Source organism: Haemophilus sp. HMSC61B11, from assembly GCF_001838615.1.
Classification (GTDB): domain Bacteria; phylum Pseudomonadota; class Gammaproteobacteria; order Enterobacterales; family Pasteurellaceae; genus Haemophilus_D; species Haemophilus_D parainfluenzae_AD.
Genome location: NZ_KV837971.1, coordinates 22,923 through 138,265 on the forward strand (window position 1 = coordinate 22,923; position 115,343 = coordinate 138,265).

The 115,343-nt window shown below is 39.1% G+C and carries 110 protein-coding genes, 2 tRNA genes and 2 pseudogenes (1 of these 114 only partly in view); 39 read left to right on the forward strand and 75 right to left on the reverse strand.

What is annotated here, in order from left to right; all coding sequences use genetic code 11:
• Positions 1 to 235: 235 nt before the first annotated feature.
• The 6 genes from grxB to HMPREF3263_RS04335 all read right to left on the reverse strand — a co-directional run bounded on the left by grxB (position 236) and on the right by HMPREF3263_RS04335 (position 9,272).
• Positions 236 to 883, reverse strand: a complete 648-nt coding sequence (gene grxB, locus HMPREF3263_RS04310; protein ID WP_005696068.1) for a glutaredoxin 2 — start codon at positions 881 to 883, stop codon at positions 236 to 238.
• Positions 884 to 886: 3 nt separating this feature from the next.
• Positions 887 to 2,821, reverse strand: coding sequence for an exodeoxyribonuclease V subunit alpha (recD, locus tag HMPREF3263_RS04315; RefSeq protein WP_005699063.1), 1,935 nt, complete (start codon positions 2,819 to 2,821; stop codon positions 887 to 889).
• A complete protein-coding gene (recB, locus tag HMPREF3263_RS04320) occupies positions 2,821 to 6,462 on the reverse strand; it encodes an exodeoxyribonuclease V subunit beta (protein ID WP_005699043.1) in 3,642 nt (1,213 codons plus the stop codon). The genes recD and recB overlap by 1 nt, the downstream gene beginning before the upstream one ends.
• A gap of 111 nt (positions 6,463 to 6,573) precedes the next feature.
• Positions 6,574 to 6,930 carry a DsrE/DsrF/TusD sulfur relay family protein gene (locus HMPREF3263_RS04325; RefSeq protein ID WP_005696059.1) on the reverse strand — a complete coding sequence of 119 codons (357 nt, stop codon included), beginning with the start codon at positions 6,928 to 6,930 and terminating at the stop codon, positions 6,574 to 6,576.
• A gap of 60 nt (positions 6,931 to 6,990) precedes the next feature.
• On the reverse strand, positions 6,991 to 8,298 hold the full coding sequence (locus tag HMPREF3263_RS04330) for an NCS2 family permease (protein ID WP_005698971.1): 1,308 nt from the start codon (positions 8,296 to 8,298) through the stop codon (positions 6,991 to 6,993).
• A 20-nt stretch (positions 8,299 to 8,318) separates the two neighbouring features.
• On the reverse strand, positions 8,319 to 9,272 hold the full coding sequence (locus tag HMPREF3263_RS04335; protein ID WP_005699012.1) for an oxidoreductase: 954 nt from the start codon (positions 9,270 to 9,272) through the stop codon (positions 8,319 to 8,321).
• Between the two features lie 76 nt (positions 9,273 to 9,348).
• Between HMPREF3263_RS04335 and ybaK the strand changes: the two genes are divergently transcribed.
• On the forward strand, positions 9,349 to 9,828 hold the full coding sequence (gene ybaK / locus HMPREF3263_RS04340; RefSeq protein WP_005698995.1) for a Cys-tRNA(Pro) deacylase: 480 nt from the start codon (positions 9,349 to 9,351) through the stop codon (positions 9,826 to 9,828).
• A gap of 59 nt (positions 9,829 to 9,887) precedes the next feature.
• Here ybaK and fabA read toward each other — a convergent pair whose 3' ends face one another.
• Complete coding sequence (gene fabA / locus HMPREF3263_RS04345) at positions 9,888 to 10,421, reverse strand: bifunctional 3-hydroxydecanoyl-ACP dehydratase/trans-2-decenoyl-ACP isomerase (RefSeq protein WP_005698958.1); 534 nt, start codon at positions 10,419 to 10,421, stop codon at positions 9,888 to 9,890.
• Positions 10,422 to 10,589: 168 nt separating this feature from the next.
• On the reverse strand, positions 10,590 to 12,392 hold the full coding sequence (locus HMPREF3263_RS04350) for an AAA family ATPase (RefSeq protein ID WP_005698950.1): 1,803 nt from the start codon (positions 12,390 to 12,392) through the stop codon (positions 10,590 to 10,592).
• Positions 12,393 to 12,494: 102 nt separating this feature from the next.
• On the opposite strand from HMPREF3263_RS04350, the gene matP reads away from it, so the two are divergent.
• Positions 12,495 to 12,944: a macrodomain Ter protein MatP gene (gene matP, locus HMPREF3263_RS04355; RefSeq protein ID WP_005699031.1), complete on the forward strand. Its 450-nt coding sequence runs from the start codon at positions 12,495 to 12,497 to the stop codon at positions 12,942 to 12,944.
• An 80-nt stretch (positions 12,945 to 13,024) separates the two neighbouring features.
• On the opposite strand, the gene cspD is transcribed toward matP, so the two are convergent.
• The 5 genes and pseudogenes from cspD to HMPREF3263_RS04375 all read right to left on the reverse strand — a co-directional run bounded on the left by cspD (position 13,025) and on the right by HMPREF3263_RS04375 (position 14,936).
• Positions 13,025 to 13,234: a cold shock domain-containing protein CspD gene (cspD, locus tag HMPREF3263_RS04360; RefSeq protein ID WP_005696050.1), complete on the reverse strand. Its 210-nt coding sequence runs from the start codon at positions 13,232 to 13,234 to the stop codon at positions 13,025 to 13,027.
• Positions 13,235 to 13,381: 147 nt separating this feature from the next.
• The gene (locus HMPREF3263_RS10850; protein WP_065243253.1) at positions 13,382 to 13,546 is read right to left on the reverse strand and encodes a YoaH family protein; all 165 of its coding nucleotides are present in this window, start codon (positions 13,544 to 13,546) and stop codon (positions 13,382 to 13,384) included.
• Between the two features lie 9 nt (positions 13,547 to 13,555).
• Positions 13,556 to 14,275: pseudogene (truC, locus tag HMPREF3263_RS10855) on the reverse strand (tRNA pseudouridine(65) synthase TruC); the annotation flags it as partial.
• Entirely contained in the window at positions 14,276 to 14,596 is a 321-nt protein-coding gene (locus tag HMPREF3263_RS10860; protein WP_005696046.1) for a YqcC family protein, read from the reverse strand.
• A 70-nt stretch (positions 14,597 to 14,666) separates the two neighbouring features.
• A complete protein-coding gene (locus HMPREF3263_RS04375) occupies positions 14,667 to 14,936 on the reverse strand; it encodes an acylphosphatase (protein WP_005698994.1) in 270 nt (89 codons plus the stop codon).
• Between the two features lie 120 nt (positions 14,937 to 15,056).
• Between HMPREF3263_RS04375 and HMPREF3263_RS04380 the strand changes: the two are divergent.
• From HMPREF3263_RS04380 to HMPREF3263_RS04425, 10 genes and pseudogenes are all read left to right on the forward strand, one after another.
• Positions 15,057 to 15,717 (forward strand): annotated as a pseudogene (locus tag HMPREF3263_RS04380) (DUF2057 domain-containing protein).
• 97 nt (positions 15,718 to 15,814) lie between these two features.
• On the forward strand, positions 15,815 to 17,968 hold the full coding sequence (yccS, locus tag HMPREF3263_RS04385; protein ID WP_005699018.1) for a YccS family putative transporter: 2,154 nt from the start codon (positions 15,815 to 15,817) through the stop codon (positions 17,966 to 17,968).
• 95 nt (positions 17,969 to 18,063) lie between these two features.
• Positions 18,064 to 18,642, forward strand: coding sequence for an electron transport complex subunit RsxA (rsxA, locus tag HMPREF3263_RS04390; protein ID WP_032804147.1), 579 nt, complete (start codon positions 18,064 to 18,066; stop codon positions 18,640 to 18,642).
• Positions 18,643 to 18,712: 70 nt separating this feature from the next.
• On the forward strand, positions 18,713 to 19,297 hold the full coding sequence (rsxB, locus tag HMPREF3263_RS04395; protein ID WP_049365523.1) for an electron transport complex subunit RsxB: 585 nt from the start codon (positions 18,713 to 18,715) through the stop codon (positions 19,295 to 19,297).
• A gap of 1 nt (position 19,298) precedes the next feature.
• Complete coding sequence (gene rsxC / locus HMPREF3263_RS04400; protein ID WP_070853015.1) at positions 19,299 to 21,494, forward strand: electron transport complex subunit RsxC; 2,196 nt, start codon at positions 19,299 to 19,301, stop codon at positions 21,492 to 21,494.
• 14 nt (positions 21,495 to 21,508) lie between these two features.
• Positions 21,509 to 22,591 (forward strand): electron transport complex subunit RsxD, encoded by a 1,083-nt coding sequence (rsxD, locus tag HMPREF3263_RS04405; protein WP_070853016.1) that lies wholly within the window; start codon positions 21,509 to 21,511, stop codon positions 22,589 to 22,591.
• Complete coding sequence (gene rsxG / locus HMPREF3263_RS04410) at positions 22,591 to 23,217, forward strand: electron transport complex subunit RsxG (protein WP_070853017.1); 627 nt, start codon at positions 22,591 to 22,593, stop codon at positions 23,215 to 23,217. Before rsxD ends, rsxG begins: the two co-directional genes overlap by 1 nt.
• 10 nt (positions 23,218 to 23,227) lie before the next feature.
• Complete coding sequence (locus tag HMPREF3263_RS04415; protein ID WP_070853018.1) at positions 23,228 to 23,938, forward strand: electron transport complex subunit E; 711 nt, start codon at positions 23,228 to 23,230, stop codon at positions 23,936 to 23,938.
• Positions 23,935 to 24,570: an endonuclease III gene (nth, locus tag HMPREF3263_RS04420; protein WP_070853019.1), complete on the forward strand. Its 636-nt coding sequence runs from the start codon at positions 23,935 to 23,937 to the stop codon at positions 24,568 to 24,570. The genes HMPREF3263_RS04415 and nth overlap by 4 nt, the downstream gene beginning before the upstream one ends.
• A gap of 26 nt (positions 24,571 to 24,596) precedes the next feature.
• Positions 24,597 to 25,967: a sodium-dependent transporter gene (locus HMPREF3263_RS04425; protein WP_070853020.1), complete on the forward strand. Its 1,371-nt coding sequence runs from the start codon at positions 24,597 to 24,599 to the stop codon at positions 25,965 to 25,967.
• 43 nt (positions 25,968 to 26,010) lie between these two features.
• On the opposite strand, the gene HMPREF3263_RS04430 is transcribed toward HMPREF3263_RS04425, so the two are convergent.
• From HMPREF3263_RS04430 to HMPREF3263_RS04445, 4 genes are read right to left on the reverse strand one after another with little or no spacing between them, the layout of a single operon-like run.
• A complete protein-coding gene (locus HMPREF3263_RS04430; protein WP_070853021.1) occupies positions 26,011 to 27,954 on the reverse strand; it encodes an ABC transporter ATP-binding protein in 1,944 nt (647 codons plus the stop codon).
• A gap of 45 nt (positions 27,955 to 27,999) precedes the next feature.
• Complete coding sequence (locus HMPREF3263_RS04435) at positions 28,000 to 29,352, reverse strand: anti-phage deoxyguanosine triphosphatase (RefSeq protein ID WP_070853022.1); 1,353 nt, start codon at positions 29,350 to 29,352, stop codon at positions 28,000 to 28,002.
• Complete coding sequence (locus tag HMPREF3263_RS04440) at positions 29,349 to 30,041, reverse strand: CidB/LrgB family autolysis modulator (RefSeq protein WP_070853023.1); 693 nt, start codon at positions 30,039 to 30,041, stop codon at positions 29,349 to 29,351. The genes HMPREF3263_RS04435 and HMPREF3263_RS04440 overlap by 4 nt, the downstream gene beginning before the upstream one ends.
• 9 nt (positions 30,042 to 30,050) lie before the next feature.
• The gene (locus tag HMPREF3263_RS04445; protein ID WP_065243244.1) at positions 30,051 to 30,467 is read right to left on the reverse strand and encodes a CidA/LrgA family protein; all 417 of its coding nucleotides are present in this window, start codon (positions 30,465 to 30,467) and stop codon (positions 30,051 to 30,053) included.
• 112 nt (positions 30,468 to 30,579) lie between these two features.
• Between HMPREF3263_RS04445 and HMPREF3263_RS04450 the strand changes: the two genes are divergently transcribed.
• The 5 genes from HMPREF3263_RS04450 to queF are packed head-to-tail and all read left to right on the forward strand — an operon-like array spanning position 30,580 to position 34,307.
• The gene (locus HMPREF3263_RS04450) at positions 30,580 to 31,095 is read left to right on the forward strand and encodes a thermonuclease family protein (RefSeq protein WP_005699019.1); all 516 of its coding nucleotides are present in this window, start codon (positions 30,580 to 30,582) and stop codon (positions 31,093 to 31,095) included.
• The gene (locus HMPREF3263_RS04455; RefSeq protein ID WP_070853024.1) at positions 31,085 to 32,287 is read left to right on the forward strand and encodes a cysteine desulfurase; all 1,203 of its coding nucleotides are present in this window, start codon (positions 31,085 to 31,087) and stop codon (positions 32,285 to 32,287) included. The genes HMPREF3263_RS04450 and HMPREF3263_RS04455 overlap by 11 nt, the downstream gene beginning before the upstream one ends.
• A complete protein-coding gene (locus tag HMPREF3263_RS04460; RefSeq protein ID WP_049375676.1) occupies positions 32,281 to 32,655 on the forward strand; it encodes a SufE family protein in 375 nt (124 codons plus the stop codon). The genes HMPREF3263_RS04455 and HMPREF3263_RS04460 overlap by 7 nt, the downstream gene beginning before the upstream one ends.
• 2 nt (positions 32,656 to 32,657) lie before the next feature.
• Positions 32,658 to 33,443, forward strand: coding sequence for a Zn-ribbon-containing protein (locus tag HMPREF3263_RS04465; RefSeq protein ID WP_049375675.1), 786 nt, complete (start codon positions 32,658 to 32,660; stop codon positions 33,441 to 33,443).
• Between the two features lie 24 nt (positions 33,444 to 33,467).
• Positions 33,468 to 34,307, forward strand: coding sequence for an NADPH-dependent 7-cyano-7-deazaguanine reductase QueF (queF, locus tag HMPREF3263_RS04470; RefSeq protein ID WP_005699002.1), 840 nt, complete (start codon positions 33,468 to 33,470; stop codon positions 34,305 to 34,307).
• Positions 34,308 to 34,350: 43 nt separating this feature from the next.
• Here the strand turns inward: queF and tyrA are convergent, their stop codons facing one another.
• From tyrA to HMPREF3263_RS04515, 9 genes are all read right to left on the reverse strand, one after another.
• A complete protein-coding gene (tyrA, locus tag HMPREF3263_RS04475) occupies positions 34,351 to 35,475 on the reverse strand; it encodes a bifunctional chorismate mutase/prephenate dehydrogenase (protein ID WP_005699053.1) in 1,125 nt (374 codons plus the stop codon).
• An 86-nt stretch (positions 35,476 to 35,561) separates the two neighbouring features.
• Positions 35,562 to 36,485, reverse strand: coding sequence for a tRNA pseudouridine(55) synthase TruB (gene truB, locus HMPREF3263_RS04480; protein WP_070853025.1), 924 nt, complete (start codon positions 36,483 to 36,485; stop codon positions 35,562 to 35,564).
• On the reverse strand, positions 36,485 to 36,871 hold the full coding sequence (rbfA, locus tag HMPREF3263_RS04485; RefSeq protein ID WP_005696020.1) for a 30S ribosome-binding factor RbfA: 387 nt from the start codon (positions 36,869 to 36,871) through the stop codon (positions 36,485 to 36,487). Before rbfA ends, truB begins: the two co-directional genes overlap by 1 nt.
• A 62-nt stretch (positions 36,872 to 36,933) precedes the next feature.
• The gene (infB, locus tag HMPREF3263_RS04490; protein ID WP_070853026.1) at positions 36,934 to 39,453 is read right to left on the reverse strand and encodes a translation initiation factor IF-2; all 2,520 of its coding nucleotides are present in this window, start codon (positions 39,451 to 39,453) and stop codon (positions 36,934 to 36,936) included.
• 11 nt (positions 39,454 to 39,464) lie between these two features.
• Positions 39,465 to 40,952 (reverse strand): transcription termination factor NusA, encoded by a 1,488-nt coding sequence (gene nusA, locus HMPREF3263_RS04495; RefSeq protein WP_049375303.1) that lies wholly within the window; start codon positions 40,950 to 40,952, stop codon positions 39,465 to 39,467.
• Between the two features lie 15 nt (positions 40,953 to 40,967).
• On the reverse strand, positions 40,968 to 41,423 hold the full coding sequence (gene rimP, locus HMPREF3263_RS10675; protein ID WP_005699059.1) for a ribosome maturation factor RimP: 456 nt from the start codon (positions 41,421 to 41,423) through the stop codon (positions 40,968 to 40,970).
• A 129-nt stretch (positions 41,424 to 41,552) separates the two neighbouring features.
• Positions 41,553 to 41,629, reverse strand: a tRNA-Met gene (locus tag HMPREF3263_RS04505).
• 114 nt (positions 41,630 to 41,743) lie between these two features.
• Positions 41,744 to 41,872, reverse strand: a complete 129-nt coding sequence (locus HMPREF3263_RS10865; protein WP_005696016.1) for a hypothetical protein — start codon at positions 41,870 to 41,872, stop codon at positions 41,744 to 41,746.
• Positions 41,869 to 42,591, reverse strand: a complete 723-nt coding sequence (locus HMPREF3263_RS04515; RefSeq protein ID WP_005699036.1) for a BUD32 family EKC/KEOPS complex subunit — start codon at positions 42,589 to 42,591, stop codon at positions 41,869 to 41,871. Before HMPREF3263_RS04515 ends, HMPREF3263_RS10865 begins: the two co-directional genes overlap by 4 nt.
• Before the next feature lie 88 nt (positions 42,592 to 42,679).
• On the opposite strand from HMPREF3263_RS04515, the gene HMPREF3263_RS04520 reads away from it, so the two are divergent.
• A complete protein-coding gene (locus HMPREF3263_RS04520; protein ID WP_005698953.1) occupies positions 42,680 to 43,240 on the forward strand; it encodes a YceB family lipoprotein in 561 nt (186 codons plus the stop codon).
• A 27-nt stretch (positions 43,241 to 43,267) separates the two neighbouring features.
• Here HMPREF3263_RS04520 and qseC read toward each other — a convergent pair whose 3' ends face one another.
• The 4 genes from qseC to HMPREF3263_RS04540 form a co-directional block, all read right to left on the reverse strand.
• Positions 43,268 to 44,623 (reverse strand): quorum sensing histidine kinase QseC, encoded by a 1,356-nt coding sequence (qseC, locus tag HMPREF3263_RS04525; RefSeq protein WP_005699039.1) that lies wholly within the window; start codon positions 44,621 to 44,623, stop codon positions 43,268 to 43,270.
• Positions 44,613 to 45,281, reverse strand: coding sequence for a response regulator (locus tag HMPREF3263_RS04530; protein ID WP_032804152.1), 669 nt, complete (start codon positions 45,279 to 45,281; stop codon positions 44,613 to 44,615). Before HMPREF3263_RS04530 ends, qseC begins: the two co-directional genes overlap by 11 nt.
• Positions 45,282 to 45,350: 69 nt before the next feature.
• Positions 45,351 to 45,719, reverse strand: a complete 369-nt coding sequence (locus tag HMPREF3263_RS04535; protein WP_032804149.1) for a YgiW/YdeI family stress tolerance OB fold protein — start codon at positions 45,717 to 45,719, stop codon at positions 45,351 to 45,353.
• Between the two features lie 146 nt (positions 45,720 to 45,865).
• Positions 45,866 to 46,552 carry a hypothetical protein gene (locus HMPREF3263_RS04540; RefSeq protein WP_005696010.1) on the reverse strand — a complete coding sequence of 229 codons (687 nt, stop codon included), beginning with the start codon at positions 46,550 to 46,552 and terminating at the stop codon, positions 45,866 to 45,868.
• Positions 46,553 to 46,658: 106 nt separating this feature from the next.
• Between HMPREF3263_RS04540 and yfaE the strand changes: the two genes are divergently transcribed.
• Positions 46,659 to 46,907, forward strand: coding sequence for a class I ribonucleotide reductase maintenance protein YfaE (gene yfaE / locus HMPREF3263_RS04545; RefSeq protein WP_070853027.1), 249 nt, complete (start codon positions 46,659 to 46,661; stop codon positions 46,905 to 46,907).
• A 345-nt stretch (positions 46,908 to 47,252) separates the two neighbouring features.
• Here yfaE and dapB read toward each other — a convergent pair whose 3' ends face one another.
• The 14 genes from dapB to glnS all read right to left on the reverse strand — a co-directional run bounded on the left by dapB (position 47,253) and on the right by glnS (position 63,617).
• Positions 47,253 to 48,065, reverse strand: coding sequence for a 4-hydroxy-tetrahydrodipicolinate reductase (dapB, locus tag HMPREF3263_RS04555; protein ID WP_005696006.1), 813 nt, complete (start codon positions 48,063 to 48,065; stop codon positions 47,253 to 47,255).
• A gap of 16 nt (positions 48,066 to 48,081) precedes the next feature.
• Positions 48,082 to 48,708, reverse strand: coding sequence for a LysE family transporter (locus HMPREF3263_RS04560; protein ID WP_070853028.1), 627 nt, complete (start codon positions 48,706 to 48,708; stop codon positions 48,082 to 48,084).
• Positions 48,702 to 49,196 carry a phosphatidylglycerophosphatase A family protein gene (locus HMPREF3263_RS04565; protein ID WP_070853029.1) on the reverse strand — a complete coding sequence of 165 codons (495 nt, stop codon included), beginning with the start codon at positions 49,194 to 49,196 and terminating at the stop codon, positions 48,702 to 48,704. The genes HMPREF3263_RS04560 and HMPREF3263_RS04565 overlap by 7 nt, the downstream gene beginning before the upstream one ends.
• Positions 49,196 to 50,176, reverse strand: a complete 981-nt coding sequence (thiL, locus tag HMPREF3263_RS04570; RefSeq protein ID WP_070853030.1) for a thiamine-phosphate kinase — start codon at positions 50,174 to 50,176, stop codon at positions 49,196 to 49,198. The genes HMPREF3263_RS04565 and thiL overlap by 1 nt, the downstream gene beginning before the upstream one ends.
• 57 nt (positions 50,177 to 50,233) lie before the next feature.
• Positions 50,234 to 50,671, reverse strand: coding sequence for a transcription antitermination factor NusB (gene nusB / locus HMPREF3263_RS04575; protein WP_005695998.1), 438 nt, complete (start codon positions 50,669 to 50,671; stop codon positions 50,234 to 50,236).
• Positions 50,672 to 50,676: 5 nt separating this feature from the next.
• Positions 50,677 to 51,150 carry a 6,7-dimethyl-8-ribityllumazine synthase gene (gene ribE, locus HMPREF3263_RS04580; RefSeq protein WP_005695997.1) on the reverse strand — a complete coding sequence of 158 codons (474 nt, stop codon included), beginning with the start codon at positions 51,148 to 51,150 and terminating at the stop codon, positions 50,677 to 50,679.
• Positions 51,151 to 51,255: 105 nt separating this feature from the next.
• The gene (locus tag HMPREF3263_RS04585; protein WP_070853031.1) at positions 51,256 to 53,721 is read right to left on the reverse strand and encodes a glycogen/starch/alpha-glucan phosphorylase; all 2,466 of its coding nucleotides are present in this window, start codon (positions 53,719 to 53,721) and stop codon (positions 51,256 to 51,258) included.
• A gap of 115 nt (positions 53,722 to 53,836) precedes the next feature.
• Positions 53,837 to 55,276 (reverse strand): glycogen synthase GlgA, encoded by a 1,440-nt coding sequence (gene glgA / locus HMPREF3263_RS04590; protein WP_070853032.1) that lies wholly within the window; start codon positions 55,274 to 55,276, stop codon positions 53,837 to 53,839.
• A gap of 90 nt (positions 55,277 to 55,366) precedes the next feature.
• Positions 55,367 to 56,665: a glucose-1-phosphate adenylyltransferase gene (gene glgC / locus HMPREF3263_RS04595; RefSeq protein ID WP_070853033.1), complete on the reverse strand. Its 1,299-nt coding sequence runs from the start codon at positions 56,663 to 56,665 to the stop codon at positions 55,367 to 55,369.
• Positions 56,655 to 58,673 (reverse strand): glycogen debranching protein GlgX, encoded by a 2,019-nt coding sequence (gene glgX / locus HMPREF3263_RS04600; RefSeq protein WP_005699027.1) that lies wholly within the window; start codon positions 58,671 to 58,673, stop codon positions 56,655 to 56,657. The genes glgC and glgX overlap by 11 nt, the downstream gene beginning before the upstream one ends.
• A gap of 17 nt (positions 58,674 to 58,690) precedes the next feature.
• Positions 58,691 to 60,880: a 1,4-alpha-glucan branching protein GlgB gene (gene glgB / locus HMPREF3263_RS04605; protein WP_005698976.1), complete on the reverse strand. Its 2,190-nt coding sequence runs from the start codon at positions 60,878 to 60,880 to the stop codon at positions 58,691 to 58,693.
• 34 nt (positions 60,881 to 60,914) lie between these two features.
• A complete protein-coding gene (locus tag HMPREF3263_RS04610) occupies positions 60,915 to 61,307 on the reverse strand; it encodes a hypothetical protein (RefSeq protein WP_005699026.1) in 393 nt (130 codons plus the stop codon).
• Positions 61,308 to 61,436: 129 nt separating this feature from the next.
• Entirely contained in the window at positions 61,437 to 61,877 is a 441-nt protein-coding gene (locus HMPREF3263_RS04615; protein ID WP_005699020.1) for a YcgN family cysteine cluster protein, read from the reverse strand.
• A gap of 66 nt (positions 61,878 to 61,943) precedes the next feature.
• Positions 61,944 to 63,617, reverse strand: coding sequence for a glutamine--tRNA ligase (gene glnS, locus HMPREF3263_RS04620; RefSeq protein WP_032827312.1), 1,674 nt, complete (start codon positions 63,615 to 63,617; stop codon positions 61,944 to 61,946).
• A 220-nt stretch (positions 63,618 to 63,837) separates the two neighbouring features.
• On the opposite strand from glnS, the gene HMPREF3263_RS04625 reads away from it, so the two are divergent.
• From HMPREF3263_RS04625 to HMPREF3263_RS04640, 4 genes are all read left to right on the forward strand, one after another.
• Positions 63,838 to 65,022, forward strand: a complete 1,185-nt coding sequence (locus HMPREF3263_RS04625; protein WP_005699006.1) for an efflux RND transporter periplasmic adaptor subunit — start codon at positions 63,838 to 63,840, stop codon at positions 65,020 to 65,022.
• A gap of 18 nt (positions 65,023 to 65,040) precedes the next feature.
• Positions 65,041 to 66,972 carry a MacB family efflux pump subunit gene (locus tag HMPREF3263_RS04630; protein WP_005698959.1) on the forward strand — a complete coding sequence of 644 codons (1,932 nt, stop codon included), beginning with the start codon at positions 65,041 to 65,043 and terminating at the stop codon, positions 66,970 to 66,972.
• An 84-nt stretch (positions 66,973 to 67,056) separates the two neighbouring features.
• Positions 67,057 to 68,424 (forward strand): toxin/drug exporter TdeA, encoded by a 1,368-nt coding sequence (locus HMPREF3263_RS04635; protein ID WP_005698967.1) that lies wholly within the window; start codon positions 67,057 to 67,059, stop codon positions 68,422 to 68,424.
• A gap of 53 nt (positions 68,425 to 68,477) precedes the next feature.
• Positions 68,478 to 69,107 carry a histidine phosphatase family protein gene (locus HMPREF3263_RS04640; RefSeq protein WP_005699004.1) on the forward strand — a complete coding sequence of 210 codons (630 nt, stop codon included), beginning with the start codon at positions 68,478 to 68,480 and terminating at the stop codon, positions 69,105 to 69,107.
• A gap of 73 nt (positions 69,108 to 69,180) precedes the next feature.
• On the opposite strand, the gene apbC is transcribed toward HMPREF3263_RS04640, so the two are convergent.
• Positions 69,181 to 70,293: an iron-sulfur cluster carrier protein ApbC gene (gene apbC / locus HMPREF3263_RS04645; protein WP_005698970.1), complete on the reverse strand. Its 1,113-nt coding sequence runs from the start codon at positions 70,291 to 70,293 to the stop codon at positions 69,181 to 69,183.
• Positions 70,294 to 70,454: 161 nt separating this feature from the next.
• Here apbC and metG point away from each other — a divergent pair, with 161 nt between their 5' ends.
• Both metG and tehB read left to right on the forward strand, forming a co-directional pair.
• A complete protein-coding gene (gene metG / locus HMPREF3263_RS04650) occupies positions 70,455 to 72,503 on the forward strand; it encodes a methionine--tRNA ligase (protein ID WP_005699028.1) in 2,049 nt (682 codons plus the stop codon).
• A 104-nt stretch (positions 72,504 to 72,607) separates the two neighbouring features.
• Positions 72,608 to 73,468 (forward strand): SAM-dependent methyltransferase TehB, encoded by an 861-nt coding sequence (gene tehB / locus HMPREF3263_RS04655; protein WP_005699069.1) that lies wholly within the window; start codon positions 72,608 to 72,610, stop codon positions 73,466 to 73,468.
• Positions 73,469 to 73,539: 71 nt separating this feature from the next.
• Here the strand turns inward: tehB and dapD are convergent, their stop codons facing one another.
• The 4 genes from dapD to HMPREF3263_RS04675 all read right to left on the reverse strand — a co-directional run bounded on the left by dapD (position 73,540) and on the right by HMPREF3263_RS04675 (position 75,875).
• On the reverse strand, positions 73,540 to 74,367 hold the full coding sequence (gene dapD / locus HMPREF3263_RS04660) for a 2,3,4,5-tetrahydropyridine-2,6-dicarboxylate N-succinyltransferase (protein WP_005695977.1): 828 nt from the start codon (positions 74,365 to 74,367) through the stop codon (positions 73,540 to 73,542).
• 146 nt (positions 74,368 to 74,513) lie between these two features.
• Positions 74,514 to 74,978 carry an outer membrane lipoprotein gene (locus tag HMPREF3263_RS04665; protein ID WP_005699022.1) on the reverse strand — a complete coding sequence of 155 codons (465 nt, stop codon included), beginning with the start codon at positions 74,976 to 74,978 and terminating at the stop codon, positions 74,514 to 74,516.
• Between the two features lie 23 nt (positions 74,979 to 75,001).
• On the reverse strand, positions 75,002 to 75,301 hold the full coding sequence (locus tag HMPREF3263_RS04670) for a hypothetical protein (RefSeq protein ID WP_005698964.1): 300 nt from the start codon (positions 75,299 to 75,301) through the stop codon (positions 75,002 to 75,004).
• A gap of 4 nt (positions 75,302 to 75,305) precedes the next feature.
• Positions 75,306 to 75,875 carry a VOC family protein gene (locus HMPREF3263_RS04675; protein ID WP_005698975.1) on the reverse strand — a complete coding sequence of 190 codons (570 nt, stop codon included), beginning with the start codon at positions 75,873 to 75,875 and terminating at the stop codon, positions 75,306 to 75,308.
• 88 nt (positions 75,876 to 75,963) lie between these two features.
• Here HMPREF3263_RS04675 and argS point away from each other — a divergent pair, with 88 nt between their 5' ends.
• Positions 75,964 to 77,697, forward strand: a complete 1,734-nt coding sequence (argS, locus tag HMPREF3263_RS04680; protein ID WP_005698989.1) for an arginine--tRNA ligase — start codon at positions 75,964 to 75,966, stop codon at positions 77,695 to 77,697.
• 34 nt (positions 77,698 to 77,731) lie between these two features.
• Here argS and smrB read toward each other — a convergent pair whose 3' ends face one another.
• Entirely contained in the window at positions 77,732 to 78,241 is a 510-nt protein-coding gene (gene smrB / locus HMPREF3263_RS04685) for an endonuclease SmrB (RefSeq protein ID WP_005698956.1), read from the reverse strand.
• A gap of 84 nt (positions 78,242 to 78,325) precedes the next feature.
• On the opposite strand from smrB, the gene prmB reads away from it, so the two are divergent.
• Both prmB and HMPREF3263_RS04695 read left to right on the forward strand, forming a co-directional pair.
• On the forward strand, positions 78,326 to 79,270 hold the full coding sequence (prmB, locus tag HMPREF3263_RS04690) for a 50S ribosomal protein L3 N(5)-glutamine methyltransferase (protein ID WP_005698952.1): 945 nt from the start codon (positions 78,326 to 78,328) through the stop codon (positions 79,268 to 79,270).
• Positions 79,271 to 79,366: 96 nt separating this feature from the next.
• Complete coding sequence (locus HMPREF3263_RS04695; protein ID WP_005699065.1) at positions 79,367 to 80,431, forward strand: MFS transporter; 1,065 nt, start codon at positions 79,367 to 79,369, stop codon at positions 80,429 to 80,431.
• 56 nt (positions 80,432 to 80,487) lie between these two features.
• Here the strand turns inward: HMPREF3263_RS04695 and cysB are convergent, their stop codons facing one another.
• From cysB to sucC, 5 genes are all read right to left on the reverse strand, one after another.
• Positions 80,488 to 81,459, reverse strand: coding sequence for an HTH-type transcriptional regulator CysB (gene cysB, locus HMPREF3263_RS04700; protein ID WP_005698972.1), 972 nt, complete (start codon positions 81,457 to 81,459; stop codon positions 80,488 to 80,490).
• Between the two features lie 12 nt (positions 81,460 to 81,471).
• Positions 81,472 to 82,482, reverse strand: coding sequence for a 23S rRNA pseudouridine(2605) synthase RluB (gene rluB, locus HMPREF3263_RS04705; RefSeq protein ID WP_081279070.1), 1,011 nt, complete (start codon positions 82,480 to 82,482; stop codon positions 81,472 to 81,474).
• A gap of 39 nt (positions 82,483 to 82,521) precedes the next feature.
• Positions 82,522 to 83,145, reverse strand: coding sequence for an L-threonylcarbamoyladenylate synthase (locus HMPREF3263_RS04710; protein ID WP_014065282.1), 624 nt, complete (start codon positions 83,143 to 83,145; stop codon positions 82,522 to 82,524).
• 122 nt (positions 83,146 to 83,267) lie between these two features.
• Complete coding sequence (sucD, locus tag HMPREF3263_RS04715) at positions 83,268 to 84,137, reverse strand: succinate--CoA ligase subunit alpha (protein WP_070853034.1); 870 nt, start codon at positions 84,135 to 84,137, stop codon at positions 83,268 to 83,270.
• A gap of 2 nt (positions 84,138 to 84,139) precedes the next feature.
• Positions 84,140 to 85,306 carry an ADP-forming succinate--CoA ligase subunit beta gene (gene sucC, locus HMPREF3263_RS04720; RefSeq protein ID WP_049371115.1) on the reverse strand — a complete coding sequence of 389 codons (1,167 nt, stop codon included), beginning with the start codon at positions 85,304 to 85,306 and terminating at the stop codon, positions 84,140 to 84,142.
• Between the two features lie 144 nt (positions 85,307 to 85,450).
• Here sucC and cytX point away from each other — a divergent pair, with 144 nt between their 5' ends.
• The gene (gene cytX, locus HMPREF3263_RS04725; protein WP_049371116.1) at positions 85,451 to 86,629 is read left to right on the forward strand and encodes a putative hydroxymethylpyrimidine transporter CytX; all 1,179 of its coding nucleotides are present in this window, start codon (positions 85,451 to 85,453) and stop codon (positions 86,627 to 86,629) included.
• Between the two features lie 101 nt (positions 86,630 to 86,730).
• Here cytX and odhB read toward each other — a convergent pair whose 3' ends face one another.
• The 4 genes from odhB to HMPREF3263_RS04745 all read right to left on the reverse strand — a co-directional run bounded on the left by odhB (position 86,731) and on the right by HMPREF3263_RS04745 (position 92,464).
• Complete coding sequence (odhB, locus tag HMPREF3263_RS04730) at positions 86,731 to 87,957, reverse strand: 2-oxoglutarate dehydrogenase complex dihydrolipoyllysine-residue succinyltransferase (RefSeq protein ID WP_070853035.1); 1,227 nt, start codon at positions 87,955 to 87,957, stop codon at positions 86,731 to 86,733.
• Positions 87,958 to 88,014: 57 nt separating this feature from the next.
• Entirely contained in the window at positions 88,015 to 90,822 is a 2,808-nt protein-coding gene (gene sucA / locus HMPREF3263_RS04735; RefSeq protein WP_070853036.1) for a 2-oxoglutarate dehydrogenase E1 component, read from the reverse strand.
• Between the two features lie 149 nt (positions 90,823 to 90,971).
• The gene (locus tag HMPREF3263_RS04740; protein WP_065243221.1) at positions 90,972 to 91,676 is read right to left on the reverse strand and encodes a ComEA family DNA-binding protein; all 705 of its coding nucleotides are present in this window, start codon (positions 91,674 to 91,676) and stop codon (positions 90,972 to 90,974) included.
• Positions 91,677 to 91,801: 125 nt separating this feature from the next.
• The gene (locus HMPREF3263_RS04745) at positions 91,802 to 92,464 is read right to left on the reverse strand and encodes a Bax inhibitor-1/YccA family protein (RefSeq protein ID WP_005699490.1); all 663 of its coding nucleotides are present in this window, start codon (positions 92,462 to 92,464) and stop codon (positions 91,802 to 91,804) included.
• A gap of 242 nt (positions 92,465 to 92,706) precedes the next feature.
• Between HMPREF3263_RS04745 and HMPREF3263_RS04750 the strand changes: the two genes are divergently transcribed.
• From HMPREF3263_RS04750 to HMPREF3263_RS04785, 8 genes are all read left to right on the forward strand, one after another.
• On the forward strand, positions 92,707 to 93,453 hold the full coding sequence (locus HMPREF3263_RS04750; RefSeq protein ID WP_049366926.1) for an SIMPL domain-containing protein: 747 nt from the start codon (positions 92,707 to 92,709) through the stop codon (positions 93,451 to 93,453).
• Between the two features lie 91 nt (positions 93,454 to 93,544).
• Positions 93,545 to 94,261 (forward strand): DNA/RNA nuclease SfsA, encoded by a 717-nt coding sequence (gene sfsA, locus HMPREF3263_RS04755; RefSeq protein WP_049371121.1) that lies wholly within the window; start codon positions 93,545 to 93,547, stop codon positions 94,259 to 94,261.
• Positions 94,262 to 94,469: 208 nt separating this feature from the next.
• Positions 94,470 to 95,657 (forward strand): tyrosine--tRNA ligase, encoded by a 1,188-nt coding sequence (gene tyrS / locus HMPREF3263_RS04760; protein ID WP_049366921.1) that lies wholly within the window; start codon positions 94,470 to 94,472, stop codon positions 95,655 to 95,657.
• Positions 95,658 to 95,732: 75 nt separating this feature from the next.
• Positions 95,733 to 96,659, forward strand: coding sequence for an aminoimidazole riboside kinase (locus tag HMPREF3263_RS04765; protein ID WP_065243218.1), 927 nt, complete (start codon positions 95,733 to 95,735; stop codon positions 96,657 to 96,659).
• 58 nt (positions 96,660 to 96,717) lie between these two features.
• Positions 96,718 to 97,329, forward strand: coding sequence for a glutathione S-transferase N-terminal domain-containing protein (locus HMPREF3263_RS04770; RefSeq protein ID WP_070853037.1), 612 nt, complete (start codon positions 96,718 to 96,720; stop codon positions 97,327 to 97,329).
• 9 nt (positions 97,330 to 97,338) lie between these two features.
• The gene (locus HMPREF3263_RS04775; RefSeq protein WP_070853038.1) at positions 97,339 to 98,793 is read left to right on the forward strand and encodes a glycoside hydrolase family 32 protein; all 1,455 of its coding nucleotides are present in this window, start codon (positions 97,339 to 97,341) and stop codon (positions 98,791 to 98,793) included.
• A 9-nt stretch (positions 98,794 to 98,802) separates the two neighbouring features.
• Entirely contained in the window at positions 98,803 to 99,420 is a 618-nt protein-coding gene (locus HMPREF3263_RS04780) for a dual specificity protein phosphatase family protein (RefSeq protein ID WP_065243215.1), read from the forward strand.
• A gap of 63 nt (positions 99,421 to 99,483) precedes the next feature.
• Positions 99,484 to 100,662 (forward strand): MFS transporter, encoded by a 1,179-nt coding sequence (locus HMPREF3263_RS04785; protein WP_365991697.1) that lies wholly within the window; start codon positions 99,484 to 99,486, stop codon positions 100,660 to 100,662.
• A gap of 48 nt (positions 100,663 to 100,710) precedes the next feature.
• On the opposite strand, the gene pgi is transcribed toward HMPREF3263_RS04785, so the two are convergent.
• From pgi to pyk, 4 genes are all read right to left on the reverse strand, one after another.
• Positions 100,711 to 102,360 carry a glucose-6-phosphate isomerase gene (pgi, locus tag HMPREF3263_RS04790; RefSeq protein WP_070853039.1) on the reverse strand — a complete coding sequence of 550 codons (1,650 nt, stop codon included), beginning with the start codon at positions 102,358 to 102,360 and terminating at the stop codon, positions 100,711 to 100,713.
• A 56-nt stretch (positions 102,361 to 102,416) separates the two neighbouring features.
• The gene (gene alr / locus HMPREF3263_RS04795) at positions 102,417 to 103,499 is read right to left on the reverse strand and encodes an alanine racemase (RefSeq protein ID WP_049376242.1); all 1,083 of its coding nucleotides are present in this window, start codon (positions 103,497 to 103,499) and stop codon (positions 102,417 to 102,419) included.
• Between the two features lie 23 nt (positions 103,500 to 103,522).
• On the reverse strand, positions 103,523 to 104,929 hold the full coding sequence (locus HMPREF3263_RS04800; RefSeq protein ID WP_005695940.1) for a replicative DNA helicase: 1,407 nt from the start codon (positions 104,927 to 104,929) through the stop codon (positions 103,523 to 103,525).
• Positions 104,930 to 105,078: 149 nt separating this feature from the next.
• Positions 105,079 to 106,515 carry a pyruvate kinase gene (pyk, locus tag HMPREF3263_RS04805; RefSeq protein WP_049376243.1) on the reverse strand — a complete coding sequence of 479 codons (1,437 nt, stop codon included), beginning with the start codon at positions 106,513 to 106,515 and terminating at the stop codon, positions 105,079 to 105,081.
• Between the two features lie 227 nt (positions 106,516 to 106,742).
• Here pyk and HMPREF3263_RS04810 point away from each other — a divergent pair.
• Together HMPREF3263_RS04810 and HMPREF3263_RS04815 are read left to right on the forward strand one after the other, a co-directional pair.
• Positions 106,743 to 106,819: transfer RNA gene (locus HMPREF3263_RS04810), tRNA-Val, on the forward strand.
• Between the two features lie 191 nt (positions 106,820 to 107,010).
• Complete coding sequence (locus HMPREF3263_RS04815; protein ID WP_065243209.1) at positions 107,011 to 108,228, forward strand: tyrosine-type recombinase/integrase; 1,218 nt, start codon at positions 107,011 to 107,013, stop codon at positions 108,226 to 108,228.
• Between the two features lie 171 nt (positions 108,229 to 108,399).
• On the opposite strand, the gene HMPREF3263_RS04820 is transcribed toward HMPREF3263_RS04815, so the two are convergent.
• From HMPREF3263_RS04820 to HMPREF3263_RS04875, 12 genes are all read right to left on the reverse strand, one after another.
• A complete protein-coding gene (locus HMPREF3263_RS04820) occupies positions 108,400 to 110,169 on the reverse strand; it encodes a DNA primase family protein (protein ID WP_065243208.1) in 1,770 nt (589 codons plus the stop codon).
• Positions 110,153 to 110,596 (reverse strand): hypothetical protein, encoded by a 444-nt coding sequence (locus tag HMPREF3263_RS04825; RefSeq protein ID WP_065243207.1) that lies wholly within the window; start codon positions 110,594 to 110,596, stop codon positions 110,153 to 110,155. The genes HMPREF3263_RS04820 and HMPREF3263_RS04825 overlap by 17 nt, the downstream gene beginning before the upstream one ends.
• 1 nt (position 110,597) lies before the next feature.
• Positions 110,598 to 111,101 (reverse strand): hypothetical protein, encoded by a 504-nt coding sequence (locus tag HMPREF3263_RS04830; RefSeq protein ID WP_065243206.1) that lies wholly within the window; start codon positions 111,099 to 111,101, stop codon positions 110,598 to 110,600.
• Positions 111,088 to 111,294: a hypothetical protein gene (locus tag HMPREF3263_RS04835; RefSeq protein WP_065243205.1), complete on the reverse strand. Its 207-nt coding sequence runs from the start codon at positions 111,292 to 111,294 to the stop codon at positions 111,088 to 111,090. Before HMPREF3263_RS04835 ends, HMPREF3263_RS04830 begins: the two co-directional genes overlap by 14 nt.
• Positions 111,284 to 111,538, reverse strand: a complete 255-nt coding sequence (locus HMPREF3263_RS04840; RefSeq protein WP_065243204.1) for a hypothetical protein — start codon at positions 111,536 to 111,538, stop codon at positions 111,284 to 111,286. The genes HMPREF3263_RS04835 and HMPREF3263_RS04840 overlap by 11 nt, the downstream gene beginning before the upstream one ends.
• Positions 111,531 to 112,277 (reverse strand): host cell division inhibitor Icd-like protein, encoded by a 747-nt coding sequence (locus HMPREF3263_RS04845; protein ID WP_255308516.1) that lies wholly within the window; start codon positions 112,275 to 112,277, stop codon positions 111,531 to 111,533. The genes HMPREF3263_RS04840 and HMPREF3263_RS04845 overlap by 8 nt, the downstream gene beginning before the upstream one ends.
• Entirely contained in the window at positions 112,243 to 112,554 is a 312-nt protein-coding gene (locus tag HMPREF3263_RS04850; protein ID WP_005633836.1) for a hypothetical protein, read from the reverse strand. The genes HMPREF3263_RS04845 and HMPREF3263_RS04850 overlap by 35 nt, the downstream gene beginning before the upstream one ends.
• Positions 112,555 to 112,565: 11 nt before the next feature.
• The gene (locus HMPREF3263_RS04855; protein WP_065243202.1) at positions 112,566 to 112,769 is read right to left on the reverse strand and encodes a helix-turn-helix transcriptional regulator; all 204 of its coding nucleotides are present in this window, start codon (positions 112,767 to 112,769) and stop codon (positions 112,566 to 112,568) included.
• A 187-nt stretch (positions 112,770 to 112,956) separates the two neighbouring features.
• Positions 112,957 to 113,919, reverse strand: coding sequence for a hypothetical protein (locus HMPREF3263_RS04860; protein WP_065243201.1), 963 nt, complete (start codon positions 113,917 to 113,919; stop codon positions 112,957 to 112,959).
• A 98-nt stretch (positions 113,920 to 114,017) separates the two neighbouring features.
• Positions 114,018 to 114,401 carry a hypothetical protein gene (locus tag HMPREF3263_RS04865; RefSeq protein ID WP_065243200.1) on the reverse strand — a complete coding sequence of 128 codons (384 nt, stop codon included), beginning with the start codon at positions 114,399 to 114,401 and terminating at the stop codon, positions 114,018 to 114,020.
• A 239-nt stretch (positions 114,402 to 114,640) separates the two neighbouring features.
• The gene (locus HMPREF3263_RS04870; RefSeq protein WP_081279069.1) at positions 114,641 to 114,928 is read right to left on the reverse strand and encodes a hypothetical protein; all 288 of its coding nucleotides are present in this window, start codon (positions 114,926 to 114,928) and stop codon (positions 114,641 to 114,643) included.
• Positions 114,925 to 115,343, reverse strand: partial view of a terminase large subunit gene (locus HMPREF3263_RS04875; protein WP_070853040.1) — the end only. It continues 1,249 nt past the right edge of the window; only the last 419 of its 1,668 coding nucleotides appear in the window; its start codon lies beyond the right edge, outside the window — the gene reads right to left on this strand; the stop codon is at positions 114,925 to 114,927. The genes HMPREF3263_RS04870 and HMPREF3263_RS04875 overlap by 4 nt, the downstream gene beginning before the upstream one ends.

Below are 115,343 nucleotides of genomic sequence, written 5' to 3' on the forward strand. Positions count from 1 at the left end.
TTTCTTCTGAGCAAAATAAGTTTGAAGTTGAGTTAAATAAACACGGTAATTTTCGACCGCACTTTTCACCACTTATCAAACAGATTCTTTAACATTTTGCTCTTCATCAAAATGATGGGAAATTAAAATGAACGTTAGAGGTTATAAACCGATAAATAAAAATACTGAAAAAATGACCACACCTATAAACCATAGTCAAAATTTCAGTATTTCCAAAGCTTATGTATCACCAAGATTAAACAGCTTTATCAAAATATAATGGCACATCACTTAATTTAGCCATATTCGTGATATAAGCTAAAACTGCTGGTGGGAATTCGATGTCTTTCACACAAGTCAGATTTCGTAATACAGGGAAAACGATAATATCTTCAAGAGAAAGTTGGCCGTTTAACGCATTTTCAGATTGAATCAATACGGTTAATTTCTCTAAATCTCCTTTTAAGCGAGCAAGATAGGTTTCGGTCTTCGCAATATTTTCTGCAAAATCACCAATAAATTCCGTTTTCTTTTTAGTGAAATAATCAACCGCACTTTGGGTTTCAAATTCTGCTAAACCGATTTGTGTAAAGCGTGCAGTCGTAAGATGACCATAATAACTGCCAACTTCTTTTAACCATGTTTCAATTTCAGGACGAACGTGTTCAGATAAAATTTTTTCACCAAAATATTCATCTACATAATGCACGATATCCAAACTTTCCGGCATCGCAGTTCCATCTTCTTTGACAAGAATCGGTACAACTTTTTTACCCACTAAACCAATCGGTGTTGCTTCATCATCATTTGCGAGCACCACAAGTTCTACCGGCAGATTTTTTAAACCGAAAATCATGCGGGCTCGCACACAAAACGGGCAATGATCATAAACATATAATTTCATTTTTTACTCCTCTTTTTCCTGTAATAACTTTCCTAATCCACTTTGTCTTTTTACCGTATTTCTGACCGCACTTTGCCAGATTTTTTGATTGGCAAATACGGAAAGTTGATTTTTCGCACGGGTAACACCGGTAAATACCAGCTCTCGTGAAAGCACTGGATTGGGTTCTGTTGGTAACACCATAACCGTATGATCAAATTCCGAACCTTGGGATTTATGAATCGTCATCATAAACGCAGGATCGTGAGCAGGAATACGACTGGTCGAAACTTCTCTATTGCCGAACCACACTTTGCCTTTAGCTAAACACAAGCCAATATCACCGTTATACAGTTTCACATTATGATCGTTTTCTGTAATCATAATTGGCTTACCGATATACCAATCACCTTCTTGGCGGAACCAAAGTAGTTTTTCTGCACGCAATGCCAAGGCAATTTCACGATTTAATTCTTCCACACCTAATGCTGAAGCGCGAAGTGCGGTCAAAAATCTCACCGAATTAAAACGGTCTAAAATCGCTTCTGCATAAGTTTTTTCATTACCCTTTTCATCTATAAATTTTGCATTGAGATCTTTCTTCTGAGCAAAATAAGTTTGAAGTTGCGTTAAATAAACACGGTAATTTTCAACCGCACTTTTCACCACTTGGCGAACAGATTCTTTAACATCTTGCTCTTCATCAAAATGGTGGAAATGCAACTCTTGTGGATATTCCGCAAAGGTTGCCACACTACCCTCACCTTTTCCTTGTTGAATTTGCGCTGCAAGTTGTTTAATGCCCGAATCATCTCGGAAACGACGACTAAAGGTTAAATGGCAAATGGTATCGCGCAACGGACTATGCTCCCCCCCAGTTGGAACAGTATAGCCTGTTGTTGCATAGATATAATCGGCTTGAGTAGGGCTATAATCTTGCGTTAAAAACTGTGCAATTTCACCTAATACTGCCCCCGCTTCAACAGAAGCCAATTGAGCTTGGTCACCCAATAAAATCAAACGCGTTTCGGGTTTCAACGCTTGCACAAGTTTCGCCATCATAGGCAAATCAATCATTGAGGTTTCATCCACTACTAGTACATCGATTTGCAGTGGATTATGTGCATGATATTTCACGCTATCGGTAAAAGGTCGAACGCCTAGTAAACGATGCAACGTTTCTGCTGTTTTAGGAATGGATGCGCGTAACTCATCTGAAATCGGCATTTGAGCCAAGGCGTTTTCGATGGATTCCGTTAAACGAGCCGTCGCTTTTCCCGTTGGCGCAACCAATTTAATATGAAGTTTGCCACCAAATAATTCCTGTAATACACATAACAAGCGAGTGACTGTCGTTGTTTTCCCTGTTCCAGGGCCACCTGTAATCACAGAAAATGGGCTTTTTACCGCCGTTGCGACTGCTACTTTTTGCCAATCAACTTGCGCTTGTTGTTGAGGAAAATAGCGATCTAATAATGCCCGAATTTGTTGCGGCTCTACCGATAAAGTGCGGTCATTTTTCAAGGCATTTTTAATATATTGCGCCACGCGGAATTCATCTTGCCAAGCTCGATAGAAATAAATCGCCCCAAATTGAAATGCGAGAGGGGCAACCTGATTTTCAGGATCTTGTGTAAAAGCGATATGCCCCGCTAAGGCTGATTGCCATTTTGATACAGGAAATGAACCAATCTTTTCATTGATAAGCGACAAAAAATCTGTTTCAGTATGACGATAAGCCAACCCGAATAAATTACGTTCTAAAAAGCGATCTAACACACAACAAGTATTGCCTTGCGTATAGCTCCAGTTGCAAAGTGCGGCTAATAAAATCGCTAAATTTTGGATGGGCTCGGCATAGCCTTTATCTTTTTGTTTATCCGCAATTAATTGAGCAAAATAATAATCGCCTTGAGTAATCACACCTTGTTCTTGCAATGATTTTAATAGGCTTAACATTAAAATAATTCCTCTAATTGTTGGATTAATTGCCAATCTGGTTTATCAAAAAAGATGCCCGATTGTGGCGAACCATTCATTCCTCGTAAAAATGCATAGACCACACCACCAAAATCTCGGTTGTAATCGTAGTGAGGCAAACGTGTTTTTAAATAACGGTGTAATGCCACCACATACAACAAATATTGCCAATCATAATGATGTTCTAATATGGCTTTTTTCAATGCAGCTTGATCGTAATCCTTTAATATTTCACCCAAGAAATTCGATTTGTAATCAAGCAAATAATATTTATCTTGATGACTAAAAACTAAGTCCATTGTACCTCGCACCATACCTTGAATATCATCAAACTGTAACGGTTCTGACGGCAAATGATGCCAAGTTGCTAACGCTCGATTAAAACCTACGACATCAAAATGGCTTGTGATATTGAGATAAAACGCCAACTCTTTTAAGCATTGTTTTTCGTTAATTTGTGCAAGGGTAAAATCATCGTTTGACAAAATTGGTGTACTGAGTATTTGTTCAAACCACTGTTGAACTGCTACAAACTGCTCTTCTACAAGATTCAAATCCTGACATAATTTTTCAATGTTTTCTTTCTCAGCCAGTTGAGCAAAAGGCACCTTTTCAAAATAACGATGTAACAACGTACCAATTTGTGTTCCCCGTGGGAAATCTAAAACCATTTCATCGTTATCATGCTCAAGTGCGGTCAGATTTTCAGTGATATTTTCTGTTGAAATAGATGCATCATAATCTTTCGCATCATCAAAAATGAGCGATTTTTTCACCGCACTTTCATTCAAATAAGCTTTGCGTTGATGTGTTTGTTCTATGCCACTAAAGCTCGTCACTCGCCAATCTTGTTCAATTTCACCTTGGAAAATTTCTGCACTTAAATTTTCTTGAGAAATATTTAAGGTAAGTGGTTCACTGGCTTGTAACACATCGGTTAATTCAATTGCTACATCATTTGGTAAAAGCTGCTTAAATTTTTCCAATAACGGTTGGGTATCCCAATTATTTGGCAAATCGAGTTTTCGACCAATTTCACCTTGTGTTAAAACATACAATAAAGCATTCCATTTTTTATCAAAGGCTTTCGGTAACACAAAGGCCATTTGATATTTTGCTCGGGTTAATGCCACATAAAGCAAGCGCAATTCTTCCGCAAAAACTTCTTGGGTTAGCTCATCCAAGTGTTGATCTTGCATATCCCACAAGGTTTTGTTTTGTTTCTTATCGTAATATAAATTAAATAGTTTCTTTTTAGTTGGGTCTTTTGCTGCATTTCCTAAAAATGGCAACCAAACTAAATCATATTCCAACCCTTTAGATTTATGGATAGTCACAATCTTCACTAATTGACGTTCGCTTTCTAAACGGATTTGTACTTCTTGACGACCATCATCTTGAATTTGCTTTTCAAACCAACGCAATAATGCCGCTTCACTTTCATTTAATGCCGCTGCTTGCTGTAAAATTTCGGCTAAGTGTAATAAATCTGTCAGTTTTCGTTCACCATCAGGCCGAGATAAGAGTTTTTCTGTGATATTTTCTGCTAAAAGTAAATGATGCAACATCGGCAATACGCCTTGGCGTTGCCAAATTTGTTGATACTCTGCAAATTTTTCAGCCCAACGTTGCCACTGAATTTCATCCTGGTGAATTTGGTGAATTTCAGCTGCATTTAAGCCGAAAAGTGCGGTCGCTATTGCATTCAAAATTGGGCGCTCAGTCACACTCAAACAGGCTTGCAAAATCAAGGCCAGTTCTTTTGCTGTGTTACTCTCAAAGACATTTCCTCTATCCGAAAGGTACACGGAAGCAATACCAAGCGCTTGCAATTCTTTTTTCACCAGCTCTGCTTCGATATAACCACGCACCAAAACAGCTATATTTTCTGCTCGCAATGTTTGATTTTCCGCTTTGCTTTCATTCGGAAAAACTACCGGGTTTTCTGCCGCACTTTTTAACCATTGCTGAATCGATGTCGCGCAAGCTTTCGCATAATCTTGCTGGGTGGATTTGTCTTTATCGTTAATGTAAAAACGAAAGGCTGGTTCAGGCTGATTATTTAACTGAAAAACAAGATTTTTCTTGGCTGCACCTACATTTAAAAATTCAATATTTTCATAAATAAAGGGATCATTTTTGAAATCAAATAATCGATTTACCCCTTCCACTAAAGGTTGAGAAGAACGATAGTTTGTGCCTAAGTTAAAACGTTCATTGGCTTCTTTTGCTGCTTTTAAATATGTAAAAATATCGGCGCCACGGAATCGATAAATCGCCTGTTTTGGGTCTCCGATCATCATAAAGCCAACATTACCAGACGCGGTTTCATTGTGATAAATTTTCGAGAAAATTTGATACTGTAACGCATCTGTATCTTGGAATTCGTCAATCATGGCAAAAGGATATTGAAAACGAATTAATTCCGCTAACTGTTCTCCGCCCTCACTATGTAATGCCTCTTTCAATAAGCGTAATAAATCATCAAAAGATTTTTCAGGATGATTCGCTTTGTATTCAAGAAGTTTCTTTTGAATACCTTGACGATAGTGGTAAAGAATGATTTTTTTAAATAAATTACTCGGTTGAAGTTGCTCAATTAAAGCTTCAATCTCTTCAAAAGTTGGATGTGTTATTCTCACACCTTTTTTCTTGAAAGGTGCGTTGACAGCGTTATCCAAAGCCGATTGTGTAAATTTTTTTACTAATGTTTCGTTTAAGGTGATATCTGCTCTATTTTTTGCCCATGAGGTGACTTCATCTACAAGTGATAAAATTGTTTTGCTTGAATGTGTTTTTCCATTTAAACAAGATTTCTCTTTTTTTACGACTTCTTCATCAAAAAGATCGCGAATTTCAACCGCACTTTCTAACCAAGCATCTTTAATCTTTTCAATAACTTCCGCATTTTCAGCGATATCTTTTTGCAAAAATTCTTTTAATGGCAGTTCTAACAGTTCTGGTTTATCAAGTTGCACAGAAAAATCATTTCCAATATTTGAGCCTAAATCATTCAATACATCTTCTGGCGACTTTAATTCTTTTGAGATAAATGCAGCCAAATGGAAAGGCAAATCATAAAAATGCTCTCGCCAAAATTCATTTGCAAATTGTTTGAGTAAATCAGACTGATCTTTGAGAAGTTTTAAATTGAAATGCACGCCTGAATTAAAAGCATGTTGCATCAGCATTCGGCGACAAAAACCGTGAATGGTATAAATGGAGGCTAAATCTAAATTTTGTTCGGCCAGCTTTAAGCGACGAAGTGCGGTCGGAATATCCTCTAAATAAGGCAACAATTCCGCTAAAAATTGATGTTCCCCAGTAAAAATCGCTTTATCTTGCTTTTCATAATATTCAGAAAAAATCGAAATTGCCGCCGTTAAACGTTCCCGAATTTTACGTTTTAAATCCTCCGTCGCCATTTCAGTAAAGGTTACCACCAAAATTTCGTCCACATTTAATGGACGAGAAAAACAATTTTCGCCTGCTTGTAAAAGTAAACGAAGATAGATAGAACCGATAGTATAGGTTTTCCCAGTACCTGCAGAGGCTTCAATTAAATTGACTTGATTTAAAGGTAACGAAATGGCATTAAGTGCGGTTGATTTTTGGCTCATTTTTTATTTTTCTGTAAACATTAGAGTGCCCCTATTTTAGGGATTTAACGGGGGGATTTCCATAAAAAATGCGGTGAAATTTCACCGCACTTTATTCTTTATCTTATTATTTTAGAACGTTAAAACTTTATCCGCCCATAATGTCCATTCAGAAACATCATCTAAAGTACCAAGGGTCACGCCGTCAATTAATTTAGCATCTAATAAACCACGTGCTTTTACACAGCTGGTACATAATTTAATTTCAGCACCTTGTGCCGCTAAAATATCGATAAGTTGTTGGATATTGAAACCTTCATTTGGGTTTTGCCCAGCAATACCGCATAAAATCGCATCAGAAAAGCAGAATAATTTAATATTTACATCCTTGCTGTGCTCTTCTTTCATATTGATGGCGAAACGAACAGCGTTGAAGGTTTTTTCTCCGCTATATGTGGAATCATTGACGATAAAAAGAATATTTTGCATGACGCACTCCTTGTTGCAATGCTATAAAACGAAGGCGTAATAAATTACGCCTTTATGAAATCAGCCAACCCAAACGAACTTGGCCACAAATAATAAAGACACCACCCACACAGGTGCATTTACTTCTTTAATTCTACCTGTAGAGGCCTTCATGACGCAATAGCTAATAAAACCAAATGCGATACCTTCAGTTATTGAATAGGTAAATGGCATCATGGCGGCGGTGATAAAAGCAGGCGTAGCTTCGGTTAAATCATCCCAGTGCACACGGATAAGACTGGATGCCATTAAAATCCCTACATAGACTAACGCCCCAGCTGTTGCATAAGCAGGCACCACACTCGCTAACGGTGAAAAGAAAATGGTAAGTAAGAATAAAATACCTACTGTCACTGCGGTTAAACCTGTTCTACCGCCGACTGAAACCCCTGCGCCACTTTCAATATAGGTACTGATAGCGGATGTTCCGATATAAGAACCTACTACAGCACTCACGCTGTCCACATAAAGAGCTTGTTTCATTTTCGGGAAACGACCTTTTTCATCGCTGAAACCTGCTTTATCGGTCACGCCTAATAAGGTGCCTGATGAGTCAAATAGGTTTACTAAAAGGAAAGAGAAAATAATGCCGAGCAATGCGGTATCTAAGGCTCGGACAATATCCACTTTACCCACAACTGAGCCTAAACTTGGTGGCATAGAAACAATACCATGGAAAGTGACTTGATCGTCAATTAATAAGGCTAAACCAGTCACTACCGCGATAGAAATTAATACACCTGAGAAAATATTACGTGCCGCTAGCACCACAATAATGAAAAAGCCTAACACACCAAGCAGAATTTTCGGATCATGTAAATTGCCTAATGCCACTAAGGTTGCAGGATTCGCTACAACCAATCCCATATTTTTAAAGCCAATTAACGCAATAAAAAAGCCGATACCTGCACCAATTCCCACTCGCAGTGAAAGCGGAATCGAAGCCATTAACCAATAACGGATTTGGAATAGGGTGAGAACAAATAAACCAATCGAGCCCCAGAAAATAGTGCCCATGCCCACTTCCCAAGAATAACCGAGCTTGCCAACGACTACATAAGCAAAGAATGCATTAAGTCCCATAGCAGGTGCAAGGGCGATAGGTAAATTACTGAATAATCCCATCGCAATGGTACCGAGCGCGGCAATTAAACAAGTAGTGACGAAAACAACTTGCTTATCCATTCCTGCATCACCTAATACGGATGGGTTCACAAACACGATATACACCATGGTAAAGAAGGTGGTGATACCAGCAATAATTTCGGTTTTAGTGGTACTGCCCTTTTCTTTAATCGAAAAAAGGCGTTCAAGTAAAGATTGTTGCATTGTCTTTCCCTTAACTTAAATTAATAACCTTGGTGATAAATCGACTCAAGTAATTTCACACCTAATAAGGCGATATTGAAACGTTGCTCATCGGCAACTGTCCAAAATTCAACGCCATTTTCAACCGCACTTTGTTGGCTGATATGCAATTTTACGCTTTCTTCACCGTTTTCGTTTTCACCATTAATTACTGGTGTAATCAGGCTATCGTGTAATTCAATCAACTCACTTTGTTGCGGTTGGAAATCAAATTCATAATCTGAAAGCGCGGTCACTTTTTGCGCCATTCCGTAGAAGACAGGCACTTGAATTTGATGGAAAATCACATTGTCTAACTGCGGGAAGATTTTTTGTAATTGCAGATTTAAATTAGCTGCTTGTTGTGGAAACACATCAAAGGCAAAACGGGTTTCGCCTTCTTCCAATGGCATAGCATTCAGTAAACGAGCGGTTTGACCCGCAAGTTTATTCACGGTTTCACCATCTGTATAAGAAGCGGGCAAAAGTGACGTTGCAAAAACTTGAGTTAAATTTGTTTGTTGAACGATTGGTAGTAAAGATAATGCTAATTGACTCACTTGCGGATCGGGTAAACTCACAATGTTACGTTGTCTTAATTCAGTCAGATTTTCTTCATTGATTGTAGGAACTACGACGGGTACATCAGACAATGCAGAGCAAATCCCTTTTAAATCAATCACCACACAGCCACTTTCTGCAGCCTGTGCTAATAAAGGCGCTTGGTCAATTTGGCCTGCGAAGAAAAGATAATTAACGCTATTCCACTCAATCTCATCAGTGGCTAATTGAGCAACGGCTTTATTGCGAAAACGCACCGATTGCTCTTCTTCAAAAGGATAAATTTCTACAATTGCAACCTTGCCTACACTTAGCTCACTTTGTTCAAGTGCTTCGGCAATTTTTTCACATAGATCAAATTCTGCTGCAATAGCAATATTTAGGCTTGCGTCCATTTTTCTCTCCGCTGTAAAATGTTCTGAACCGATTCATTCTACAGAAAAAAGACTCATAAATACATAAGGAAATCAGATGACACCAGCAATTGATTTACTAAAGAAAAATAAAATTCCTTTTACTCTCCATACTTACGATCATGACCCTAACAATACGCATTTTGGCGATGAAGCCGCTGAAAAACTTGGGCTTGATCCGCACCAATCCTTTAAAACACTTTTAGTCGCTGAAAATGGTGATCAGAAAAAATTAGCGTGTTTTGTGCTTTCCACGGCAAACATGTTAAGCTTGAAGAAAGCGGCAAAATCAATTGGTGTAAAAAAAGTTGAAATGGCCGATAAAGATGCAGCACAAAAAAGCACGGGATATTTAGTCGGTGGCATTAGTCCATTAGGTCAAAAGAAACATGTAAAAACAGTAATAAATTCGACCGCACTTCAGTTTGATACGATTTTTGTTTCTGGTGGAAAACGTGGATTAAGCGTCGAATTAGCCCCACAAGATTTGGCTAAATTACTGAATGCCGAATTTATCGATATCATTGACGAAGAATAGAAAAAAAAGCCCGAATGAATCGGGCTATTATTTTTATTATGATGTCGTGTTTATTTGAATTAGAAACTTGATGTATCTTGGAATAAGCCAACTTTTAAATCAGTTGCGGTGTAGATAACGCGACCATCGACTTCCACTTCACCATCAGCCATTCCCATCACTAATTTGCGATTAATCACACGTTTCATATTAATGCGATAAACCACTTTTTTCGCGGTTGGTAAGATTTGTCCAGTAAATTTCACTTCACCTACGCCTAATGCACGACCTTTACCTTTACCGCCAACCCAGCCAAGGAAGAAACCGACTAATTGCCACATCGCATCTAAGCCTAAGCAGCCTGGCATGACTGGGTCACCGATAAAGTGGCAACCGAAAAACGGTAAATCTGGATGAATATCTAATTCCGCTTCAATATACCCTTTACCAAATGCACCGCCGTCTTCGGTCATTTTTACAATGCGATCCATCATCAACATGGTTGGTGCTGGAAGTTGCGGGCCTTCTTTACCAAATAACTCACCACGACCAGAAGCTAATAAATCTTCATAGGTGTAGCTGCTTTTAATGTTTGGTGTACAGGTGTTTTCCATTTTTCATTTCCTTGTATATGTAGTTTTGCTTGGTTACAAACAATAGGTGCAGATTCTATGGGGATTTATAAGAAATGTAAACAGCGAACACTTGTTAGCTCAACTTGTCGGAGCAGTCAGTAAAATTAAGATAAAAGAAAAGCGAACTCAAGGTTCGCTTTAAAGAAATTAAGATTTAAAGAAATCTAACCAGTTTTTTTTCGGCGTTTCCGACCGGAAAGCAATTCGATTTTGAATTAAACGCGCAATAGGTTCTTTGCCCTTCGCATATTCTTCTTTCTCTTCCAATAAATCGCGGTCAAATAGAATTTTAGCTGTTTGATAAATATCTTCGACTTGATAGATAAAGAACTGCTCATTTTTCACCGCCTCAACCACTTCATCAGATAAACTTAATTGCTGAATAGTCGTCGCGGGAATAATCACCCCTTGTTTACCCGTTAAACCACGACGTTGGCAAATAGTGAAAAAGCCTTCAATTTTGTCATTCACTCCGCCTACTGCGTGCACCAAACCAAATTGGTCAATGGTACCCGTAATCGCAATATTTTGTGGCAATGGCAAATCAGATAACGCGCTGACTAATACGGAGAAAATAGCTAGAGACGCACTGTCACCATCAATTTCACCATAAGATTGTTCAAACACTAAGGAAGCAGAGAATGGTAACTGTGATGGCAACTCTAAGATACTGGCCAAGCACGCTTCTGAAATCATCATGCCTTTCCCGTGGAGGTTGCCGGCTAATTCGTTCTTACGCTCCACATCCACGACTTCACCATCACCAAACTGCACTAAGCAACTGATACGAGAAGGTTCACCGAAACAAACGGGGGTGCCTGGATATTCAATCACAGACAAGCCATTAATTTGCCCAACAATTTCACCGTTGGTTTCTACATAAATTTGTTCGTTGAGAATATCCGCATAAGTACGTTCACGTAAAAAACCGTGCTGTTCGTTCTTTTGTTTAAAAGCTTGCTCAAAATCAACCGCACTTAAGGTTTGTTTTTGTGACAACGTCGCGGCATTAAGCAACATTTCTGTTATTTTTAACGGTGAAATATTAATTAAAAAGCGATCTTCACTCTCACGCACCAATAACTGATAGAGTTTATTTAATGCGGTTAAATCTAAATCGAGCTCATATTTTGAGGCTAATGCTAACACATAATTGGCCCAATTTTCTTGTGCTTTAGGTTGCGAAACAGAATAATAGCTTTCAATTTCCGCGTAATCCGCCAAGCTGTAAAGATCTTCTTCTAACTCACCTAAGGTCGCAATTTCAGTGCGATTGCCTAAAATCACCACTTTTAAATTAAGTGGATAACTTGGAATATCACAAGGCAAGGTTTTAAATGGATGGGCTGAATACCAATTAAAAGTTTGCGTTTGCAAAATATGCTTTAAGCGTTGCCATAAATCAAACTGGCTTAGCATCGTTACTGCACTTAAAATCAAAACGCCCCCATTGGCTTGATGCACTAAGCCTGGTGTAAGCAAAATATCTTGCGAACTTGGATGAACACGTACACTACCAAAAAGGCTAAATTGATCGGCATGTAATGCCTTCAGCACATCACCTTGTGCGGCAAAATTATCAGATGGTGATCGAGCGGGCTCGGTATAAATACAAGGGAAAGAAAAAGAATCACCCTGCTCAACCACATAATTCACCCCAAAAACTGACCGCTCTTTTGGCTGTTCTTGGCGAATAAGTTCTGCTAATAAATCTGCATATTCTGCTTGATCATCGGCTTTTAAAACCAACAAAGAACGACGAGGTTGTTTTAAGAATAACGAAATCGCTTTTGTGGCATGCTTTTGTAATGACCAAAAATCAGCCTTTTCTGCTGAAAGTTCAGTAATCGATAATTCTGGTTGTAAGGCTTGCCAATTTAAGGCTTGTTCCGAAGATGTTGAAGTCACGGCATATCTCGCTTTAATTAAATTGGCGGTATTATCGCACACTTCACACTGAGTGAAAATCCGTTATAAAAATCTACTGGAAAAATTTATTTAAACAGCGTATATTTACGAGGTTACCACGTCACTAAAAAGTATAATAAAACGATGAAATACCAAAAATTAGAAAACCAAGAAGCAAACTGGAAATGGATTTATCTCATTCGCAAACATCGCGAAGGGGAAAAAATTACCCGTTATGAAGAAAAAAGCTTAGAAGAAAGCAAAGTTCAAGAATTAATAGAATGTCAGAATTATCCTGAAAAAATCGAGGTATGGATTAAAAATCACCTTTCTCTTGATTTACCTATTAAGCTTGATCAGGCTATTCGTGCAAGACGTAAACGCTTTTTTAATGCTGAAAAACAATCAACGAAGAAAAAATCTATTGATTTAGAATATGGTGTTTGGCTTCGTTTGTCTAAATATTCAAGAAAAATGAAAATGACACTTTCTGAAACCATCACTTATATGATTGATGAACGTGAAAGCAAAGCATTATATGAAAGCCAAATGACAGCAATGAAAGCTGGTTTGAAAAATTTGCTCAATAAATAAGATGAAAAAAAGCCAAGGCCGAAACCTTGGCTTTTGATTATGCTAAATAGAGAAGATTTTGAAACGTTTTAGCGTTTCGCCTATTCCGCAATCGGAATAATTTTTGTGGCGTGAGATCCTTTGTCGCCGTGAATCACTTCAAATTGTACACGTTGTCCTGCTTTCAATGAACGGTAACCATCCATTTCAATTGCTGAATAATGTGCAAAGATGTCTGTATCCACGCCTTCTGCAGAAATAAATCCAAATCCTTTTGCGTTATTAAACCACTTTACTACACCAATTTCCATAGTAGACCTCTATAGGCTTCGCCCTTAATACTTAAAAACAATAAGACTCATGCCTTATCACCTCAATTGGAAATATATTCAAACATTTTATTTTTTTATGCAACAAGGAAACTTTAAAAATGATACATTGATCACAAAAATTTTTATTTATTTACTGTCTGAAGCCTCTTTCTCACCTTTTTGATGAATTTCACGCAATGCTTTTGCCACAATTTGAATGGCTTCACCACTACTAATTCCTTGTGCCATTAATTCCTGAATTTGCTCTACTGCTTTTTGTTGCTGTTCGTGGGTTAAATTAATATCTAACATGATTTCTTCTCGTTCAATAGACCAATTAAATAATTCCATCACTTTCATCCATTGTTCATCTAAATTAGCTTTAATTTCTATTTTTTTTAAATCAACCGGATGCTCAAAAATAAGTATATCTGCGTGTAAAAATAAACGCTGACAGCCTGAATGTTCCGTCAATGCACGATTTTGATGTAAATCCCCATATTGTGTATCCCCTAAAATAGGATGAAAGATATGTTTCATGTGACGTCGTAACTGATGTTTTCTGCCTGTTTGGGGAATTAACTTAACTAAAGAGTATCTTGTTGTTTGATAACGTCCTACTGCATAAGGCATTTCCACAATGTTTAAGCCCTCATAATCCGTCACTGCCTCTTGAGGGGCTTTATCTTCCTGGGCAAACTTATCTGCAATCTTATCTAATTGGATTTTAAGAGGATAATCAATCTGCCCTTTTCCTTGCAAATACCCTCGCACAATCGCTAAATAAGATTTTTGCACCGTTTTCTGTTCAAATTGCTGACACATTAAATTCGCCATTTCACTATTTAAAGCAAACAGCAAAACACCTGATGTGGGGCGATCTAATCGATGAATCGGAAAAACATGTTGCCCGATTTGATCACGTAAGGTTTGCATCACAAACTGCGTTTCATGAGCATCTAGCCAACTACGATGTACCAACATACCCGCAGGTTTATTGACGGCGACAAGATATTCATCTTGATATAAAATTTCTAACATTTATTGATTTTGTAATAAGGCTTCTAATTCACGTAACGGTGTTAATAATTCAACTAAAAAATCTTCTTCTGCTTCTTTAAACGCTTCCTCTAAATAAGGAGACACCGCAATTTTTGAGGGTAACTCAGCGCCACTTTCAAGTAAGGCAAACATTCTTGGAATAAAAATCCATTGTAACCATTCTTCTGGTGACATGGTATCAATGGCAAAAGGCTCTTCACTTAAAAAAGCGTCTTGTGAGGGCGGAACCGCTTGCCATAAATCAAGTTTTTGCATGGCGAGTTGTAATTGTTGAAGATGAAGTTTTGTTTGATTACGCATAATTTTTCCTATTTATAAACAAGCGGCGTATTCTACGAGCATCAATTCACACTGTAAAGTGCGGTCAATTTTAGCGATGAATAATCGAAAAGTCAGAATAGCGTTTATCTTCAATATTATCGACTAAGACCTGTTCAACAGTTGCGGTTCTTGGCCCGACTTTTAACCAATCATAAAAGTATTGCAGTTGGTCATCGTTGCCTTCCGCAATGATTTCGACACTTCCGTCTGTACAATTTCTTACCGTGCCTTTAATACCAATTTTCTCTGCTTCTTTCCACGTAAAATAGCGAAACCCGACACCTTGAACTCGACCATATACGACAAATCGTTTTGCCATGATTTGCTCCTTTGTTACAAAAATTTTTTAAAAATTAACCGCACTTTCCTATTCCCATTTTTTTAAATTTAGCATAGCATTACAAGCATCTAATTTCATTCAAAAATAAAAGGAGTAATTATGAAATTATGTAAGTTTGCTTTAGGTGTTGTTGTCCTTGCAGTCAGTGCGAGTAGCTTAGCCGGCATGGTCACCACCTCATCAAACCTTGAGTTCCTTGCTATCAACGGCCAAAAAGCCAGCAAATCCCTTCTAAAAGAAAAAAAAATCATTCAATGCTGAAGCTGACCAAACACAACAGGTTGTGGTACGTTTAGGTGAGATCGTCGGTACAGGTTCTAGCCAAGGACTTTTTGAATCTAATCCTATTATTGTAACCTTCAAAGGTACGGCTGATGATGTTGTGGTATCTGCAGAAAAAATTCGTTCTCAAGAAGATGGCGAAAAATTTAATGCACAACCACAAATTACCGTTAAAACAAAATCAGGTAATGTGATTGATGCTAAAGTGGATACCTTAAAACAAGAAGGTTTATTCCCATCAGCGAATATTGTTAACGATCTTGCTGAGTATAATGCATCTAATGCACCAGCAGCGGTTTCAACTTTAGCTGCACCTGCAGTAGGTATGATGCCTGCAGCGTCATCAGAAAAAGCAGCGAAAGGCAAAGTCGTTGTACAAGGTGAAAATGTTGCTGAACAACAATTACAATACTGGTTCCAACAAGCCGATAAAGAAACCCAAACTCGTTTCTTAAACTGGGCGAAAAAACAAAAATAATCGTTTTTTAACCGCACTTTGATAAAGAAGTGAGCCTTCCCGCTCACTTTTTTATCATCCATTTTTTAGTCATTAAATAATAAGCAAGGATATCAACATGAATCAATGGCTTAATGCAAAAGTAATCGCTTCAATACCTATTTTTATTGCAGTGAATATCGCAGCGTTCGGCGTCTGGTTTTTTGATATTTCTACGCAATCCATGCCCTTAATTTTAGGGATTATTGCAGGCGGTTTAGTAGATTTAGATAATCGTCTTACCGGACGATTAAAAAATATTTTTTACACATTAATTGCCTTTGCCATTTCAACCTTTATCGTTCAACTCAATATTGGTAAACCTATTCAATACGTATTGTTGATGACCATCATCACCTTTTTATTTACGATGGTTGGTGCCGTGGGGGAACGTTATCGTACCATTGCGTTTGGTACGCTGGTGGTCGCCATTTATACCACCCTCACTTATATACCAGATAATTCTGCGAGCTGGTTTATCAATCCGGTGATGATTTTATTAGGCACTTTGCTCTACAGTGTAGTGACTATCATTGTTTATCTCTTTTTTCCAAACCGCCCAGTACAAGAAAGCGTGGCAAAAGCGTTTTGTGCCTTAGGCAATTATCTAGATGCAAAATCAGAATTTTTTGATCCTGATGAGATTGATGAAATTGAGAAAAAACACCTTAATTTTGCGATGAAAAACACCAATGTGGTGGAGGCTTTTAACCAAGCAAGAACAGCGCTTTTCTATCGCATTCGTGGACAACATCGCCATGCACGCACACAACGCATGATCCGTTATTATTTTGCAGCACAAGACATTCATGAACGTGCAAATTCAACACATTTTGATTATCGACAAATTGCGGAACAGCTCAAAAATACGGACTTAATTTTCCGCATTCAGCGTTTGCTCGAATTACAAGCACAAGCATGTCATGATATTACGGCTTGTCTGCGTCAAAATACGCCCTATCACTATAATATTCGCGTAGAAAAAGCATTGATGGGCACGATTCAATCCCTTGAGCTTTATAGCAAAGGACATACTAATCAAAACAATGTTTTGCTTGCCCTTCAAACACTTATTGATAATCTGCAAAGCATTAACTGGCAGTTACGTCAGCTTGAGCAAGAAACTACTGAAAATGAGCAAACTGGACAGATCCATACTGAACAAATTACAGGATTAAAAAATATTCTTTCTGTTATCGGAAGTAATTTTACCTTTGAGTCACCACTTTTCCGTCATGCTATACGTTTGTCTATCGTGGTATTTTTGTGTTGCGCTATTGTTGAATTTTTCCAATTTAATTTGGGTTACTGGATTTTGCTTACCGCGGTCTTTGTTTGTCAACCAAACTATTCCGCAACCAAAGTGCGGTTACGCCAGCGTATTATTGGTACGATTTTAGGGGTAATTATTGGCTCCTTATTGCCATATCTCAATCCAACATTAGAGATGAAACTTGGCTTAATGGTGGTGACCAGTACGTTCTTTTTCTTCTTCCGAAGTAATAATTACAGTTTCTCCACGTTCTTTATTACCTTGCAAGTATTGATCAGTTTCGATGTGATGGGATTTGACACACAATCAGCGCTCTTCCCTCGCCTCATTGATACCGTATTAGGTTCAGCCATTGCATGGTTTGCCGTTTCTTATTTATGGCCGGATTGGAAATATCTGCAACTCGATAAAGTGAGCCGTCAAGCGATTCAAAGTGATGCGCAATATTTCTTACACATTATTAGCCAACTGCAATTTGGTAAAAGCGATAATTTAAAATACCGCATTGCACGCCGTAATGCCCATCAATATGCGGCAGCATTAAGTACGACGCTTTCCAACATGAACAACGAACCGAAAAAATATCAAGCGTATTTGCAGGAAGGTTTTGACTTATTAAAAATGAATTATTCCCTATTGAGCTATATTTCTGCTTTAGGGGCATATCGCAATAAAATGGCGCAATTACAACAAACTACCGAGTTTTTATCAGACTTTTATCCTGTGGCGAAAAAGGTTTTATATGCACTGGAAAATATTGAAAAGCTTCGTCCAGAAATCTTTGAAAAGCTCCAAAATAGTATTGAACAGAGCTTAAAAAAAATTCAATGGGATGAAACACAAGCTAAAAACAATGCGGTCTTTGCGTTGCCATACCAACAACTTAACTTGATTTCTCAATTGCTACCTCAGTTATATCGCTATTTCCAACATAGTCAGAAAGAACTGATTGCAAAATAAAGGAAAAACTGACCGCACTACCCCGAATTTTTTATTGTTCTCAATGCAATAAACAGGGATAATACGCCTCTTATATAAAATATAATTTAGACGCAATGACACATTACATTCTACTCATTATCAGCACTGCATTAATTAATAACTTCGTTTTGGTCAAATTCTTAGGACTTTGTCCATTTATGGGTGTGTCCAAAAAAATTGAAACAGCAATTGGTATGGGGCTTGCTACGACGTTCGTATTAACCGTCGCATCATTGTGTTCTTATTTAGTCGATAATTATATTTTAATGCCACTAAATGCCACCTTCTTGCGCACATTAGTGTTCATTTTAGTGATTGCCGTCGTGGTTCAATTTACCGAAATGGTAATCAATAAAACGAGTCCATCACTTTATCGCTTATTAGGGATTTTCTTACCACTGATTACCACAAACTGTGCCGTACTCGGCGTGGCATTATTAAACGTCAATTTGGCACACAATTTAACCGAATCCGTCATTTATGGTTTTGGCGCCTCTTTAGGTTTTGCGCTGGTTTTAGTTTTATTTGCCGCGTTGCGTGAACGCCTTGTTGCTGCAGATGTCCCTATTACGTTTCGTGGCTCGTCTATCGCATTAATTACGGCCGGTTTGATGTCTCTCGCCTTTATGGGCTTCGCCGGATTAGTAAAATGATTTATCTCTTGATGTTTATTACTGTAACAGTGATTTTTCTCGGATTATTTTGGAATAACACTAAAAAATAATGTTTATCTTAATTTCAGTAACCGTTCTCGCTTTAATTTTTGGCGCGATTTTAGGCTTTGCTTCGATTAAATTAAAAGTCGAAGCTGATCCTATCGTCGAAAAAATTGATGCTATCTTACCGCAAAGCCAATGTGGGCAATGCGGCTATCCTGGCTGTAAGCCTTATGCTGAAGCAATTGCTAATGGTGACGTTATCACAAAATGCGTGCCAGGTGGTCGTCCGACGGTAGTAAAAATTGCCGAAATCATGGGCGTTGATGTCCCAGCAATGGATGATGTCGCTGAACCTGAAGAAATGGTTGCTTTTATTGATGAAAATATGTGTATTGGCTGTACCAAATGTATTCAAGCCTGCCCTGTTGATGCCATTATTGGTACAAACAAAGCCATGCATACTATTATTCCCGATCTCTGTACAGGCTGTGAACTTTGCGTCGCACCTTGTCCAACAGATTGTATTTCCATGATTAAAGTGAAAAAAGATATTGATAATTGGAACTGGAAGTTTGATCCTAAATTAGTCATTCCGGTTGTAAACACCACAGAAATCGAGAAAAAATTAGTGGTTGGGGAGTCGGAATAATATGGCTGATGTATTAACAAGATTTAACTCCGGCAAAATTTGGGATTTTAAAGGTGGTATTCATCCTCCTGGAATGAAATCTCAATCAAACCAATCCCCTATTCAGCAATCTGAACTTGCTCATGATTTTTACGTGCCAATTAAACAACATGCCGGCACAGCGGGAAATGTATTAGTTAAAGAAGGCGATTATGTGCTTAAAGGTCAACCTTTAACACAAGGTGATGGTTTAAGAACCTTGCCTGTTCACGCGCCAACTTCTGGTACCGTAAAGTTTATCGGAAAACATGTTGCGCCCCATCCTTCGGGTTTAACCGAGGATATGATTCATATTCAAGCGGATGGCTTGGATAAATGGCGTGAGCAATTTCCACTTGAAGAATTTTTCACACAACCTGTCGAACAACTCATTGATCGTATTTATCAAGCAGGGGTTGCCGGCTTAGGTGGTGCGGTATTCCCTACTGCAGCCAAAATCCAATCAGCTGAAAAGAAAGTTAAACTTTTAATTATTAACGGTGCGGAATGCGAACCTTATATTACCTGTGATGATCGCTTAATGCGTGATTACACGGATGAAATGATCGAAGGGATTCGCATTTTACGTTATATCTTACGTCCTGAAAAAGTGGTGATTGCGGTTGAAGACAATAAACCTGAAGCAATTCAGGCTATTCAACAATCACTACATGGTGCAAATGACATTGAATTGCGCGTTATTCCGACTAAATATCCATCTGGTGCTGCCAAACAACTGATTTATTTGCTTACCGGCATGGAAGTGCCAAGTGGCGGACGTTCTTACGATATTGGCGTATTAATGCATAATGTCGGTACAGCTTTTGCGGTGAAAAGAGCGGTTATTAATGATGAGCCTTTAATTGAGCGTGTCGTTACGCTGACTGGTGATAAAATTTCAGAGAAAGGCAACTACTGGGTTCGCTTAGGTACACCAGTTGACCATTTATTGGCGCAAGTTGGCTATCAATATGATGAGCGCTTCCCTGTTTTTGCAGGCGGACCAATGATGGGATTACAACTTTCTGATCTCAACGCACCCGTCACAAAATTAATAAACTGTTTATTAGCACCCGATCATTTTGAATATGGTGAACCTGAACCGGAGCAATCTTGTATCCGCTGCTCTGCTTGTTCTGATGCTTGCCCAGTCAATTTAATGCCACAGCAACTTTATTGGTATGCTCGCAGTGAAGATCACCAAAAATCAGAAGAATATTGCTTAAAAGATTGTATTGAATGTGGTGTGTGTGCCTATGTTTGCCCAAGCCACATTCCGCTTATCCAATATTTCCGTCAAGAAAAAGTGCTAATTTGGGAAATTAAAGAAAAAGCGAAAAAAGCCGAAGAGGCTAAAATCCGTTTTGAAGCCAAACAAGCTCGTATGGAGCGTGAAGAACAAGAGCGTAAAGCTCGTTCACAACGTGCGGCAGAAGCTCGTCGAGAAGAACTTGCAAAACAAAAAGGTGAAGACCCCGTTAAAGCCGCGTTAGAACGCTTGAAAGCAAAACAAGCGGGTTCAGCAGCAAATAAAGAAACGAAAACTATCGTATCTGAGAAAGGGGAAATCTTACCGGACAACCATGAACTCATGGAGCAACGTAAAGCCCGCCGTCTTGCTAGACAACAAGCACAAGCAGATACAAGCACTGCGTCGGATGCAACACTGTCACAAACTGATGAAAAAGATGCGAAGAAAGCAGCTGTAGCTGCAGCCATAGCAAGAGCCAAAGCTAAGAAAGCTGCCGCTCAAGGTGAAGCTGTTACGACAAATACAACTGAAAATGCAGTCGAAAAAATAGATGAAAACTCAACCGCACTTGACCTGAAAAAAGCCGCAGTAGCTGCAGCCATTGCAAGAGCTAAAGCAAAGAAAGCCGCCGCTCAAGGTGAAACAGTTGCAACAAATGAAATTGAAAGTACGGTTGAAAAAATAGATGAAAATCCAACCGCACTAGATCCTAAAAAAGCCGCTGTAGCTGCCGCTATTGCGAGAGCAAAAGCTAAGAAAGCTGCTGCTCAAGGTGAAACGGTTACGACAAATGTAACTGAAAGTGCAGTCGAAAAAACAGATGAAAACCCAACCGCACTTGATCCAAAAAAAGCTGCTATCGCAGCAGCCATAGCAAGAGCTAAAGCAAAAAAAGCGGCTGCTGAAGCTGTCAAAGAAACTGAATAACGCAGGAAAAGATTATGTTTAAGAAAATGGTGAGTTCGCCTCATACTCATTCAGGCAAATTAACCGCCCGTATTATGTTATGGGTGATTGCAGCCATGCTGCCTGCTCTGCTCACACAGATTTATTATTTTGGAATGGGTGTTTTGGTGCAATCCGCTTTGGCTATTTCTTTCGCATTATTGCTTGAGTTTATTGTGACCAAATTGCGCAATAAGCCCAACCTAGTCTATATTTCAGATTTTAGCGTGGTGCTTACCGCCTTAATTTTAGCGATGGCGATTCCGCCTTATGCACCTTATTGGGTGATTTTAATCGGTACGCTTTCCGCTGTTATTCTAGGTAAACATGTTTATGGTGGCTTGGGACAAAACCCATTTAATCCAGCTATGGTGGGTTATGTGGTGCTATTGATTTCTTTCCCACTACAAATGACAAGTTGGATGCCACCTATTTCATTATTGAATGAACCCCCAACATTTGCGGACTCTCTTTCTTTAATTTTCACTGGCTTAACCACTGACGGTTTTAGCTTAAGTCAACTCGTCCATTCCATTGATGGAATTACACAAGCGACACCATTAGACAGTGCAAAAATCTTCTATAACTTACATCAAGGCGATGAAAGCGTATTTCATGATTTTGTAAAATTACCGATTTTATTACAAAACGGGACTGACTTTGCTGAAGGTTGGTGGCAAGTCAATCTGGCATTCATGCTTGGTGGAATTATATTAATCTTAAAGAAAAAAATTCACTGGCAAATTCCTGTTTCAATGCTCGTGACCTTTGTGACCTTAGCAACAATCACTGCGATGTCAGGCCATCATCATTTAAGTATGATTAGCCAACTCTTTAGCGGCGCGATGATGTTTGGCGCGTTCTTTATTGCGACTGACCCTGTCACAGCGTCTATTACACCTCGCGGCAAGCTTGTATTTGGTTCCTTGGTCGGATTATTGGTTTACCTCATTCGTTACTTTGGAAACTACCCTGACGGCGTGGCATTTGCGATTTTATTAAGTAATATTTGTGTGCCACTTATCGACTACTACACTCGTCCTCGCGTAGCGGGGCACTTTGCAAAAGGGAGAAAATAATGGGTATTTTTAAAGTCACCTCCCGTTTTGGTTTGTTATTAGGTTTTATTGCGCTTGTATGTACCGCTGTTTCTGCTGGCATTTATATGCTGACAAAAGATAAAATTGATGAAGCCATGGCTGAACAACAAAAAGCGTTATTACTCCAAGTCATTCCTCAAGATTATTTTAATAATAACTTGCTTGAAAGCGTAGAAACGCCCGAGCAAGATAAACTCAAAGGCATTCAAAAACTCTATTTTGCTATTAAAGATCATGTACCAACTGCCTATGCTTATGAAACAACGGCACCTGATGGTTATTCAGGGAATATCCGTTTATTGGTGGGTATTACACCAAAAGGTGAAGTTTTAGGTGTGCGTGTCATCGAACATCATGAAACCCCTGGATTAGGCGATAAAATCGAACTTCGCATTTCTGACTGGATTTTAAGTTTTACAAACCAAGTTATCGTACCTGAAAGCCTAAAAGATTGGGCGGTCAAAAAAGATGGCGGTAAATTCGACCAATTTTCTGGCGCAACGATTACGCCGCGCGCGATTGTGAATCAAGTAAAACGCTCTGCTCTCGTGATACTTGAAAATGAGGCATTACTCAACGAGATGGCAAAAAAATACGCGCAATAGGATATTTATTATGACTGATTTAACCGAAAAAACGACCGCACTTGATGAGCAAAGTGCGGTTGAAAATTCAGAAGAAATAACGCAAACGCCTTCTGTTTGGAAAGAAATCTTTATTCAAGGCGTATGGAAAAACAACTCTACCCTCGTGCAATTATTGGGGCTTTGTCCGCTGTTGGCTGTTTCAAGTACTGCAACAAATGCATTAGGTTTAGGTTTGGCGACTATGTTGGTTTTAACCTGTACAAACACCGTTGTATCGCTCTTTCGTAAGCAAATCCCTCATGAAATCCGTATTCCGATTTATGTGATGATTATTGCCACCACCGTAACCGTGGTGCAATTATTGATGAATGCTTATACCTATACACTCTATCAAGCACTTGGGATTTTTATTCCTTTAATCGTGACTAACTGTATCGTCATCGGTCGAGCCGAGGCCTTTGCATCTAAAAATAGCATTGCACATGCTGCCTGGGATGGTTTTTCGATGGGATTAGGCATGGCATTAAGTATCACCGTATTAGGTGCGCTACGTGAAATCTTAGGCCAAGGTACCCTTTTTGAAGGCATTGAAAACCTATTCGGTCAAGGGGCAAAATTCCTGACATTACATATTTATCACGCTGACAGCAGCTTTTTACTCTTTATTCTTCCGCCAGGTGCGTTTATTGGATTAGGCATCCTACTGGCGATTAAAAACCGAATTGATATGAAAAAATGAACCAAGCTAAACGAATTGAAATTCTCACTCGACTTCGGGAGCAAAACCCGCATCCCACCACGGAATTAGAGTATAATTCGCCTTTCGAATTACTCATTGCTGTGATTTTGTCAGCCCAAGCCACCGATAAAGGCGTGAATAAAGCGACAGCAAAATTATTCCCTGTGGCAAATACCCCACAAGCTATTTTAGATCTCGGCTTAGAGGATTTAAAAGAATATATTAAAACCATCGGGCTTTATAACAGTAAAGCAGAAAACATCATTAAAACCTGCCGTGATTTAGTTGAAAAGCACAACGGTGAAGTACCCGAAAATCGAGAAGCGTTAGAAGCCCTTGCGGGGGTCGGCAGAAAAACGGCAAATGTCGTGTTAAATACCGCTTTCGGTCATCCAACTATTGCAGTGGATACGCATATTTTTCGCGTATGCAACCGCACAAACTTTGCCCCTGGCAAAGATGTGGTAAAAGTGGAAGAAAAACTGCTCAAAGTTGTGCCAAAAGAATTTAAAGTGGATGTACATCACTGGCTTATTTTACATGGGCGCTATACTTGTACCGCGCGGAAACCTCGCTGTGGGGCTTGCATTATTGAAGATCTCTGCGAATACAAAGAAAAAACAGAATATTAAACGAATAAAAGCAAACGGAATATATTATGACTACAAACACTCAATCTCGCCAAACGTGGTCTAGCCGACTAACTTATGTGCTCACCGTTGCGGGCGCGACAGTTGGCTTTGGAGCCACTTGGCGCTTTCCTTATTTAGTGGGTGAAAATGGCGGCGGTGCCTACGTACTCCTTTTTTGTATCGCGATGATTGTCATTGGTATCCCAATGATTTTAGTGGAAAACGTTATTGGTCGCCGTTTGCGTGTGAATTCCATTGATGCCTTTGGCGACAAAATCCAGGATAAAGGTAAAAACATCTCCAAATATTGGAAGATTCTTGGTTACATGGGGCTTCTTGGCGCATTTGGTATCATGGCTTATTACATGGTATTAGGTGGTTGGGTGATGTCTTATATCATTAGTCTGATGAATAACACCCTTGATATTAGCGCCCCAATTACAAAAGAAGTGGCCAAAGATTTCTACGATTTACACATCAGCAACAGCCCATGGGAAATCATGCTTTACACCTTCTTGTTCGTGGCGGTGAATTACATTATTTTGGCAAAAGGTATCATCGGCGGGATTGAACGTTCCGTAAAATACTTAATGCCATTGCTCTTTATTTTCCTAATTGGCATGGTAATTCGTAATCTTACCTTACCGGGTGCAATGGAAGGTGTGACTTTCTACTTAAAACCAGATTTCAGCAAAATCACACCTAAATTATTCATTTTCGTATTAGGTCAAGTGTTCTTCGCATTAAGCCTTGGCTTCGGTGTATTAATTACCCTCTCCAGCTATTTAAATAAGGAAGAAAACCTTATTCATACAGCCGTTATTACAGGTTTTACCAATACCATTATTGCTGTGTTATGTGGTTTTATGATCTTCCCGTCATTATTCACATTCGGCATTGAACCTAACGCAGGACCAACCTTGGTTTTCCAAAGTTTACCAATTGTATTCTCACACTTATGGGCAGGTAAATTCTTTGCTATCGTCTTCTTCGGCTTATTGCTTATTGCGGCATTAACTACATCAATTACCATTTATGAAGTCATCATCACCGCATTACAAGAAAAACTCAGAATGCGCCGTGGTAAAGCGATTTTTGTTACCTTGATGGGGATTTTCTTATTAGGTAATATACCCTCTATTCTAGGTGATAACCTTTGGAAAGATTTCACTATCTTCGGTAAAAGCATTTTCGATGCCTTCGATTTCGTCAGCGGCAATATTCTCTTTATGTTGACCGCACTTGGTTGTGCTATTTTCGTTGGTTTTGTGTTAAAAGACGATGCGAAAAAAGAACTATCACCGACACCAAATTCGCTCTTCACCACAATTTGGTTTAACTATGTCAAATTTGTGGTACCTGTAATTATTTTGGTAATTTTTATCAGTAATATTTAATAAAAAACCGAGCTATTTAGCTCGGTTTCTTTTTACCTATACCCTATTTTGCTTCAGCTTGGGTCTTTTTCTCTTCAAGTTCTTCCCATCGCATAAATGCAGTTTCAAGTTCTGCTTCCGTATCCGCTAATTCTTTTAGCTTTGCATCCGTTACATCATGGGCTTGTTGGAAAAAGTGAGGGTCACCAATTTCAGCTTGAAGTGCGGTAATTTTCTCTTCGAATTCTTCCAATAGCTGTGGAAGTTGTTCTAACTCACGTTGTTCTTTGTAAGACAGTTTAACGGATTTTGGCTTTTGAGAAACAACGTCATTTTTAACCGCACTTTCCTGTGCTTTTGGTGTTTCTTTTTTGACTTTTTGAGCTTCTTGCTCTGCTTTCATGGCAAAGTAATTGGCTTGTTGTCCTTTTGCATCAAAGAAACCGCCCACGTATTTATTCAATACACCGTCGCCTTCAAAGAAATAACACTCCGTCGCAACGTTATCAATAAACTGACGATCATGGCTGACAATCAACAAGGTGCCTTGATAATCCGTGAGGATTTCTTCCAATAATTCTAAGGTTTCTACATCCAAGTCATTGGTTGGTTCATCGAGAATCAGTAGATTATTCGGTTTCAGTAATAATTTAGCCAATAACAAGCGATTACGTTCACCACCAGAAAGGGCTTTGACAGGTGTCATGGCGCGTTTTGGTGGAAATAAGAAATCCTGCAAATAGCCCAACACATGACGTTTTACACCATTAACCTCAATATCCTGCTTTCCATCAGCAACGTTATCCATTACCGTTTTTTCTGGATCAAGATCAGCACGATATTGGTCAAAATAAGCGATATCTAATTTTGTACCGCAATGAATGCGACCACTCGTTGGCTTAATTTCACCTAATAAAAGTTTAATAAATGTGGTTTTTCCGCAACCATTTGGGCCAACCAATGCAATTTTATCGCCACGTAAAATGGTCGTACTGAAATCTTTGAGAAGTTGTTTGCCTTCAATTTCATAGTTCACATCTTCCATTTCAAATACTATTTTGCCAGAGCGACTCGAGTTATCTAATTGTAACTTGGCGGTACCCATCACTTCACGACGTTGGCGACGTTCTTCACGCATCGCTTTTAAGGCGCGCACTCGTCCCTCATTACGCGTACGGCGAGCTTTAATACCTTGACGAATCCACACTTCTTCTTGCGCTAAACGTTTATCAAATAATTCATTTTGCAACGCTTCAACACGCAAATTCTCTTCCTTGGTCGTAAGATATAAATCATAGTTGCCCGGATAGGACACCAGTTTACCGCGGTCCAAATCGACAATACGGGTCGCCATTTTGCGGATAAAAGAACGGTCGTGGGAAATAAATACAATACTTCCGCTAAATTCTAATAAGAAGTTTTCTAACCATTCGATTGCATCTACATCCAAATGGTTGGTCGGTTCATCTAATAACAAGACATCAGGATTACACACCAACGCACGAGCAAGAGCGGCTTTACGCAACCAACCACCCGATAAATCGGCTAATTTAGTATCGGGATTTAACTCGAGCTTTTGCAGGACTTCATTGATTTTATTTTCAAACTGCCAGCCGTTGGCATGCTCTAATTTGGCTTGTACTTGCGCCAGTTGATTAAGAATTTGCTCGCTATAATTTTGTGTCAACTCTTGCGAAATATGGTGATATTCCTTTAACAAATCCGCTAAATGCTCAATCCCTTCCGCCACATAATCAAATACATTCCCTTCAGCGTGGCGAGGCGGGTCTTGTTCTAAACGTGAAACCACTAAATCTTTTTCATACTGCACTTTACCGTCATCCATGGTGACTTGCTGTGCAATAATTTTTAATAAAGTCGATTTACCTGCCCCGTTACGCCCCACCAAACACACGCGCTCATTGGGTTCAATATGCAATTCGGCGTGATCAAGTAAAGGATGATCACTAAAAGAAAGATAAGCGTTAGTTAAACTAATTAATGCCACAAAATTGTCCTATAAATTCAAAATATCAATAAAAATAACCGAACTTTAAAGCTGGTGATAAACCTTTAAGGCATAGGCATCTGACATGCCCGCAATATAATCACAAATAATGCGTTTTTTGCCCTGTTCTGGTGCATTTCTCCAGCGATTAGCGGTATTCGTTGGCAATAAACGTTCTGGATCAGACTCAAAAATCTGGAACATTTCTGTGAGAATACGTTGTCCTTTATATTCAATACGTTGCGTTTCTACATGGCGAATCACGTATTTCCACACAAATTTTTTGAACACATTTAATGCAGCAATCACATCTTGCGGTAGTTCTGCGTTATAACGTAACAAAGGTTCATCAAAATTGCCGGTGACTTTCCAACGTACATGAGTAATAAAGAAATTCACTAATGCACCAATGGCATTTTTACGTTCAAAATGATGATTGGAGAACAATCGTTGGCTGACTTGCTCTATATTTTTTGCCAGCCAATCCGAAGGAATCGTTTTAAGTTCATCTAAGGCTTCTTGCCATTGATGTTGATTTACTACACCGGTCACAATCGCATCTTCTAAATCATGTACGCCATAGGCAATATCGTCTGCCAACTCCATAATGCTACAATCTAACGATTTAAATTGTGTTTTTAAAAACTCGACAGGATTTGACCGCACTTTTTGAAATGAACCAAATAAAGTGCGGTCATTTTCAGAAAGATTTTGCAACAGCCAATCAAACATTGTGACGTCATCACGGAATAACCCTTTTCCTGGTTTCCAATCACTAATTTTGACATAACGCGGATCAGCGCTTTCAGTATGCGGCAACTGGACATATTGAGGGGAAGATAAGTCTAAAATATTCGGATATTTCACCACGCCTAAAATAGCACGACGCGTTAAATTCATCCCTGCTGTTTCAGTATAAGGCTCAAGTTTAGTAATGATACGAAATGTCTGCGCATTGCCTTCAAAGCCGCCATGATTCCGCATCATATAATTGAGGGCCACTTCCCCACCATGACCAAATGGTGGATGGCCAATATCATGCGCAAAGCACAAACTTTCAATTAAATCATTACTTGGTAATAAAGGTTTGAGTTGTTTCTGTAATTCACTTTTTTCAATATGAAGCTGGTCTGAAATAGCAACATAACTTTCCGCAAATTTTAATTGGGAAACAAGGCTGCTACCGATTTGTGCCACTTCAAGGGAATGGGTTAAACGAGTGCGATAAAAATCATTTTCTCCCACAGCATGAATCTGTGTTTTGGCTTGTAAACAACGGAAAGCGGCAGAATGTAAAATCCGTCCGCGATCACGACGAAAGGGAGGTCGGTGATCTTTTTCGCGAGGCGGATCAGGAAGGAAACGTTCAGTCCAAAAATCAGCTAATTGGGTTCTCATAAAAATAAACGAATAACATAGAATACTAAGGGCGCTAAAATAGAACTCATAATACCGCAAAGTACCAAAGAAATCGAACTATAACTACCCGCTTTTGGATCGGCTTCCATACAACTTACCGTACCTAATGCGTGAGAAACCGCACCAACAGACAAACCCACTGCTTCTTGTTGTTTAATCCCAACTTTTTTCAAGATGAGATAACCAAAAACGGAGCCTTGTAAACCGGCAACGACCACACCTACCGCAGTCACGGCGGGAATACCGCCTAAATGCGAAGACACTTCCATCGCAATAGGGGTAGTAATCGATTTTGGTAATACTGTTGCTACCATTTCAGGACTTGCGCCTAAAATAATAGCAAAAATAGCCCCTGTAAACATTGAGAATATCGAAGCCAATATGACGACTGAAAGGATAATTTTCCACTGTTTGGCAATTTGACGAAGTTGTTCATACAACGGTAACGCTAGTGCAACAATACTCAACCCTAATAAATTATTAATCGGCGCATTTCCTGTCATATAATTATCATAAGGAATACCTCCTACCTCTAAGATAAAAACGAGAATGGATACAGTAAGTACGAAAGTATTGAAAATCATGGACTTCCAACGTTTACTAATTTGTAATGCGAGCCAAAATCCAAAAATCGTTAAACCAGTATAAAGATAAATTGCATACTGCATAATAAAACCTTAGTCTGCCTGAAAATTACGTTTCTCTAATACTTTCTGACGTTTATGAGCAAAAGATTGCTTGTAAAACAAATAATTACCCCAAAATGCGATAATAAAGAGCGTCAGAAAAGTACTGAGAATATTTGGAATGAGTAAAATTTTCCATTGAGAAACAAGTAAATCATAATATTTGATAATGCCTACACTCACTGGCACAAAAAGTACTGCCATATACCGAATTAACAAACTAGAACCCAAATAAATCCATTCTAAACGAATGATACGAGTGGTTAATCCAATAAAAAGTATTAACAATCCCCAGATGCTGCCAGGAATTCCAACAGGCACATACTGCGAAATCAAATTGCCGAGTAGCAATATAATGTATAAAATCACGAGCGAGCGAACAAGTTGAACGCCTTTTTGGAGTAACATATTTCCTCTTTCAACTTATTTAACAATAATTCAAATTTATTTTACGCTTTTTTTGTTAGAATTACCCTCTCTTTTTAGTTAAATATTGCGATATAGATCAAAGAAATTCCAAATGATTAAAAATGCTTTCTTATTTTTAGCCCTAATTTTGACCGCACTTTGGACGCAATTTTCAGTCGCTACTGAACGCCAAATGGCATGTTGGGTTGTAGGTGTCAGCGATGGCGACACCTTAACTTGCCTTTTACCCACTAAAAAACAACTCAAAGTGCGATTACAAGAAATTGATGCACCGGAAAAAGGCCAACCATTTGGAAAGAAAGCCAAACAATATCTTTCACAACTGGTTTTCAAACAAAATGTGACGTTGTCCGTTTCTGGTTACGATCGTTACCAACGTATTTTGGCAACGGTTTACCTGCAAGAACAAAACATCAACTTAGAAATGGTAAAAAACGGCATGGCGTGGGTTTATCCGCAATATGTTAAAAATCCACTCTACTTTCAGGCACAAGATTTTGCCCAACAACAAAAAATTGGCTTATGGCGAGATTCCAACCCTATTGCCCCTTATGAATGGCGAAAACAGAACAAAGCAGGCAAACATGGAGGTCAACATGGCTTTTGATTATCAATCATTTAAAAATGAATTTCCTTATTTTAAATCGTCAAATGCCGTGGTTTATTTGGATAATGCGGCAACAGCATTAAAACCTCAAGCACTAATTGATGCAACAAGTACTTTTTATCAATCGGCAGGCTCCGTGCATCGTAGTCAGTATGAAGCCGCACAAACAGCACAATATGAAAATGCCCGTCACTTAGTTAAAACCTTAATTAATGCAGAAGATGAAAAAGCAGTGATTTGGACTTTAGGAACGACGCATAGCATTAATTTAGTCGCTAATGGTTTACTCCCCTCTTTGCATACAGATGACGAGATTTTAATTAGCCAAGCAGACCATCATGCTAATTTTGTTACGTGGCATGAGACAGCGAAAAAATGCGGGGCAAAAATTCAAGTATTGCCTATTTTGGATAATTGGTTAATTGATGAAAATGCCTTAATTGCAGCCTTAAATGAGAAAACCAAATTAGTGGCGCTCAATTTTGTTTCCAACGTAACGGGAACAGAACAACATATCCAACATTTAATTCGAGTAATCCGTCAACATAGCAATGCGCTCGTTTTAGTGGATGCCGCTCAGGCTATTAGCCATATACAAATTGATTTACAAGCATTAGATGCGGATTTTATTGCCTTTTCTGCACATAAAATTTATGGGCCAAACGGCATTGGCGTATTAAGCGGAAAATTAAGCTCACTTTCCCTGCTACAACCGCTTTTTTACGGTGGAAAAATGATTGAGCGCGTATCCCATGAATGTATTACTTTTGCCGATTTGCCTTATCGACTAGAAGCCGGCACACCAAATATTGCGGGCGTGATTGGCTTTGGTGCAGTGCTAGATCGGCTCAAAAAATGGGATTTTCAGGCCGCCGAAACTCATGCCATTGAGCTTGCCGAGCAAAGTAAAGTGCGGTTAAAAAACTATCCGAATTGTCGTTTATTCAATTCACCGCAACCGAGTTCAGTAGTTTGTTTTGTCTTTGATGGTATTGCAGCATCTGATCTTGCTACCCTCTTAAGCGAACAAAAAATTGCATTGCGTGTTGGTGAACATTGTGCCCAACCTTACTTAGCCCGTCTTGGTGAACGTACCACATTAAGACTTTCTTTTGCGCCTTATAACAGCCCACAAGATGTGGAAGCTTTTTTTGCGGCATTAGATAAATCCTTAGAGTTATTAACATGCTAGAAAACATTAAACAGGCAAAAAATTGGGAAGATCGCTACCGTTTTATTATTCAAACCGGTAAGCATATCTCTCCTCCCTCTCCAGATGAATTAACTCAAATGCGATCAATTCAAGGCTGTGAAGCGGGACTTTGGTTTAAGGCTATTCCACAAAATGATGATACGTTTCAATTTCAAGCTTACAGCGAGGCACGTATTATGAATGGTCTGTTATGGTTGTTGTTACAAAACATCAACGGCCAAACCCGAAACCAATTACAACAATTTAATATTCGTCAATTTTTTGATGAGCTTGGTATTGCCTCTCGCTTAACTGCAACCCGTTTAAACGGTTTAAAACAAATCGAAGAAATCTTACACAATCTGTAATTATGTATCTGATCGAACCTTTTTTTAAATTGACCGCCTTAGAAAATGATATTGGGCAACAAAGCCGTTTGCTCAATGCCGTCATCGACCAATGGCGTTATAACGGACAAATTATCGGCCGTGAAATCCCGCTTTATTTGATGGAGGAAGACAGCGAACAAGGTTTTGCAATGCGCGTTATTTGCCCTGAGCAAGATAGCCTTTTACCCGAGAATAATAACCAAACTGTAAATCTGGCGATGGAAAATGCTGAAAAGTGCGGTCTAAATTTTCAGGGTTTTCAAATTATTGCCGATGATTTAAATGCAGACAGCACCGCAGAATGCAGCCATCCTGCATGGCAGATGCTTTATACCACACATTTGCAATCTTGCTCGCCATTGCATAGCGGAGATGATTTCTCCCCAATTCCACTTTATAAACAGCTAAAAAATCAACCGCACTTAAGCCAAGATTTGATTAAATGGCAGGAAAATTGGCAGGCTTGCGATCAGTTGCAAATGAATGGTTCAGCTTTAGAAAAAGAAGCATTAAACGAAATCTCCGAGATTAATAGCACGCTCTGTAAACATGGACGCTACCTTGCTACTGAAATCGAAAAAGAAAGTGGCATACCGACCTATTATTATTTATACCGTGTCGGTGGACATTCTTTAGAATCGGAACAACAACGCTGTTGCCCGCAATGTGGTGGCGATTGGACATTAGACGCACCACTATTTGATGTAATTTACTTTAAATGCGACCAATGTCGATTAGTCTCGAATGTGTCGTGGAATTTTTTATAACGCTTTCGTCATTCAGGAAAACAAATGAACTATCAAGATAAAAGCCTTCAATCTTTAAAACTCGGTCAAGCAACAGAATATGCTGCGAATTATGACCGCACTTTGTTACAACCCGTGCCTCGAAAACTCAATCGTGATGGCTTAGGCATAACTGAACAACAGCCATTTTCCGAAGGGGCGGATATTTGGACAGCCTACGAAATTTCTTGGTTAAATCCAAAAGGTTTGCCACAAGTAGCTATTGCCGATGTGGAAATTGATTATCGCAGTGAAAATTTAATTGAATCGAAAAGCTTTAAACTCTACTTAAATAGCTTTAACCAAAGTAAATTTGCTGATTTTGCTAGCGTAGAACGCACTATGCGTGAAGATCTAAGTGCTTGTGCTCAAGGCGAGGTCAAAGTACGTTTGCATCCTTTATCCCATTATCAAGGACAAAGTATTGATACTTTACCGGGCGATTGCATTGATGATCAGGATATCGAAATCCACAGCTACGAATTTGATGCAGACATTTTGCAAGATTGTACGTCCAATAACGTGGTGGAAGAAACCTTAGTAAGCCATTTATTGAAATCTAACTGTCTTATCACCAGTCAGCCGGATTGGGGAACCGTGCAAATTCATTATGTGGGTAAGCAAATCGATCGCGAAAAACTTCTCCGCTACATAGTGTCTTTCCGTCAACATAATGAGTTTCACGAGCAGTGTGTCGAGCGTATTTTCTGTGACTTGATGCATTACGCCAAACCAGAAAAACTCACCGTCTATGCGCGTTATACGCGCCGTGGTGGATTGGACATTAATCCATTCCGTTCGAACTTTGAGGAAATTCCACAAAATTTACGTTTGGCAAGACAATAAGTAAAAAGAAAAAGTGCGGTGAAAATCAACCGCACTTTTTACTTTATACGTGACGTAAATCGTGAGCTTGTTGTAATAACTGACGACTTTCTTGCAAGAATTGATCAGAATATTCCCCAAACCATTCTCTCACTTGATGGAAAGCATCAATAAATCCTTGACGATCGCCTTTTTCAAAGAATTGTAACGCTTCTTCATAGGTTTGTTTCAAACTTTCAATCACATCTAAATTTTCTGGCTTATCCATAATAATATCTGCATAAAGTGCCGCATCTTGAGCAAATAGACGACCAATCATAGCTAATTCCAAACGATAAATCGGGGAAGATAGCGCCAATAAATTGCTTAAATTGACGGGCTGTTTAGAAAGATGCAGACCATTCGCAAAGGTAGAAAAGTGACGTAATGCTTGAATGTACGTCATATTGTGATCATGCTCAGCTGCATCAATTTGGTAAATTTTTGCACCCCAGATTTGAATTTGCTCCAGTAACCATTCATAACACTCACTAAAGCGCCCATCACAACACACAACCACTTGTTTTGCCATGCTCGCAATATCAGGGCCAAACATTGGATGCAATCCAACTACCGCCCCTTTATGCACCTCTAACATTTTAGCTAATGGAGCACGTTTCACGGAGGTGAGATCCGCCAGTAGCATATTTTCCGTTAAATAGGGTTTTAAACGTTCTATGGTTTCTAACGTGTGATCAATTGGCACGGAAACAATGACAACATCTGCATTCGTTAAAATGCGTTCTGCCACATCCCAATCATCCAGATCTAAAATAGAAATAGGATAACCAGAAGCGCGCAAATAGCGGGCAAGTAATTGCCCCATTTTTCCGTAACCGCCGACAATAACAATTTTGTTAATGGCTGGATTCAGGGTTTTAAAACCAAACTGATTTTCATTGGAATACGATTCACGCATGAAACGACGAAGCACATCTTCGATAAGTTGTGGAGAGATTCCCGCTTTCGCCGCCTCTTCTCGGCGCGCTTGTAGCATTGCTAATTCACGTTCTGGCGCATAAATTGGTAAACCTTTTTCATGCTTAACCTCTCCTACCTGGCTTACCAGTTCGAGGCGTTTAGCAAAAAGTTGAATCAGTTCACGATCGAGCGCATCAATTTCCTGACGTAAATGGTTAAGGACATCCATAATTCACCTGTAATATCTTATTTACATTGATTGCAATTAAAAGGTTACAGGTGAGATTACTGGAATTAAAACAGAAAGGCAAATGGTTAGAGAGATTGTGTAATCAAACGTTGCGGACGAATTACATTGTTATCATCGATAAGTGCCACGCCTAAAAAGATATTCTTATCAGAAAACAACCGCACTTGACCATGTAACTTGGCTTCATTAGCAAATTTGACTCGTTGTCCAAAGCAGATACCTTTACTTTGCTCGGCATTTAGCTGTAATGCGGGTAGTTTACTGACCGCTGTATCTGTCGGTAAAAGATGTTGATCGAGTTGAGCAAGATCATCTTGCTCTGCAAGCGTCTGCAAAGCATCCCATGTCATCATCTTTTCTGTTGGGTAATCGGCCACTGCAGTTCGACGTAACACGGTCACATGAGCACCACAACCTAACACTTCACCTAAATCATCCACTAATGTACGAATATAGGTTCCTTTCGAACAATGCACTTCTAAAGTTAAAAAAGGTGCTTGATACTCGATAAAGTTTAGTTCAAAAATCGTGATAGGACGGGCCTCACGTTCTACCGTAATGCCTGCGCGAGCATACTCATATAATGGTTTTCCATTGTGCTTTAACGCAGAAAACATAGTCGGCACTTGCAAAATATCACCACGGAATTGTTCAAGTGCGGTCAAAATTTGTGATGTTTCCACATTGACAGAACGAGTTTCTACCACTTGTCCTTCAGCATCCGAGGTATCCGTACGCTCACCTAGTTTTGCTGTAACCACATAGCGTTTATCTGCATCTAATAAGAATTGGGAAAACTTTGTCGCTTCACCTAAACAAATAGGCAGCATACCGGTTGCCAATGGATCGAGCGCACCGGTATGCCCTGCTTTATTCGCTTGGAATAGGCGTTTAACTTTTTGCATAATGTCATTCGATGACATGCCTTGTGGCTTATCTAATAAAAATACGCCATCAATATCACGCCCACGTTTACGAGGTCTCGACATTAGTCATTTTCCTCAACGTGTTTTTTCTCGTCTTCACGTACCACGTTTGTCACTAAATTAGACATACGCATCCCTTCAACTAAGGATTGATCGTAGAAGAAACGAATTTCCGGCACAATGCGTAAGCGCATCGCTTTACCCACTAATGAACGGATATAAGGTGCTGCTTTTTCTAACCCTTTCATGCCTTGTGCGATCGCTACTTCATCATGATCAAACAAAAATGTGACAAACACTTTTGCATAAGCTAAATCGCTTGATACCTCCACATCAGACACGGTTACCATGCCAATACGGGGATCTTTCACTTCACGCTGTAAAATGATGGCGATTTCTTTTTGTAATTCTTGTGCAACACGATCGCTGCGTTTAAATTCTCTTGCCATAATATTTCTCTTATTAAAAAGCGGTCAAAAATACGTTGAATTTTGACCGCTCTTTTTATCGATTAGATTGAACGTTTAATTTCAACGACTTCAAACACCTCGATTTGGTCGCCGACTTTTACGTCATTGTAGTTTTTAACGCCGATACCACATTCCATACCATTACGGACTTCAGCAACGTCATCTTTAAAGCGACGGAGAGATTCCAATTCACCTTCAAAGATTACCACGTTGTCACGTAATACGCGGATTGGATTGTTACGTTTTACTACACCTTCAGTCACCATACAACCCGCGATTGCACCAAATTTCGGATGTTTAAACACATCACGCACTTCAGCCAAGCCGATGATTTCTTGTTTGAATTCTGGTTGTAGCATACCACTCATCGCGGCTTTCACATCATTTAATAGTTCATAAATGATGGAGTAATAACGAAGGTCAATGTTTTCTGCTTCGATAATACGACGAGCAGAAGCATCCGCACGTACGTTGAAGCCGACCATAATCGCATTCGAAGCAGCTGCTAAGGTTGCATCAGTTTCAGAAATACCACCTACACCAGAGCCCACAACTTTCACTTTCACTTCGTCAGTAGAAAGATCTTGTAACGATTGAATAATCGCTTCCACAGAACCCTGAACGTCCGCTTTCACAATGATGTTCAGTTCAGCCACATCACCTTCAGTCATATTGCTAAACATATTTTCAAGTTTCGCTTTTTGCTGACGAGCAAGTTTCACTTCACGGAACTTACCTTGACGGTGTAATGCTACTTCACGTGCTTTTTTCTCATCACGTACTACAGTTGCTTCATCACCCGCTGCTGGCACGCCTGAAAGACCTAACACCTCAACAGGAATAGATGGACCGGCTTCATCGATTTCTTTACCGTTTTCATCGCGCATTGCACGAACACGACCATATTCAAAACCGCAAAGTACGATATCACCTTTACGTAAGGTACCAGATTGAACAAGAATGGTTGCAACCGGACCACGACCTTTATCAAGGTAAGATTCAATCACTACACCGCTTGCCATGCCGTCTTTTACAGCTGTTAATTCAAGTACTTCTGATTGAAGTAGGATGGCATCTAATAAGTCATCAACACCGGTACCTTTCTTCGCAGAAACAGGAACGAATTGCACATCACCACCGAATTTCTCAGAAATCACTTCGTGTTGAAGTAATTCTTGTTCTACTCGGTCTGGATTTGCTTCTGGTTTATCAATTTTGTTCACTGCAACCACTAAAGGCGCACCCGCTGCTTTCGCGTGTTGAATCGCTTCAATAGTTTGAGGCATCACACCATCATCTGCCGCAACCACAAGAACTACGATATCCGTTGCTTTCGCACCACGTGCACGCATTGAGGTAAATGCGGCGTGTCCTGGTGTATCTAAGAAGGTGATCATTTTGCCGTCATCCATTTCTACGTGGTATGCACCGATGTGCTGAGTAATACCACCCGCCTCACCTGCTGCCACCTTCGCTTTACGAATATAGTCAAGTAATGAGGTTTTACCATGGTCAACGTGACCCATAATCGTTACAACTGGTGCTCGAGTCACTTTTTCTGCGTTAACATCACGATCGCCTAATACTTCTTCTTCAAGTTCATTCTCATTACGAAGAATCACTTTGTGACCTAATTCTTCAGCCACTAATTGTGCCGTTTCTTGGTCAAGCACTTGGTTAATGGTTACCATTTCGCCCATCTTCATCATTGCTTTGATGATTTCAGTCGCTTTGGTTGCCATTTTGTTTGCTAATTCTGCAACGGTAATGGTTTCACCAATAACAACATCTTGTTTCACAACCTGAACAGGTTTTGTGAAGGCTTGTTGTAATGCTGCACCTTTCTTACCATTTTTACCTTTACCGAATTTACCGTCTTTTTGATTTTTACGGTTAGATTCGCGCTCATTTTTATTGCCGCCTTTCACGTCATCGCGTTCTTTTTTCGCTTTAGCGACTTTATTTTTGCCGCGACCGCGATTTTCATTACGGCGTTCTTCTTCGTCTTCCGCTTCTAAAGCATAACGAGAGCTTAAATTGTAATCAGTATAATCTTCTGATGCGCTTTCATTGCTTGACGTATCCGCTTCAGCATAACGTTTAGCATCCTCAGCTGCTTTACGTGCTTGCTCTTCTGCCTTTTGGCGAGCCAGCTCTTCCGCTTTGCGACGAAGTTCTGCTTCTTCCGCTTTACGTTTTTCTTTTTCTGGATCAACAGATTTAGGTTTATTTTCAACCGCACTTTGTGCTGGTTTCGCTGCCTTTTCTGCTTCAACCTTCGCTTTTTCAGCTTTCGCTTTTTCTGCTGCAGCTTTTTCAGCAGCTAAACGTGCTTTTTCTTCTGCCGCTTTCTTCTCTGCTTCTTGCTGTGCTTTTAATTTTTCTGCCTCAGCGGCTTTTCGCGCAGCATCTGTTGGCACAGTGCGTTTTTTACGAACTTCAACTTGTACCGCTTTTGCTTTACCGCCAGCTGTTGTACTGCTTACGGTTGTTTTTGTTCTGCGTTGAATACTTAGTTTTTTCGGTGCATTCGCATCCGCATTTTTTACATCTTCAGTCATTATTAAACTCCTTACTCTTCGCTAAACCAGCAAATATTACGCGCAGCCATAATAAAGTCAGCGGCTTGCTCTGCGGTTAATTCTTCGATATCAGCTAAATCATCTACACCTTGCTCAGCAAGTTCTTCAAGCGTAGTAATTTGTTTTTCAGCTAATTTAAAGGCAATGTGACGATTCATCCCTTCAAGATTTAATAAACGATCTTCAATATTCGCTTTTTTCAAGGCTTCTTCTTCAGCTGCAGCAGCTGCAGTAATGGCATCTTTTGCGCGACCTTGTAATTCTTCGATAAGATCTTCATCTTCTAAACCATCAATTGCACTCAGTTCGCTCACAGGAACATAAGCCACTTCTTCTAATGAAGTAAAACCTTCATCTACTAAGATTTGAGCAAACTCTTCATCAAGACCTAATTTATCCATGAATAAATTTAATACTTTAGTATCTTCTGCTTGATGTTTCTCATTTAATTGTTCGGTAGTCATGACATTTAATGTCCAACCGGTTAATTGTGTCGCTAAACGTACGTTTTGACCGTTACGACCAATTGCTTGTGCTAAGTTGTCAGCATTAACAGCTATATCCATTGAGTGATTATCTTCATCTACGATAATTGAAGTCACATCAGCTGGTGCCATTGCATTGATCACATATTGTGCTGGATTGTCATCCCAAAGTACGATATCCACACGTTCGCCACCTAACTCGTTGGTAATCGCTTGAACACGTGCACCACGCATACCCACACATGCACCAACTGGGTCAATACGTTTATCATTAGATTTCACCGCAATTTTCGCGCGAGAACCTGGATCACGTGCCGCACCACGGATTTCAAGCATTTCTTCACCGATTTCTGGTACTTCAATACGGAATAACTCGATTAACATTTCAGGTTTTGCACGAGTCACAAATAGTTGTGCAGTTTTGCTTTCTGGATTCACTTTATAAAGCACACCACGAACACGATCACCTGGACGGAAGTTTTCACGAGGAAGCATATCTTCACGCATAATCACGGCTTCTGCTTTATTGCCTAAATCTAAAATGATGCTTTCACGATTTACTTTTTTCACCGTACCCGTAACAATCTTACCTTCTTCAGAACGGAATTGCTCAACCACTTTTGCACGTTCTGCTTCACGGATTTTAGTGCTGATTACTTGGCGAGCAGTTTGCATTGCAATACGGTCAAATGCGATAGACTCAATTTGGTCTTCAACATAATCACCAAGTTGAACATTCGGATCTTCAAATTGTGCCGCTTCTAATGTCATTTCTTTTGTTGGCACTTTAACTTCATCAACCACCAACCAACGACGGAATGTATCAAATTCACCCGTTTTAGGGTTGATAGACACGCGAATATCGGTTTCATAGTCATATTTCTTCTTCGTTGAAAGTGCAATCGCACTCTCTAACGCTTCAAAAATCTTTTCACGTGGTAATAACTTCTCGTTAGATACTGCTTCAGCAGCTAACAAAATCTCTTTACTCATTTTCCTTTTTCTCCTTTAAAATTTTGCGATTACATTGGCTTTTTGAATGTTGCCAAAAATAAGAACTTGTTCCTGACCATCAACAATAAGTGTCAACATGTCATTTTCAATTTTTTCCAATTTACCTTGCCATTTACGACGATCTAAAACAGGAATACGTAAATGCACAGCGATATCCTCGCCCACATAACGTTGGAATTGTTCAAGCGTAAATAGTGGACGATCAAGACCTGGTGATGACACTTCGAGGTTATATTTATCCGCAATTGGATCTTCCACGTCTAAAATCGCGCTCACTTGACGACTTACATCAGCACAATCATCAACGCCTACGCCACCGTCTTTATCAATGAATAAACGTACGGTCATAAAACGACCTGCACGTTGGCATTCAATCCCCCAAAGTTCGCAGCCTAAGTCTTCTACTGCACCTTGAAGCATCTCTTGCAATCTTTGTTCTAATGTTGCCAATTTTTGCTCCTAATCTTAAAATTCAGACATAAAAAAAGGGTTAGGTTCCTCAATGAACCTAAGCCCAGTTTCTAAATTTCTCGTACAAAAAAACCCCAAACTTGGGGTTCTTTTTACTGAACTTGTTATTGGTTGCGGGGGCCGGATTTGAACCGACGGCCTTCGGGTTATGAGCCCGACGAGCTACCAAGCTGCTCCACCCCGCGTCCGAAATATGGGGTGTATTATAGTGTTCTAAATCAAAAGATCAAGCGGTTTCTGCTAATTTTCTTGAAAACCTAAGATTTTTGACCGCACTTTGCTTTATCTTAAAGTGAGAGTTAGAATCCAAAGCCAGTTCCAAGACCTACACCAACGCCCACACCATTACTGCCGCCACCAGCGCCAACACCCACAGAACAAGCGCTTACCAAAGCACTTAATACAGCCACTAAAAATAATTTTTTCATAGATTTTCCTTTGTTAAATGTTCAAATAACCGATAAACGGCCAATAAATCCGTTCGAGCAATTGGTTTAAACGGAAGTAAAAGATAATAAAGCCAGCGAAATCTTCTCATATATGACAACATATCAGCCCAATAAATCGTTGGACAGTGAGATTTATAATAATCAAATAATTCATTAAGCTTTTCATCATCTAAGCCTTTCACACGACACAAACTGTATAAAAATGCTAGCATATCACGTGTAATCAACCAATGTTCATTATGGCTTTTTGAATGGGATTCAAAGTCCATAAAACTAATCTGACCATCTCTCCATGCAATATCTCGTATGGCTGGACGACCATGAATAATGCCTTGTTGATGAAGATTAATCAATATCTCCATCGCTAAATGCAAAATATGTGATTTTTCTGTCCAAGACAACGTTTCATCATTAAGCCAGATGTTCAATGTTGGCCCTGCATCTTCCAATACTAAATAATCATCACCGAAATCACATAATTTAGGTATTGGTGCACCAATATTATTCAGGTGCTGAAGAATCTCACATTCTTCTTTAAAATGTTGCTTTGGATGCGGTTTTAATAATAACCATATCCCTTTTAATTGCTCGGGTTGTTTTAACCAATAATGTTTCCCTAAATATTCAAATTGGAAAACACGTTCCCCACGGTGTTTTTCAAGAAGCTTCTGCACATGCTCTTTAAATGACGAAGTCATAATCTCTACTTAAATTTTTATTGTATAGTGAAAAGATAAGCGATACATTCTACAAAATTTTTATTCTTTTTCAATCAAGGAGAAAAATATGCATTTTTTGAAAAAAGTACTCGCCGTACTGATATTAGGTTTCTGCACGCTATCCGTGCAAGCCTCTCCATTCAGTATTGGCGAGCAACAAATTAACCAGTATTTAAGCGAAAAAGGCACGATTAGTGACAAGCTCGGTATCCCTGGATTATTTTCTGTCGATTACGCATTGAAAGATTTGGTGACTCAAATCGGGCAAACTGAAAGTAATCGTGTTGAAATGAGCGGTTTGGTTGATACGCTTATTCGTTTATCTGGTAAAACCTACCCAGCTAAATTGCATTTAACCTTTGATGCCGTTCCAGAGTATAACGCACAAGAAGGTGCACTCTATTTAAAAAATCTGCGAATTTTACGCTGGTCTGGCGAACCTAATAGTGCCATGGAGCAACTCCAAGATGTTATGCCGCTATTAAGCGATGGTGTAGCAGCCTTATTAAGTCAGATGCCGGTTTACACCTTAGATGAAAGTGATATGAAACAAATGCTCATTAAGAAATTTGCCAAAGAAATTAAAGTTGAAAAAGGTCGATTGGAATTAATTGGTGGAATGTTTTAACAAAAAGGGCGTATTAAACGCCCTTTTTTATAACTCAATGATAGCTCGCAAACCTTGAGTGTGTCCGTTATCTTCAATATTTTCCAGGCGGAAACGGTAATGGTGCAATTCTGCGATTCTTGCCACAATAGACAATCCAAGCCCACTTCCCTTTTCATTTTGTCCTGCCGGACGATAAAAACGCTGCCCTAATTTTGCTAATTCTTCTGGGTCAACACCACCGCCATTATCTTCGATAAGAATCTTACGCGGCTGCAAAATCAAACGTACCTGAGTACCTTGCGGACAGTATTTAATGGCATTATCCAATAAATTTCGTAGCATTTGTGCAAGTAATAATGGCTGTCCTTGCTTAACGGCGGGTTCTCCTTGATGATCAAACTGCAATTCGATTTGGCGTTGCTGCGCACTGAAATATAACTCACCGATAAGTGAAGTTATCATTTCTGACCAACGAATCGGTTCCTGACGATTTAATTCTTTAAGATTATCTAATCGGGAAAGCGTAAGAAGCTGTTCGATTAATTGAGTTGCTCGGTCGATACCTTGGGTTAAATGCGCTAAAGCCGTTTCACGTGTTTGTGCATCATCGCCAGCCAACTGTGCGACTTCTGTTTGAATACGTAATGCCGCTAATGGACTGCGTAATTCATGTGCGGCATCGGAAACAAAACGTCTCTCCCGTTCCAACTGCTCACCAGTACGCGTAAAAAATTGATTTAAATTTTGAACTAACGGTAGAATCTCTGTCGGCACATCATCATCTTCTAATAACGATACATCACCTGGTCGGCGAGCTTGTACGTTTCGACTCAATCGATTAATCGGTTTTAATGCACGATAAATCACAATAAACGCGACCAATAATAGTATTGGTAATCCAGCAAACCAAATCCCTGTTTGGCTGAAGACCATTTTATTGACTAACTCTTCACGATATTCTAACTCTTGACCTACGGCGATCACCAATTCACCATTACCAACAGGTTGCCAATAAATCAACCATTCATCGTCATCATCTAAAATATGCGCTTTACTAAAACCAGTTTTATTTTGAAAAATAAATTTATCGCCATTATCACCATCGGTTAATAATCTTTCACCTTTGTTAGAAAATATGGCAAAGGCTAACGCATCATTATCGTAATGACGTTTCTGTGATTTAAATCCACCACGTGGAAAGTTCGCATTTTCGCCCAATAATACATTTTTCAAATCAGAAGCTGCCAAACGCTCGGCAAAAAGTACTTGTTGTGCATTAAACACATCTTTGACTTCTTTTTTAACAACCGTCCAAGCAACAGCCGTGGCAACGCACCACACACAAAGTGCGGTCAAACTTAAACCGATTAAGAGACGGAAACTCAGTCGTTTATTTTTCATTAACTTGTCCTAAAGCATAGCCTACACCATGTACAGTACGAATAAATTGTTTACCCAGCTTTTGACGTAAATTATAAATATGTACGTCCAATGCACCGCTACTTAATTCTTCATCCCAATTTGACAGTTTTTCTTCAATAGTCGCACGTGAAAGCACTCGTTCTTTATTCAGCATAAAAAGCTCGAGTAATTTATATTCACGTCCAGTTAATGTAATTTCATCCTCATTCAACCAAGCCTTACGCTGTGCAGGATCGAGTTTGACATTGCCATGCTCAATCTGTGGTTTAACTTGCCCATAACGACGACGAATTAATGCTTGCAATCGCACCACCACTTCAGCCAAGGCAAAGGGTTTGCAAAGATAATCATCCGCACCTTGTTGAATGCCTTTAATGCGTTCATCCAATGTATCACGTGCAGTTAAGATCAACACTGGCACATCTTGATTATTTGAACGCCATTGTTTTAATACCTCCAAACCATCTAGTTTAGGCAGGGTTAAATCCAATACCACTGCATCATAAGGCGCGCCGATTAAGGCGTTTAATCCACTTTGCCCATCAGTAAACCAATCTACAATAAAGCCTGATTTCGTTAAACCAATTTGCAGACCATTGCCGATGAGAGGATCGTCTTCTACTAATAAAACTCGCATAATATTGACCGCACTTTTCTTAAAACGAAAAAATGGCGGGCTTTTGCCCACCACTTCAAATTATATGAATTATTGCGCTTTTTCAACGCTAATGACTTCAAGCTCTGCTTTTTCAAAAGCGTCATTATCTAATTTACCGTAAACGCGGATTTTATCCTGAGGTCCCACATTTAAACCATTCCAAACACGGTTTTTAATTTCCAATTTGATTTGGTCTGTACCATCGGTAAAAAGATATTCATCACCATCAATTTGTTGAGTGATGTTACCTACTAAGGTAATCATAGAATTATCTTTCGCAGATAATGCTTGTTTAACAGTAAGTTGTTGACCTTGATCACCACCTTGGAAGCCACCTTGTGCAGTGTTGCCATTAAAACCAGCAAATGCCACTGAAGTAGATAAAGCTAAAAGAGTCGCTAAAGCAAATTTTTTCATCATGTTCTCCTAAATAGAATTAAGCATAAATTAATCATGTTTCAAAGCGAAGGATTATCCTCATTGCCGCCTTGTTGATGCTTATTAAACACAACAAATCTTAATGAAATCTTAAGCAACCTTAAGATTTTTAAATTTTTTTAAAATCACCAACAAAATCGCTCATTCACCAAGTTATCTTGGCGTTCTTTCTCCCATTTTGCTTTATTTTCAGGATTAGCAAAATAGCGGTCTTGCTCAACTAGGCGCGCATCAAGTTTTGCCTCTGCTTCTTTTAATGCCTGTTTTCTATCTGGATGTTTGCTTGGTAATTGAGGTAAAAATACAGTCTGATATGGGTGATTTTTCGCCCAGTCAATCGCATCTTGCGATGCCTTGTGTTGCTTATTCAAATCACAGAACGCATAGGGATTAACATGTTGCCCGACTAATTGCCCAAATGCCGTGTTATTCGATACGGTTAATTTATCTAAATCCAACACATATAACGCGGTGATTAAACGGTTTTGCCCACGATAAAACCATTTTACCGCTTCATCACGCAAGCCAAAATCATAAGCACGAGCAGAAAGTGCAAACATTGTCATCGGAGAAACAAAATCCACTTTTTTCTCAATAATATTGACCGCACTTTCAAAATCTTTTTGTGTATTTTTCAGTAATAACGCATCAATATCTTTGTTCACATTAATCTGTTCAAGTCGCCCATCTCTGGCATCGTAATAAGGCTTTACATACATATCAATATGCTTAACCGGCTCTTTTGAAATGGTGCTACAAGCCGTTAATAAAAGCGCGGTTGAAATTAACGTTAATTTTAGAAAGGTTTGCATGTTCTTCCCTTATGATGAATATTAGCTCGCTATATTACAACAAAAGAGCCGTGAGTTTTACTTCTCTTTCTTCTATAATGAGCAAAATTTTGTTTTATTTTGTTTCATGAAAATTCATCTTATTCAGCGCAAAATCACCTTAGATTTCGATAACCAAACTTCTCTGCTTAACTTTTTAGAACAACATCAAATTCACCATGAATATCAATGTCGTTCAGGTTATTGTGGTTCTTGCCGCGTGAAGATCAAAAAAGGCAAGGTATCTTACGCCGAAGCGCCCCTTGCCTTTATTCAACCCGATGAGATTCTACTGTGTTGTTGTCGGGTGGAAAGTGATATTGAATTGGAACTGTAATTCATTAAAACTTAACGAACTCTGCCCGTATGCAATTTTACTATTTTTTAGGTGCCAGTAAATAACTAAAAAATATAATTACAAAAAATATAAATACTGAAGGTTTAAAAGTGTCTTCAAAGATAAACCTGTAGTTTATATTGGGTGCCTCTAAAACAATTCCACCAACTATAATCGCTATAGATATACCCAAATAAATAGCTAAAAAAGCAATAAGTAAGGAGAAAATACTCTTCATCTTTTTCCTGTCTAAATCAAAGATTCATCATGCAAAAACATAACGATCCACACATAACATGTACGGATCGTTATTTAATAAGTGAATTAAAAAATCCTATCTACTCTTTATAAATTATTCAAATCCAACACGTCTGTCATATCAAACAATCCGTGAGATTGTTTTTCTAACCATTTACCTGCACGAACTGCACCATTGGCAAAGGTCATACGGCTTGATGCTTTGTGAGCAATTTCAACGCGCTCACCAATATCCGCAAACCATACACTATGTTCACCCACGACATCAGAGGCACGAATGGTAGAGAAACCAATTTCATCACGTTTGCGTTCGCCTGTAATGCCTTCGCGACAAAATACGCCATGCGTTTTCAAATCACGACCTAGGGTTTTCGCAATGTGTTCGCCCATAGAAAGTGCGGTACCCGATGGTGCATCCACTTTATGGCGGTGGTGTGCTTCAATGATTTCAATATCACAATAATCGCCCATCACTTTGGCAGCTTTTTCTAATAGTTTAAACACCAAATTCACCCCTACGCTGAAATTTGAGGCAAATACAATGGCGATTTTTTCTGATGCGGCTTGAATTGCGGCTTTACCTACATCATCAAAACCTGTGGTACCAATTACCATCTTTTTATTATTAGCGACACAAAATGCGATATGCTCAAGCGTGCCTTCCGGACGCGTGAAATCAATCAGCAAATCAAAGTTGTCTTTTTCTGCATTTAAATCATCTGATACTTTGATACCTAATGCACCAATACCCGCAAGCTCACCGGCATCTGCACCGACTAAAGAGGAACCCTTACGTTCAAAAGCCGCACCTAATTCTGTTCCTTCTGCATTATGTACGGCTTGAATTAATTGACGCCCCATTCTTCCGCCAGCACCGGCGATCGCAATTTTTAATGTCATGTTTTGTCCTTTTTTATCAAATTAAAGCGTGTTGAACGCCACTATAAATTAAATAGATTCCGAAGAAAATAAAAATCAGCCCTGCTGCATTATCAATATAGCGACTATATTGGCTATAAAACTGTTTTGCAACAGAACGAGAGAAAAGCACCGAAATGACGTAGAAATATAAAAAGGTTTCTACGGTAATCACGGCAAGTGCGGTCAAAATTTGTGATGTTTCGGTAATATTCACTAGAACCAATGACATCACACTGCTGAAATAAATCACCACTTTAGCATTAGATAAATTGACTAATAAGCCTTTCATAATGCTCGTTAAGGTTGATTGATTTGGCACATTTGCATTCTGCTTTTCATCAAAAACCGCATTGTTTTTTACTTTTGCCATTTTAATGCCGAGATAAACTAAATAGGCTCCACCAAGCATCATCACAATGCCTTGAATAATTGGCATGCTGGCAAAAATAATGGCGAGCCCTAAAACAGCAGCCGTCGCCCAGATTAATACCCCAATGGTAATCCCAATCACGCCACCAATGGCTTCTCGACGAGAACTCATCGCTGAAACTCGACTGACATAGAAAAAATCAGGGCCAGGCGAAAGCAAGCCAACAAGATGAATAATCATCAAATTTAGCATGGCAAGCCTATAATACGTAGTATCGCAATCACGATAACCGCATAGATTGCTGCTAAAACATCATCCACCATAATCCCAAAACCGCTTTCCAGTTTTTGGTCAAAATAACGGATGGGATAAGGTTTTAAGATATCGAAGAAACGAAACAATACAAAGGCAATCACAATCCAAGGTAACGATGAGCTTGGAATCGCCACTAATACGATAAATACCCCAACAAATTCATCCCAAACAATGGAACCGTGATCATGAACCCCCATATCATCTGCAGTTTTTTGACATAGATAACAGCCAAGTACAAAGCAAAGTGCGGTCAAAATTAAGAAGATTTTTAGCCCAAGGCAAGCTAATAATGCTGAACCTAAAATCGTTCCAGCTAAACTTCCCCATGTGCCCGGTGCTGGACGAATTAATCCTGAACCAAAACCTAATGCAAGTAAATGAACTGGATTTTTTAAGCTGACTCTATCAAGTGGTGAACTATTCATTATTTATCCTTAAAATGATCAAAACCTGACGGCGCTCGATAATTGATTACGCGCCCATCTTTTAAAAAAGTCATCTGATTGTTATTTTGCGGAACGATTTTCCCGATACAAGTACAAGGTACATTTAATAATTGAGACAACTTTTCAATCTCGGCCTTTTTATTTGCAGGAACCGTAAAGCAAAGCTCATAATCTTCCCCGCCACTTAATGCAAACGCTTCTGCCTTTTCTAAGTGATATGTTTTTTTGACTGGTGTGGATAAAGGCAAGGTAGATAATTCAATCTCCGCTGAACATTGGCTTCTCGTTAAAATATGCCCTAAATCAGCGACAAGACCATCTGAAATATCAATGCATGAATGCGCGACATCCACTAATGCTTGACCTAATTCAACGCGTGGCATCGGATGAAAATGGCGTTTTACTAAAAATTCAATATCAAAATCGACCGCACTTTTACCTTGTAAGATCCAATTTAAACCTGCCGCACTATCACCTAACGTGCCTGATACATAAATTAAATCACCAACCTTCGCGTTATGTCGAAATAAAGCCTTTCCTTTTGGTACGAAACCTTGTGCCGTAATGGTTATAGAAAGTGGACCTTTCGTTGTATCGCCACCAATTAATGTTACATCATATTGATTTAATGTATCAAACAGACTTTGACTAAAGTGGCTCAGCCAGTTTTCATCAACTTTAGGTAATGTGAGTGCAAGAGAAATCCAAGTGGGTTTCGCCCCCATAGCAGCTAAATCACTTAGATTTGTCGCGATAGCTTTATACGCTAAATCTTGGGGAGAAATGGAAGATAAAAAATGCGTGCCTTCGACCATTGTATCGGTGGTGATCGCAAGCTGATAGCCTTCTGGAATATGAGTGATCGCACAATCATCCCCAATACTGAAATCAACAAAGTGTTGATTGCCTTTTTGTATTGAGAAATATCGCCCTATAAGATCAAATTCACCCGTACTCATTTTATCTGCGCACCAAAAAACAAAGGGCAGACATTTGTCTACCCTACATTTGAATAATTATTTGCGACCTAATGCAGGAGCGACTTTATCCAATACACCGTTAATGTATTTATGGCTTTCATCTGCACCAAATACTTTCGCCACTTCAATTGCCTCGTTAATCGCCACTTTATACGGCACATCTGGCTCAAATTGAAGTTCATAAACCGCTAAGCGTAAAATCGCTCTTTCAATCGGATCTAATTCATCCAACGCGCGATCTAAATAATGGCTCATTGAAAAATCAACGGCTTCTACATTCGCAACGGTTTGACGGAAAAGGCGGCTAAAATAAGGTTTATCCACACCTTTTAAATCTTGATCCACAACGAACGTGAGTTCCACTTGTTCTGGCGCATTACCAGAGAGCGCCCAAGAATATAATGCTTGAACGGCACATTCTCTCGCTCTACGACGTGGCGATACTTTTTTTACAGGTTCTTTTTTATCTGTCATTGGAATTATGCCGCATCAATTTGTTGTAAAAGGTTCACCATTTCAAGTGCCGTTAATGCTGCTTCTGCACCTTTGTTACCTGCTTTGGTGCCAGCGCGCTCGATAGCTTGTTCAATGTTTTCAGTCGTTAAAACACCAAATGCCACTGGAATTTCAGCTTGCATTGCTACTTGACCTAAACCGCTACTTGCTTCACCCGCTACATATTCAAAGTGAGCTGTACCACCACGGATCACAGTACCTAATGCGACGATTGCATCAAATTTTTTGCTTTCAGCTAAACGACGTGCTACTAATGGAAGTTCATACGCACCTGGTGCACGAACGATAGTGATATTCTCATCTTTCACTTGGCCGATACGTTTTAATGCATCTACCGCACCTTCTAATAAACTTTCATTAATAAAACTGTTAAAACGAGCAATCACCACTGCGATTTTAGCATTTGGCGCAGCTACCGCACCTTCTAAAACTTTCATACTTTTTCCTAATCTGAATGAACAATAAATTTGACGGTGGATTTTAGCATAAAAAGAAACCCTGTGGAAATAATCCGACAGGGTTTTCTATGAGTGGAAAAGAACTTACTTCTCGAGTTTTAACGGTTCAATTTTCCAGATATTTTTCGCATATTCAAGAATTGTACGGTCTGATGAGAAGAAGCCCATGTTCACCATATTTTGAATGGTACTAGCTATCCATACATCACGATCTTGATATTTTTTATCTACCGCTTTTTGCGCTTCCACATAACTGCGGAAATCAGCAAAAGATTGGTAATAATCGTGGTACTGTAAACCTTGAATTAGAGAGTGATAACGGTTCGGTTCTTCCGGCGAGAAATCACCACGAATGATTTGGTCAATAACTTCACGTAATTGCTCGTCATTTTGATAATAATCAAACGGACGATAACCTTCGCGACGTAATGCTTCCACTTGTTCAACCGTATTACCAAAGATAAAGATGTGATCTTCACCAACATTATCTAAAATCTCAACGTTCGCACCATCAAGCGTACCCAATGTTAACGCACCATTTAAGGCAAACTTCATGTTACTGGTACCTGATGCTTCTGTTCCTGCAAGAGAGATTTGCTCAGAAATATCTGCCGCTGGAATGATTAATTGTGCAAGACTTACGCTGTAGTTCGGGATAAAGACAACTTTTAAACGACCTTTTAAGCGTTCATCATTATTGATAACATTCGCGACATCGTTAATTAAACGAATGGTTTGTTTTGCTGCATAGTAAGCTGAAGCTGCTTTACCCGCTAGAATGAACACACGTGGCTGCCAATCTTTTTCTGGATGAGCAAGCATTTCGTTATAACGTGCAATAATGTGTAACACATTAAGCATTTGACGTTTGTATTCGTGAATACGTTTTACTTGTACGTCAAATAAAGCATGTGGATCTAAATCGATATCAAGTGTTTTCTTCACATATTGTGCTAATTTCACTTTGTTATCGTATTTAATATCTGCAACAGCACGCTTAAATTCACCTTTATCTGCAAACGCTTTAAGTTTTTCAATTTGGCTTAAATCGCAACGCCATTCAGAACCAATATATTGATCAAATAAAGCCGCTAATTTCGGGTTCGCTACGGCAAGCCAACGACGCGGTGTCACACCGTTTGTTACATTGGTGAAACGTTCTGGATAGATACGAGCAAAATCAGCAAAGGTTGATGTCACCATAAGATCTGAGTGAATTGCAGCAACACCGTTCACTTTATGCGAACCCACAACAGACAACCATCCCATACGCACTTTACGTTGATATCCTTCTTCGATAAGTGAAACGCGACGGATAAAATCCATATCAGTCGTGACATACGTTTTCACATATTCAAGGAAATGATCATTGATTTCAAAAATCATTTGTAAGTGACGCGGTAAGATTTTCGCCATCATTTCTACCGGCCAGGTTTCCAATGCTTCTGACATTAAAGTATGGCAAGTGTAAGAGAAAATACGACGAGTCACATCCCAAGCGTGTTGCCATGAGTAACCGTGTAAATCGATTAAAATGCGCATCAATTCAGGAATAGCTAATGCTGGGTGGGTATCATTCAAGTGAATCGCCACTTTGTCAGCAAGATTATCCAATGTACCGTGTGTTCTTAAATGACGACGGAGAATATCTTGTAAAGAAGCTGATACTAAAAAGTACTCTTGACGTAAACGCAACTCACGGCCATTCCAAGTAGAATCATCCGGATAAAGTACGCGGGATAGATTTTGGTTAGCAGAACGCGTTGCCACAGCTGCTAGGTGGTCACCACGGTTAAATTCTTCTAAATCAAATAACTCTCCACCATGGGCAGACCATAAACGTAAGGTTGAGGCTGAATCATTTTTGTAACCTGGAATCATTTGATCGTATGCAAGTGCGGTCACTTTTTCAGCCGGATTCCAAATACATTTTTTATCTTCAAAATAGATATGACCACCAAAATCAATGCTAAAACGTTTTGATGGACGCATAAATTCCCAAGGCGCACCTTTTTCTAACCAATCATCGGGACGTTCAACTTGTTGACCATTTTCAATTTTTTGACGGAACATACCGTATTCATAACGAATACCGTAACCCATCGCAGGAATGGCTAATGTTGCCAGTGAATCCATAAAGCAAGCAGCAAGGCGACCTAATCCCCCGTTACCTAAACCTGGATCCACTTCTTTTTCAATAATCTCTTCCAAATCAACATTCAATTCAGCCAGAGCTTTTTCCGCCACGTCATAAACACCTTCCGCAATCATCGCATTAGAAAGTGTACGGCCAATTAAAAATTCCATAGAAAGGTAATAAACACGACGGGTTTCTTCTGCACGAGATTGACGAGCGGTGGTAATCCAACCTTCAGTCACTAAATCACGTACAGCATAAAGTGTCGCATTTAGCCAGTCACGTTGACTCGCCTCTTTTGGTGAACGACCAATTAAGAAAATTAATTTATAAACAATTGCTTTTTTTACGTCTTCAACATCAAGACTTGGCCGGTTGTAAAGAAATGGCGAATCAAAATTGTCCATGATCATAGAAAGTAAAACCTCAATAAAAAAATCGCACAAATTTTAAGCTTTTTTACGAAAAAAACAATAAAAACCCCCTATTCAAAGGCGATTATTTTGAAGAGGGAGTCAATCCATTGAATTATGAGTCTAAAATGCTTAAATAAAGTTGCTCATATTGAGCGGCCGCATTTTTCCAACTAAAGTCCTGTGCCATGGCGTTATTACGAACCATTGCCCAAACACGTTGTTTTTGCCACAAGGCAAAGGCATGTTGGATAGTACTTCGTAAATCATCTGCTTCGGCTTTTTGAAATACAAAACCTGTTGCAGTACGCTCTTTAATGGTTTCACTTGTACTGTTCGTCACGGTATCAGCTAATCCTCCCGTCGCACGAACAAGCGGCAATGTGCCATATTGCAAGCCATATAATTGGGTTAATCCACAAGGTTCAAAACGGCTTGGCACTAAAATCACATCACCACCGGCAACCATTAAATGTGAAAGCGCTTCATCATAGCCAATTTTTACTGCGATATTTTCAGGATAACGTTGTGCCAATTGGCAAATTCCCTCTTCCAAATATTTCGCACCTGAACCGAGAATGGTTAATTGACCACCTTGTTTAACAATTTCATCCGCTGTCGCAATCAATAAATCCACGCCTTTTTGTTCTGTTAAGCGCGTTACCATCACAAATAAAAGTGCATCAGGTTGTTGTGGTAAATTGAAATAAGCTTGTAAATCTGTTTTATTTTTCTTCTTGCCCGCAATGGATTTCAATTTGTAGTGATGCTGAATATAAGCATCACAACTTGGATGCCAAATTTCTTGATCTACGCCATTTAAAATCCCCACCAGCTTACCTGCTTCACGTAAGCCTGTTAATAAGCCTTGTAAGCCATAAGCAAAGTCTGGTGTGGTGATTTCTTTCGCATAAGTAGGACTCACAGCTGTTACCATATCAGAATAATAGAGGCCAGCTTTCAAATATGAAATTTGGCCAAATAACTCTAAACCATTAACATGAAACATCCCTTCTGGTAAGCCAATTTCATGTAAATGGTGATGTGCAAATTGTCCTTGATAAGCAAGATTATGAATAGTAAATACTGATTTTGCAGGACGACCTTTATTAAAGAGATAAGCTGCCACTAAACCTGCATGCCAATCATGAGCATGAACCACCTCTGCTCGCCACCAACTGTCTAAGCCTGTCGCAAGTTCAGCGCCCACCCAGCCTAGTAAAGCAAAACGCTTATAGTTATCGGCATAATCGTTATAACCTGTATCATGATAAGGATTCCCTTCTCGCCAATAGAGATATGGGGCATCAATCAGATAAATTCCTACACCATTGTATTCACCATAACGTAATACAACATGACCTGCAAAATTATCAAATTCAGTGACGACATGAGTATTCTCAATACCAGCTGAAATTTTTGGATAAGCAGGCAATAAAATGCGTGTATCAATACCTATTTCTTTTTGGGCAAAAGGTAGCGCCCCTAAAACATCAGCGAGTCCACCGGTTTTTAATAAGGGATACAGCTCCGAGCAAACATGTAAAACTCTCATAATTTTCCTTTTATACTTAAGATTGTGCTGTCATTGATAACAGCACAATCTTTTTAGTTCACTTAAAATACTGTCAAAATTGACCGCACTTTAGTCCAAATGTTTTTCATCCGTAATTTCTTCACCTTGCAATTTTTTTAGCATTGTTGGCGTAACTAATACAACTTTACCGGTAGAACTTACACGAAAACGTCTACTGTCTAAGGCTTTATCTACACCGATTTCCATACCATCTGGAATAATACAATGACGATCAATAATACAATCTTTCAATATACAATTTTTACCGATTTGTACTTGTGGTAAGACAACGCAGTGATCAACAGAAGACTCTTCATTAATTTTAATTCTATCAAATAAAACTGAATTGCTAATAGATGCATCAGTAATCACGCAGCCGCCACCAATAAGCGAGTTATCTACCGGTTTGACATTTGCATTTTTATAGAAGAACTTAGATGGATAAGCCTGTACTGGATTACCACGAATTGGCCAGCTTTGATCGTAAATATCTAATTGCGGATGTTCTGAAACCAAGTCGATATTCGATTGCCAGAAACTATCAAGTGTCCCTACATCACGCCAGTAAATTTCACCTTCGGTATTACGTCCCATACAAGAACGGCTGAATGGATGCGCATAAAGCACGCCTTCTTCTAAGCATTTTGGCAAGACATCTTTACCAAAGTCATGGGATGTGCAAGGTGTGTTTACTTCTCTATCAAGCATTTTATATAGATATTCTGCATCAAAGACATAAATTCCCATAGACGCTAATGAAATGTCTGGTTTACCAACCATTGCTGGTGGATCTTTTGGTTTCTCCACGAAGGCTTTCACTTTAAGATTTTCGTTTACTGCCATGACACCAAATTCACTGGCTTCAGAACGTGGCACCTCAATACAACCTACTGTACATTTTGCTCCACTTCTGACGTGATCCATCAACATGACACTGTAATCTTGTTTATAAATATGGTCGCCTGCAAGAATCAAAATGTATTTTGGGCGATAGTGATTACGGATAATTGCCATATTTTGATATACCGCATCCGCTGTACCACGGTACCACGTAGAATCATCAATTTGTTGACGGGCAGGCAACATATCTACGAATTCACCACGCTCTTGCGGTAAGAATGACCAACCTGTTTGTAAATGGCGTAATAAAGAGTGAGCGGCATACTGGGTTACAACACCGATACGATTCAGGCCTGAGTTAATACAGTTGGAAAGCGCAAAATCAATAATGCGACGATTACCACCAAAATATAACGCAGGTTTAGCACGTTTATCGGTTAATTCATGTAAGCGAGAACCACGACCACCAGCCAAAATAAGCACTAAAGTATCTTTAACTAATTCATATTTATTAAGATCACTTTTCATAACAAACTCCATCGTTTTCATCATCCATATGTTCCAACACTTCAAATGCTATACCGCTCACATCACATTGTTGAATCACGCTATTTTCAGTTTCGGCAATCTTTTTCCATTTACCATTTGGCAAATAAAAAGATTGCGGTTCAGTTTTTGCATTAATTAAGAAAAGATATTTGCCGTCCAACATAACTTGTAGGGCTTTGCTTTCCCGATTATGCCAATCGTCTAGTGTCATCGGGTTTCCCCCAGTATTCAACCACTCGACATTTTCATCCGACCACCAAGCCTCCTGTTGCAAACTTTGAATTTTTTTTCGTAATGCAATGGTTTGCTTGGTAAAGTCAAATAAGGTTTGGTTAAAATCATTCCACTTTAACCACGTAATTTCGTTATCTTGGCAATAGGCGTTGTTATTGCCATATTGGCTGTTGCCGAACTCATCCCCAGCAAGCAGCATGGGGACACCATTTGCCAGTAATAAAGAGCCTAACAAGCCTTTTTCTGATAAAACACGGTTATTTTCGACCGCACTTTGCCATTCATCAGATAAATCCAGTTGAGAACCTTCTATGCCATGATTGTAGCTATAATTTTCATTGCGTCCGTCACGGTTCTCTTCACCGTTAGCGTCATTGTGTTTATGGTTATAGCTCACTAAATCTCGTAACGTAAAACCATCATGAGCGGTAATAAAGTTCAAGCTACCATGTGGTAATCGTCCTTCTCGTTTAAAAATATCGCTCGAGCCAGCAAAACGTTCTGCAAAAGCACCCACTTCACCACTTTGCCATAACCAAAAACGACACATATCATCGCGGAAACGATCATTCCATTGAGAAAAATAGGCTGGGAAATAACCAACTTGGTAACCGTAATGCCCTATATCCCAAGGCTCTGCAATTAATTTAATTTGTTGTAGAACGTCATCCTGTTCCATTTCCGCAAACAATTTTGCATTTGGATTGAAATCAGGCGTTTCACGACCAAGTACCGTGGCTAAATCAAAACGGAAACCATCTACATGACATTCTGTTACCCAGTAACGTAAACAATCTAATACCCATTTGCGAGTGACATCATTGGCAAGATTGAGCATATTGCCGCAACCTGTCCAGTTAATGTAGTCGCCATGTTCGTTTTGCCAGTAATAGGTTTTGTCATCAATGCCACGCTGGCAAAATGTCGGAAATGATTTTTCGGATTCAGCCGTATGGTTAAACACCACATCTAAAATCACTTCGATACCAGCTTGATGCAAGGCTTTCACCATGCTCTTAAACTCGTTCAAAGGCTGTTTTTGATCAGATGCGTAACTTGGTTCTAAAGCAAACATGGCTAGTGGGTTGTATCCCCAATAATTACGTAATCCTTTTTCTTGCAAATGCGGTTCATCAATAAAGAAATTCACTGGAAGCAATTCAAGGCTGGTAATACCCAATGATTTAAAATACGCAATATTTTCAGGGTGTGCTAAAGCCGCATAAGTGCCCCGAATATTTTCTGGAATACGTGAATTTAATTGGCTAAATCCTTTAACATTCAGTTCATACACAATGGTTTGAGCCCAAGGAATAGACGGCTTGCAATCCCCATTCCAATCAAAACTCTCATCCACCATGCGACCTTTAGGTGCAACCGCTGCATTATCTCGTCCATCATTTAACAAGAAAATTGAACGGGCTTCTGGTGAACTTAAATCTGGTTTATGAGTGACCGCTTTCGCATAAGGATCAAGCATTAACTTTTGCGGATTAGCTAAAGTGCGGTCATTTTTGCCTGTAATTCTGAACGCATACTCATCATTTAGCTCGACTCCCTCAATTGCCACATGCCAAATGTCATCGGTTCTGCGCATGGCAAAACGACTTTCTTTGCCATCACGGAACAAGCAAAGTTCAATAGCATCCGCCACACTAGAAAACAGCGCAAAATTCGAAATTTTTAGGCCGTTTTCCAGCGTTTGTGAATATCCCATTGGGGAAGATTTACCATTGTTATAAAAACTAAACATCGTGTTCTTCGCTATTCTTATGCTTTGTACTTCAAATAGATCGTTGCGAGTGGCGGAATGGTCACGCTAATCGAATTGTCACGTCCGTGACTGGCGATCGCTTCACTTTTCACTGAACCGAAATTACCTACATTTGAACCTTGATAATACATTGAGTCAGTATTCAAAATTTCCTCGTATTCACCCGCGGCATTCACACCGATACGATAGCCTTCACGTGGCACTGGGGTGAAGTTACTGATCACGATAATGCGTTCGTCATTACTGCTCTTACGTTCAAAGGCAAAGACCGAATTTTCCGCATCGTCCACCACTAACCAATCAAAGCCTTCTGGTTCACCGTCTAATTCAAAGAGTGGTGCATTGTTTTGATAAACGCCGTTCAAATCTTTAACTAATTGCAAGACGCCTTTATGCCATAGGCCACCATGGTTTTCATCAAGTAAGAACCAATCCAAGCTTTCTTCATAATTCCATTCACGACCTTGAGCAAATTCATTCCCCATGAATAATAATTTCTTGCCTGGATAGCCCCACATATAACCGTAGTAAGCGCGCAAGTTAGCAAATTTTTGCCATGCATCGCCAGGCATTTTGCCGAGTAACGAGCATTTGCCGTGTACGACTTCATCATGAGAAAGTGGCAATACAAAGTTTTCGCTGTATTGATAGATCATCCCAAAGGTCATTTTGTCGTGATGATAACGACGATAAACCGGATCGAGTTTCATATAACTTAGGGTATCGTTCATCCAGCCCATGTTCCATTTGAAATTAAATCCAAGTCCACCATTTTCTGTCGGATGAGTTACACCACCAAAAGAAGTAGATTCTTCGGCAATGGAAATCGCGCCAGACATCTCAGAATGGATTTTCCAGTTGGTGTGTTTTAAGAATTCAATCGCTTCTAAATTTTCACGGCCTCCATATTGATTCGGGATCCATTCGCCTTCAGCACGACTATAATCACGGTAAATCATTGACGCTACTGCATCTACACGGATACCGTCTAAACCAAAGCGCTCTAGCCAATACAGTGCATTGCTGGATAAGAAGTTTTTTACTTCATTACGACCATAGTTATAAATCAAGGTATTCCAGTCTTGGTGATAGCCCTCACGCGGGTCAGCATACTCATATAACGCAGTGCCATCGAATGCAACTAGTCCATGTGTATCACTTGGGAAATGTCCCGGTACCCAGTCTAAAATCACATTTATGCCTGCTTTGTGGGCTTTTTCGACTAAACGTTTAAAGGCTTCTGGTGTACCGAAACGACTAGTCGGCGAATACAAGCCTATTGGTTGGTAGCCCCAGGAACCATCGAATGGAAATTCAGAGAGTGGTAAAAACTCAATATGGGTAAAGCCCATATGTTTGACATAAGGAATGAGTTCATCAGCGATTTGGTCATAATCAAGCCAGAAATTATTTTCTAAATTACGACGCCATGATCCCAAATGTACTTCGTAAATCGAAATGGGTTGATTACGTTGATTCGCTTGACGACGTTGCTCCGTCATTTCGACTACATCTGGTAACATGCTGATTTCTGATGCGGTATCCGGACGTAATTCAGATCTAAATGCATAAGGGTCAGCTTTTAAACGAAGGTTGCCATTGCAATCAATCAATTCAAATTTATAACGTTGACCCAAGCTAGCTTTGGGTAAGAATAATTCCCACACCCCACTTGCTGGATGAAAACGCATCGGATGACGACGACCGTCCCAATAGTTGAAATCACCCACCAATGAAACGCGTTTCGCATTTGGCGCCCATACACGGAAATTTACGCCTGGTACACCATCACATTCAGTAAAATGTGCACCTAATACGTCATAAGGGCGTAGTAACGAACCTTCTGCTAATAGCCATTGATCTAAATCATTAATCATCGGATGGAAACGGTACGGATCTTCAATAATTTGGGCTTCTGCCCCCCAATACACTTTTAATTGGTAGACCAAGAAATGACGAATCTCCGGCACAATCGCAGTAAAAAATCCGCGGTCATCCACTTTTTCAAGAACGACAACGATAGATTGACTTTCTTTATCAATCACTTCGACTTTATCTGCATCCGGTAATAAAGCGCGAACCTCAATACCATTATGAGTTTCATGCATGCCTAATACAGCAAAAGGATCGGCATGTTTGCCATCAAAAAATGAATTAATTACTGATTGCGCGACTAGTTTCGTCATGACATACTCCTTTATGCTTTGCAAGCTTGATTATTTACAACCGATAGTATTTTCTCGTTTGTTGAGAGACAAAAAGCATTAAACGATAATAGATAAAAGACAAAGCAGGCAATGAAAGTGCGGTTGAATATGGAATTGTTTTTTCAAACTGAATTTGGTTTTGCTCGTCGAGCAATTGATAACGCAAAGAAGCATCAGGAGGAGAAGAAAACGCGGTTAAATCATCATGAATGGGTTCGTTTTCAAAGGCACATATTACATCTTGGAACGGCTGATTTTGTCCAATATTCGGTGGAAATTGCAACTGCTCGATAAAATAATCAATACTGGTTGGCGACGCATCAATTAAATACCCATCAATATCATAATGGGAAAACGAAATGCCAAGTTTTTCAGCAGATTGTTTAAGTGATAAGGACATTTGCATACAACGACTGATACATCTATATAATACTTATTAAGTATTATAGGTAAGCGCAGTTGAAATACAATTGTCAATGTCGCAAATTGTGACCTACGTCAAAAAACAAATTTCAAAAAGTATATAAGTGAAAATTTATTCAGTTTCAATCACAAATTCGAACCAATCAATAACATCTTCTTCGTGCACGCCATCTCGAATTAAAATGCCTGCATTTTTCACTGAATTAGGATCGCCACTGATTAAGGGATGCCATTCGGGCAAAGGTTTACCTTCATACAATAAACGATAGGCACAGGTATTCGGCAACCATCCAAAATCAGGCAAATTCTTTTTGGTTAATTTGGTGCAATCACTTTCGATTTTAAAACGCTCAGGATAATTACGACACTTCCCTGTTTCCACATCTAAGAGATTGCAAGCAATACGTGTGTAATAAAGTTTTTCACGCTTTCTCCGCCCTTGAATATATTTCCGATAACAGCATTTTCCGCAGCCATCACATAAGGCCTCCCATTCGGATTCTGTCATGTCAAGGAGCGATTTTTTTTGCCAAAAATGAGATTCAAATTGCATAGTGAAACCAATAAAAAAGTGCGGTCAAAATTTACGTAATTTTTGACCGCACTTTGTTGTTTAGAATTAGAAGCCTTCTTTTAAGCTTACGGTTAAGTTAAACACTAAGTGCTCTGGGCGGCTGTCTTTATTATCCGCACAGAAATAACCTTCGCGTTCAAATTGGTAACCTTTTTCTGGTTCCGCATTTGCGAGGCTTTGTTCGACAAAACCGTGTTTCACCACTAAGGATGTTGGATTTAGCACGCTTTCGATTTCCTCTGCAGCACCTGGATTTGGTACGGTGAAAAGACGCTCGTATAAACGGAACTCCGCTGGGTGATTATGCACTGCAGATACCCAGTGGATAACCCCTTTTACTTTGCGACCGTCCGCTGGATTTTTACCTAAGGTTTCCGGATCATAGGTACAGAAAATCGTGGTGATTTCACCATTTGCATCTTTTTCTACACGTTCAGCTTTAATCACGTAAGCGTTACGCAAACGCACTTCTTTACCTAATACTAAGCGTTTATATTGTTTGTTCGCTTCTTCACGGAAGTCTGCGCGATCAATATAAAGCTCTTTCGTAAACGGTAATTGACGCTCACCTAATTCAGGACGATTCGGGTGGTTTGGCGCCGTTAAAGTTTCTTCGCCTTCAAAGTTTTCAATCACTACGCGAACAGGATCAATCACCGCCATTGCGCGTGGTGCATTCTCGTTTAAATCGTCACGAATACAGGCTTCAAGTGCAGAATACTCTACGACGTTGTCTTGTTTAGTCACACCGATACGACGACAGAATTCACGTAACGAAGCCGGTGTATAACCACGACGACGTAAACCTGAAATCGTTGGCATACGCGGGTCATTCCAACCATCCACAATACCGTCATTTACTAATTTCAATAACTTACGTTTAGAGGTTAATGTGCCTTCTAAATTTAAACGTGAAAATTCATATTGATGCGGTAATGGACGTTCAATACTAATATTATCCAACACCCAGTCATATAAACGACGGTTGTCTTGGAATTCTAATGTACATAAAGAGTGTGTAATACGTTCAATCGCATCAGAGATACAGTGAGTGAAATCGTACATTGGGTAAATGCACCATTTATCACCAGTTTGGTGATGGCTCGCAAATTTAATACGATAAAGCACAGGATCGCGCATGACCATAAATGGCGATGCCATGTCGATTTTCGCACGAAGACTTAATGTACCTTCCGCAAACTCACCGTTTTTCATTCTTTCAAATAATGCTAAGTTTTCTTCAACACTGCGATCACGATATGGGCTGTTTTTACCTGGCTCAGTTAATGTACCACGATATTCACGCATTTCATCTGGAGAAAGCTCATCCACATAGGCTAAATCTTTTTCGATCAACTCAATCGCATAGCCATAAAGTGCATCGAAGTAATCTGACGCATAACGCGGTTCGCCTTCCCATTTAAAACCTAACCATTCCACATCCGCTTTAATGGAATCCACATATTCCACATCTTCTTTCACCGGATTGGTATCGTCAAAACGTAGGTTACATAAGCCGTTATATTCTTTTGCCAAGCCGAAATTTAAGCAAATCGATTTGGCATGACCAATATGCAAATAGCCATTCGGCTCAGGCGGGAAACGAGTATGAACACTTTTGTGTTTACCCGAAGCTAAATCTTCATCAATAATTTGAGTAATGAAATTGTGTGTGCGGGTATTTTCCGCATTTTCTAGGGTGTGTTCTGTATTGCTCATAAATTTCTCAATAAATTGAAAATAATTTCCCCATTCTATACGAAAAGTCAGGCGTTGTGAATTTGATCCCAAAACTAACCACACTTTCATTAAATTAATACTGAATTTTTTAGGATTTTTCGGTCTAACTTGAAGATTTTTCGTGCAAACTGAAAAGTTTACCTTTAGAATACCCCTTTACTGAACAAACGTTCATTTTTATTTAGGATGACAAAGTCTTATGAAAAAACGTTTTTTTATTTTACTCGGATTACTCATTGCTGCTGGTGCGGCTTATTATTTTTTCTCGAGCAATAGCAAACAAGAAACAACCTATCTGACCGAATCAGTTACCCGCGGCAATGTGGAAAAAACAGTTGTCGCTTCTGGTTCAGTTGAAAGCGTGAATGAAGTCGATGTCGGCGCCCAAGCTTCGGGCAAAATCACCAAACTCTATGTCAAATTAGGACAAGAAATCAAAAAAGGCGAAATGATCGCTGATATTGATTCCACAACCCAAATTAACACCTTAAATACCAAAAAAGCGGCATTGGTTAGCTATCAAGCACAATTAAAAGCGAAGAAAACTGCTTACGATGTAGCCCTTTCAAGCTATAACCGCTTATCAAAACTTTATATGCAAAAAGCGACATCTTTGGATAGTGTGAATACCGCAAAAAGCACCCTTGATAATGCGAAAGCCGAAATGGAAGTCATTGAAGCCAATATCAAACAAGCTGAAATTGAAGTAAATACCGCAGAAACCAATGTGGGTTATACAAAAATCACCGCACCAATGGATGGTACCGTTATTTCTGTGCCTGTTTCAGAAGGTCAAACCGTTAATGCCAACCAAACTACCCCAACGATTGTGACCATTGCCGATTTAAGCAAAATGAAAATTAAGCCTGAAATTTCAGAAGGCGATATTACGAAAGTTAAAGCGGGTCAAGAAGTCAGCTTTACTATTTTATCGGATAGCCAAACGGTGTATCACTCTGTCATTGATTCTGTTGATCCTGCCAATACGACGATAACTGATAGCTCTTCAACATCATCTTCGACAAATTCAAGCAGTAGTAGCTCCACAACCAGTGCGATTTACTATTACGCTAATGTATTGATTGATAACCCTGATCGCACTTTACGCATCGGAATGACGACAGAAAACAACATCAAAATTGCCAATGCAAAAGATGTGTTATTGATTTCCAATATGGCTATTCAAAAACGTGATGGTAAAAGCGTTGTGAATATATTGAATGACAAAAATCAACCTGAACAGCGTGAAGTCGAAACCGGTGTACAAAATGATTTCCACACTGAAATCAAATCCGGCTTAAACGAAGGTGAGAAAGTTATCGTGTCACAAGTCGCGAATGGTGAAGAGGTTGGCTCTATGCCTCGTGGTCCAAGAATGTTCTAAAAGTGCGGTAGAAAATTAATGAATATTATTGAAATTAAGGATCTCAACCGTTACTTCGGTGAAGGTGAAAATCGCGTTCATATTTTAAAGAATGTTTCTTTAAATATTAAAAAAGGCGATTTTGTGGCGATTATTGGGCAATCGGGTTCCGGTAAATCTACCTTGATGAATATTATCGGATGCTTGGATACGGCAACCAGTGGTTCTTACAAAATCAATGGAAAAGAAACTATTGAATTAACCAAAGATCAACTTTCAGATTTACGTAGCCAAAAATTCGGCTTTATTTTCCAACGCTATAACTTATTGTCGAGCTTGACCGCAGCAGAAAACGTCGCCTTGCCAGCTATTTATGCCGGAATGCCGCAAGAAAAACGTCTTTCTCGTGCGAAGCAACTTTTAGAAAAATTAGGCTTAGGCGATAAATGGCAAAATAAACCAAGCCAGCTTTCTGGTGGTCAGCAACAACGTGTGAGTATTGCGCGAGCGTTGATGAATGGCGGTGAAATTATTTTAGCCGATGAACCGACTGGTGCATTGGATTCTCAAAGCGGTCAAAATGTGATGGAAATTCTGCGTCAATTACACGCAGAAGGCCACACCATTATTATGGTAACCCACGATCGTGAAATTGCCGCTAGTGCGAATCGCGTGATTGAAATTAAAGACGGCGAAATCATTGGCGATACGCAAAAAGAAGCGGTAAAAAGTGCGGTCGAAAATCAAACCAAATCTAAACCGCACTTTGGATTCAGCAAAGATCAATTTGTTGAAGCCTTTCGTATGTCTGTGAGTGCGATTATCGCCCACAAAATGCGTTCTCTTTTAACAATGCTCGGGATTATTATCGGGATTACCTCCGTGGTTTCCGTCGTGGCATTGGGAAATGGCTCACAACAAAAAATCTTGGAAAACATTCGAGGAATTGGCACGAGTACTATAACGATTTTTAACGGTACAGGCTTTGGTGATCGGCGTGCTGAACAGATGCAGAATCTCACAATTAATGATGCCACTGCTTTAAATCAACAAAGTTATGTACAAAGTGTCACGCCGAATAGCTCATCAAGTGGTACATTAATTTATGGTAATCAAACTTTCTCCTCGACCAGTTTAAAAGGTGTAGGCGAACAGTATTTTGATGTCGATGGATTAAAACTAAAATCCGGTAATTTATTTTCGGCTCAAGATGTTGCTGATAACAACCAAGTAGCCTTAATCGATGAAAGTGCGAAAAAGTCGATTTTCCCGGATGAAAATCCTATCGGTAAAATTGTGATGTTTAATAAACGGCCATTACGCATTATTGGCGTGGTATCTGATAAACAAATGGGCGGGGCAAGTAGTTCACTTAATCTCTATGCGCCTTATACCACCGTGATGAATCGTATTTCGGGTAGCAAAAAAATTGGTTCGATTACCGTAAAAGTAGATGATTCGGTGAATACAACTGTCGCCGAGAAAGGGATTACTGAATTGCTGACCATGCGTCATGGTAAAAAAGATTTCTTTATCATGAATAGCGATACCATTAAACAAACCATTGAAAGCACAACAGGCACGATGAAATTGCTCATTTCTTCCATTGCCTTTATTTCGTTAATCGTTGGTGGTATTGGGGTAATGAATATCATGTTGGTTTCTGTTACTGAACGAACTAAGGAAATCGGTGTGCGCATGGCTATTGGTGCAAGACAATTTAATATTCTGCAACAATTTTTAATTGAAGCTGTGCTGATTTGTTTAATTGGCGGTGTGACGGGGATTCTGCTTTCGGGTTTAATCGGTCTGCTATTTAACGTATTTATGACTGACTTTACGATGGCATTCTCAACCGGCTCAATTGTTGCTGCAGTGGTCTTCTCTACCCTGATTGGTGTGATCTTCGGTTATATGCCGGCAAAACGCGCGGCACAATTAGATCCGATTACCGCCCTTGCACGAGAATAAAGAAATTTTGTAAAACACAAAAGAGCGGTTAAAATTCTCACTAATTTTTGACCGCACTTTAATTAAAAAGAAAGGAAAAAATCCATGTTAAAAATGAAAAAATTAACCTTAGCAATCGCGATGGCAACTGCACTAGCAGGCTGTGCTAACATCGGCGATTCTTATAAAGCGAGCCAGCAGGATTACCAAAATTATGCGGAAATCACCAAACAATTTAATGTAAAAGAAAACTGGTGGGCGCTTTACAATGATTCACAATTAAATCGTGTGGTAGAACAAGCATTAGTTAACAACAAAGATTTAGCCAAAGCATCTGTCGCCGTAAACCGTGCTCTATATAATGCAAACCTTGCAGGCGCAAATTTAATTCCTGCATTTAGCGGTTCAACCCAATCTTCTGCAAGTAAGAATGTGAAAACAGGTGGCAGATCAACAGTAAGCCATCAAGGTGCATTAAATGTGAGTTATACGTTAGATTTATGGCAACGTTTAGCGGATACCGCAGATGCCGCAGAATGGTCACATAAAGCAACAGCTGAAGATTTAGAAGCAACCAAACTTTCACTCATCAACTCAGTTGTGACAACGTATTATCAAATTGCTTATTTGAATGATGCTATCAGCACAACCGAGGAAACCATTAAATACTACAACGACATTAGCAGCATCATGCAACGTCGTTTATCGCAAGGTGTCGCAGACAGTGCAAGCGTGGATCAATCACAACAAGCAGTATTAACCGCACGTAACAACTTGATCAACTATCAAACGCAACGCAAAACAGCAGAACAAACTTTACGTAACTTACTGAACTTAAAACCGGAAGAAGCATTAAATATCAACTTCCCACACATTCTCAATGTGAAAAATGTGGGCGTGAATTTAAATGTGCCTGTTTCTGTGATTGCGAATCGTCCTGATGTGAAAGGCTATCAATATCGCTTAAACAGTGCATTCAAAAATGCGAAAGCAACCGAAAAAGGTTGGTTCCCAGAAGTGACTTTAGGCGGTAGTTTAACATCAAGTGGCACTAAAGTCGGTAACGCATTGCACAATCCAGTGGGTACAGGTTTAATCGGTATTAGCCTCCCATTCCTCAACTGGAATACCGTAAAATGGAACGTGAAAATCTCTGAAGCCGATTATGAAACCGCACGTTTAAACTACGAGCAAAGCATCACTAAAGCTTTGAATGATGTAGATACCAACTACTTCGCCTACACACAAGCGCAAAGTGCCTTTGCTAACTTGCAAAAAACACACAGCTATAATCAACGTATCACCAAATACTACCGTGATCGTTACAATGCCGGCGTATCTGAATTACGTGAATGGCTTGCTGCGGCAAACACAGAGAAAACCTCTCAACTTTCTATCTTGAATGCGAAATACAACATCATTCAGGCAGAAAATGCCGTATATAGTTCAATGGCAGGTTATTACTCCCGTTAAAATCATGATTAAGGAAGTTTCGGCTTCCTTAATCTTTTTTATGGATATGCAAAATGAAAAAACAGCTGACTTTTTATTTTATTCGACATGGTAAAACTGTTTGGAATACGGAAGGTTTAATGCAAGGCCATGGCGATTCCCCTTTAACTGAAGAAGGCATTAATGGTGCGAAAAAAACAGGTATTGCACTTAATCATATTCCTTTTGTTGCCGCCTACTCCAGCGTATTAAAACGTACCATCGCTACTGCATCTCACATTATTGGTGAACGTGATATTCCGTTTTTTCATCACCAAGGTTTAAATGAACAATATTTTGGTTCTTGGGAAGGGCAACTTGTTGATACTTTAAGAGAACATCCCGAATTCCAGCAGCTAATTAAAGATCCCGCCAATTATAAAGCTCAAGTAAACGGTGGAGAAACGTTTGAACAATTAGGCGAACGTGCAATGAAAGCATTACAGGATATTATTGAGATCCACGCTCAAGGTAATATTCTTATTGTGTCGCATGGCCATACCTTGCGTTTATTGCTTGCCTTATTAAACGGTGCAACCTGGCAAAATCACCGCGATGAAGATAAATCAGTATCGCTCATTAACACCTCAATCAGTGTTGTATATTATGACGATGAGAACGGTTTTCGCGTTGAGAAAATAAATGATGTAGATCATTTAAAATAAGCAAATTTAGATAAAAAAATAACCGCACTTTGGATGACCTAAAGTGCAGTTAATTTTTATGATGTTTTTGTGATTATTTCACTTCGCGGAATAAAATCTCGCTTGGAATCACAGAACCTTGCCAGTAAAGCTCGGTTGACACTTTTTCTGCTAAATCTAAGAAAGATTTCGCAATTTCACTGTCTGGTGCAGCAACTACCGTTGGTTTACCCGCATCCAAATCTTGACGAACTTGGATATTCAATGGTAACTGACCTAATACTTTCACATTGTATTTTTGTGCCATTTTTTCTGCACCACCGGTACCGAAAATCGCTTCGTGGTGGCCGCAGTTGCTACAAATATGCATAGACATATTTTCCACAATACCTAGCACTGGTACAGATACTCGTTCAAACATAGATACACCTTTCACCGCATCTAATAATGCAATATCTTGTGGTGTTGTTACCACTACCGCACCCGTTACAGGGATTTGTTGTGAAAGGGTCAATTGAATATCACCTGTACCCGGTGGCATATCGATCACTAAGTAATCTAAGCTATCCCATAGGGTTTCATTTAAAAGCTGACTTAATGCACTACTCGCCATTGGACCACGCCAAATAGTCGCATTATCTTCATCCATTAAGAAACCAATCGAGTTTGCAGATAAACCATGTGCTTTAATCGGTGTGATATGTTGGTTATCAGGTGACGTTGGGCGTTGATGCGGTGCACCTAACATATGCGGAATAGATGGACCGTAAATATCCGCATCTAAGATCCCTACGCGAGCACCTTGAGCTTGTAAAGCAAGCGCAAGATTCACCGAAACGGATGATTTTCCTACCCCACCTTTACCTGAAGTCACCGCAATGATGTTCTTCACGCCTTTAACAGCAGGTTGATTATTTGCACGTTTTAAGGTTGCGATTTGATAATTCACCACCCATTTGATTTCTTTACTATCGGTCGCTTTTAATAAGGCATCCGAAAGCTGTTGTTTCACTTGCTGCACGCCAGTGTTCCATGCAAAAGGCAATTGTAATTCAATACGTAATACATCACCGCCTTTTTCAACTTTCTTCAAAGTTTTTAATTCGATTAAGTCTTTTTGTAAGGTTGGGTGTTGAAATTGTTGGAAAAGTTGCAGAACCTGAGATTGTTGTTCTGCCGTTAAATTTTCAGAAAAAGCAGTTGCCATAATATTCCTTTAATAGTAGTAGGTAGTAGAGTAAATTTGTCAGGGATATTCTACCCTTTTTACACCTCAAATGTTAAGCTAAAAGTATAACTAAACTAGAAAAAATCACACTAATCGGGTAACATACTCGCAATTTTTGCAAAAAGAATAAGAGAAAAATAATGACAACTCAACCTCGTAAAATTTTAGTCACTTGTGCATTACCTTATGCAAATGGCGCCATTCATTTAGGCCATATGTTAGAACACATTCAAGCGGATATTTGGGTGCGTTTCCAACGTATGCGTGGCAATAACATTCATTTTGTCTGTGCAGATGATGCGCACGGCACACCAATTATGCTTAATGCCAATAAATTAGGTATCACACCTGAAGAATTAATCGCAAAAGCAAAAGCTGATCACGTCCGTGATTTTGCAGGTTTTAATATCAGTTTTGATAACTATCACTCTACTCACAGTGAAGAAAATAAACAACTTACCGCTGAAATTTACAATAAATTAAAAGCTAAAGGCTTCATTAAAACGAAAGTGATTTCTCAGTTATTCGACCCTGAAAAGAACATGTTCTTACCAGATCGTTTCGTCAAAGGAACTTGCCCAAAATGCAAAGCTGAAGATCAATACGGTGATAACTGCGAAGTTTGTGCTTCGACTTATAGCCCGATGGATTTAATTAATCCTCGTTCAGCTGTATCAGGTGCAACACCAATCATCAAAGAATCTGAACATTTCTTCTTTGACTTGCCTGCTTTTGAAGGGATGTTAAAAGAATGGACTCGCTCTGGTTCACTTCAACCTGAAATTGCAAACAAAATGCAAGAATGGTTTGAAAGTGGTTTGCAACAATGGGATATCTCTCGTGATGCACCTTATTTTGGTTTTGAAATTCCAGGTGCAAAAGATAAATTCTTCTATGTTTGGTTGGATGCCCCTATCGGCTACATGGCTTCTTTCAAAAATCTCTGCGATCGTGAAGGCATTGATTTTAATGAATTCTGGGGAAAAAACAGCGATGCTGAGCTTTATCACTTTATCGGTAAAGATATCGTGTATTTCCACAGCCTATTCTGGCCAGCGATGTTGGAAGGAAGCGAATACCGTAAACCAACCAATGTGTTTGCTCACGGTTATGTCACCGTAGATGGCGCCAAAATGTCAAAATCACGCGGTACATTTATCCAAGCAAGCACCTATTTAAATCACATTGACCCGGAATGTTTGCGTTATTACTACGCCGCTAAATTAAACGATCGTATTGAAGATCTTGATTTCAACTTGGAAGATTTCGTTCAACGTGTCAATACGGATATCGTTAATAAATTAGTTAATTTAGCTTCTCGTAATGCAGGCTTTATCACAAAACGCTTTGAAGGCAAATTAGCAGATAAATTAGAAGATGAAGCACTTTTTGCTGAATTTACTGCACAAGCTGAACAAATCGCTACTTATTATGAAAGCCGCGAATATAATAAAGCAATTCGTGAAATCATGGCATTAACTGATAAAGCCAATAAATATATCGATGAAAAAGCCCCTTGGGTCATTGCAAAAGAAGAAGGCAAAGAGGCTGAATTGCAAGCAGTTTGCTCAATGGGTATCGAGCTTTTCCGTGTATTAATGTCTTACTTAAAACCAGTTCTTCCGAAACTGGCTGAACGTGCAGAAGCGTTTTTACAAACAGAATTAACTTGGAATAATATTGCACAGCCTTTATTAGGCCATCAACTTACTCCATTTAAAGCCCTTTTCTCGCGTTTAGAGAAAAAACAAATTGATGCTGTTGTAGAAGAAACCAAGGCTCTTTTCGCTGAAGCAAACAAATCGACAGAAAAAACAGCAGCAAAAGCGACCGCACTTTCAAATGTTGAACCAATTGCTGATACTATTACCATTGATGATTTTGCTAAAATCGATATGCGTGTGGCAAAAGTGTTAAAATGTGAAACGGTACCTGAATCAAACAAACTCTTACGTTTTGAATTAGATTTAGGTGACCATACTCGTCAAGTGTTCTCAGGCATTAAAGCCGCTTATAATAAACCTAAAGAATTGGAAGGTCGTTTTGTCATTGTGGTAGCAAACCTAGCACCACGCAAAATGAAATTTGGTGTATCAGAAGGAATGATTCTTTCTGCTGGTACTGGCGGAAGTGATTTATTCTTACTTTCAGCTGATAGCGGTGTTACTGCCGGTATGCAAGTAAAATAATTTAATATTTAGGCGACTTCGGTCGCCTTTTTTATTGCCAAATAGAATCAAATACCCTACCATATCAATCAGCTATTTATCACGCAAATTAAAAGGAATTCATTATGACAAACGAACTTATCTGCTATAAACAAATGCCGGTTTGGACAAAAGATAAACTACCTAAAATGTTCCAAGAAAAACACAATACTAAAGTGGGCACTTGGGGCAAACTTACGGTATTGAAAGGTAAGCTTAAGTTTTATGAGCTAACTGAAGATGGCGATATTATTGCTGAACATATTTTCACGCCTGAAAGTAACATTCCGTTTGTCGAGCCACAAGCCTGGCACAGAGTTGAAGCCCTTTCTGATGACTTAGAATGTACGCTTGGTTTCTATTGCAAAAAAGAAGACTACTTCAGCAAAAAATACAATATGACTGCAACGCATGGTGATATAGTTGATGCAGCTAAAATTATTAAGCCTTGCAAAGTATTAGATTTAGGCTGCGGACAAGGTCGTAACTCCCTTTATTTAAGTTTAAAAGGCTATGATGTAACCTCTTGGGATCACAATGAAAACAGTATCGCCTTCTTAAACGAAACCAAAGATAAAGAAAACTTGAATATTAAAACTGCTGTTTATGATATTAACACCGCTAATATTCAAGAAAACTATGACTTTATTGTATCAACCGTGGTATTTATGTTCTTAAATCGTGAGCGTATTCCAGCCATTATTAAGAATATGCAAGAACACACCAACCCAGGTGGTTATAATTTAATTGTAGCAGCAATGTCTACGCCTGAAGTACCTTGTCCACTTCCGTTCTCATTTACATTCTCTGAAGGTGAATTGAAAGAATATTATAAAGATTGGGAATTCTTAGAATATAACGAAAATATGGGCGAATTACATAAAACCGACGAAAACGGCAATCGCATTAAGTTAAAATTTGCGACAATGTTAGCAAGAAAAAAATAATTCGCTAATTTAGAAAAGAAAATGACCGCGCGTTGTCTATCAAGTGCGGTCATTTTTTTATGTTATTTTAATTACTCTTCAATAGAACGTAATAATTCGTTGATACCTACCTTACCTAAAGTTTTTGCATCAACTTTTTTCACGATCACTGCACAGTATAAGCTGTATTTACCACATTTTGATGGAAGGCTACCAGAAACAACCACAGAACCAGCAGGAACGCGACCGTAGAACACTTCACCAGTTTCACGATCATAGATTTTAGTTGATTGACCAATGAATACGCCCATAGAGATCACACAACCATCTTCAACAATCACGCCTTCAACCACTTCAGAACGCGCACCGATAAAACAGTTATCGCCGATAATAGTTGGGTTTGCTTGTAATGGCTCTAACACACCACCAATCCCTACACCACCAGATAAGTGTACGTTTTTACCAATTTGTGCACATGAACCAACAGTTGCCCATGTATCAACCATAGTACCTTCACCCACATATGCACCGATATTGACATAAGATGGCATTAATACACAGTTTTTGGAAATGTATGCGCCTTTACGTACGGTTGCAGAAGGTACGACACGGAAACCTTCTTGAGCAAAACGCTCTTCGGTATAGTCAGCAAATTTTAATGCCACTTTGTCGTAATATTTGGTTTCTGCTCCATCAATGATTTGGTTATCATTGATACGGAAAGATAATAATACCGCTTTTTTCAACCATTGGTGAGTCACCCATTCACCATCAATTTTTTCTGCAACACGGTATTTACCGCTATCTAATCCTTCGATCACTTCTTCGATTGCTGCACGAGTTTGTGCATCAACTGTTTTAGGGGTAATTTCCGCACGTTTTTCAAATGCAGCTTCAATAACTTGTTGTAAATTTGACATTTTGCTTCCTATTGTTGATGTGAAATAACGGTTGATAGTTTTATCATATTTTTGAGTTTCAAGCAAAAAACAACCGCACTTTCTTTTGATTTAAAACATAAAAAAAGCGAACCTAATGGTTCGCTTTTTTCTATTTTTTGTTTGAGTTAGTTAATAACAGAAACATTTAATGATGAACCGCCAACAATTCTTACGCGGCGACCTGCTTTAAAGCTAGGATCCGCTTTTTGAACCACGACGATCTCTTCTCTATTATCTTTTCTGATAACAAGTTCTGCACCATTAACTTGGCTCATTTTCTCTTCAGTTTTGCTACCAATAATCGCACCACCAATAGCACCTACTGCTGTTGCAATAGCTTGTCCTGTGCCACCACCAATTGCACTACCCGCGATACCACCTAAAGCACCACCACCAACTGTACCAATTACACCTGGATTATCTGCTTGAATTTTGACCGGACGAACAGAAACAATAGTGCCATAGCTAATTGAACGTGCTTCTTTTGCTTGTCCCGCTTCATATACATCACCGCTAAAAATATCGGTATTTGCACAACCGGTTAAGCCAATAGACATCATAAGTGCTAATGCTACTGTTACTTTTTTCATAAAACTAACCTTCTAAAAATGAATTAGATTGGGTTTCTTGGAGACCAAGTAGAAACGTTTTTAACATCTTGACCATTGTTAGATACTTTCACACAAGCACCCGGCACAAAAGTCGAATCGTATTTTTGAACGATTACTTCAGTTTCACCCTCTTGCTTGTATGAACAATCATTTTTACGAATAGTTAATTTGATATCATCACCTTGAGCTTCTGCAAAAATAACTTGACCTTTATATGCGCTTTCATCTTTTTGAGATTGAGATGAACACGCCGATAAACCTAAACTGAGTAAAATAGCTAATGCTAAAGTAATTTTTTTCATTACATTAAACCTCGAGTATTTTCTTTATAGTATAGGGATGAACCTTAATACATACATGATTTTCTGTTTTATCAGAAAAACTCACCGCAATAGATGGATTGGGTAATCGCTCCCCTTCCACTTTAGGTTCACTCACCTTCATGGTTAATTGAGTTAGTTCCTTCCATAAAAATGTATTGCAAACCCTACTAACCCAATCTTTGATAGATTCACTGGGCCAAAAAGGCATTACAATCTCAATATGCTCCCAAGTTTCTTGAGGATATTGTTTATTTTTAGGAAATGGTAATTCAATAACATCGACAGACTGACCAATGAAATCAACTGGTTCATCTAGTTCAATCAAATAGATAGGACGCCCATTGACGATATTATCGCTTAAAATTCTACCGCACTTTAATAGCTCTGTCAGCCAATTTTTTGCTTTTTCTTCGGTATTTGCTCTTAAAGCTAAATGATCAATTTGATAATCGGCTAAATTAATTTTCATTACAGCAGCTAATTGTTGAATTTTTTCCTGAAACAAAGGCAATTCTTGATAAAGTGCGGTCGATTTTTCTATTAAATTTGACATTTTCTCCTGCTCTTACTTTGAGAAATCTATAAACAACGGTATCATAGCCGATTATTTTCATTATTCAATTTCAAGATTAGGAAAAACCGTGAATATTCAATCTATTTTATCCGATAAAATTAAACAAGCGATGATTGCTGCTGGCGCAGATGAACAATGTGATGCGCTTATTCGCCAATCAGGTAAACCCCAATTTGGCGATTACCAAGCAAACGGCATCATGGCTGCTGCTAAAAAACTAGGTTTAAATCCACGTGAATTTGCACAAAAAGTATTAGATCATGCTGATCTTTCTGATGTCGCAGAAAAAACTGAAATTGCTGGTCCAGGTTTTATTAATATTTTCTTAAATCCAACTTGGTTAGCGAATAACGTTTCTGCTGCATTAAAAGATCAAAATCTTGGTGTCAGTGCAAATGAAAAACAAACCATCGTGATTGATTATTCTTCACCAAACGTTGCGAAAGAAATGCACGTAGGTCACTTACGTTCTACCATCATCGGTGATGCCGTTGTTCGTACCCTTGAATTTTTAGGTCACAACGTTATTCGTGCGAATCACGTGGGTGACTGGGGTACGCAATTTGGTATGCTTATTGCTTATCTTGAAAAAATGGAAAATGAACACGCAAGCGAAATGGAACTTCAAGATCTTGAAGCATTCTATCGCGAAGCGAAAAAACATTATGATGAAGATGAAGCTTTCGCTGAAAAAGCCCGTAACTATGTGGTGAAATTGCAAGGTGGAGATGAATATTGCCGTACAATGTGGAAAAAATTAGTTGATATCACCATGCAACAAAATCAACGTAACTATGATCGTTTGAATGTCACGTTGACCGAAAAAGATGTGATGGGTGAAAGTCTTTATAACCCGATGTTACCGGCCATCGTTGAAGATCTAAAAAAACAAGGTTTAGCCGTTGAAGATGAAGGTGCATTGGTCGTTTATCTTGATGAATTCAAGAATAAAGAAGGTGAACCGATGGGCGTTATCGTTCAGAAGAAAGATGGCGGTTTCCTTTATACTACGACTGATATTGCTGCAGCAAAATATCGTTACGAAACCTTAAAAGCGGATCGCGCATTAGTGTTCTCTGATACACGCCAAAGCCAACACATGCAACAAGCGTGGTTAATTACGCGTAAAGCAGGTTATGTGCCAGACAGCTTCTCACTTGAACATAAAAACTTCGGTATGATGTTGGGTAAAGATGGTAAACCATTCAAAACTCGTACTGGCGGCACCGTAAAATTAGCAGATTTATTAGATGAAGCTATTGAACGTGCCACTGTATTAATCAACGAGAAAAATACCAACTTATCTGATGAAGAAAAAACTGCGGTTATTGAAGCGGTGGGTATTGGCTCGGTGAAATATGCGGATCTTTCCAAAAACCGCACAACTGACTATGTGTTCGATTGGGATAATATGCTCAGTTTTGAAGGTAATACCGCGCCTTATATGCAATATGCTTATACACGTATTCGTTCAATCTTCAATAAAGCAGACGTGAATCCAACCGCTCTTGCAGAAGCTAAGATTCAGCTTTCTGATGAAAAAGAACGTGCATTAGCCATCAAATTGCTTCAATTTGAGGAAGCGGTTCAAACTGTGGGCAAAGAAGGGACACCGCATGTGCTCTGTGCTTATTTATATGAGTTGGCAGGAGTGTTCTCCTCATTCTATGAACACTGCCCAATCTTAAATGCTGAAGACGAAAGCGTAAAATTGAGCCGTTTAAAACTCGCTTCTCTCACAGAGAAAACTTTAAAACAAGGTTTAGAGTTATTAGGCATTAAGACAATCGAAAAAATGTAAAAAAAGTGCGGTCAATTTCGACCGCACTTTTTCTTTATACATCCACTAAAATGAGTATCGCAGCTTCTCCGCCCCATTCTTTGGGAGCTTGGTGTAACGCTCGGACTTTCGGGTGCTGAACTAACCAACGTGGAATTTGTTTTTTCAACGTAAACGTGCCGTAGCCGGTCATGATGCTCGCGCAATAAACATGCTCATCCTCACAAGCTAACAACAGCGCGGCCAATTCCATTTTTGCTTGTTCACGGGTTAAACCATGTAAATCCAAAAATAATTCGGGTGAAAAATCACCACGACGAAGTTGTTTCAATAAATGGCTATCTTCCCCTTCGCGTAAATATTTGATGACACCATCATGTTCATTTAGCAAGGGTTCATATTCATCGGAAAAATAGAAAAGCGTATCTTCTTTTTCTCGAATATCACGTAAATGGGATTTTTTTTGACCGCTCTTTTGACGGGGCGCCACAAAGGTATCTTGCTTAATGAGTTTGATCCCTTTTGTTTCCGCCCGAAAAAGATCGAAATCATCTGGTTCTGTCATTATTTTTCTCAATTTGTTATTTTGCTTAATGATAGCACATCTATTCTATGGTATAACTAGCCAAATTTTTTATTGAGGCACAAAATGGAAACCTTACACAATCAAGAACTTGTTGCGACAATTTTAGAAGATAATGTGGCAAGTGAATTAACGACCATTCAAGATTTTTTACGCTGGACATACAGCACATTCAACCGTTCTGATATTTACTATGGGCAAGGACACGACAATGCGTGGGATGAAAGCCTTCAATTAGTCCTTGCGGGGCTTCAATTGCCGCTCGATTTTCCGCAAGATTTATTTAGCAGCAAACTTACTCATTCTGAAAAAGAGACTTTAGTACAATTAGTCTTAAGTCGTATTGAGCAACGTGTACCTGTCGCTTATTTAACGAATAGTGCGTGGTTCTGCGGATTAGAATTTTATGTGGATGAGCGTACGATTATTCCTCGCTCGCCAATTAGTGCATTAATCCAAGATAAATTTGCTCCGCTTTTAAAATCTGAACCAAAACGTATTTTAGATCTTTGTACTGGAAGTGGTTGTATTGCAATCGCGACGGCTGAAGCCTTTCCTGAAGCTGAAGTAGATGCAGTCGATCTTTCCGCAGATGCGTTAAATGTGGCAGAAATCAATATTGCACGCCACCAATTAGAACATCGAGTTTTCCCAATTCAATCAGATTTATTCCAAAATCTCTTTGGTCAGCAATATGATTTAATCGTCACCAATCCGCCTTATGTGGATGAAGAAGATCTGGCAGATATGCCGGAAGAATTCCATTATGAGCCTGAATTAGCCTTAGGTTCTGGTGTTGATGGTTTAGAAATTACAAAACAAATTTTAAAACAAGCGCCGGATTATTTAACGCCAAATGGCGTGCTCGTTTGTGAAGTGGGCAACAGCATGGTGAGCCTTATCGAACAATATCCAGATGTGCCATTTGAATGGGTTAAACTAAAAAATGGCGGCCTAGGTGTATTTGCCATTAGCCGCGAAGATTTAGTGAAATATCACGATTCTTTTTAAGCTAAAGTGCGGTTAAAAATTGTCGTAAATTTTGACCGCACTTAACAATTACTGGCGCGCGTTCTTAACGCGTGCTTTTCTTTTTTAAATAAAACAATGAATTTACAAAAACTTTTACTGACTCGTCGTTTCTTTTCTACCCTTGCATTCTTTTCCATGCAAACGGTATTTTTCATCTATTTACAAGGAAAAGGCTTAAGTAACAGCGAAATTGCCTTTTCGCTCTCGTTGCTTTTCTTCTGCAACCAAGCATTAGCGATTTTAGCCGGTATCTGGGGCGATCGTTTTGGATTGGCTAAAATGATGTTACTTGGGTGCTTTTTAGATGTGATTGCCTATATTTTCTTTCTCTCTGCTGATAATTATATTCTGCTTTTAATTGCTACCACCTGTTTTGGCTTAGGCAGTTGTTTGTTTGGTACCAATGCGAAAGCCTGCCTATTGGTGATCGCGGGTGAAGAATACAAAGAGAAAACCCGATTACAAGGAAAATATTTGAAAGTCACCTCCATGTCGTCTATGTTTGCGCCTTTGTTGGTGATTCCATTTATTAAATACAATCATATTGAATGGTTGATTTGGGTATGCTTTGCGATGGAAGCGATTCTCTTTGCCTTAATGGTAAAACCGTTTTATCAAATCCAAACCTTGCAAACCTTAGTGAAATTTCGGTTTGCCCAAATTAAAGAAATCATCACCAAAGAATTTTTATGGGTGCATTTGATGCTGTTTATTCCCCTTTCCATTGCAACCTCATTCTTTGTGATCTTTCCGTTTCTGTTTGATAACAAATTAGGTATGCCGGAACACTCCCCCATTGCACTTTTTGTAAATGGTTTGCTGACTGTCTTACTACAAAGTTATTTTTCTCGAAAAATTAACTTAACGATTAAACAAACGCTATGGGTGGCGCCAATCTTGGCTGTTGGCATCATCCTGCCTTGGTTTATTACGTTGAAATATATTTCTTTGGTTTCTGCTTATATTTACTTGGTCATCTTCACAGTGATTGAAGTCTATGCCTTAACGGCAATGGCGAATTTATTAGTAAAATTTGATAATGGTACTAACCGAGGTTTTATCTTTGGCTCATCACGATTATTGCTTTCTATCGCAACTGTTATCGTCATGAACTTAGTGCCACATTTGTTTTTATTATGAAAAAAACGGTCAGAATTCTCATTAAATTCTGACCGCACTTTTATATTTTTCTATGCTTATTTCACTTCTAATTCAACATTATCAAACAATTTCTTCACTGCGCTGTTATCACGCAATTTCTCAGCCTTTTCAACCATTGGTCGGGTTAAGTGTGGAGAGAAAAATTCAATAAAGTCATACATATAGTTGCGTAAGAAAGTACTGTGTTTAAACGCAATTTGCGTCATACTCGCTCGGAACAAATGCCCTGCATCAATCGCCACTAAATCCTTATCTACTGGAGTATGCGCCATAGATGCCATAATGCCCACACCTAATCCTAAACGCACATAAGTTTTAATCACGTCAGCATCCGTTGCGGTAAACACAATGTTCGGCAGAATCCCCGCTCGATTAAACGCATAGTCCAAATCAGACACACCGGTAAAACCAAAGGTATAAGTGACTAACGGATATTTCCCCAACTCCTCAACAGTAAGATTTTTCACTTTTGCCAAAGGATGGTCAGGTTTAACAATCACCGAACGATTCCACAAATAGCAAGGCAGTTGAATCAAATCATCAAAAATATACGGCGCTTCTGTTGTGATCGCTAAATCCACTTCGCCTGAAATCAATGCATCATGAATTTGCGTCGGTGAACCTTGATGAATATGCAAACTCACATCCGGATATTGTTTAGAGAAACGTTCCACTACAGCTGGCAGCATATAACGTGCTTGCGTATTGGTTGTTGCGATGCGTAACACGCCATGATTCGGACAAGTATATTCATTGGCTACTGATTTAATGCTTTGCGCTTTCACTAGAAGCTCACGAGCAATTGCGACGATCTTTTTACCCGCTGGCGTAATGGATTTAATGTGTTTACCATTACGCTCAAAAATCTCTAAACCTAATTCATCTTCTAACAAGCGAACTTGTTTACTGATACCTGGCTGAGAGGTATAAAGCGCATTCGCGGCTTCAGTCACATTTAAATTTTGGTTTACAATCTCAACAATGTAGCGGAGTTGCTGCATTTTCATCGCGAATACCACCTATTTTTTATAGCGTTTACTTAACTCAGTATAACGTTTTACTGCTTTACGAATTTGACCTGATTTTGGTCGACGACGAGGTTTCGTCACGTCTAATTTGGTTTCAGTTTCTGGTGGCAAGCCCACTAATTCACGTAAATAGTTGACATTTTCCAGATTCATTTCTTCCCAGCCACCACGCGGTAAACCTTTCATCAGCTTAATGTTGCCGTAACGAATACGAATTAAGCGGCTCACTTGAATACCTTGTGATTCCCACAGACGACGCACTTCACGGTTACGACCTTCCATTAAAGTCACATCGTACCATTGATTCATCCCCACACCGCCCGCAAATTTGATTTCTTTGAAATTGGCTGGACCATCTTCCAACTGCACGCCTTTACGTAAACGCGCTAACATGGCATCATCCACTTGACCAAATACACGCACAGAATACTCACGCTCAACTTCACGGCTTGGGTGCATTAAACGATTCGCTAATTCGCCATCTGTCGTGAAAAGCAATAAGCCTGAAGTATTAATATCCAAACGGCCTACCGCAATCCATCTTGCGCCATTTAAGCGTGGTAAACGATCGAATACGGTCGGACGACCTTCGGGATCACTACGCGTACAAAGTTCGCCTTCAGGTTTGTAATACATTAATACACGGCATACTTCTTTTTGTGCTTGTTGAAGGTTGATAATGCGACCATCAATACGCACTTTTACACCGGAATGTACATCAATACGATCGCCAAGAGTCGCCATTTTGCCATCGACACTCACTCGATTTTCAGCAATCATTGCTTCAATTTCACGACGAGAGCCTTGTCCTGCTCGCGCAAGCACTTTCTGTAATTTTTCACCTTCTACAGTAGATTGACGAGATGGCTTAGCCACCTTAGCCTTAGGAGTTGATTTGATGTCAGAATTGACCGCACTTTTACGATCTTTACGCTCAAAGTGCGGTTGTTTTCCTGCTTGTTTTTCACGTTCTTGTCTGACTGGTTTTTGAATAGGTTTCATCTGTTTTCCTTTGTCGCTTTCCCAAGCGTCTAAAATAAGTTAAATGAAAGGATCGGTACTACCACTTCCTTCACGTAAAATGACTGGCGATTCTTCCGTTAAATCTACCACCGTTGTTGGCTCTTGACCTAAATAGCCACCATGAATAATTAAATCCACTTGACGTTCTAAGCATTCGCGAATCTCTTCGGGATCGGAATAAGTCATATGTTCATTATCAGGCAACATCAGTGAGCAAGATAAAATTGGTTCGCCTAATGCCTTCAATAAATCTAAGGCGATTTGATTATCTGGTACACGCAAGCCAATCGTTTTGCGTTTTGACGTCATTAATCGACGAGGAAGCTCTTTCGTTGCTGTCAAAATAAAGGTATAACGCCCCGGTGTATTGTTTTTAATTAAACGATAAGCCGAATTGCTCACCGTTGCGTAGGTTGAAAGCTCGGATAAATCGCTACATACCAACGTAAAATTATGCCCTTCCGGCAATTTACGAATTGCAACAATGCGATCCATCGCATGTTTATCGCCGATCATACAACCTAAGGCATAGCCTGAATCGGTCGGGTATACAATGACACCGCCTTGACGCAAAATTTCTACCGCTTGATTAATCAAACGCGCTTGCGGATTTTCAGGATGGATATAGAAAAATTGGCTCATAATTTTGTCCTTAAAAAACTGATGAGATTATACACCGATTTAGATGCAGGTTATAAGAATTTGTTATAAAAAACGACCGCACTTTGAAACTAATCTAAAGTGCGGTCCATTTTTTAGGTATTTTATTTCAATAATTCATGAAGGGCTGAACCGATTTCAGCGAGACTTCTCATCGTTTTCACGCCAGCTGCTTCAAGTGCAGCAATTTTATCTTCTGCCGTTCCTTTTCCACCGCTGATAATCGCTCCTGCGTGTCCCATACGCTTGCCTTTTGGTGCCGTCATACCTGCGATATAAGCCACTACCGGTTTCGTCACATAAGATTTAATAAACGCTGCCGCTTCTTCTTCTGCAGAGCCACCGATTTCACCAATCATCACGATAGCTTCAGTTTCAGGATCTTCTTGGAAACGTTTGAGAATATCAATGAAGTTGGATCCTGGGATAGGATCGCCGCCGATCCCTACGCAAGTAGATTGACCAAAGCCTTCATCTGTTGTCTGTTGTACCGCTTCATAGGTCAAAGTACCGGAACGGGAAACAATGCCTACTCTGCCTTTTTTATGGATATTGCCTGGCATAATACCAATCTTACATTCATCTGGTGTAATCACGCCTGGGCAATTCGGCCCGATCATCACAACACCCGTTTCATTTAATTTTTGTTTTACCAACAGCATATCCAATGTTGGGATGCCTTCTGTAATACAGACCACTAATTGAATGCCTGCATCAATGGCTTCTAAAATAGCATCTTTACAAAATGGTGCAGGCACATAAATCATGGTTGCCGTAGCCCCTGTAACTTGCACTGCTTCACGCACTGTATTAAATACCGGCAAACCTAAATGCGTTGTTCCGCCTTTATTTGGTGAAACGCCCCCCACTAACTTGGTGCCATAAGCCAATGCCTGTTCGCTGTGAAATGTTCCTTGAGCACCAGTGAAACCTTGGCAAATTACTTTTGTCTCTTTATTAATTAAAATCGCCATGATTATTCTCCTTTTGCCGCTTTCACTGCCGCTTGTGCTGCTTCTTGTAAACTATGTGCAGCAATTAAATTCACACCACTTTCGGCTAAAATTGCTCTGCCTTGTGGGGCATTGGTTCCTTCTAATCGAACCACAACAGGCACTTTTACACCGACTTCTTGAATCGCTGCTACGACACCTTCAGCAATAAGATCACAGTGTACGATTCCACCAAAAATATTTACTAAGACTGATTTCACATTTTTATCGGTGAGAATAATCTTAAAGGCTTCAGCCACACGCTCTTTCGTTGCACCGCCACCAACATCAAGGAAGTTTGCAGGATTACCACCATATAATTTCACGATATCCATGGTACCCATAGCAAGCCCGGCGCCATTGACCATACAGCCAATATCACCTTCCAAAGCAACATAGTTAAGCTGATATTTTTCTGCTTCTGCTTCACGTGCATCACTTTGACTTAAATCGCGTAAGGCTAATAAATCAGGATGTCGATAAAGTGAGTTATCATCAATGCTCACTTTTGCATCTACGCAAATTAAATTGCCTTCTTTTGTCACCACGAGCGGATTGACTTCAACTAGAGAAAAATCTTTTTCGATAAAAAGTTTAGCGAGTTTTACAAAAATCTCGGCAAATTGTTTATTTTGTTCGCCACTTAAACCAAGTTTAAAGGCTAATTCACGGCCTTGATATGGCATTCCACCCACGAGAGGATCAATGGTCACTTTATGAATTAATTCAGGCGTCTCTCTTGCCACATCCTCAATGCTCATCCCCCCTGCTGAAGAAGCCATAAAAACCACTTTCTGCGAAGCACGATCAATTACTGCACCAAGGTAAAGTTCTTTCTCTATCTGGCAGGTTTCTTCAATATAAATGCTATTAACGGGTTGGCCTTTTTTATCAGTTTGGAAGGTGACTAAATGTTGGCCAAGCCATTTATCTGCAAAAGCTCGCGCTTCTTCTGCATTATGTATGAGCTTCACACCACCGGCTTTTCCGCGTCCACCTGCGTGAACTTGACATTTCGCTATCCAAACATCACCATTCAGCTGAAAGAGTGCCATTTCAGCTTCATCTGCCGTTTGGCACACCACCCCCTCACTCACTGGCAGCGCATATTGCTTAAAAAGCTGCTTAGCTTGGTACTCATGTAAATTCATATTTCCTTCCTATTTTGATGTTGTTTAGCGAAACAAACAAAAATTTGACCGCACTTTGTTTTATTTTAAATTCTTGGCTTGCCCTTTCTATATTGAGTTATATACTGGGACAGTATAACCACAACTCATGTTAAGGATAACAACATGCAAACGAAAAAATCAAGCAATCTTGCGATTGCACTCATTTGGTTTACCGCTGCTATTTCAATGGCAGAAATTCTCACGGGTACTTGGTTTGCACCACTAGGATGGAAACAAGGTTTAATCGCCATCGTCGTTGGACACTTTATTGGTGGTTCGATGTTTTTCTGTGCAGGTTACATCGGTGCGAGAACCCAAAAAAGTGCCATGCAAACGGTACAAATTTCATTTGGTGAAAAAGGTTCTGGACTTTTTTCTTTACTCAATGCCATGCAACTGATGGGATGGACAGCTGTCATGATTTATATGGGCGCTGACGTCATTTCTATCTTGAATCAAACACCCGATGCGTCACTCTTCCCATTTCTTACACTTGGCTTAGGCATACTCATCATACTTTGGCTACTACTCGGCTTTACTAAATTAGGTATCTTTAAAAGTATTTCACTTGTCACCATGTTTTTACTGATGTTGTGGCTTAGTATTCAAGTTGCGAATAAACCATTCATTGCCATGGATGTAGCACAAAATATCAAATTTGGTACAGCTGTTGAAATTGCTGCCGTCATGCCACTTTCTTGGTTACCGGTAGTATCAGACCACACGAAAAACAGTGAAACACCATTTAAAACGACCGCACTTTCAACGCTGACTTATACCGCGACTAGCTGCTGGATGTATGCTCTCGGCTTAGGTGCAGCATTAGTGACCGGTAAATCTGAAATATCACAAATTCTTTCGCTTGCTGGTGTCAGTGTTATCGGCGTATTAATTGTCATCGCCTCTACCATGATTAACACTGCACTTCCCGCCTATTCCACCGGCATGAGTTTAAACAATATTTTCCCTCAATTAAAAGTCACGCCAATCTCCATACTTACCGTGATTGTGGGCATTATATTAGCCTCAACCTTACCAGTGACAGAATACGAACATTTCTTGTTCTTTATTGGTTCAGTATTCGCACCAATGATCGCCGTGCTTATCGCTGATTTCTTTGTTCTTAAACAGCATGATGTAAGAAAATCAGTTGATAGTGTTGGACTCGGCGTTTGGTTTGTCGGCTTTGTGCTCTATCGTTTTCTTATGGCAAAAGGTTGGGAAAGCGATTTAGGTCTGACTTTCCCTGTTATCATCATTACCTTTATCTTAGCAATCTTAGTACGCAAAATAGCTAAATAAAGATTGGATTTTAACGATAGAAAGGCGGGCATTATTCCCGCCCTTTTAGTTACTTCGATATAAAAAAGGCTTTTCCCCTCAAAAGAGAAAAGCCTATATGCTTAGATTTCTAATAATAAACGAGTTGGATCTTCCAATAAGTCTCTAATCGCCACTAAGAAGCCGACAGATTCACGACCATCAATTAAACGGTGGTCATAAGATAAGGCCAAATACATCATCGGACGAATCACTACTTGACCATCTACCGCAACTGGGCGTTCTTTAATCGCGTGCATGCCTAAAATTGCACTTTGCGGTGGATTGATAATTGGTGTAGACATTAAAGAACCAAATACGCCACCGTTAGTAATGGTGAAATTACCGCCTGTTAAATCTTCAACCGTTAATTTACCATCACGGCCTTTTTCTACTAGCGCTTTAATTTGTTTCTCAATATCCGCCATGCTAACTTTATCGCAGTTGCGTAATACAGGTGTGACTAAACCACGTGGCGTTGAAACGGCAATACTAATATCAAAATAGTTGTGATACACAATGTCATCACCGTCAATTGAAGCATTCACTTCAGGATAACGTTTTAACGCTTCAACCACGGCCTTAATGTAGAAAGACATAAAGCCTAAACGTACACCATGTTGTTTCTCAAATTTCTCGCCGTATGTTTTACGTAATTTCATAATCGGCTGCATATCCACTTCATTGAATGTGGTGAGCATTGCAGTGGTATTTTTTGCTTCCAATAAACGTTCTGCAATACGTTTACGTAAACGGGTCATTGGTACGCGTTTTTCTGAACGAGAGCTATATGCAACGGTGCTAATGGTATTCTGCTCTGTTGCCACATCTTGTTTTGCTTTTTGAGCATCACGTTTTGCCACTTCACGCGCAATATCTTCACGGGTAATACGTCCACCCACACCAGAACCTTGAATTTTCTCTGCATCTAAATCGTGTTCTGCTAATAAACGACGAATAGCAGGACCTTGATCCGCTGAATTATTGTGACTATTTTCAATCGCTGCTTTTTGACGATCTGCTGGTGTTGGCTCATTGCCTTTCACTGTTTCAGTTGAAATATCGCCAGCCTGTTGAGTAGAAAGTTTACCTAAAAGCTGTTTACTTACTACGGTTGCACCTTCTTCTTGAAGAATTTCAGTCACTACGCCATCGCTTAAGGCTGGTACTTCAAGTACCACTTTATCTGTTTCAATTTCTACTAATACTTCGTCACGTTTTACCGTCTCACCAACTTTTTTATGCCATGTTGCAACAGTTGCATCCGCAACGGATTCCGGTAAATCTGGAACAAGAATTTCGATTGTCATTTTATTTTCCTTCAAATTATTCTTTTTTTAAAAATTACTGAAATTTCGACCGCACTTTTACAGTGTCAGCGCGTCTTCTACCAATTGTTTTTGCTGTTTGGTGTGTAAAGACATGTAACCTACCGCAGGTGAAGCTGAGGCAGGACGACCTGCATATTTTAACTTCACATGCTCTGGAAGCGAGCTGTCAAAGTTATGCTTACTACAATACCAAGCACCTTGGTTTAATGGCTCTTCTTGACACCATACATAATCCGTCACATGAGCATAAGGTTCTAATGCTTTCTTCACATCTTCATGTGGATATGGGTAAAGCTGCTCAATACGAATAATCGCCACATCGGTTTGGTTATTCGCACGACGTTGTTCCAAGAGATCGTAATACACTTTACCAGAGCATAGGACTACGCGTTTAACTTGTTTCGGATCGATGTTATCAATTTCACCAATGACTGTTTGGAATGTGCCATTTACTAATTCATCTAAATTTGACACGGCAAGTGGATGACGTAATAAAGATTTTGGTGAAATACCAATTAATGGACGACGCATTTTACGGATCGATTGACGACGTAGCATGTGGTAAACCTGTGCTGGTGTAGATGGAATACACACTTGCATATTCTGTTCTGCACAAAGTTGTAAATAACGTTCTAAACGAGCTGATGAGTGCTCTGGACCTTGGCCTTCATAACCATGTGGTAATAACATCACCAAGCCACACATTCTGCCCCATTTTTGTTCGCCTGAACTGATAAATTGGTCAATCACGATTTGTGCACCGTTTGCAAAGTCACCAAATTGCGCTTCCCAAATGGTTAATGTTTTTGGATCTGTTGTCGCATAACCATATTCAAAAGCTAATACGGCTTCTTCGGATAATACAGAATCCCACACCTCAAAACGACCTTGGTTGGCATGTAAATGTGTTAATGGCACATAACCTGTCCCGTCATTTTGGTTATGCACAACCGCATGACGATGGAAGAACGTACCACGTCCCGCATCTTCACCCGATAAACGAACATTAGCACCTTCATCTAATAAGGTTGCGTATGCCATAGTTTCCGCCATACCCCAATCGAACAATTTCTCGCCTTTTGCCATTTCACGGCGATCAGCATAAATTTTTTCTACACGAGGATGAGCACGCAAGGTTTCTGGATATTCACTGACACGCTCCGCTAAAGTTTGGAAACGTTCTTGTGGGAATTTACTTTCGTAAGGGGATGTCCAGTCATAGTTGAGATATTGCAACCAGTCCATTTGGGCGATATCCATTTCTCGCCATTCTTTCACTACGCGATCACCGTTATCTAAGGCATCACGATAGAGATTCATCATTTCAATGGCTTCTTCTTCGGTAATCACCCCTTCAGCAATTAAACGATCTGCATAGACTTTACGTGGCGTTGGATGTTTTTTAATGATGCTATACATCATTGGTTGAGTGGCTAATGGTTCATCTGCTTCATTATGACCATGACGACGATAAGAAATGAGATCAATGAAAATATCGCGTTTGAATAAATTACGATATTCCACCGCCATTCTCGCCGCAAAAGCCACTGCTTCAGGATCATCACCATTCACATGAATAATCGGTGCCTGAATCATTTTCGCAATGTCTGTACAATATTCTGTTGAACGGGTGTCATTTGGGTTAGAGGTGGTAAAACCAATTTGGTTATTGATCACAATACGGATTGTTCCACCAACGGTATAACCACGTGCATTAGACATATTCAAGGTTTCTTGTACAACACCTTGTCCCGCTACCGCTGAATCCCCATGAACAGTAACCGCTAATACTTGATTACGCTCTGTATCGTTCTTTTTCGTTTGACGAGAACGTACCGCACCAATAACCACTGGACTAACAATTTCTAAGTGCGACGGGTTAAATGCAAGGGTTAAATGTACGCGACGCTCACCGACTGCGAAGTCAGAAGAGAAACCTTGGTGGTATTTCACATCACCTGTACGCTCGCCTGAATGTTTACCCGCAAACTCGTCAAAAAGATCTTCGGGTTTCTTACCGAGCACGTTTACTAACATATTTAAACGACCACGGTGTGCCATACCAAACATCACATCTTGTACACCTTGTTTGCTCGCATGACGAATAATTTCTTTCATCAATGGAATAAAGGCATCACTTCCCTCTAAAGAGAAACGTTTTGCCCCCGGGAATTTTGCACCGAGATAGCGTTCTAAGCCATCTGCAGCGGTCAATTCACTTAATAAATTAATTTTTTCTTCTTTGGTAAAGAGCGGTTTATTTAATTGGCTTTCTAATTTGCTTTGTAGCCAACTTTTTTGCTCCATATCTTGAACATGCATAAACTCAAGACCAATTGAGCCGCAATAGGTCTCTTTCAGCATTTCAGCTAAATCACCTAACTTGATGTTATCGCGATGATAGACGTAGTGATTAATATTGAAGGTTTCATTGAGATCCTGTTCGGTAAAACCGTGATAACGGTAATCCAATTCAGGTACGGTGGATACTTTCCAGCGATAATAATTGATTGGGTCAAGTTTCGCTTCTAAATGACCGCGGAAGCGATAAGCATTGATAAATTGGAGGACTTTAACTAATTTGGCACTGGCTTCTGGATCGATAACCGTCACAGCTTCTGTTGTATTTTCTCTCGCTAAGCGACGGAAATAATCACGGACTGGTGAATGTGGTTGCTCTACTGCGGTTGTTTTCGGCAATGCATCAAACGTAGCACGCCAGCTTTCATCGACTGAAGATGGATCTTCTAAATAACGTTCGTATAATTCCTCAATATACGATTGATTAGAACCACCCAAAGCGGTTGAAGCCAACCATTCATCAAAGGCATTGTAATGCTGCATATCTACCCCTTGTATTACATGATGTTGTCTGCCCATTATACATAGGATAAAAAAAGAAATAATCCTCAAATCACACTTTGTTACAATTTTGTGATCTACTTCAACAAAAAAACCGCACATAAAGTGCGGTCTGTTTTATCTGAGTTTTCTTAGAAACTTAAGAATGGGGTGATTTTTTCAATTGTAGCTTCACCGATACCATCAATATTTGAAAGCTCGGCAGCACTTTTGATTTTGCCCACTTTGTTACGATAATCAATAATTGCTTGTGCTTTTTTCTCTCCGATGCCTGAAAGTTTTTGTAATGTTTCTGCATCTGCTTTATTGATATTTACTTTAGCAGAAGAAGCCACTTTGTCTTTTACTGATTCTTTTGTTGAAGTCGCTTTTTCTTTCACTTCTTTTACTTTATCTGCTGCTTTTGTTTTTGCGTCAGACGCTTTTTCTTTCGCATTATCTTTCACTGAATTTAATTTTTCAGTGGTTTTGTCTTTCATGGACGGTTGATTATTCTCAGTCGCTTTTTCTTTTAAAGTAGATGCTTTCTCTTTTACCGCATCTTTTGCAGAAGTCGCTTTATCTTTCATTGCATCTTTCGCAGATGTTGCTTTTTCTTTAGCTTCAGTTACTTTATCTAATGCATTTGATTTTGTTGAGCTCGCACTATCACTCATTGATTTAAGCTTATCATTTGCCGCATTTTTCACATCAGCTTTTGTACTTTCAACCATTGATTTTGAATTAGTTAAGACTGATTCTTTTGTTGGTAATACAGATGTATTCGTTGCCAATGCAGAACCAGATACGGCTAATGCAAGTGATGTTAATGTTAAAAGTGATTTTAAAGATTTCATAAAAACTCCTATTTAGTTATTAATAGGCACGACAAGCGAACCTGTATGCTAAGACTTATCTTAAGAAAATTAGTTCAAAACAAAAAAACGCCCCTAATCAGGAGCGTCTTTAAATTTAATACTGACTAATCATCACTTGAGAAGATAGAAAGTAATCTTAATAAGCTAATGAATAAGTTGTAAATTGACACATAAATACTCACTGTTGCACGAATATAGTTTGTTTCGCCACCGTGAATAATATTGCTGGTTTCATAAAGGATTGTCATTGTTGAGAACACCACAAACAATGCACTGATCCCTACCGCTAGTGCTGGAATTTGGAAGAAGAAGCTTGCCACAATCCCTAACAATAACACGATAAATAATGAGAAAATTGCGGTAGAAAGGAAAGACATATCTTTCTTCGTTGTTAGCACGTAAGCTGAACAAGCAAAGAAGACGATGGCTGTACCTGCAAATGCAAGCATAATCAAATCTTCCATTCCTCTCGCCACATACATATTTAAAATTGGCCCAATGGTATAGCCCATAAACCCAGTGAACGCGAATGCAGCCAAGATCCCCCACGCACTATTTGCTAAACGGTTTGTCACAAAAAGTAAACCGTAAAAGCCCACGAGCAATACGATAAGATTTGGATAAGGCAAGTTTAAGCTCATAGAGATATAAGCAACAACCGCCGAAAATGCCATCGTTAATCCCAATAAGAAATAGGTATTACGTAGCACTTTATGTGTGCTAAGTAGTGATTCTTCCTGTGAATTAACAACAATGCGAGATTGCATAAAAGCTCCTTATTTTACAAAGAATAAAGTTGATGAAACATCAATCCGTAAAGTAAGGGCTATAGGTCAAAAAGTCAATGGTAAATCAAGAATTTGTTTTAATTTTTAAATTTAGGAAGGTAAAAGTGCGGTCAACTTTTAAAGTTATTTTTTATATGCGTTATAGTGAATAAATTAACTTACTCAACAAGCTGAATTACATTATAATGAGCATTCTATTTACTCCACATCATGGACATTATATGAACAGCAAAAAATCTTATCTCGCTATTTTTGGCATCATTCTCGCAGTTGGATTGATGGCATCAGCGTTTATCTTAGGTAATCAATTTAAAAATTTACGCCAGACCGGCTCTATTTCAGTTAAGGGCTTGGCAGAAAGTCATTACACCTCAACACAAGGAACATGGGTTATTCGTGTAAGCGGTTGGGGTCCAACATATAATGATGCAATGGCAGCGAATCAGAAAAACTTGAATGAAGCCGTTCGTTTCCTTAAAGCACAAGGTTTCGCTGATGAAAATCGAGAAATCACAGAATTAGATGTTTCTACTCATACTGACTATTATGAAAATGAAAAAGGTGAAACCAAAAGTAGAGACAATGGCTTTGATGCATCAAGAGCAATCAGAATTTCAACCAAAGAACTGACTAAGTTACAAAAAGCACTCACCAATATTCACCAATTAGTTGCCAACAACCAAGACATTAGTTTTGGTGATCCAAACTATTACTTAGAAAATCTTGAACAAATTAAACGTGAATTAATTTCAAAAGCCACACAAGATGCACATGTTCGTGCTGAAGAGTTTGCGAAAACCAGTAATGTAAAAGTTGGCGTATTAAAATCCGCTTCACAAGGGCCATTCTACATTCAAGCGCCAAATCCTGATGCCGATGACTCTAGCGATTACACTGGTAGCTACGACACAAGCACCATTGAGAAAAAAGCACGCTTAGTCGTTACCATTGAATATGCCATTGAATAATTGTTTAATATAACCAGACATCTATAAGAACAAAGTGCGGTCAATTTCATCATTAAATTCGACCGCACTTTCTTTTAACAAGGAATAAGCTATGCAACTCCCTACTCTAAAATCCGCAAAATTAATTCGCCGCTATAAGCGTTTTTTGACTGATATTGAATTACCAAACGGTGAAGTGATCACGATTCATTGTGCAAATACTGGTGCAATGACTGGCTGTGGAGAAAAAGGTGATACCGTTTGGTACTCTCATTCTGATAGCCAAACTCGCAAATATCCACATAGTTGGGAATTGACGCAATTAGCAAATGGCCAACTTGTTTGTATTAACACGCAAAGATCCAACCAGCTAGTCTTTGAAGCCTTGCAAAATAAACAAATCAAAGAACTCGCTATGTATGATGAAATTTATCCTGAAGTGAAATATGGTGAAGAAAATAGCCGTATCGACTTCTTACTTAAAGGTGAAGGATTGCTAGATTGTTATGTTGAAGTGAAATCCATCACCTTCGTAAAAGGTACATTAGGAATGTTTCCCGATGCGGTGACTACTCGTGGGCAAAAACATGTTCGTGAGCTTTTAGCCATGAAAAAACAAGGACATCGCGCCGTTGTTCTCTTTGCCGGACTACATGATGGCTTCGATCGTTTTAAAATCGCTGAGTTTGTAGATCCTGAATATGATCGCCTTTTAAAAGACGCCAAATCTCAGGGCGTTGAAGCTTATGCTTATGCGGGAAAATTTGAAATCTCAGATGGAATTCCGACCGCACTTTCTCTCACAGAAAGTGTACCTTACATCGACTAAAAAAATAATTGAGAATTATTTGCATTTTGTTATTGACAAGGTATTTGATAATAGTTATCATCTAGCCATTCCAAAAACAAACAGATAATCACTCCAACTTCACGCCTATTTCCCCACAAATAGGCGTTTTTTTTCATCTCAATCTTTTCATTTCAGCCATATTCTCTATAATGTAGCCTTTAATATTAAAATAACATTAGGAAATAGAATGACTGATATTAATACCGTTCTCGCAGAACTAAAACGCGGTACTGATGAGATTCTTTCTGAAGCGGATTTAATCGAAAAACTGAAAGAAAATCGCCCACTTAAAATTAAACTTGGTGCAGACCCTACTGCTCCGGATATTCACTTAGGGCATACCGTGGTATTAAACAAACTCCGTCAATTCCAACAATTAGGCCACGAAGTCTATTTCTTAATCGGTGATTTCACGGGTATGGTCGGTGACCCATCTGGTAAAAATACCACTCGCCCACCGCTTAGCCGCGAAGATGTGCTTCGCAATGCGGAAACCTATAAAGAACAGATTTACAAAATTCTAGACCCACAAAAAACGAAAATCGTATTCAACTCTGAATGGTTGGGTAAATTGGGTACTGAAGGAATGATCCGTTTAGCAAGTAACTACACCGTAGCGCGTATGCTAGAACGCGATGACTTCAAAAAACGTTTTGGTAACAACCAACCTATCGCAATTCACGAATTTATTTACCCATTATTACAAGGCCATGACTCTGTTGCTTTAGAAGCAGACGTTGAACTTGGCGGTACAGACCAAAAATTCAACTTACTTGTTGGTCGTGAATTACAAAAATCAGCTGGTCAAAAACCACAAGTAGCGATTACGCTTCCATTACTTGTTGGTTTAGACGGTGAGAAGAAAATGTCTAAATCATTAGGTAACTACATCGGCGTGACAGATGCTCCAAGCGATATGTTTGGTAAAATCATGTCGATCTCTGATGAATTAATGTGGGATTGGTACAACTTACTTTCTTTCCGTCCACTTACTGAAATTGCTGAATTAAAAGCAGAAGTAGCAAATGGTAAAAACCCACGTGATGTGAAGATTTTATTAGCGAAAGAGATCATCGCACGTTTCCACGATGAAGCAGCGGCAGGGGCGGCTGAACAAGAATTTATTAACCGTTTCCAAAAGGGTGCAATGCCGGATGAAATGCCTGAATTCACCTTTGAAGGCGAAATTGGTTTAGCCACCTTATTAAAAGAAGCAGGACTGGTTCCTTCTACTTCTGAAGCGATTCGCTCAGCAAAACAAGGTGGTGTGAAAATCAATGGCGAAAAAGTCGAAGACATGAAAGCCAATGCACCAAAAGGCACGAATGTTTACCAAGTCGGTAAACGTAAGTTTGCACGCGTAACCATCGCATAAAACACCTATGAAAATGACCGCTCTTTTTAAGTGCGGTTATTTTTTAACTGATATCCACAATAGAAGGAAAATAATATGAGCCAAAAAATCTGGGTAACAGGCGATGCGGTTGTCGATCTTATTCCTGACGGTGAAAATCATTATTTACGTTGTGCCGGTGGCGCCCCTGCAAATGTGGCTGTTGGCGTAGCACGTTTAGGTAATCCAAGTGCCTTTATTGGTCGCGTAGGTAACGATCCCCTTGGCCAATTTATGCAAGACACCTTAAATGCGGAAAATGTGAATACACAACATATGATTTTAGATCCGCAACATCGTACCTCTACAGTTGTAGTCGGCTTAGATAATGGCGAACGCAGCTTTACCTTTATGGTAAACCCAAGTGCGGATCAGTTCTTACAAGCAAGCGATTTACCGCCTTTCCAACAAGGTGAATGGCTACATTGCTGCTCTATTGCGCTGATTAATAATCCATCTCGCGAAGCCACCTTTGAAGCAATTCGTCGTATTAAAGCTGCTGGTGGTTTCTTCTCTTTTGATCCAAATCTACGTGAATCACTTTGGTCAAGCTTAGAAGAAATGAAAACCGTGGTCATGGAAGCCGTTGCATTAGCTGACGTATTAAAATTCTCTGAAGAAGAATTAACGCTTTTAACCAATACTGACAGCCTTGAAAAAGCCTTTGAAAAAGTGACCGCACTTTATCCTGAAAAATTGATTATAGTGACTCTAGGTAAAGATGGCGCGCTCTATCACTTAAAAGGTAAGAAAGATGTAATTGCCGGAAAAGCCTTACAACCGGTTGATACAACTGGCGCAGGTGATGCCTTCGTTGGTGGTCTGCTTGCAGGTCTTTCACAGCATCCAAACTGGAAAGAAAATGATGTGCTTGTGCAAATTATCCGTCAAGCTAATGCTTGTGGTGCCCTTGCTACGACAGCAAAAGGGGCGATGTCTGCGCTACCCAATAAAGCACAATTAGCAGCCTTCCTAGCCAACTAAGGAGCAAAGGTGCAAATTATTGCACCTTTTATTTATGAAGATAATTTAGGAGATATTTATGAAACTTTGGTATTCCAACTCTAGCCCTTATGCAAGAAAAGCCCGTGCCGTAGTACAATATCATCAATTACAAGATCGTGTTGAATTACTTCTCACGACAAGTGGTTTAGATAAGAATTCACCACATAATTTAGACAATCCTCTTGGTCGTTTACCTGCATTACAACGAGAAAATGGTGAGTGGCTTTATAATAGTTCTCTAATTGCAGAATATCTTGATAACATCGGTACTCAACCTTCACTTTATGGGAACAAAGAGACACGTTGGGAAATTCTCCGTTTACATTATTTAGCAGATGGTATTTTAGAGAATGAAATATCCGTAGCACCTGAAAAATGCCTTCGTCCACAAGATCAATGGTGGCTTGAACGTCATCAGCAAATTTTTGACCGCACTGAGCGAAGCTTAATTGAACTAAAAAAAGCCATTGATAGTTTTGGTGAAGAATTAAATATCGGCACATTGAATACCGTGTGTGCAATTGATTTTCTATTATTTCGCGATGCTTGGACTCATGCGTCACAACATGAAACCATCAAATCATTAAAAACATGGGCTGAAGCAATGAATCAACGCTATGATTGCTTAAGAAATACCTTACCAAAATAAGATTGAATTATGATTATTTTCAATAATGGCAAATACAAAAGCATTCTAGCCGCAGAAAAAGGCGAGCTCGCAGAAATTGCTGAAACCGTGCAAAAAGACAAAGATTTTCGACCGCACTATCATATTGCCCCACCAACTGGCTTAATGAATGATCCGAATGGTTTGATCTTTGATGGTGAAAAGTATCATCTGTTCTACCAATGGTTTCCATTCGATGCCATTCACGGGATGAAACATTGGAAGCATTTAATCACGAAAGATTTCCAACATTATCAATCAGCAGATGATCTGATTCCTTGCGAGCTTTTTGAGTCTCACGGCTGTTATTCTGGTGGCGCTTTGAAAGTTGGTGACAAATTGGCCATATTCTATACCGGCAATACTCGTCGACCAAGTGATAATCAACGCGTGCCTTATCAAAATTTAGCAATTTTCAATCTTAATGGGAAATTGCTTAGCAAACGTCCGTTAATTGAAAATGCGCCTGAAGGTTATACAGAGCATGTTCGTGATCCTAAACCGTATTTTACTGAAAACGGAAAAATCCGTTTTATCTGTGGTGCTCAGCGAGAAAACCTCACAGGAACAGCCATTATTTTTGAAATGGATAATCTTGAAGATACGCCTCGTTTATTAGGCGAGCTTTCCTTGCCTGCTTTTGACAATAAAAACGTGTTTATGTGGGAATGCCCTGACCTATTGAAGATCGGTGATAAAGATGTATTTATTTGGTCGCCACAAGGTAAAGCTCGAGAAGCTCATCAATTCCAAAATAATTATCATGCGACTTATGCTGTGGGCAAATTAACGGATTTAACCTTTGAAGCAGAATATATCGGCGAATTAGATCAGGGCTTTGATTTCTATGCACCACAAACATTTGCTGGCTTAGATAATCAAGCTTATGCTGTGCTTTTCGGTTGGATTGGTTTGCCAGATTTAACTTACCCAACAGATAAATTTAAATGGCATTCAGCTTTAACCTTGCCAAGAGAATTGCGTTTAGAAGGGACGAAAATTTATCAACGTCCGATTGCTAAAATATGCGAAAATCTGACCGCACTTTCAGCGTTTCATCTCAATGGAAAAGCGGATATTGCTAATTTAGATCGTGCGTATCTTAAATTTGAAATAAATAACCAAGCCTTTGACTTAACCTTCTTCCAAAATAAAAAAGGACAATCACTGCGCCTATCTTATGAAAATGGCTTGATTTGCTTAGATCGCAGTCAAAGCGAACAAACGGAATTAATGGAAAAATTCAATACGAAACGTTTCTGCGAAATTGAAAATCTGCAGACTGTTGAAATTTTCTTTGATCGCTCAATTATTGAAATTTTCTTGAATCACGGTAAAAAAGTTATGACATCAAGATTTTTCATTGTGAACAGAGAGAATACAATAACCAGCAATCGCCCGTTAGATTTAATGATCGGTTATTTACCGGCTATTCAATATATTTAAAAGGTTTTTATGAAACAAACTCATTTCAATTTATACAAGATGAGCAAAAATGTCCTTTTTGCTTTAACGGCTTTTTCATTAGTCGCCTGTACGACAACACCAAGTGAACCGCCAAAAAATACAGAACATTGGGCAACGCTAATCAGCGAACAGGAAAATTTATATCAGATTGATAATAAATTTTACCGTAGTGAGCAATTAGAGCCGCAATCTGAAACATTATTAAATAAGTTGAATATTCACACGATTGTGAATTTACGCTTTTTTGACCGTAATGATGATAAACAAGCATTTGGTCATACTAAGATCAACTTGATTAATACCCCATTACTGACTTGGTCAATCAGCCCTGATGAAGTAGCTGATATTCTGTGGCAAATCAAGCAACACCAAAAAAATGGTGCGGTGTTAGTGCATTGTTATCATGGCGCTGACAGAACTGGCTTAATTGTTGCAAGCTACCGTGTGATTTATCAAAATTGGGATCTCAATGAAGCCAAACGTGAAATGCAACAAGGCCCTTACGGCTATCATTCTGTTTGGAAAAATATTGATAATTTCTTCACGCAAGAAAATATGGCTAAGATCAAAGCTGAATTAGATAAACGTTCTAACGCAACAAAATAAAACATGAAAGTGCGGTTAAAATTAACCGCACTTTTATTTCCAACTATGTTCTTTTATTAAGTAATGACTATGTTTGTTCAACAACAAAATGCAACACCATCTAATCTTGTAGCCTTCAATTTTCTATTGATCGCCTTTTTAACGGGGATTGCCTCTGCCTTTCAAACGCCGACCTTGAGTTTATATCTCTCTCAAGAGATTCAAGTTTCACCTTTTTTTGTGGGCTTGTTCTATTCAGTCAATGCCATTATTGGCATTATCTTGAGCCAAATTCTCGCAAAATATTCTGATAAGCAAGATGACCGTCGCAAAGTGATGATTGTTTGCTGTTTGATTGCTGTGCTTGGCTGTCTGATTTTTGCTTATAGCCGAAATTATTATGTGTTGATTATTATCGGCACAACGCTATTAGGGCTAGGTTCATCTGCCAATCCGCAATCTTTTGCTTTAGCGCGAGAATATGCTGAAAGCAGTCATCGTGAAGCGGTGATGTTCACCACAATTATGCGAACTCAAATCTCATTGGCTTGGATTGTTGGGCCACCGCTTTCTTTTTTCATTGCGTTAAACTGGGGCTTTGATTACATGTATTTGGTGGCAGGTTCTGCCTTTTTACTATGTGCAGGCGTCAGCAAATTATTGCCGAAAATTCCTCGTCAAAGTGCGGTTAAAAATCAAGAGATTTTAGACAATACGCCACCAAGAAAAAGTGTGATTTACTTGTTCATCGCTAACCTATTACTTTGGACCTGTAACAGCATGTATCTCATTAATATGCCATTATTTGTGATTAATGAATTACATTTAAACAAAGAACTGGCAGGAACATTAATGGGGACGGCTGCGGGATTGGAAATTCCTGTGATGATATTTGCGGGTTATCTCACCAAATATTTCAGTAAAAAACACTTGATGATGATTGCTTTAATTTCAGGCCTCGCCTTCTATTCAAGTTTATTATTCGCAGAGCAAACTTGGCAGCTTATCGGATTACAAATGCTTAACGCAATTTTTATCGGTATTACCGCTACGATTGGCATGGTGTATTTCCAAGACTTAATGCCGACTAAAATGGGCACTGCCACTACCTTATTTAGTAATGCCGCAAAAAGCAGTTGGATTATCGGAGGACCTATTGCGGGTATTATTGCAGAAATTTGGCATTACAACTCTGTTTTTTATGTTGCTGTAGCACTAATTTTTATCAGCGTAGGCTGTATGTGGAAAGTCAAATCAGTTTAATGAAAATAAAAAAGTGCGGTCAATTTTGACCGCACTTTTTACTTTATATTATCGCCATGCTTTGAATTGATTAATCAATCCATTGGTTGAGCTATCATGGCTTGAAACATTCTCTTTGTCTGCCAATTCAGGAAGAATTCGGTTCGCTAGTTGTTTACCTAATTCCACGCCCCATTGGTCAAAACTGAAGATATTGAAAATCACACCTTGTGTAAAAATTTTGTGTTCATACATCGCAATTAATGCGCCAAGAACAAATGGTGTAATTTTTTGCACTAAAATAGAGTTGGTCGGTTTGTTACCGGTAAAGACTTTGAATGGCACAATGTCTTTTACCTCATCCAACGATTTACCCGCTTTCACAAACTCGGCTTCGACTTCTTCTTTGGTTTTACCGAAAGCAAGTGCTTCAGTTTGTGCAAAGAAGTTTGATAACAATTTGCTGTGGTGATCACCTAATGGATTATGACTTTGTGCCGGCGCGATAAAGTCACAAGGGATTAACATCGTACCTTGGTGAATCAATTGGTAGAACGCATGTTGACCGTTTGTACCTGGTTCGCCCCAAATAATTGGGCCGGTTTGATAATCACGAATAACATTGCCATTACGATCGACATATTTACCGTTTGATTCCATGTTACCTTGTTGGAAATAAGCCGCAAAACGGTGTAAATATTGGTCATAAGGTAAAATTGCTTCAGTTTGTGCACCAAGGAAGTTGGTATTCCATAAGCCTACTAACGCTAATGTTGCAGGGATATTTTTTTCTAATGGCGCAGTACGGAAATGTTTATCCATTTCATGTGCACCACTTAATAACGCTTCAAAATTATCAAAGCCGATTGAAAGTGCGATAGAAAGACCGATTGCAGACCATAAAGAATAACGGCCACCAACCCAATCCCAGAACTCAAACATATTGTTAGTATCAATACCAAATTCCGCTACCGCTTTACCATTGGTCGAAAGCGCTGCGAAGTGTTTTGCCACCGCGCTATTATCTTTTGCTGCCGCTAATAACCAATCACGTGCAGAATTCGCATTGGTCATGGTTTCTTGTGTGGTAAAGGTTTTAGACGCCACTAAGAAAAGTGTCGTTTCAGGATTTACTTTTTTCAACGTTTCAGCGATATGTGTACCATCTACGTTTGAAACAAAGTGCATGTTCAAGTGGTTTTTATAAGGACGAAGCGCTTCGGTCACCATATAAGGGCCTAAGTCCGAACCACCGATACCGATATTCACTACATCAGTAATTGCTTTTCCGGTATAACCTTTCCACTCACCTGAAATCACACGATCACAGAACGCGCTCATTTTCGCTAATACTGCATTCACTTCTGGCATCACATCTTTGCCATCTACATAGACAGGTGTATTTGAACGGTTACGAAGTGCGGTATGTAATACGGCTCGATTTTCTGTACGATTAATTTTCTCACCTGTAAACATAGCATTAATTGCTTCATCTAATGCAGATTCTTTAGCTAATTGACGAAGCAATTTGAGGGTTTCTTGATTAATTTTATTTTTTGAAAAATCCACTAAGATTTGATTTTCAAAAGTTAAAGAATAATCGTTAAAACGATTTTCTTCTTGCTTGAACAAATCAGTAATCGTGGTATGAGCCAATTGAGATTGGTGAGCTTCAAGGGCTTTCCACGCTTGTGTATTGGTTGGATTGACGTTTTTCATGAATATTTCCTTTTAAAAATTAAATTTTCTGTATTTTGGCTTTCTTGCAAAAACAACTAATCAACATATTCTGTTATAACACGAGGCGTTAATTTTGTAATCAATTCATAGCTTAAAATACCACTGTATTTAGCTACTGTTTCAATTGGTAATTCCTTACCCCATAAAATCACTTCATCACCCACTTTATCTTGGCTATCTGCGCCTAAATCGACCGTGAGCATATCCATTGAGACACGACCGACAATAGGAACAATTCGACCGTTTAGATAAACTGGCGTACCTTCTGGCACATCACGCGGATAGCCATCACCATAACCAATCGCAACGACACCAATTTTAGTATTTTTTGGACTGGTCCAAATGCCACCATAGCCAACAGGTTCACCTTTTTTATGTTCGCGCACCGCAAGCAATGAAGAAGTTAAGTTCATCACGGGAGTTAAACCAAATTCTGCACCGACAGTATCCGTTGGTGAAATGCCGTACATAATAATCCCTGGTCGAATACAATCTAAATGTGCTTCAGGCCAAAATAAAATCCCGCCCGATGCGGCAATGGTTCTTTCTCCACCTTTATCTTTTGTCGCCTGAAGGAAACGATCAAGCTGAACTTGCGTATAATCAGAATCTAGTTCATCAGCACGGCTAAAATGGCTGACAAAACCTAAGTGCGGTTGAATTTGAGGGAGTTTTTTCAGCTCTTGATAAAAATAATCCACTTCATCAAGTGACACACCTAAACGGTGCATACCGGTATCAATCTTCAACCAGACTTTGATTGGACTTGGTACCACAGCTCGTTTTAATGCTTCAAGCTGTTCACGGTTATGTACCACCGTTTCGATGTTATTTACCGCAATAATGGGTAAATCTTTTTCATCAAAAAAACCTTCTAGCAATAAGATCGGTTTAATAATACCGTTAGAGCGTAACGATAACGCCTCTTCTAAACGTGCCACTGCAAAGCAATCTACCATGCTTTCTAAAGCAGAGGAAACAAATACCACACCATGACCATATGCGTTTGCTTTTACTACCGCAATAATTTTGCTATGTGGCGCTTTTTCTTTAATAACTTGTAAATTATGTTTTAAGGCAAGCGAACTGATTTTCGCTGTTGCCGGTTTTACGTTCATTTTTCTAATCCGTTATCTCTTGCCTAATAATCATCTCTGTATTCACGCTGTTCGGCAAGGTTATCAAAGCGTGAGAATTGACCATTAAATGCTAAACGTACACGACCAATCGGACCGTTACGTTGTTTACCAATAATGATTTCAGCAACACCTTTATCTTCAGAATTATCGTTATACACTTCGTCACGATAAATAAACATAATCAAGTCAGCATCCTGCTCGATAGAGCCTGATTCACGCAAGTCTGAGTTTACCGGACGTTTATCTGCACGTTGTTCCAACGTACGGTTAAGCTGGGAAAGTGCAATAACCGGGACTTCTAATTCTTTCGCTAATGCTTTTAAAGAACGAGAAATCTCAGCAATCTCTAAGGTACGGTTATCTGAAAATGCGGGTGCGCGCATTAATTGAAGGTAGTCCACCATAATCATGCTCAATCCACCATTTTCGCGATACACACGACGTGCGCGAGAACGCAATTCTGTTGGAGTTAAACCCGATGAATCATCGATATAAAGATTATTTTTTTGCTTAAACATCCCAAACACGCTGGCAATTTTGCTCCATTCCGCTTCTTCCAAGTTTTGGCCAGTACGAATTTTGGTTTGGTCCACGCGAGCGAGAGAGGCAATCATACGCATCATAATTTGCTCAGCAGGCATCTCTAAACTGAATACCAATACAGGCTTATCACTTGCCATGGCCGCATTTTCACAAAGGTTCATTGCAAACGTGGTTTTACCCATGGAAGGACGTGCAGCCACAATGATGAGATCGGAAGGCTGTAAACCAGCTGTTTTCTTATCTAACTCAACAAAGCCCGTTGTGACCCCTGTCACACCATTATGATTTTCAAGCTTACCTAAGGTTTCAATTCGAGCAATGGTGCTTTCCAATACGCTAAGCACATTTTGAGGTCCTTCTGTTGAAGAACTTCGTTTTTCAGCGATCGCAAACACTTCTCTTTCGGCTTCATCCAACACCATCTTGATGTCTTTGCCTTTGGGCGAATAACTGTTTTCTGCAATACGATTCCCTACGGCAATAAGCTCACGCAAAATCGCTTTTTCACGTACGATCTCTGCATAAGCCAAAATATTAATGGCATTTGGGGTGTTATTAGAAAGATCCGCTAAATAAGCAAAACCGCCTACGGAATCACTGATACCTTTGGCTTTAAGGGCTTGATCGAGGGTAATCAAATCAATTGGCGTTTGGTTACGCATTAATTCTTCCATGGTTTGGAAGATCGCCTTATGCGCAAAAGTATAAAAATCCTCAGCAATGACTCTTTCAGCAATGCCATCCCAATGCTGATTGCTCAACATAATACCGCCAAGAACGGCTTGTTCTGCTTCAGTGGAATGAGGTGGGATGCTAACTTGTTCAGTTTTCTGATCGGAAGATTGGATTTGTCGTTGTGATGCCATAAGGATTTCAATTTAAACTAAAAAACTGTGCTTATGATACCGCAAATACGAGGTGGTTTTAAGAAAAAAGTGCGGTCAATATTTTCAGGATTTTAGACATAAAAAAACGGTGGAAAAATCCACCGCTCTTTTTTATTTAAGAATGTTGATTATTCAACCGTTAAAGTACGACAAACGTTAGTTGTACCTTCTGATTCATCACCTTGTGTTAATAAAACAAGATCACCTGAAACTAAATAACCTTTTTCTTTTAATAGGTTAATGGCTGCTTTTGCACCTGCAGCGCTACGAGATTCACCATCAAAATGAACTGGTGTGACACCGCGGTATAATGCGCAACGGTTTAATGTTTCTTGAACACGAGAAAGTGCAAAGATTGGTAAACCTGAGCTGATACGTGACATTAATAGTGGCGTACGACCAGAGTGGCTTAAGGTAATGATTGCTGCAATACCGCTTAAGTGGTTTGCTGCGTACATTGCTGACATCGCTACAGATTCTTCAATATCTCTGAATTCACGATCTAAACGGTGTTTAGAAATATTGATGCTTGGCATTTTTTCTGCACCTAAACATACGCGAGCCATTGTCGCCACAGTTTCAGCTGGATATTGACCTGCAGCAGTTTCTGCTGAAAGCATTACTGCGTCAGTACCATCTAATACCGCATTTGCCACGTCCATCACTTCTGCACGAGTTGGCATTGGGTTGCTGATCATTGACTCCATCATTTGAGTTGCAGTAATAACCGCACGATTTAATTGACGTGAACGACGAATTAATTTTTTCTGTACGCCAACCAATTCTGGGTCACCAATTTCAACACCTAAGTCACCACGCGCAACCATAATTACATCAGAAGCGAGGATGATATCATCCATTGCTGCTTCATCAACGACTGTTTCAGCACGTTCAACTTTAGCAACGATTTTCGCGTCTAAACCTGCTTGTTTTGCTAATTCACGCGCATAGTTTAAATCTGCACTTGAACGAGGGAAAGATACAGCTAAGTAATCTACACCAATACGTGCAGCTGTGATGATATCTGCTTTATCTTTTTCAGTTAATGCGTCTGCAGATAAACCACCGCCTAATTTATTGATCCCTTTATTGTTTGATAATGGACCACCAACTGTCACTTCAGTAAATACTTTTGCACCTTCAGTAGAAAGCACTTTTAATTGAACACGGCCGTCATCTAATAAAAGAATATCGCCAGGAACAACGTCTTGTGGAAGAGTTTTATAGTCTAAACCAACTGCTTCTTGATTACCCTCACCTTTTGGTAATTCCGCATCAAGAATAAATTTATCGCCAACATTTAAGAAAATTTTGCCATCTTTAAAAGTAGAAACACGAATTTTAGGACCTTGTAAATCACCTAAAATTGCCACGGTTTTACCTAATTTTTTCGCGATTGAACGAACACGCTCAGCACGGCTGATATGATCGTCTGGTGTACCGTGAGAAAAGTTCATACGCACAACGTTCGCGCCTGCTGCGATAATTTTTTCAAGATTATTATCGCGGTCTGTTGCAGGACCCATTGTACATACAATCTTTGTTCTTCTTAATTTTTTAGACATTATCTAAACTCCACAAATAGTTACAATTTAAAAAAAGCTTTTTTAATTTCGGCTCATCCGAGATAAAAACCGTCGCGCATTATACGCTTAAACCACCGCAAAATCAAAACAAGCACTGAGAGTTTTTGCAACAAATTTTGGTTATTTTTTTAGCAGCTAAATTTAACTTAAAACAAATCCCCTTGTTTTCATCATTAAAACTGTTTATCATCTGCCACATCTTTTACGCGACTATAGCTCAGTTGGTTAGAGCACCACCTTGACATGGTGGGGGTCACTGGTTCGAGTCCAGCTAGTCGCACCATTTACCCTAAACACAGCCCCGTGAAACTACTCGCGGGGTTTTGTTTTTCCTAGTATTTTCAAGGCTTCTCAGCCCTTTCACTTATCGTCACTAATCGGATTTAATTGTCTTTAACCGCACTTTTTAGTAACAAGTTTAGTAACAAGGTGATAAACTTCAAAAAATCTTGTTACTAAAACTAAGGAAAAATGATGCCTCGTGTTACTAAACCGCTCACAAATACCGAAGTAGATAAGGCGAAAACAAAGGATAAAGAATACAATCTAAGTGATGGTAACGGTCTTTTTTTACGTATTAAGCCTACTGGTGCTAAGGCTTGGATTTTTAATTATTATCACCCAGTAACAAATAAGCGCACATCTTTTACTATTGGAACTTATCCAGCTATAACACTTGCGCAAGCTCGTCAAAAACGCGAAGAATATCGCGCCCTACTCGCTCAAAGTATCGATCCGCAAGAATACATAAAAGAACAAGAACTTATCAAAAACGCTCAGAACGAAAATACTTTCTATAAAGTCGCTTTACTTTGGAAAGAAAAAAGAAGTAAAGAAATTGAGCCTATGACAATGGAAAAGAATTGGGCAAGATTAGAAAACTATCTATTCCCTACTCTTGGGAATTACCCTATCGATCAGATTACTTCCCCTTTATTGATTAAAACTGTTCGGCCATTAAATGAAAAAGGTTTCAATGATACGCTGCACCGTTTATTAAACCTCGCTAATCAGATTTTAAATTATGCGGTAACAATAGGATTTATTTCGTTTAATTCTTGCTTGAAAGCATCTGATGCTTACCATAAAGAGTCTCAAAAACATCACCCGGCAATCAAACCGGAAGAACTACCGAAACTATTACAAGACTTCAAAAATTCAAGTAGAGATCATCTAACAAAGGTTTTGTTCCGATGGCAATTACTTTCCATGGTTCGTCCAGCTGAGGCGGTTTCTGTTGAATGGTCTGAAATTGATTTCGATAAGAAACTATGGATTATTCCAGCAATTAAAATGAAAAAAACAAGACAAGGGCAATTTCCTCACATTGTTCCGCTTTCATCTTTAATGCTTAAGATTTTAGAAGAATTGAAACCTATAACAGGCGATGACAAATTCGTATTTTCTCACTATCACAAGCCTAACCAATCAGCTAGTAAAGAACTAATTGCTAACGCATTGAGAAAAATAGGTTACAAAGGGATTCAAGATGCTCACGGATTGAGATCGATAGCTAGAACGTTTTTAGAAGATCAGCAAGTTGATTTCCGTATTGCTGAAAGTTGTCTTGCTCATAGCATTGGGAATAAAACAAGTCAGGCGTATAACCGTTACGATTATGTAGAACTCCGCCGCCCTGTGATGCAATTATGGAGTGATTTTGTGGAGCAATGCGAAAAAGAAAACGTGTGAATGAGCGGCGTGTAAAAAATATTACAAAAATTGGTTCACCTGTTCACCTTGCCAATTTAACCTTTTATTTCATATAGTTATGGGTGAATAGGTGAACATTATTGTTCACCCTAATTGTTCACCTTCTAAGAGAAAAGCATAAAAAAGGGGCTTTCGCCCCATTTCCCTAGTTTATGAATTGAACTCGTTTTGGAACTCATCATAGTTTTTGAAGTGAACATTGGAGCGATATCCATATTTTCCCTTAATCTTAGAGAACTCAAATTTATTTTTATGTTGCGCAAATCCTTGCTTTAATGAATTTGAGAAGTTTCTCAAAGTAAGGGTATTTGTAATGCCGCTCGCTCTCGAAAAGGCTAAGTATGCCGGATAAAGATGCGTTCTTGCCTTACCTTCTAGATTGGCATTTCCTATATACAAGCCGTCATTCTGTGGCGCAGTATAGAAATATCCGCAAAATTCGGTGATATGGTCGGATTCGCTTTTTATTTCCAAAGCCTCATCACTTGTTTGTTGCTCTTTTAAAGCGGCCTTAGCCGTTTCAGGTTGTTCAAAGGTATGTATTAGTTTGTAAATGATCCCCCCTACTTCCCCCTCAATCTTATCCATGAAATTAGGATCTCGCTCGTTTTCAGGTACTACTTTGTCAAAGTGAAAGATCACCCTTCTTCGCTCAATTCCACCGCTACGCTCTGTAAATCTAGTTGCCTCATTATTAACGATTAAGACTACTGCTGGAATAACTGCTTTAAATTTACTGCGGTGTTTTGGGTCAATATTCACAGGATCACCACCTGTGATACTTTTCAATCCACCACCATCACCACCATAACGCGATTGTTCAGGGCAAATTAGCAAAGTCTTGCCTACAAAACTTTCCCGCCCGCGTGGTTCATCTAAATCTACTAACCGCCCGCTTTCTGTGTTCTGCTCACCAGCTAATAACGTGGCAATATTAGCAAAAACAGATTTTCCACTACCACCATCGCCTGTTACTTCAAAGAATAATTGCCAGTCGTTGCGATTAGTTAAAATAACGTACAAGGCTGCTAGAATAGCGTTCTTTTTACTTTCCTTACCACCGCTTACGAAGTCTAACCATTTGTCAAAATGTGGCGTATTTTGCGCTGAATTTAGATAATCATGCGGAATATACGATGTTAGCCAGTTTTCCCTATAATGGGGCAAGAACTCTAACGTAGTGCGGTTTAAAGTTCCATTATTGAAAGCGATCAATTCTTGTGTCTGTACTCCCATTTTGGGAACTTGAATTTTTATCGTATCAATAATACCTTCTATAGAACGTGCGCTATATCCAAAGTCCTGTTCTTCAAAGAAAGCAACTACTTTATCCAAGAACTCATATTTCTCCACCATTTGCCAGCCTATGCCGTCATAGTTATAAAGCTCCCGATTTCTTGGGTTTAATGCCAAATCCATTTCTAACGACTTAGTCAAAGCTCGCGCTTTCTTATTGACTCCGTCATTTTCTTTTACTTTTTCAGGCAGTGCTAATTGCGTTGCTAAATCAGCGGTCTTTTTATCGGTTCGCAAGAGTTGAATGTAAGAGCTTAAATCCTCTTTTAATTGCGCGGCTGCATCAATGAGCTTCACTTCTCTAGCCGAAGTGTTTTTTGCTAAATTCTGACAAATTGCGGTAATTTCTTCCTGTTTTAATTCGCCATATTGAGCAATCTTCACTAACTGCTGATCTTCCTTAGCTATACGTGTTGAAGAAATATTATCAAGTTGATTTTCACCTAGAATAACTGGTTTCTGATTACTTTCTAGACCATCCACCAACGAACACAATAAAAGCCATTCTTCCCCTTTACCTTTTCCCCATGCTTGCCATGCTTTAGAGCCAGCTAACACAAATAAATCGGAATAAGGTTCATGCGGTTGATCCGCAAGATGCGGAGCATTAATTAATCGAGCCATTGTTCACCCCTTTAAGTACTCCGTTTTCAATATCATTAATGCGGTCAGCGACTACTTTTTGGAAGTATGTAAGAGTTTCAACTAAAGAAATGACTATGCTATTTTTCAGCAATCCATCAATAATTTCATCGTTAGTTAAACTTGCGACTATTTCTTCCGGATTAAGTGAAGGCGGATTAGGTGCTAGTTGTAATAAATGTTTATTAGCCGCTAACAGTTCATCGTGTAGATTTCGTAACACATAGAGTTTTTCAGAAGGATAACTCTCAAAAATTTCTGCTAACGTTACGATTGTTTCACCCAGATAAGGTAAAGGCAAATAAAGAGCCTCCCCCTCTTTCTTTTCACAATTCATCTGACAAAGCATAATCGCTTTCAATTCGACCGCACTTAAATTTGAGTAGTCTAATTTTTCATTCATATTCATCTTACTTACTCCACTTTTGTTGTTCAGCTCGTTCAGAGTTTAAAGCGCCTATTTGTTCCACCACCTCGCTAAACTTATAGAGCAGATATTTATTAGCTTGATTGAAATATTTCAATTTGGCCGTATCTTCTCGGGATAGATTGCCGTCTTTGGCCAATGCGTTAAGCAAATTTCCACCACCAGCCAATTTATTCATTAAATCCACTATTTCATCACGAAACTTGATCTTGTGATGAAAATCACCTGGATAAACTTCAAGACATCGTTTGTTGCTATCCTGTATTAGTTGGAATTGACGTGAAATTTGGGAATACTTCAAAGCCAATGGATTAAAAAACAGCTTACCTTTTCTTTTTTCAACTTTCTGTTCTTCATTACCAGTGGCACTTTTCGCCACCGGTGGCATTTTTTGTAACTGGTGGCGTTTTTCGCCACTGCTTACTAAATTTTTATTACTTGCCGCTTTCCATTGTTTTAGCTGTTCCATAGGGTTATTTGGTTTCATTTCTTGCCACCTTTCTAATTGTTGCTGCTTTCTTAATTTGCTCGATTGATGCTGCTAGTCCTTTATAGTGTCCTGTGTGTAGATAATCTTCAGCGAAGGCTAAGAATTGTTTAATACGTTTACAGGCTTTCTCTAACTGCTCTGGTGTCGGTACGTATGGCTCTTTGAATGATTTGATTTTTTTAGTTCTCATTTTCTTCCCCTTTCGTGGAATAAAAATCTACTGTTGATGATTGCTCTGCTTGTTCTAAATAATCATCAATCACGGATAAGGCGGTTTTGATAATTTCTTCACTTGTATAAAAGCCGTCTAAATCCATATCCCCGCCATCGTTCCGAATTAATGCCAAAATCGCTTTTGCTTTATGGATAGAACTATGAATTTTGCCCACTTTGGTCATTTGAATAGCGCAATGTGTAGGAATTTTGTTAATCATGAGCCACCTCCGCGAAAGAGATTGAATGGAAAGTATTTGCTGATAAAGTGCGGTCTGATTGAAGATTGATTCTTCCAGCAAGCACTAAGACGAACTCACGGGCAAGCTTAGCGCGTGCGTTGCGTTCGCTATCAGCGTTAATACGGATTTTTTGAAGGTGATTTGATAAATCAGTACGGCGAATAGCCGCGAAGATGAATTGATACATTTGCGTAAGTTCCAAAGTTATATTTTCAGGAACTACCGCTAAACTTTCCACGGTCGGGCGGTAGAACGTAACAAGGTGGAAAACTGCCAACTTTGGAAGACAGCCCGTCATAGACGGCTTATTACGCTCTACCATTGAGAGAATGATTGGATTTATATGTAAAACAAAATCCGCATATTCTTTTGGTGTGCGAATGTTACGAACAAAAAAAGCACGGTTCTGTGGCGTGCTGTCGTTCGCCAAAGTTAGATAGTTCAGCTTTCCACGGCTGGCAATCACTTTTTCTGATTGCTTGTTCATGATGCCAAAATTAACTGTGGTTTGTAAAGCGATTTCAAGCAAAAATAGCTTGAAAAATATTTCATATTGATTAAAATGTTTATGATTTAAATTCATGGTGATTATTTCCATATTTTTAAATGACCTTAACGTATTGATAAAAATTACCTTTAGAAGGTTTAAACGCCGCATTGGATAGCCTTGCGGCGTTTTTCTTTTAACGGAATCGAAAGTAGGCTTGCTGTTCTTCATGCGCAGTAAGCTCACCTCCCTTAGCCTTGTAAATGGCAATCACCTGTTTTAACTGTTCAGCATCTGCGATTTCATAGCGGTAATATTGCCCCATTCCATCCGCAGTCTTTTCGGTTGTACGTTTCACTTTGCCGGTTAAATGATTGCGTTCAAGTTCACTGATATAGTTACGTGCTGACGTCATGCCCATTGAATAACCATCAATGCCGCTAATGCTAGAAAGAATTAAACGGTGTAACACTTTTAAGAATTGTGTTGGTTTTCTTGCTTCGTTCATCTTCCACCACCTTAAGCACGTGCGGCTTTTTGTTCTTCAATCCACGCATTTACTTCTTCTAAATCCCAACGGACAAAGTTTTTTGAAAAGCGGATTGGTTGTGGGAATTTCTTGGCTTTTACAAGCAAGTTGAGTTTGGTGCGGCCAAAGCCAACAATATGGCAAGCGATTTCACCGGAGATTAGTTTTTGTTGAGGGTTTAAATTTGGATTCATAAGAAAATACCTATCGTTTGTTTAACACTGTGGAATAGCGTTCTATTCCGTTGAGTTGTTCGAACGATAGGAATGTTAAGAATAAAACACTTTTAATTCAAAGGCTTAACTTCTTAATAAGAAATGATTGCTTAAATCGAAAGAAAAAGCCCCTTAAATCGAAAGACTAAGAGGCTTTTATAGGAAACTATGATTTTTTAGGTGGGAAAATTGCTTTTATAATGTCGTTTGATTCATCAATTAACTTGTAAAAAGTGTCTGCTGCGATATTGGTATTTCTAATTCCTGATTCTTTTAGATCTGCGTTGATAACATCAAATAACTTATTTCTGCTATCAAGTTTTGGATAACATTTTTTAACCAATAAAGCGAACAGTTGCTTTTGTGGAGAACTTATTCGGCCGCTTTGGTTTGTTAAACTAAGAGAGTCTATTATCTTTTGCTTTTCCTCAAGCTCTGATTTTAATTTTTTGATTTCTTGCTCTAAATCATCACATCTTAAAGGGTGACCAGATGGCGTAAGTTTGATCAAATCATCATAGGATATTTTGATGTCACTAAAATTTATACGAAAAGTATGCTTCATATACAACTGATTATCTTCATTATATGAAGGATATTCCATTTTAAAATTAAATGAATTAAAGATATCAGCCTCTAAAGGGTTTTGAACATTAAATTCGTCCAACATCAAATAATTTGTATTTCTTAATGAGTGCTGTGGTAATGATTTCTCACAAAACACATCCAATAATTCTGGATGTAAAACTATATAGCCTTTGTATTCATTAATTTTATTTTCTTTATTATATGATAAGTACAATCCTCCGTTATCCTCAAGAATTTCATCAGAAGTTATTTCCATCTTTGATAGCTTATCTTCCAAAGATAATATATTTTGATATTCGTACTCTATCACTTCCTCTTTGAAATAAACTTCAGAATCTTCATATAGGAAAAAACCTTCAGTATCCATTCTGCCAATTTTTACTAATTGATTATCTTTAATTTCAATATTCAATAAAAATCTAATCTTTCCTTCCATAGCATAGGAATACAATAGATTTTCTTTTATTATCGAATTTGTTTTTTGATTAATAAAATCAACTGCTTGAGTTAAAGAGTAAAAATCTAGTGGTAACAATCCCATAAACGCCCCTTTCGCATTTGCCCTTATGATAGGAGCGCACCAACAAGATAAGGTTTCTTGCTTTCGGGGATCAGCCTAGATGCGCTTTATTTGATTAATTATCCCTTTAAATTGATAGTGATATTGCCTAATCGAGTTTCTTTTCCGTCATTTCCAATATGCGTTATTGTTCCGCTAATGAACGGTTTATTTTCCTCTTGTTTTTGTAAAATCCGTTGAATGATAGGGCGTTGTAATTCCTGTTCCGCCCAGCTAGATAATATTTCGTCTTGTTCTAGCGGTTTTGGTTTCTCTTTTATCTTGTATATTAGATAACAAAAGAAGGCAATAGCACCTATTAGAAAAGCTAGTAAAGGCCATTTTAATATTGGCCAAAAGATGAAAACCAACAAGCCAACAAAAAGCAATATGGCTAAAAACAACAAAAAATCTAAAGCAGAAAATACAAATAAACCAAATGCGGATAAAACGGATTTAATCATACTTTCCTCCTTGTTTTCCCTGTTTATTTCTTGTTCTATTTTATCAAAGTTTAGATACGGTAAGCTACGTTTATTTCTTATTTTTGCGCTTAGATTATAATAACTTTGCTACAAATTTGTAGTACGTACCCTAAAGCATTTTTTAGGGAAAATTTTAAGAATTTAGCAATTTGATAATATGTTCGTGCGATGTAGTCACGTATAAAAAATCCCCACGTTGTGAAACGTAGGGATTTATTTTATCTTCTTTTCGCAATTCTTCTTTCTGCCTTTTTCATATCTTCAAGATTTTTGTGCGCGATATGATAAATTGTTTCTAACACTTCCATATTGGGGCTATTTGGTCTGTTGTTTATTTCTCGTTTTGCTGCATCGCATTTACATTGAAGAATGTAGATAACTTCGTCCAGTGGATATGGTTCATAATCATCATACAAGCTAATAAAAGTGAAAAGTGCGGTAGATTTCTTATAGTGTTTCACCGCTGCTATTAGTAAGTTCTGTTTTGCCTCTTTACATCTAATCATATATCCAATCCGTTAAATTCTTCTAGTGCCTGTTTGTGTTCGTCTGATAGTTCGAAAATTAAATCACCGTATTCAAGTTGATAAATTCCGAAAGACATCAGGAACGCTACGGCGGGGTCTATTTTGTTTGCTGCTTTCTTCTTGTTCGGTTTAATGTTGGCGTTCGCATCAGTTTCCATAACTACATTTGATAAAGCCCACGCAAGCACCGGATCGCCATTGTGTTCTATCATCTGTCTGTTTATTAAAACTTCCGCACTTTTCGCCACTGGGCTAAATCGTTGGTATGTTTGCGGGAATGGTTCTACTTCAAGCCCCGCCGCTTGTAATTGCGTGCGTAAATGGGTTGCGTTCCACACATCAAAGCCTGTCATCTTGATATTGAAACGTTCGGCATCTTTCAGAATATCGTCTC

Excerpts from the sequence above, each read along its gene's own strand:
- dapB (WP_005696006.1), bottom strand. The coding sequence starts at position 48,065 with ATGACATTAAAAATTGCGATCGCCGGTGCTGGCGGAAGAATGGGGCGT.
- sfsA (WP_049371121.1), top strand. The coding sequence starts at position 93,545 with ATGCAACTCCCTACTCTAAAATCCGCAAAATTAATTCGCCGCTATAAG.
- ybaK (WP_005698995.1), top strand. The coding sequence starts at position 9,349 with ATGACACCAGCAATTGATTTACTAAAGAAAAATAAAATTCCTTTTACT.
- HMPREF3263_RS04335 (WP_005699012.1), bottom strand. The coding sequence starts at position 9,272 with ATGGACGCAAGCCTAAATATTGCTATTGCAGCAGAATTTGATCTATGT.
- HMPREF3263_RS04835 (WP_065243205.1), bottom strand. The coding sequence starts at position 111,294 with ATGAGAACTAAAAAAATCAAATCATTCAAAGAGCCATACGTACCGACA.
- HMPREF3263_RS04530 (WP_032804152.1), bottom strand. The coding sequence starts at position 45,281 with ATGCGAGTTTTATTAGTAGAAGACGATCCTCTCATCGGCAATGGTCTG.
- HMPREF3263_RS04775 (WP_070853038.1), top strand. The coding sequence starts at position 97,339 with ATGATTATTTTCAATAATGGCAAATACAAAAGCATTCTAGCCGCAGAA.
- HMPREF3263_RS04845 (WP_255308516.1), bottom strand. The coding sequence starts at position 112,277 with ATGAAGAACAGCAAGCCTACTTTCGATTCCGTTAAAAGAAAAACGCCG.
- HMPREF3263_RS04330 (WP_005698971.1), bottom strand. The coding sequence starts at position 8,298 with ATGCAACAATCTTTACTTGAACGCCTTTTTTCGATTAAAGAAAAGGGC.
- prmB (WP_005698952.1), top strand. The coding sequence starts at position 78,326 with ATGGAAACCTTACACAATCAAGAACTTGTTGCGACAATTTTAGAAGAT.
- HMPREF3263_RS04640 (WP_005699004.1), top strand. The coding sequence starts at position 68,478 with ATGAAAAAACAGCTGACTTTTTATTTTATTCGACATGGTAAAACTGTT.
- HMPREF3263_RS04425 (WP_070853020.1), top strand. The coding sequence starts at position 24,597 with ATGACTACAAACACTCAATCTCGCCAAACGTGGTCTAGCCGACTAACT.
- HMPREF3263_RS10860 (WP_005696046.1), bottom strand. The coding sequence starts at position 14,596 with ATGCGTAATCAAACAAAACTTCATCTTCAACAATTACAACTCGCCATG.
- HMPREF3263_RS04850 (WP_005633836.1), bottom strand. The coding sequence starts at position 112,554 with ATGAACGAAGCAAGAAAACCAACACAATTCTTAAAAGTGTTACACCGT.
- cspD (WP_005696050.1), bottom strand. The coding sequence starts at position 13,234 with ATGGAAATTGGTGTAGTAAAGTGGTTTAATAACGCAAAAGGATTTGGA.
- grxB (WP_005696068.1), bottom strand. The coding sequence starts at position 883 with ATGAAATTATATGTTTATGATCATTGCCCGTTTTGTGTGCGAGCCCGC.
- HMPREF3263_RS04840 (WP_065243204.1), bottom strand. The coding sequence starts at position 111,538 with ATGATTAACAAAATTCCTACACATTGCGCTATTCAAATGACCAAAGTG.
- HMPREF3263_RS04665 (WP_005699022.1), bottom strand. The coding sequence starts at position 74,978 with ATGAAAAAAGTAACAGTAGCATTAGCACTTATGATGTCTATTGGCTTA.
- thiL (WP_070853030.1), bottom strand. The coding sequence starts at position 50,176 with ATGAGTACGGGTGAATTTGATCTTATAGGGCGATATTTCTCAATACAA.
- pyk (WP_049376243.1), bottom strand. The coding sequence starts at position 106,515 with ATGTCTAAAAAATTAAGAAGAACAAAGATTGTATGTACAATGGGTCCT.
- HMPREF3263_RS04745 (WP_005699490.1), bottom strand. The coding sequence starts at position 92,464 with ATGCAATCTCGCATTGTTGTTAATTCACAGGAAGAATCACTACTTAGC.
- HMPREF3263_RS04740 (WP_065243221.1), bottom strand. The coding sequence starts at position 91,676 with ATGAAATCTTTAAAATCACTTTTAACATTAACATCACTTGCATTAGCC.
- HMPREF3263_RS04440 (WP_070853023.1), bottom strand. The coding sequence starts at position 30,041 with ATGCAGTATGCAATTTATCTTTATACTGGTTTAACGATTTTTGGATTT.
- rsxG (WP_070853017.1), top strand. The coding sequence starts at position 22,591 with ATGGGTATTTTTAAAGTCACCTCCCGTTTTGGTTTGTTATTAGGTTTT.
- HMPREF3263_RS04435 (WP_070853022.1), bottom strand. The coding sequence starts at position 29,352 with ATGAGAACCCAATTAGCTGATTTTTGGACTGAACGTTTCCTTCCTGAT.
- ribE (WP_005695997.1), bottom strand. The coding sequence starts at position 51,150 with ATGAAAGTTTTAGAAGGTGCGGTAGCTGCGCCAAATGCTAAAATCGCA.
- HMPREF3263_RS04860 (WP_065243201.1), bottom strand. The coding sequence starts at position 113,919 with ATGGGATTGTTACCACTAGATTTTTACTCTTTAACTCAAGCAGTTGAT.
- HMPREF3263_RS04585 (WP_070853031.1), bottom strand. The coding sequence starts at position 53,721 with ATGATCATGGACAATTTTGATTCGCCATTTCTTTACAACCGGCCAAGT.
- HMPREF3263_RS04815 (WP_065243209.1), top strand. The coding sequence starts at position 107,011 with ATGCCTCGTGTTACTAAACCGCTCACAAATACCGAAGTAGATAAGGCG.
- HMPREF3263_RS04515 (WP_005699036.1), bottom strand. The coding sequence starts at position 42,591 with ATGACTTCGTCATTTAAAGAGCATGTGCAGAAGCTTCTTGAAAAACAC.
- rsxC (WP_070853015.1), top strand. The coding sequence starts at position 19,299 with ATGGCTGATGTATTAACAAGATTTAACTCCGGCAAAATTTGGGATTTT.
- rbfA (WP_005696020.1), bottom strand. The coding sequence starts at position 36,871 with ATGGCAAGAGAATTTAAACGCAGCGATCGTGTTGCACAAGAATTACAA.
- qseC (WP_005699039.1), bottom strand. The coding sequence starts at position 44,623 with ATGAAAAATAAACGACTGAGTTTCCGTCTCTTAATCGGTTTAAGTTTG.
- sucC (WP_049371115.1), bottom strand. The coding sequence starts at position 85,306 with ATGAATTTACATGAGTACCAAGCTAAGCAGCTTTTTAAGCAATATGCG.
- yccS (WP_005699018.1), top strand. The coding sequence starts at position 15,815 with ATGAATCAATGGCTTAATGCAAAAGTAATCGCTTCAATACCTATTTTT.
- HMPREF3263_RS04800 (WP_005695940.1), bottom strand. The coding sequence starts at position 104,929 with ATGGCATCACAACGACAAATCCAATCTTCCGATCAGAAAACTGAACAA.
- HMPREF3263_RS04710 (WP_014065282.1), bottom strand. The coding sequence starts at position 83,145 with ATGAGCCAATTTTTCTATATCCATCCTGAAAATCCGCAAGCGCGTTTG.
- HMPREF3263_RS04450 (WP_005699019.1), top strand. The coding sequence starts at position 30,580 with ATGATTAAAAATGCTTTCTTATTTTTAGCCCTAATTTTGACCGCACTT.
- glgX (WP_005699027.1), bottom strand. The coding sequence starts at position 58,673 with ATGTTTAGTTTTTATAACAATGGTAAATCTTCCCCAATGGGATATTCA.
- tehB (WP_005699069.1), top strand. The coding sequence starts at position 72,608 with ATGACAAACGAACTTATCTGCTATAAACAAATGCCGGTTTGGACAAAA.
- HMPREF3263_RS04465 (WP_049375675.1), top strand. The coding sequence starts at position 32,658 with ATGTATCTGATCGAACCTTTTTTTAAATTGACCGCCTTAGAAAATGAT.
- glgA (WP_070853032.1), bottom strand. The coding sequence starts at position 55,276 with ATGAGAGTTTTACATGTTTGCTCGGAGCTGTATCCCTTATTAAAAACC.
- HMPREF3263_RS04375 (WP_005698994.1), bottom strand. The coding sequence starts at position 14,936 with ATGGCAAAACGATTTGTCGTATATGGTCGAGTTCAAGGTGTCGGGTTT.
- odhB (WP_070853035.1), bottom strand. The coding sequence starts at position 87,957 with ATGACAATCGAAATTCTTGTTCCAGATTTACCGGAATCCGTTGCGGAT.
- tyrS (WP_049366921.1), top strand. The coding sequence starts at position 94,470 with ATGACTGATATTAATACCGTTCTCGCAGAACTAAAACGCGGTACTGAT.
- HMPREF3263_RS04855 (WP_065243202.1), bottom strand. The coding sequence starts at position 112,769 with ATGAATCCAAATTTAAACCCTCAACAAAAACTAATCTCCGGTGAAATC.
- dapD (WP_005695977.1), bottom strand. The coding sequence starts at position 74,367 with ATGTCAAATTTACAACAAGTTATTGAAGCTGCATTTGAAAAACGTGCG.
- sucA (WP_070853036.1), bottom strand. The coding sequence starts at position 90,822 with ATGCAGCATTACAATGCCTTTGATGAATGGTTGGCTTCAACCGCTTTG.
- HMPREF3263_RS04565 (WP_070853029.1), bottom strand. The coding sequence starts at position 49,196 with ATGAATAGTTCACCACTTGATAGAGTCAGCTTAAAAAATCCAGTTCAT.
- HMPREF3263_RS04785 (WP_365991697.1), top strand. The coding sequence starts at position 99,484 with ATGACTATGTTTGTTCAACAACAAAATGCAACACCATCTAATCTTGTA.
- queF (WP_005699002.1), top strand. The coding sequence starts at position 33,468 with ATGAACTATCAAGATAAAAGCCTTCAATCTTTAAAACTCGGTCAAGCA.
- pgi (WP_070853039.1), bottom strand. The coding sequence starts at position 102,360 with ATGAAAAACGTCAATCCAACCAATACACAAGCGTGGAAAGCCCTTGAA.
- matP (WP_005699031.1), top strand. The coding sequence starts at position 12,495 with ATGAAATACCAAAAATTAGAAAACCAAGAAGCAAACTGGAAATGGATT.
- HMPREF3263_RS04750 (WP_049366926.1), top strand. The coding sequence starts at position 92,707 with ATGAACAGCAAAAAATCTTATCTCGCTATTTTTGGCATCATTCTCGCA.
- apbC (WP_005698970.1), bottom strand. The coding sequence starts at position 70,293 with ATGGCAACTGCTTTTTCTGAAAATTTAACGGCAGAACAACAATCTCAG.
- HMPREF3263_RS04445 (WP_065243244.1), bottom strand. The coding sequence starts at position 30,467 with ATGTTACTCCAAAAAGGCGTTCAACTTGTTCGCTCGCTCGTGATTTTA.
- metG (WP_005699028.1), top strand. The coding sequence starts at position 70,455 with ATGACAACTCAACCTCGTAAAATTTTAGTCACTTGTGCATTACCTTAT.
- HMPREF3263_RS04830 (WP_065243206.1), bottom strand. The coding sequence starts at position 111,101 with ATGAAACCAAATAACCCTATGGAACAGCTAAAACAATGGAAAGCGGCA.
- HMPREF3263_RS04630 (WP_005698959.1), top strand. The coding sequence starts at position 65,041 with ATGAATATTATTGAAATTAAGGATCTCAACCGTTACTTCGGTGAAGGT.
- tyrA (WP_005699053.1), bottom strand. The coding sequence starts at position 35,475 with ATGGATGTCCTTAACCATTTACGTCAGGAAATTGATGCGCTCGATCGT.
- HMPREF3263_RS04770 (WP_070853037.1), top strand. The coding sequence starts at position 96,718 with ATGAAACTTTGGTATTCCAACTCTAGCCCTTATGCAAGAAAAGCCCGT.
- sucD (WP_070853034.1), bottom strand. The coding sequence starts at position 84,137 with ATGGCGATTTTAATTAATAAAGAGACAAAAGTAATTTGCCAAGGTTTC.
- HMPREF3263_RS04610 (WP_005699026.1), bottom strand. The coding sequence starts at position 61,307 with ATGCAAATGTCCTTATCACTTAAACAATCTGCTGAAAAACTTGGCATT.
- HMPREF3263_RS04325 (WP_005696059.1), bottom strand. The coding sequence starts at position 6,930 with ATGCAAAATATTCTTTTTATCGTCAATGATTCCACATATAGCGGAGAA.
- HMPREF3263_RS04825 (WP_065243207.1), bottom strand. The coding sequence starts at position 110,596 with ATGAATATGAATGAAAAATTAGACTACTCAAATTTAAGTGCGGTCGAA.
- HMPREF3263_RS04615 (WP_005699020.1), bottom strand. The coding sequence starts at position 61,877 with ATGCAATTTGAATCTCATTTTTGGCAAAAAAAATCGCTCCTTGACATG.
- recB (WP_005699043.1), bottom strand. The coding sequence starts at position 6,462 with ATGAGCCAAAAATCAACCGCACTTAATGCCATTTCGTTACCTTTAAAT.
- HMPREF3263_RS04460 (WP_049375676.1), top strand. The coding sequence starts at position 32,281 with ATGCTAGAAAACATTAAACAGGCAAAAAATTGGGAAGATCGCTACCGT.
- rsxA (WP_032804147.1), top strand. The coding sequence starts at position 18,064 with ATGACACATTACATTCTACTCATTATCAGCACTGCATTAATTAATAAC.
- fabA (WP_005698958.1), bottom strand. The coding sequence starts at position 10,421 with ATGGAAAACACCTGTACACCAAACATTAAAAGCAGCTACACCTATGAA.
- HMPREF3263_RS04765 (WP_065243218.1), top strand. The coding sequence starts at position 95,733 with ATGAGCCAAAAAATCTGGGTAACAGGCGATGCGGTTGTCGATCTTATT.
- glgB (WP_005698976.1), bottom strand. The coding sequence starts at position 60,880 with ATGACGAAACTAGTCGCGCAATCAGTAATTAATTCATTTTTTGATGGC.
- alr (WP_049376242.1), bottom strand. The coding sequence starts at position 103,499 with ATGAACGTAAAACCGGCAACAGCGAAAATCAGTTCGCTTGCCTTAAAA.
- HMPREF3263_RS04780 (WP_065243215.1), top strand. The coding sequence starts at position 98,803 with ATGAAACAAACTCATTTCAATTTATACAAGATGAGCAAAAATGTCCTT.
- rsxD (WP_070853016.1), top strand. The coding sequence starts at position 21,509 with ATGTTTAAGAAAATGGTGAGTTCGCCTCATACTCATTCAGGCAAATTA.
- HMPREF3263_RS04455 (WP_070853024.1), top strand. The coding sequence starts at position 31,085 with ATGGCTTTTGATTATCAATCATTTAAAAATGAATTTCCTTATTTTAAA.
- recD (WP_005699063.1), bottom strand. The coding sequence starts at position 2,821 with ATGTTAAGCCTATTAAAATCATTGCAAGAACAAGGTGTGATTACTCAA.
- HMPREF3263_RS10850 (WP_065243253.1), bottom strand. The coding sequence starts at position 13,546 with ATGTTAGATATTAATTTAACCCACGAACAGCAACAAAAAGCAGTAGAG.
- yfaE (WP_070853027.1), top strand. The coding sequence starts at position 46,659 with ATGAAAATTCATCTTATTCAGCGCAAAATCACCTTAGATTTCGATAAC.
- nth (WP_070853019.1), top strand. The coding sequence starts at position 23,935 with ATGAACCAAGCTAAACGAATTGAAATTCTCACTCGACTTCGGGAGCAA.
- HMPREF3263_RS04865 (WP_065243200.1), bottom strand. The coding sequence starts at position 114,401 with ATGATTAAATCCGTTTTATCCGCATTTGGTTTATTTGTATTTTCTGCT.
- HMPREF3263_RS04870 (WP_081279069.1), bottom strand. The coding sequence starts at position 114,928 with ATGATTAGATGTAAAGAGGCAAAACAGAACTTACTAATAGCAGCGGTG.
- HMPREF3263_RS10865 (WP_005696016.1), bottom strand. The coding sequence starts at position 41,872 with ATGAAAAAATTATTTTTAGTGGCTGTATTAAGTGCTTTGGTAAGCGCT.
- HMPREF3263_RS04540 (WP_005696010.1), bottom strand. The coding sequence starts at position 46,552 with ATGCAAACCTTTCTAAAATTAACGTTAATTTCAACCGCGCTTTTATTA.
- nusA (WP_049375303.1), bottom strand. The coding sequence starts at position 40,952 with ATGAGTAAAGAGATTTTGTTAGCTGCTGAAGCAGTATCTAACGAGAAG.
- HMPREF3263_RS04820 (WP_065243208.1), bottom strand. The coding sequence starts at position 110,169 with ATGGCTCGATTAATTAATGCTCCGCATCTTGCGGATCAACCGCATGAA.
- HMPREF3263_RS04625 (WP_005699006.1), top strand. The coding sequence starts at position 63,838 with ATGAAAAAACGTTTTTTTATTTTACTCGGATTACTCATTGCTGCTGGT.
- infB (WP_070853026.1), bottom strand. The coding sequence starts at position 39,453 with ATGACTGAAGATGTAAAAAATGCGGATGCGAATGCACCGAAAAAACTA.
- HMPREF3263_RS04415 (WP_070853018.1), top strand. The coding sequence starts at position 23,228 with ATGACTGATTTAACCGAAAAAACGACCGCACTTGATGAGCAAAGTGCG.
- rluB (WP_081279070.1), bottom strand. The coding sequence starts at position 82,482 with ATGAAACCTATTCAAAAACCAGTCAGACAAGAACGTGAAAAACAAGCA.
- truB (WP_070853025.1), bottom strand. The coding sequence starts at position 36,485 with ATGTCGAGACCTCGTAAACGTGGGCGTGATATTGATGGCGTATTTTTA.
- HMPREF3263_RS04635 (WP_005698967.1), top strand. The coding sequence starts at position 67,057 with ATGTTAAAAATGAAAAAATTAACCTTAGCAATCGCGATGGCAACTGCA.
- glnS (WP_032827312.1), bottom strand. The coding sequence starts at position 63,617 with ATGAGCAATACAGAACACACCCTAGAAAATGCGGAAAATACCCGCACA.
- nusB (WP_005695998.1), bottom strand. The coding sequence starts at position 50,671 with ATGACAGATAAAAAAGAACCTGTAAAAAAAGTATCGCCACGTCGTAGA.
- glgC (WP_070853033.1), bottom strand. The coding sequence starts at position 56,665 with ATGAAAAGTGATCTTAATAAATATGAATTAGTTAAAGATACTTTAGTG.
- HMPREF3263_RS04675 (WP_005698975.1), bottom strand. The coding sequence starts at position 75,875 with ATGTCAAATTTAATAGAAAAATCGACCGCACTTTATCAAGAATTGCCT.
- cytX (WP_049371116.1), top strand. The coding sequence starts at position 85,451 with ATGCAAACGAAAAAATCAAGCAATCTTGCGATTGCACTCATTTGGTTT.
- HMPREF3263_RS04695 (WP_005699065.1), top strand. The coding sequence starts at position 79,367 with ATGAATTTACAAAAACTTTTACTGACTCGTCGTTTCTTTTCTACCCTT.
- HMPREF3263_RS04560 (WP_070853028.1), bottom strand. The coding sequence starts at position 48,708 with ATGCTAAATTTGATGATTATTCATCTTGTTGGCTTGCTTTCGCCTGGC.
- HMPREF3263_RS04670 (WP_005698964.1), bottom strand. The coding sequence starts at position 75,301 with ATGAAAAAAATTACTTTAGCATTAGCTATTTTACTCAGTTTAGGTTTA.
- rsxB (WP_049365523.1), top strand. The coding sequence starts at position 18,713 with ATGTTTATCTTAATTTCAGTAACCGTTCTCGCTTTAATTTTTGGCGCG.
- cysB (WP_005698972.1), bottom strand. The coding sequence starts at position 81,459 with ATGAAAATGCAGCAACTCCGCTACATTGTTGAGATTGTAAACCAAAAT.
- HMPREF3263_RS04520 (WP_005698953.1), top strand. The coding sequence starts at position 42,680 with ATGCATTTTTTGAAAAAAGTACTCGCCGTACTGATATTAGGTTTCTGC.
- HMPREF3263_RS04535 (WP_032804149.1), bottom strand. The coding sequence starts at position 45,719 with ATGAAAAAATTTGCTTTAGCGACTCTTTTAGCTTTATCTACTTCAGTG.
- smrB (WP_005698956.1), bottom strand. The coding sequence starts at position 78,241 with ATGACAGAACCAGATGATTTCGATCTTTTTCGGGCGGAAACAAAAGGG.